A 112862-nucleotide genomic window follows, 5' to 3' on the forward strand; every position below is an offset into this window, starting at 1 on the left:
TGTCCTTGGGCTTAAAGGGCGCCTTCTGACCAACGATCTTTCCCTTGTTCCAGGGCTCGCGATGAACCGAGTTTTGAACGGATTCCATACTGGTCTCCCATCAAGTAAAGGGATCAAAACCATGCACCTTCTAGACGCGGTTGTCCACGAGTGACCACGGTAGCTGTGTCAGTTCTTGCGGTGCAGAAAAAACGCCGGTGATGCTCTTCACTGTCTGGTCTCGATCGCAACAGTCGTTCAACGGCTGCTGATTGAGCGGCAGCAACCAGCCTGACGCCGACCAATCTCTACCGAGAACCGTCGCTTTACACCTGCAGCGTCACACTCCTTTCGCCCTCTTTTCTCCTGTAGGCAGGGTGAGATCAAAGCAGTTCTTCAATCGCCAAAGATCACGCGCTGTACGCCACCAGTTCCGGCGGTGCGCGTTGAGGAAATGCCTCCTTCAGCGGCTCCAGGAGAGCTAATACACAAGCACTCAGCAGGCGCCGCGAGGGGTTGAGTGCCCGCAGCTCGACCTCCGCCCCAGGGACAACATTTCAATGCTCCAGCTTTCCCGCGGCCAGCTCGTGCAGTACAGGCGATGGGGAACGAGCAGCGCCCACCTGGGCACACGCGGCATCGCGCACCAACCTTCAAATTCCACGGTTTTTCGTACAGATTCCGTACAACCAGTGTCAACAGGAAATTTGCTCCTTAATTAATAGCATGAAATACCCGTCAAACGGTTGTTTCAGCCTCCTGCAGCGCGCGCCACATCACCTTGCCGCTGCCGCTTTTGGGCAACGCAGCCACAAACTGCACGATGCGCGGCACCTTGTAGACCGCTATGTTCTCGCGGCACCAGTCGATGATCTGCTGCTCGGTGGTGTCCTTGTGCGTGGCGCGCAGCACCACCACCGCCTTCACCGTCTCGCCGCGGTAGCTGTCCTTGGCGGCAATGATGCAGGCCTCCTGAATGGCAGGGTGGCGGAACATCAGCGCCTCGACCTCGGCCGGCCAGACCTTGAAGCCGCTCGCGTTGATCATTCGCTTCAAGCGGTCGGTCAAAAAGAAGTACCCGTCCTCGTCCATGCGGCCCAGGTCGCCCGAGCGGAAGAAACGCTTGCCTTCGAACTCGATAAAGGCCGCGGCCGTGGCGTCGGGTCGCTTCCAGTAGCCCTCGAACACCTCGGGGCCGTGGATGATGATTTCGCCTTGCTCGCCCACCGGCACCTCCTGCAAGGTGTCCGGGTCCACCACCCGCGCGTCGGTGCTCATGAAGGGGATGCCCAGGCACTGCTGCTTGGGGTTGTCCGGTGGGTTGGAGTGGGACGGCGCAGCCGTTTCGGTGAGGCCATAGCCTTCGGAATAGCGCAGGCCGTATTGATCCTGCAGCCGCTGCGCCACCGCCTGCGGCATGGCCGCGCCGCCACCGCCGATGTAGACCAGGCTGGAGAGGTCGTAGCTCGCAAAATTCGGGCTGCCCAGCAGGTCGATGACCATGGTGGGAATGTTGGTCCAGTTGGTCACCTGGTAGCGCGAGATGAGGCGCCCGGCCAGGTCACGGTCCCACCGCGGCATGATGACCAGCGTGGCGGCGCAGTAGATGGCCGTGTGCATCACGCTCACCATGCCGGTGATGTGGAACATCGGCACCACGGCCAGGGTCACGTTGTCGACCGAGCCCGTGCCCCACAGGGCCCCGGCCGCTGCGTTGTGCATGATGCTTTTGTGCAGGTGCATGCAGCCTTTGGGCAGGCCGGTGGTGCCGCTGGTGTAGGGCAGCAGCGCCAGGTCGTTCGGGCCCACCAGCAGCTCGGGCGGCGCATCCGAGGTGGCCAGGGCGTCCGTCCAGGCGTGCACCTGCCCACCGTCCAGCGCCGGCAGCGCGTGCCGCGTGCCTAGCCATTCCATCCACGCCTCGGGGGGCGCGTCGGCCCCGGTCACGTTCACATCGAAGGCATCGGTGAATTGCGTCACCACCAGGTGCGCCAGCCGGTCCGCCGCGAGCAGCGCATTGCTCGCCTTGGCCATCTCGGCCGCCAGGTCGCCCGTGGTCAGGGCCACCTTGGTGTCGGGGTCGGTGATGTAGTGCTTGAGCTCTTCAGCCCGGTTCATGGGGTTGACCGGCACCACCACGGCATTGGCACGCAGGATGGCAAAGTGCGCCATCACCAGCTGCGGGCAGTTCTGCATGCACAGCACCACGCGGTCGCCGCGCTGCACGCCCAGCGCCACCAGCTGCGCCGCCAGGCGCTCGGCGCCCTGCAGCAGTTGGCCATAGCTCAGCGTGCGGCCAAAGAAGACCAGCGCGGCCTTGTCCGGGTAGCGGCGCGCGCTGGTGGCCAGGTTGTCCCACAGTGACGTGGACGGCAGCGTGATGGACTTGGGCAGACGGCGGGGCCAGAACTTGTGATGAGGGCGCATGGAGCTAAGGATTCCTTTGAAGAACGCAGCCTAGTTCGCATGGTGCCCGGAAGCATTGGGGATGCCACTGATGAAAGGTCGCGCAGGTGACGCTGCTGCCACGGCCAGCCGCTGCAACGCCTCTGTCTGCGCATCGCCGCGCCGGGCGCTGCCCGGTGTGTGGCCCACTGCGCGCTTGAAGGCGCGGCAGAACGCAGCTTCGGACTGGTAACCGACCCACGCGGCCACATCGGCAATGCCCTGGCCTTGCGACAGCCAGGCCTGCGCCAGGTGCATGCGCCACTGCGTGAGGTACTCGAGCGCTGGGACACCCACCAGCGCGGTGAACCGCTGCGCAAATGCCGAGCGGGACATGGCTGCGGCCTCGGCCAGCGCCGCCACCGTCCAGCCGTGCGCCGGGTCCCGGTGCATGAGCGCCATCGCGCGGCCCAGGCGCGGGTCTTTCAGGGCGCCCAGCCAGCCGGTCTGTGCCGTGGCGTCGTGCTGAACCCAGTGCCGGATAGCCTGGATCACCACAATATCGGCCAGCCGGGTGATCACGGCCTCGCCGCCCGCGCGCATGTGGCGCGCCTCCTCGGCCATCAGCTGCAGCAGGCCAGGCAGCCAGCCACCCGCCTGCAGTGCGGCCGAGCTGGTGTGGATGACGGCCGGCAATACCGACACCAGGTGCCGCGCGGCCGGGTGGTCGAACTGCACTGCCCCGCAGATGATGCGTGAGCCCTCCCCGCCCCCGCCCGTCCGCAAGATTTCGTAGTGCTCGCTCACGCATTCGCGCGGCAGGTCGAACAGATGGGGCGTGGGCGCGCCGGGTTCGCTGCGCAGATCGTGCCCCTGGCCGTGTGGCACCAGCACCAGGTCGCCCGGCCACAGCCACCGACCCTCTTCCGGGCCCGCACCGCTGGCCACAGTCAACCAGCAGCGGCCCTCGGTGACCAGGTGGAACATCAGGCAGTCCTGCAGCGCCGGCATGTGGGCACCCCAGGGCGCCGACAGCTCCGAATGGCAATAGAAAACACTGCGCATGCGCAGGTAGTGCAAGGCCTCGCCCAGGGGGTCGGTGTGGATGCCGGGGTCGGTGGGGTTCATGCCGCCACTGTGCCGCAATCCCTGCCCCTTGTCCGCATTGCTGGACGATGGATCAATAAGACGCGGCAAAACGGCATTAACAATTGACCGATGCGCCAGGACACTGGGTTTTCTGTTCAAACCCTTTGGAGACCCGCATGAAAGTTCTCGTAGTTGGTGCCACTGGTGGCACCGGGATGGCCCTGACCCGCGCGCTGCTTGCCCGTGGTTGTGAAGTCACCGCCTTCGCCCGCCAGCCGCAGGCGCTGCAAGGCCTGCCCGGCAAACTCAGCCTGATAGCCGGCGATGCCCTGCACCAGCCCGATATGGAAGACGCCGTGCGAGGCCACGACGCGGTGGTGGTGACCCTGGGCATCCGCGAAAACGCCCTGCGCGTACGGTTGCTGGGCAGCGCGGGCACCGCCATGGAGGTGCGCTCGCGCGGCACGCAGCACGTAGTTGCCGCCATGCAGCGCCACGGTGTGCGCCGCCTGGTGGTGCAAAGCAGCTACGGCGTGGGGAGCACGCGCGATCGCCTGCCATGGCTTTACCGCCTGGTGTTCGCGCTGCTGCTCAAACCGCAGATCGCCGACACCGAAAGGCAGGAGGGGATCGTGCGCGCCAGCGGGCTTGACTGGGTGCTGGCCCAGCCCGTCAACCTGACGGATGAGGACACGCGCGAGGCCGCCATGGCATCGGCCCGCGGGGACTTCGTCAGCATGAAGGTCTCACGCAGGCAGGTGGCTGATTTTTTGGCCGACGCAGCGCTGAATGATCAGCACAGCGGGCATGCTGTCGCGCTGTCTTCAGCCCCCGCGAGAACCGCACTGCGTGCAAGTGAAGCGGCGCCTTGACTGCTGAGTGGCGTGAAAGCCCAGCCGGCGCATTGCCTACGCGGCCGAGCACTCAGCGCTAGTAAGACCTGCCAGCGGGGGTCGTGGTCTTAGACGACTTGTATTTTTTCCAGAGGTATCCCGCGACGGCCATCAAAATCATTTTGCGCATGAAGAAATCTCCTTGTGAAAACGATAGCTTCGACGGCGTGGAGCTCGATCCCTGTAGGAAATGATCGTGCAAGCCCGTCTCGGTTTGCGCATCTTGCGGCAATTTCCCCCACTTACCTTGACTGCGTGGGACAGTGGGACGCGGACTTTGGTCCTGAAAAGAGGGTCGGCTACCATCGTCGCAACGCTCTGCGCATCCAACGCTCCGACTCAACGTCATGGTCACTTTCCTCTACTACGCCCTGATGCTTCTCCTTGGCTACGTGTGCTACCGGTATGGGCAGAAGTTGTTGAACCAGGGCCTGCGCGATGAGAACGACGAGTTCACCAAACCGCCCGTCGGCCCGGTCGGGTTTCTGGTGATCGGCGCGGTGGCGTGCTACCTCTTGTTTGCGGCTCTGCGCGCTCTGGCGCTGCGCGAGATTCCGTGCGTTGGCAAGGGCTGCAAAGGGCAGATCTACACCCTGGCGGAACATACGGGCCAGTACTGGGCCAATCTGTTTTTTGTATTGTGGATGGTGCTGGCCCTGGGCTACGCCATGTACGTGACGATCAAGATCTGGCAAAGGACTTAGTCAGCTATTGACCTGCGCCCAAAGCTTGTCGAGCCGCTTCACACTCACCGGCTGCGGCGTGCGCAGCTCCTGCGCAAAGAAGCTCACGCGCAGTTCTTCGAGCAGCCAGCGCAGCTCTTGCATGCGCGCATCCACGGCGCCCTTGCGGTCGGCCACCAGGCGCCAGTAGCGCTGCTCCTGCGGGCGCAGTTCGGCCAGCTTGGCGGCGTCGCGGGCGGGGTCGGCGCGGTACTTTTCCAGGCGCAGGGTGATGGCCTTGAGGTAGCGCGGAAAGTGCGCCAGCTGGGCCCAGGGCGCCTGTGCGATGAACTGCTTGGGCACCAGGCGCTGCAATTGCTGCTGCGCGTCCTGCGTGGCTTCGGGTGCGTTTTTGGTGTCCTTGATCTTGCGCACCGCCACGGCGTAGTCGGCCAGGATGGTAGCGGCCAGGCGCGCGACCTCGTTAGCGATGAGCGTGAGGCGCCCGCGGCCCTCTTCCACCCGGCGCTTGAAGGCGTATTCGTCGGTGGGCAAAGGGTCGAGCAGAAAAGCCCGGTCCAGGGCCACATCAATGATCTGGGCGCGCAGCTCTTCCTGCGTCCCGAGCGGCATATAGGCCACCGCCATCTTTTGCAAGTCGGGGATGTTTTTTTCCAGGTACTTGAGCGCGTCTTTGATCTGCAGCGCAAACAGGCGGCGCAGGCCAGCGCGGTGCTTGCCGGATGCCACTTCAGGCTCGTCGAACACTTCGATGCTCACAGCGTCGCCGCCATCGATCAGCGCCGGAAAGCCCACCAGCGTCTGCCCGGCTTTGCCGATCTCCATCAGTTCCGGCAGCTCGCCAAACGTCCAGCTGGTGTAGCGCTGGCCGGCGGGCACCGACGGGGTCGCGGGCGCAGCCGGTGCAGCCTTGGCCGTGTGCGGGCCTTTCGCTCCTGTTTTGATAGCTATTTGCGCAATACCATCAAGCGCTGGAGCCTGTTTTTGCTCATTTTTTTCGCCATTCGCGGCCGCGCCGCCGAGCTTGAGCCCCGCCAGCGCCTGGAACGCGCCGCGCGCCTTGGCGCCCCATTCGGCCTTCAGCGCGCCCAGGTTGCGGCCATGGCCCAGTTGGCGGCCGTGTTCGTCCACCACGCGGAAATTCATGAACAGGTGCGGGCTCAGCATGTCGAGCTTGAAGTCGGCACGTTTGACGTCGAGCGAGGTCTCGTCGCGCACCTGCTTGAGCAGCGCATCCGTCAGGCTGCCGGAACCAAAACGCTCGGGCGTGTTGAACAGCGCGGCCAGGCGTGTGGCCGACTCCGGCAGCGGCACGAAGCGGCTGCGCGGGCGTTGGTGCAGGCTCTTGAGCAGCGCCTGGATCTTGTCCTTGAGCATGCCGGGCACCAGCCACTCGCAGCGCTCATCACTCACCTGGTTGAGCACAAACAGCGGGACGGTCACGGTGATGCCGTCGCGCGCGTCACCGGGCTCGTGCAGGTAGGTGGCGGCGCAGTCCACACCGCCCAGGCGCACGGTCTTGGGAAACGCGTTGCTGGTGATGCCCGCCGCCTCGTGGCGCATGAGCTCTTCGCGGGTGAGCTTGAGCAGATCCGGTTGTTTTTTGGATTCCTCGCGGTACCAGGCCTCAAAGCCGTGGCCGTTGCAAATGTCGGGCGGCAGTTGCTGGTCGTAGAAGGCGTAGATGAGCTCGTCGTCCACCAGCACGTCCTGGCGGCGGGACTTGTGCTCGATCTCTTCGACCTTGGCGATGAGCTTCTGGTTGGCGGCCAAGAATGGCAGCTTGGTCTCCCAGTTGCCGCCCACCAGCGCCTCGCGGATGAAAATCTCGCGCGCAGCGTGCGGGTCGATCTTGCCGAAGTTGATGCGCCGGCCGCTGTAGACCACGATGCCATACAGGGTGGCACGCTCCAGTGCCGTGACCTCGGCCGACTTCTTCTCCCAGTGCGGGTCGAGCAGCTGCTTTTTCAGCAGGTGGCCGCCCACCTGCTCGATCCACTGCGGCTCGATGGCGGCAATGCCCCGACCGAACAGGCGCGTGGTCTCCACCAGTTCGGCCGCCACGATCCAGCGGCCGGGCTTCTTGGCCAGATGGGCACCCGGGTGCTTGTAGAACTTGATGCCGCGCGCGCCCAGGTACCAGTCTTCCTCTTCGCTGCGCGCGCCGATGTTGCCCAGCAGCCCGGCCAGCATCGACAGGTGCAGCTGCTCGTAGCTGGCAGGCTGGGTGTTGATGGGCCACTTGTGCTCGGTGACCACGGTGAGCAGCTGGGTGTGGATGTCGCGCCACTCGCGCAGGCGGCGGATGCTGATGAAGTTCTGGCGCAGCAGCTGCTCGTACTGGCGGTTGCTGAGCTTGTGGGTGGGCGCTGACGCGGTGGCACTGGCCACGGCGGGCGCGGAAGCGGGCACAGCCGCAGCCACCAGCCGCTGCGCCACGGGCAGGTGGGCCTGCGACGGTGCACGCTGGTTCGCCATCGCCTTTTGCGCGCGGGCCGAGGGCAGCGTGGGCGCGCCGCCCCGGGCCTCGTTGATCCACTTCCAGAGCTTGAGGTAGCCGCTGAATTCGCTCTTTTCGTCGTCGAACTTGGCATGCGCCTGGTCGGCCTGCTGCTGCGCCTCCATGGGCCGGTCGCGCACGTCCTGCACGCTCAGGGCGCTGGCAATCACCAGCACCTCATCGAGCGCCTTGCGGTCGCGCGCCTCCAGGATCATGCGGCCCACGCGCGGGTCCAGCGGCAGGCGCGACAGCTCCACCCCCATGGGCGTGAGTTCGTTGGCCTCGTCCACCGCGCCCAGTTCGGCCAGCAGTTGGTAGCCGTCGGCAATCGCGCGGCCCGAGGGTGCTTCGATGAAGGGGAACTGCACCACGTCGCCCAGGTGCAGCGACTTCATGCGCAGGATGACGCCCGCGAGCGATGACCGCAGGATTTCCGGGTCGGTAAAACGCGGTCGGGCGTTGAAGTCCGCCTCGTCGTACAGGCGGATGCAGATGCCGTTGGCCACGCGGCCGCAGCGCCCGGCGCGCTGGTTGGCCGCGGCCTGGCTGATGGGCTCGACCAGCAGCTGCTCTACCTTGCTGCGAAAGCTGTAGCGCTTGACGCGGGCCGTGCCCGCATCGATCACGTAGCGGATGCCCGGCACCGTGAGCGAGGTCTCGGCCACATTGGTGGCCAGCACCAGCCGGCGGCCGGTGTGGCCGTCGAAGATGCGGTCCTGCTCGGCCTGCGACAGGCGCGCGAACAGCGGCAACACCTCGGCATTGCGCATCACCGGCTGGTGGGCCAGGTGCTTGCGCAAGTGGTCCGCGGCCTCGCGGATCTCGCGCTCGCCGGGCAAGAAGATCAGGATGTCGCCCCCGGCATTGCCCTGCCAGAGTTCGTCCACGCCATCGGCGATCGCTTCGTTCAGGCCGTAGTCGCGCGTGTCCTCGAACGGGCGCCAGCGCTGCTCCACAGGGAAAGTGCGCCCGGACACATAGATGATGGGAGCCGGGCCTTTGGTGGATTCGAAATGCTTTGCAAACCGGTCCGCATCGATGGTGGCCGAGGTGACGATGACCTTGAGGTCCGGCCGGCGCGGCAGGATCTGGCGGATGTAGCCCAGCAGGAAGTCGATGTTCAGGCTGCGCTCGTGCGCCTCGTCAATGATGATGGTGTCGTAGTTCTTGAGCAGCGGATCGGTCTGCGTCTCGGCCAGCAAGATGCCGTCGGTCATGAGCTTGACGGACGCATCGCGGGTGAGGCGGTCCTGAAAACGCACCTTGAAACCCACCACGTCACCGAGCGGCGTCTTGAGCTCTTCGGCAATGCGCTTGGCCACGCTGCTGGCCGCAATGCGCCGCGGCTGCGTGTGGCCGATGAGCTGGCCCTTCTGCCCCGGCTTGGCGTTGCATTTGCCCCGGCCCAGCGCCAGCGCGATCTTGGGCAGCTGGGTGGTTTTACCCGACCCCGTTTCGCCGCACACGATCACCACCTGGTGTTTCTCGATCGCGGCCATGATCTCTTCGCGCTTGCCCGATACGGGCAGCGACTCGGGGAACTCGATGGTGAAACCGCGGGGAGACGAAGGAGAAGCAGAAGAAGAAGGCTCTGGCGGACGCTGATCGGGAGAAGACATGGGGCGCAATTATCGGTAGCCCCGCCACCCGGGCCGGCGCCAGGGTGTTCTTTTCATGCGACAAACCAGGGCTTTTGCGCGCTGCAAACCTTGCCAAGGCATCACCCCCTCGCCAAAATCGCGCCCACTCTTCGCACGCCGTACTGCACACAGCGCCAGCCCCTGGCGCGCGGCCCGAAGCCCTGGAGGTCATCGATATGTCTGCCTTTTACACCGCACCCGCCTGACCACAGTCCACCGCCCCGGCTGGACTGTGCGCGCACAGATCCAGCCAACGGCACCCAGAGCGTATGCGCTCCACAGGCCCTGGCTATCTGCCGGGGTTTTTTGTTTGTGGAACCACGCACATGAGTGCCAAAAAATTGTCTCGGGCCTACGCCCAGGGTGAAATCAAAAAGCTGCGCCGCATGAAGCAGCCCCTGGTCCTGAAGCTCGAATCCTCGGGCCCGCCCCGAAACCCTGTAGCCATCGCACTGGCCCAACGCAGCCTGTCCAGCGCAGCAGGCAAGCACATCCGCACCCGTGGGGCCCAGCGCCGCGCGGACAACGTCGCCCTGCGCAAGGCGATCCAGAGCCCTTTTTCGAACGATTGACATGAATCCATTCACCCACGACGTGCCGCCACACCAGCGGCACCCTCAACCCCACACGGCCCCGACCCCCGCCCTGGCAACGGGCGCCATCCCCGCAGCCACACCTGCACCCGTCACGGCGCAGGCAGCCACCCGGCCCGCTGTGTGGGCCACCAGCGCCGAGTTGGCCCAGCGCCAGCAGGCATTGGCGTCGGCCGCCGCACAACTCAAGGCCGAACTCTTTGGCATCGACGACGTGATCGACCGCGTGATCGATGCCATCCGCGCCTGGTACGTGCTGCCCCAGCTCATCACCCGGCCGGTCATCGTCTGCCTGTGGGGCCTGACCGGCACGGGCAAGACGCAACTCACCCGCCGCCTGGCGCAGCTGCTGGGTTACTACGACCGCTTTGTCGAAGTGCAGATGGACGGCTTCAGCCACGGCGCCAGCTACCGCAGCTCATCCATCTCGGGCATGTTGGGAGACTCCGGCATCCATGAGGGCGCGCCGGGCATCCTGGTGCTGGACGAGTTCCAGCGCTTTCGCACCGTGGACACCAAAGGCGGCGATGTGAAGGTGGAGCGCTACCAGGATGTGTGGACGCTGCTGTCCGATGGCCGTCTGCCACCGGCGCTCAGCGCGCTGTCGAACATCGAGCGCAAGCTGGCCGATGCCCACTACGAGGCCGAGCGTGCCGACGACAACGAAGACGACCGCGCCGGCAAGAAGCCCTACCGCTTTCAACTCGATGCCTGGGACGCGCAGGAACTCAAGCGGATGCTCAAGCTCCCGGAGCCCCTGGCCGAGATCATGCAGTGGCCACCGATCCAGGTGCAGGCGCTGTTCGCGCGCTTTCAGCAGTCGCACCACGCCTGGGAGACCGACTACAGCAAGCTTCTGGTTTTTGTCTGCGGCAACCTCGACGAGATGTACCACGAGACCGCGCAGCGCGTGGAGGACTGCGACACCGACGCCGACATCTTTCACCGCCTGACGCGCAAGCTCTCGCTCATCGATGTGAAGAAGGCGCTGTCCGAGCGCTTCAAGCCCGAGCAGATCGCCCGCCTGGGCAATGGGCATGTGGTCTACCCCTCGTTCAGCAAGGCAACGTACGAGCAGCTCATCCGCAACCTGTGCACGCGCTACGTGGACGACATTGCCGCCCAGTGTGGGGTGCGTTTTGCCATCGGGCAGGACGTGCAGAGCGAGCTGTATGCCAACGCCGTGTTCCCCGCCCAGGGCACGCGGCCACTGTTCTCGTCGGTGCATGCGATCCTGAGCGCCAACCTCGTCAACGCCGCTCTCTGGGTGCGCGAGCAGGCCTTGCCGCTGTCGCAAGACTTTGCGATTTCGCTCAGTGTCGACAAGCGGCACCTGCTGGTGGACGGCATCGGTGTAGATGGACTGGCCCGCCAGGCGCAGTTTGCGGTGACGCTGGAGCTCAACCGCCTCAAGCGGCGCGCCAACGCCGACTTTCGCGCGCTGCTGGCCGTGCACGAGGCCGGCCACGCACTGGCCTACTGCGTGCTGTTCGGCCAGGCCCCGCAAGAGGTGAAGATCAACATTGCCTCGTTCGAGGGCGGCTACAACAGCTTTGCCGGGCTCAAGGTCACCACGCGCCAGAACGCGCTGGACATGATGTGCGTGGGCCTGGCCGGGCGTGTGGCCGAAGAGCTGGTGTTTGGCGAGATGGCCTGCACCACCGGCGCCGAGCAGGACTACAAGCAGGTGACCGCCGAGGCTGCGCGCTTCATCCGCCACCATGGCTTTGGCGAGCGCATCAGCCGCACCGACGTGACGGTGGAGCTGGACAACCACCTGAACACCGATGTGGAACCCAGCAACGCCGCCATCGAAGCCCTGCTGCAAGCGCAATACCGGCGCGCCCAGGCGCTGCTGCGCCAGCACCAGGATGCGCTGGGCCGGCTGGTGGAGGCCCTGACGGACCACGGCATGATCGCCCAGCCCGAGATGCAGGCGCTGATGGCGCAAAGCGGCGTTGCGATTGCCGCGGCGACGGCGCCCGGGGCGGATGAAACCCTGATCCTGGAGCCGTTTGCCGCGCGCCTGGCGGCATTTCGGCAACAAACCGTGGCGCTCGCTGCGCCCACCCCTGCAGGCGAAAGCGCTGCATGCTTATGATGCGCGACTTGGCAGCCTGCCGCGGCTGCCCGCCCCCGCCTGCTTTTGTCCTGCCCTGAGGCCCGCCCCACCGCCATGTCCGCTGTTTTCAACTTCACTTTCGTCCCGTGGTTTCGCTCGGTGGCGCCCTATATCCACAAGTTTCGCCACCAGACGTTTGTGATCGGGCTCACAGGCGAAGGCATTGCGGCGGGCAAGCTGCACAACATCGCGCAGGACTTGGCGCTGATCCAGGCGATGGGCGTGCGCATCGTGCTGGTGCACGGCTTTCGCCCGCAGGTCAACGAGCAGCTCGCCGCCAAGGGCCACGCAGCGAAATATTCGCACGGCATCCGCATCACCGATTCGGTGGCGCTGGACTGCGCGCAGGAGGCTGCGGGGCAGTTGCGCTATGAAATTGAAGCCGCCTTCAGCCAGGGCCTGCCCAACACGCCCATGGCGGGCGCCACGGTGCGCGTGATCTCGGGCAACTTCCTCACCGCGCGGCCCGTGGGCATCGTGGACGGGGTGGATTTTCAGCACTCGGGCCTGGTGCGCAAGGTGGATGTGGCGGGCATCCAGCGCACGCTGGACATGGGCGCGCTGGTGCTGCTGTCGCCGTTTGGTTTTTCGCCCACGGGCGAGGCCTTCAACCTGAGCATGGAAGAAGTCGCGACCAGCGTGGCCATCGAAATGCGGGCCGACAAACTGATCTTTTTGACCGAGGTGCCCGGCATCCGCATGGACCCTGATGCACCTGAGAGCGACGACAACCCCATCGACACCGAGCTGCCGCTGGCTGCCGCTCAAGCCCTGCTGGCCACGCTGCCCACGGCGCAGACGCCCACCGACACCGGCTTTTACCTGCAGCACTGCGTGAAAGCCTGCAAGGCCGGCGTGGAGCGCAGCCACATCCTGCCGTTTGCGGTAGACGGGTCGCTGCTGCTGGAGGTGTATGTGCACGACGGCATCGGCACCATGGTCATCGACGAAAAGCTGGAAGAACTGCGCGAGGCCACGATTGACGACGTGGGCGGCATCCTGCAGCTGATCGAACCCTTCGAGAAAGACGGCACGCTGGTCAAGCGCGACCGCACCGAGATTGAGCGCGACATTGCCACCTACACCATCATCGAACACGACGGCGTGATCTTTGGCTGCGCGGCGCTCTACCCCTACCCCGAGGCCAAGACGGCCGAGATGGCCGCGGTCACCGTGTCGCCGCAGAGCCAGGGCACGGGCGACGGCGAAAAGCTGCTCAAGCGCATCGAGCAACGCGCCCGCGCTGCCGGGCTCGACAGCATCTTCGTGCTGACCACCCGCACGATGCATTGGTTTATCAAACGCGGCTTTCAGGTCGTGGACCCTGAATGGCTGCCCGATGCGCGCAAGCGCAAGTACAACTGGGACCGGCGCAGCCAGGTGTTGGTGAAGAAGCTCTGAGCATCGGTGCGCAGCCCGGTCCAGCGTCCTGTTTGTCCTCCAACCCTGGTGATCGTCGATGAACAGCTTTGATGCCGATACCCTGCTGACCCGTTGCCGCGCGCTGGCGCCGGCGCGCACCGCCATCGTCCACGCAGTCAGCGCCAATGTGCTGCAAGCTGCGCAGGAGGCCTGCGAGGCCGGGCTGATCACGCCGGTGCTGGTGGGGCCCGCCGCACGCACCCGCGAGGCGGCGCACGCGGCCAATGTAGACATCTCGGCGTGGGAACTGGTGGACGCAGAACACAGCCACGATGCTGCCGCGAAGGCGGTGGCGCTGGCCGCCTCACGCGAAGTCGGTGCGCTGATGAAAGGCTCGCTGCACTCCGATGAGCTGATGGCCGCAGTGGTGAAAAGCGACGCCGGCCTGCGCACCGAGCGGCGCATCTCTCACGCCTACCTGATGGACCAGGAGAGCTACTCCAAGGCGTTCATCATCACCGACGCCGCAGTGAACATTGCGCCCGACCTGGCCACCAAGGTCGACATCGTGCAGAACGCTGTCGATCTGTGGCATGCGCTGTTCGGCGCCGACATCCTGCCCAAGGTGGCGGTGCTGGCGGCGGTGGAAACGGTCAACCCCAAAATGATCGCCACGCTCGATGCTGCCGCCCTGTGCAAGATGGCCGACCGCGGCCAGATCACCGGTTGCCTGATCGACGGCCCGCTCGCCTTCGACAACGCGATCAGCGTGGAAGCAGCCCGCACCAAGGGCATCGTCTCGGAGGTCGCCGGCAATGCCGACATCCTGGTCGTGCCCGACATTGAGGCGGGCAACATGCTGGCCAAGCAACTCGTCTTCCTCAGTGGGGCGGAGGCCGCCGGCATCGTGCTGGGTGCGCGCGTGCCCATCATCCTGACCAGCCGCGCTGACAGCCAACGGGCACGGCTGTTGTCCTGCGCCGTCGCACTGTTGCTGGCCCATGCCCGAAGCCAGGGCCTGATCAAATGACCACGCCCGTGCTGCTGGTGCTGAACGTCGGTTCGTCCAGCATCAAGTTCCAGGTATTCGAGCGGGAGTCGCTCGCCGTGCTGATGGCGGGCAAGGTGACCGGCATCGGCACCAGCGCGCAGTTGACGGCCGCACTGGCTGCGGCGGACGACCCGCTGCGCACCCCCTTGCCTGCGGCCGACCACAACACCGCCATGGCGGCCGTGATGAAGCTGATCGACCAGCACGACGACGGATGGCGTTTGGCGGCCGTGGTGCACAGGGTGGTGCATGGCGGGGCAGGATTCCGCGAGCCGGTTGTCGTGACGCCAGAGATCGTCGCCCAACTGCAGGCCCTCGCCCCGCTGGCGCCGCTGCACCAGCCGCACAACCTGGCCGGCATTGCCGCATCACAGCGTCTTGCCAGCCATGCGCTGGACATCGCCTGTTTCGACACGGCGTTTCATGCACCGATGGACCCGCTGTTCCAGACTTTCGCCCTGCCCCAGGCCCTGCGTGCCCAAGGCGTGCGCCGCTACGGCTTCCATGGCCTCTCGTACGAATGGCTGGCCCATGAGATCGCCCGCACTCACCCCGACCTGCGGCAGGCCCGGGTAGTGGCTGCACACCTGGGCAACGGTGCCAGCCTGTGCGCCATGCACGGCGGCCGCAGTGTCGACACCACCATGGGCATGACCGCGCTCGATGGCCTGCCCATGGGCACGCGCAGCGGCGCGGTTGATGCCGGGGCCGTCATCTACCTGCAGCGCGAGCTCGGTCTCGACACAGCGCAGGTCGAACACCTGCTGTACCAGGAGTCGGGCCTTAAAGGCCTGTCTGGCGTCAGCAGCGACATGCAGACCCTGCTGGCCAGCACCGACCCACAGGCGGCGTTTGCCGTCGACTACTTCGCACTGAAAGTGGCGCAGTACACGGCCATGCTGGCCGTCTCCATGGGCGGGCTCGATGCCCTGGTGTTCACCGGCGGGATCGGCGAGAACGCCCAGCCGGTGCGCGAATCGGTCCTGAGGCGCCTGCAAATGCTGGGTGCTTTCCAAACCCTGGTCATCCCGGCCAACGAAGAGAAGATGATGGCGATCCACGCCCAGCGTTTGCTGGACGCCCCCTGAGTCGCTTCGCGCCTTCCCCCCGGAGGGGCGACGCCCTCAGCGCGGGGCCCAGGCCTTGGCCGCGCCAGTTTCATGGGGCGCGAGCAAAACCCAGCGCAGTGCCCCCCCCCCTACACAGTCACGGCCCACTGGGCCACCAGCGCGCCAATCTCCGCCATCGCGGCTTCGCGCTGCTCGGGTGGCGCCTCTCCACCGGTCAGGTAGCAGCTCACCACGACGGGTTTGCGCCCGGGCGGCCAGAACACGCCCGCATCATTACTGGTGCCGCGCGATGCGGTGCCGGTCTTCTCACCCGCCTTCCAGCCCTCGGGCAGGCGCGCGCGCAAGCGCTTGTCGCCCGTTTTGTTGGCCAGCAGCCAACCCTGAAGCTTCTCGCGCGAGGCCGGCGACAGCGCGTCGCCCAGCGCCAGCACCTGGATGCAGTGCACCATGGCCTGAGGCGTGGTGGTGTCGCGCGGGTCGCCGGGCTTGGCTTCGTTGAGCGCGGGCTCGTTGCGGTCCAGTCGGGTGATGCTGTCGCCCAGCGAGCGCACATAGGCCGTGAGCGCGGCCGGGCCGCCATTGCTGGCCAGCAGCAAGTTGGCGGCGGTGTTATCGCTCAGGGTCATGGTGCCCGCGCAAAGTTCTTCCACCGTGAGGCCGGCGCCGTCCGCATGCGGCTCGGTCACGGGTGAGTAAGTCACCAGATCCTTCTTGGCGTAGGTGATGCGGCGGTCCAGCTTGTCCTGGCCCTGGTCAACGCGGCGCAGGGTCTGCGCGGCGAGCAGAAGCTTGAAGGTACTGGCCATGGGAAAGCGCTCGCCACCCCGGTGCGCGATCTGCCGGCCGGTGTGCGTGTCCAGCACGGCCACACCGACGCGACCGCCCACGCTGGCTTCGATGCGGGCCAGGGCTTCCAGCCAGCCGGTGTCGGGCAGGGCAGCAGCCCCACTGTTTTTCTGCGGGCTAGCCTGGGCCATGGCGGCCAGAGGGATCAGGCCAAGGGCGGCCACGAAGTTGCGTCGAAACATGAATTACCTTTGAGGATGAACAGAATGGACGCAACGATACCGACCGAACAGCCAACGCACTATCGACAATAATCAACCCTAGACCCAAGAAAAACTAGGCCCTCATGCACTTGCCGCTCAATGCCCTGCGCGCCTTCGAGGCCTCGGCGCGCCACCTCAACCTCACGCGTGCGGCCGCAGAACTGCACGTGACGCAGACCGCCGTGAGCCAGCACATCCGCAAGCTCGAAGAGCGCCTGGGCAAGCCCTTGTTTCGCCGCCTGCCACGTGGGCTGGCGTTGACGGACGAGGGCCAGGCCCTGCTGCCGGTGGTGGTGGAATCCTTTGCCAACATCGCCCGCGCGCTGGAAAAACTGGGCGACACCCGCCCGCGCGAGGTGCTGACCGTGGGCGCGGTGGGCACCTTTGCCGTCGGCTGGCTGCTGCCGCGGCTGCGGGACTTTCAAGCCGCCTGCCCGTTTGTGGACCTGCGCCTGCTCACGCACAACAACCGCGTGGACATGGCCGGCGAAGGGCTGGACTACGCGATCCGCTTTGGCGACGGTGCCTGGCATGGCACACACGCCGAACGCATCATGGACGCGCCCTTGTCCGTGATGTGCGCCCCCGCACTGGCCCACGGCCTGCGCACCCCCGCGGACCTGGCGCGCCAGCCGCTCCTGCGCAGCTACCGCACCGACGAATGGGCCGCGTGGTTCGAGGCCGCCGGTGCGCCCTGCCCGGTGGTGCGCGGCGCCGTGTTCGACTCGTCGCTGACGCTGGCCGAAGCGGCCGCCCAGGGCGCAGGCATGGCACTGCTGCCGGTGAGCATGTTCACGCGCGAGCTGCAGCAGGGGCGGCTGGTCCAGCCCTTTGCGCAGCAGCTGCACCAAGGGGCGTACTGGCTCACCCGCCTGCAATCGCGCCCGGCCACGGGGGCGATGGCGGCGTTCAGCGACTGGTTGAAAGACCAGGGCGGCTCGGGCATGCCTAATTTCAAGATAAATCAGGCTTCAGCGCTTGATCAGTAAGCACTTATAGCTATTAATTTAATAGCACCTGAACCATAACACTGGCCCGATACGGTGGACCCCGAGAATTCGCCGCCGCAAAGCCACGGCGACCTTGCAAACGGCCTGCGCGCAGCTAAAGATTTCAACCCGCTGCAGTTGAGGACCAACAGGGGAGTGACGGAAGCATCGCCTCCGCCTCCAACATGGGCAGCGCTAGCGCGCCAAGAGGCCACCCCGCGTGGCTAGGAGCCTGCGCGGCAGAAGGACCATCGGCTGCAACGCGCGAGAAACCGGTCTCCTGCAGTGCTACCTACTGCTCCCAGGCGCCCACCCTGGGCTTGTCGGCAGCACCACACGATCCTCGGTTTTCGCGCGTTTCGCTTCGATGCCTTCTGCCGCGCAGGCTCCTAGGCGAATCCCAGCGCCGCCATGTCCACCGCATCCACCTGTTCCGCATCCAGGAACTCGTTGCCGTACCGCAGGTGCACGCCTTCGCGCACAAACACCTCGAACAGGTCCGGATCGATGTGCCCGTTGTCCCGCATGCGGCGCATGATGGCCAGCGCCTGCGACAAGGTCATGCCGCTCTTGTAGGGCCGGTCTGCCGCCGTCAGCGCTTCAAAGATGTCGGCGATGCCCATCATGCGGGCCTGCAGCGACATCTGTTCGCGCGTGAGGCCGCGCGGATAGCCCTTGCCGTCCATGCGCTCGTGGTGTCCGCCGGCGTACTCGGGCACGTTCTTCAGGTGGCGGGGCCAGGGCAGTGTCTCCAGCATCTTGATGGTGGCAACGATGTGGTAGTTGATGGTGTCGCGCTCGGCCTGGTTCAGGGTGCCGGCGCGGATGGTGAGGTTCTCGACCTCCTCGGCGGTCAGAAAGCTCGTCTGCACGCCTTGCGGATTGCGCCAGTGGCGCATGGCGCCGATGTCGCGCACACGTTGCTGGTCCTCGGGCCGCATGGATTCGGAGCCTGTGTTGCAGCCACGCAGAAATTCGCGGTCCTCTTCCAGCGCATGGATCTCGTGCTGCAGGGCTTGCAGCTCCTGCCCTTCGGCCCGTGCATCCACCACCGGCCGCAGGGCGAGCTGGCGGCGCAGCGCGGCCAGCTCGGCATCGCGCTTGAGCACCTCGAAGCGCGTGTCTACCAGGCCAATGCGGTCGTAGAGGGTCTGCAGCTTGGTGGCCTTGTCCACCACGTGCACAGGCGTGGTGATCTTTCCGCAGTCGTGCAGCAGGCCGGCCATCTTCAATTCATACCGGTCGCGGTCGGTCATGCTGAAGCCTGCCAGGGGGCCCTCGGTGGTGGCGTCCACGGCTTCGGCCAGCATCATGGTCAGCGCCGGCACGCGCTGGCAGTGGCCCCCGGTGTAGGGCGATTTTTCATCGATGGCCAGGTTGATGAGGTTCACGAACGATTCGAACAGCCGCTCGAGCTGGGTGATGAGCAGGCGGTTGGTGAGCGCAATCGCAGCCTGTGACGCGAGCGACTCGGCCAGGCTCTGGTCGGCCTCCGAAAACGTTGTGACCGCGCCCGTCGCCGGGTCGTGCGGGTTGATGAGCTGCAGGACGCCGATCAGTTCATGGTCGTGGTTCCGCATCGGCACGGTGAGGAAGGACTGCGAACGGTAGCCCGTGCGCGCATCGAAGGTGCGCGTGCCCGAGAAGTCGAAACCCTCGGCGCGGTAGGCGTCGGCGATGTTGACCGTGCGGTCGTGGATGGCGGCGTGCGCGGCCACCAGCGAGTCATTGGGCGTGCCATCGGGATGGCGCAGCGGCAGGTTCGGGAAATCAATCGGCTTGCCCGTAGTGCCACCGAGCCGGATGCCCAGCGAGTCCGTGCGCAGGATCTCGAACTTGAGCGCTGCGCCGTCCTCGGTCACGCTGTAAAGGGTGCCGCCATCGGCGCCGGTGATGGCCTTGGCGGCCTCCAGGATGTTCTCAAGCAGCCGGTCGATGTCCCGCTCGCGCGACAGCGCTGCACCGATGCCATTGAGCTGCTCCAGCCGGCGAAACAGGTTGACTGTGGATTCCTTGCCCATAAAACCACCTTGATGCAGCGTTGGCGACCGATGATCGTAACCAAAAGTGACCGCTATCATCGACCCTCTGTTCCTGCCTGTCCCGTCTTTTTGTGCACTCGGTCACGCCCTCCTTCCTCACCGCCGCCCTTTACCAGTTCGTGGACCTGCCGGACTTTGCAGAACTGCGCGAGCCCTTGCAGTCCCTGTGCGACGCCCGTGGCGTGCGCGGCATGCTGCTGCTGGCGCCTGAAGGCATCAACGGCACCATCGCGGGCGAACCCGAGGCCGTGCATGCCGTGCTGGCCTGGCTGCGCAGCGACGCGCGTTTTGCGGCCCTGCAGCACAAGGAGGCGCGCGCCGAACGCATGCCGTTCTATCGGATGCGGGTGCGGCTCAAGCGCGAGATCGTCACCCTGGGCGTGCCGGGCCTGAACCCCGCGCGCAACGCGGGCACCTACGTCAAGCCCGAGGACTGGAACGCCCTCATTGACGACCCGGGCGTAGTGGTGGTGGACACGCGCAATGACTACGAAGTGGGCATCGGCACCTTTGAGCGCGCGGTGAACCCGCACACCCAAAGCTTTGCCGAGTTTCCGGCCTGGGTCGCCGAGCAATCGCAGCCCGGCGGCGTGCTGGCCGGCAAGCCGCGCGTGGCGATGTTCTGCACCGGCGGCATTCGCTGCGAAAAATCCACCGCCCTCCTCAAATCGCAGGGCTTCGAAGAGGTCTTCCATCTTGAAGGCGGCATCCTCAAATACCTGGAAACCGTGCCCGAGGAAGCCAGCCGCTGGCACGGCGACTGCTTCGTGTTCGACGAACGCGTGTCGGTGGGCCACGGCCTCGTGCGCGGCCACCACCAGCTGTGCCGCTCTTGCCGTATGCCGCTGGGCGAGGCCGAGCTTGCTTCGCCACACTATGTGCGGGGCGTGAGCTGCCCTTATTGCCACGGCACACGCACACCTGAGCAGGAACGCGCGCTGGCGGAGCGGCAACGCCAGATGGACCTGGCCACCCAGCGCGGCGAGGAACACATCGGTGCAAAGCAACCTGGCCGGCCAGTGCGCCCTCCCGCCGAGGACGACCGTGGCGGAGGTGGAGGCGGCGGGGACGGGCCGGCATGAGCGCCCTACCCATCCTCTATTCCTTTCGCCGCTGCCCCTACGCGATGCGCGCCCGGTTGGCCCTGGCGGTCAGCGGCCAGGTGTGCGAGTTGCGTGAGGTCGTGCTGAGGAACAAGCCACAAGGCTTGCTGCGGGCCTCGCCCAAGGCCACCGTGCCCGTGCTGGTGTTGCCGGATGGGCAGGTGCTGGAGCAAAGCCTGGACATCATGCTGTGGGCATTGGGCAGACACGACCCCGCCGGCTGGCTGACCCCCAGCGATGGCGATGTAGAGACCATGCTGGCGCTGATTGCCGAATGCGACGGTCCTTTCAAGCAGGCACTGGACCGCAGCAAATACCCGGACCGCTACCCCGAAGCTGACGCAGCTCTGGCCCGCACACAGGCCGCGAAATGGCTGCAAGGTCTGGAGGCGCGGCTGACGCGTTCGCCCTTCCTTTTTGGCGGGAACCCGGCGCTGGCAGATATGGCCACCGCACCCTTTGTTCGGCAGTTTGCAGCCATCGACGCCCTATGGTGGGATACCCAACCCTGGCCACATCTGCAAAACTGGCTGGCACAGTGGCAAGCCAGCAGCCTGTTCGAGAGCGTGATGCGCAAGCTGCCGGCGTGGGTGGATGGGGCAGAGGGAGTGCTTTTCCCCTTTCCGGCAGATGGCGGCTAACTGGACGGAGACGCACGGCGGCAACGCGCGCTGCACGGGCCGCCGCTGCCCGCCAGCGTGACCGCGAGGGCGAAGGCGAAAGCGAAAGCGACACTGCACGGCAACGTCCCGTTGTCCTACCCAGGTCACTGTGTTCCCGGTCAACCATGCGTGCTCACCACTGAAAGCACAAAGATGACCGACCCCCGCAACATTGCGCACGACAAAAAAGTTCAGCAAGCCAAGAAGCACAACAACGAGGAGATCGCTCCCGGTGCCGACAAGACACCCCAGCCGGGGAAGAAAACCCCGATGGAGCACCATGCCTCTGACACCCCAAAGATCCCGGACGAGGCCGCCCCCGTGCCCTCTGAAGAGAAGCCTTTGAACTGAAGGCTCGGGGCGGCTTAGAACCTGTTCACGATCTCGCAGGGGTCGCGTTGGAGCGCAATCGGGATGAGTGGATGCTTCGGGTGCGCCGCATGGGCTCATGCCCATGCAAGCAGCCGGGGCGTCCAACCGCCCGATTTCGCTCCAACCCTTCGGGCAGTGGTCTTTGCGGGCGGTCTGCGGCGTTGCGGCGCTTGGGGATAGCCGAGCTATCCACTGCGCACCGCGCCTTGAATCCCACCCGCCAAGACCGCTGCGCGACCCCTGGGAGATCGTGAACAGGTTCTTAGACCACGCGGGTCGGGGCCCCATTTAGAAATGCAAAAGGCGCTCCACGGAGCGCCTTTTGTATGTTCGATCAAAAGTGAGGGGCATCAAGAAGCCACTGCACCGATGGCGCCCATCTAGGCCATCGAATACCCCGAGCCACCCCGGCTGCCACCCTTCTTCAAGGCGCCCACCAGCAGCACCAGCAGCACGAGGCCAAACCCCACAAAACAGATAAACGACCAATTGGCAATCGAGCCGCCCAGGAAGGTCCAGTCAATGGCAGCGCAGTCGCCCGAACCGCGGAAGATCATGGGTATCGCACGGCTGATGGGGTAGTTTTCGATCATTCCGTAGAAGTCGCGGCCGCAGGTGGCGACTTCGGGCGGATACCACTGCAGCCAGCTCTGGCGGGCTGCGACAAAAGCGCCGAAGCCTGCGGCTACCAGGGCCAGCACACCCCAGGTCATCCACCAGCCTTTTTGGGCCCTGGCGCTTGCCAGGCCTGTAAAGATTGCTACAGCAATGAGAGCGTAGCGCTGCACGATGCACATGGGGCAAGGCTCCAGGCCCACCACATGCTGCAGGTACATGCCAAACGCCAGCATCGCCACACAAGCCACGCTGATTAATGCCAGCACGCGGCGCGGAGCCGCAGTCAACCAATTCATTATTTATCCCTCATCCAATAGCTATTGCAGGGCACTGCCCACGCAACCGGCATCGCCCGACGCCAGTGCCCCCGTGGATCTGGCTCCGCCAGTCCACCGGGGTGCGTCCCCCCTCAGGGGGGAAGACGCGAAGCGGCTCAGGGGGGAGTCAAATCCCAGCGGCGTGGTCCAGAAAAACGCGGGCGCGGCGTGGTGTCACCACCAGCGTTTCGCCCTCCTTGAAACCCATCTCCTTGAACTGCTGCGCAGGGATCTGCGCTTCGATCAAGTGGTCCGGGGACGCATTGTCCGCTGGTTTGTGGTCGTCAGAAGGAATAAGTTCCAGCCGTGCAATCGGGCCCACAACGATGGCCCGGCTCAGTTGCGCGACGATGCCGCGCGGGCGTCCTTCGGCATCCAGGCCCGCACCCGGCGAGTAGCGCTGCACATCCAGGTCGTGTGGGCGCACATAGGCAAACGCCTTGGTGTCCTGCGTCGTGGCGTGCTCGGGCGAGTCGATCTGCATACCCTCCAGATGCACCAGGCCTTCATGGGCACGGCCGTGGAACAGGTTCACGTCGCCCAAAAAGCCATAGACGAACGGGCTCGCAGGATGGTCCCACACCTGCTGGGGCGAACCGCTTTGCTCGATGCGGCCCTGGTTGATCACCACCACGCGGTCGGCCACTTCGAGTGCTTCTTCCTGGTCGTGGGTCACAAAGATGCTGGTCACGTGCAGTTCGTCGTGCAGGCGGCGCAGCCAGCGGCGCAGTTCCTTGCGCACCTTGGCATCCAGCGCCCCAAACGGCTCATCCAGCAGCAGCACCTTGGGCTCTACCGCCAGCGCACGGGCCAGGGCAATGCGTTGGCGCTGGCCGCCCGACAGCTGCGAGGGGTAGCGGTCGGCCAGCCAGTCGAGCTGCACGAGCTTGAGCAGATCGGTCACCTTCTGCTTGATCTGTGCCTCGCTCGGGCGTTCGCTGCGCGGCTTGACGCGCAGGCCGAAGGCCACGTTCTCGAACACCGTCATGTGGCGAAACAGCGCGTAGTGCTGGAACACGAAGCCCACATTGCGCTCGCGCACGTGCACATCGGTGGTGTCTTCGCCGCTGAAATGGATCGTACCCACATCGGCCGTCTCCAGGCCCGCGATGATGCGCAAGAGCGTGGTCTTGCCGCAGCCCGAGGGGCCGAGCAGCGCGATGAGTTCGCCGGACGCGATGTCCAGGCTGACGTCGCGCAGCGCCTGGAAGTCGCCGAATTGCTTGCTGACGTTACGGATTTCAATGCTCATGTTCTTCTTCCTTCAGCGCGCTGCAATGACTACAGCCGGCGCGGGCCGCTCTGGGGGCAATGTGGCAGCCGCCTTCAGCGCCTGCTCGTTGCGGTGTTCGGCAATGGTCTTGATAACGAGCGTGACCAGGGCCAGCAAGGCCAGCAGCGAAGCCGCCGCAAACGCAGCCACTGACTGGTACTCGTTGTAGAGAATTTCGACGTGCAGCGGGATGGTGTTGGTCTGCCCGCGGATGTGGCCCGACACCACCGACACCGCGCCAAACTCTCCCATGGCCCGTGCGTTGCACAGGATCACGCCATACAGCAGGCCCCACTTGATGTTGGGCAGCGTCACGTACCAAAAGGTCTGCCAGCCGGTGGCGCCCAGCACGATGGCGGCCTGCTCCTCGTCGTTGCCCTGCGCCTGCATCAGCGGGATCAGTTCGCGTGCGATGAAGGGAAAGGTCACAAAGATCGTGGCCAGCACGATGCCCGGCACGGCAAAGATGATCTTGATGTCATGCGCCTGCAGCCAAGGGCCAAACCAGCCCTGCGCGCCGAACATCAGCACATAGATCAGGCCCGCCACCACGGGCGATACCGAGAACGGCAGGTCCACGAGCGTCGTCAGGAACGCCTTGCCCTTGAACTCATATTTGGCGATGCACCAGGCCGCTGCCACACCAAACACGAGGTTCAGCGGCACGGCGATGAGCGCAGTGATCAGCGTGAGCTTGATGGCCGACCAGGCATCGGGTTCACGCAGGCCTTCGAGGTACGCGCCAAAGCCCTTGCGCAGCGCCTCGGCAAACACGGCGGCCAGCGGCAACACCAGGAACAGCAGCATGAAAGCCAGTGCGATGGCGATCAGCGTGTAGCGCACCCAGGGCGCCTCGGTGGTGCCCGCTTGTGCGCGGCGGATGGTTCGGGAGTTGCTGCCGCTCATGCTGGAGCCCCCGCGTGGCGCCGCTGCCAGGCCTGCAGCGCGTTGATGATGAGCAGCAAGATGAAGGAGATGACCAGCATCACCACCGCCACCGCGGTAGCACCTGCGTAGTCGTACTGCTCCAGCTTGCCGATGATGATCAGCGGCGTGATTTCAGACACCATGGGCATGTTGCCGGCGATGAAGATGACCGAGCCGTACTCCCCCACGGCCCGCGCAAAGGCCATGGCAAAGCCGGTGAGCAGCGCGGGGGTGATGGAGGGCAGGATGACCTTGGTGAAGGTCTGCAAGCGTGTGGCGCCCAGGCAGGTGGCGGCTTCTTCCAGCTCTTTTTCAGCGTCTTCGAGCACGGGCTGCACCGTGCGCACCACAAATGGCAGGCCGATGAAGATGAGCGCGATCACGATGCCCGCGGGCTTGAACGCAAGCTGGATGCCCATGGGCTCCAGGATCTGCCCGACCCAGCCATTGCCCGCGAGCAACGCGGTCAGCGAGATGCCGGCCACGGCGGTGGGCAGCGCAAACGGCAGGTCCACCAGCGCATCGACGATCTTCTTGCCCGGAAACTTGTAGCGCACCAGCACCCAGGCAATCAGCAGGCCAAACACCAGGTTGACCAACGCTGCGAGGAACGATGCGCCAAACGTGAGGCGGTACGAGGCCATCACGCGCGGCGCGCTGATGGCCGCCCAGAATTGCTCCCAGGTCAGCGTGAAAGTCTTGAAGATCAGTGCCGACAGCGGGATCAGCACGATGATGCTCAGATAAAAGAGCGTGTAGCCCAGCGTCAGCCCAAAGCCGGGCAGAACCCGCTTGGGCGCGCGGCGCCCGGCCTGCGCGGGGGCTGCCAAAGCAGCGCCCCGTGCGGCCACAGAAGTGGCAGCGGTCATGGCTTACTTGGCGCTGTACAGCTTGTCGAACTGGCCACCGTCGTTGAAGTGCACCTTCTGCGCTTCGGTCAGCGAGCCGAAATACTTGGCCACGGTGAATTGCTTGAGCGGCTTGAACGTGTCGGCGTACTTCTTGAGCACGGCTTCCGAGCGGGGGCGGATGGCGTGCTTGGCAGCAATTTCCTGCGCCTCTTCAGAGTACAGGTAGTCAAGGTAAGCCTTGGCCAGTTGGGCTGTGCCCTTCTTGGCCACGGTGCGCTCGACCACGGCCACGGGGTTCTCCGCCACCACGCTCACCGACGGGTAGATCGCATCGACCTTGCCGGAGCCGAACTCGCGGTCGATCGAGACCACTTCGGATTCGAACGTGATCAGCACGTCGCCCTGGTTGCGCTGCAGGAAGGTCGCGGTGGCGTCACGCCCGCCCTTGGCCAGGATCGGCACGTTTTTGTACAGCTTGCCCACAAACTCCGCGGCCTGGGCTTCGGTGCCACCCTTTTCACGCACGGCGCCCCAGGCCGCCAAATAGGCATAACGGCCATTGCCGCCGGTCTTGGGGTTCACCACAATCACCTGCACGCCCGGCTTGATGAGGTCTTCCCAATCCTTGATGCCCTTGGGATTGCCATTGCGCACCAGGAACAACATGGTCGAGGTGGTGGGCGATGCGTCGTTGGGGAATTTCTTGGCCCAGTCCTTGGCGACCACGCCGCTGTCGGCCAGGAACTGCACGTCGGTGGTCGTGTTCATGGTCACCACATCGGCCGCGAGGCCATCGTTCACCGCGCGCGCCTGGGCGCTGGAGCCGGCGTGCGACTGGTCGATCTTTACGTCCTGGCCGGTGGTCTTCTTGTAGTGCGCGGAAAAGGCGGCGTTGTAGTCCTTGTAGAACTCGCGCGCCACGTCGTAAGACACGTTGAGCAGCGAGTTCTGGGCGGCAGCCATGCCGCTGGCGGCCAGGGCCAGGGAGGCCAGGAGGGTCTTGAGTTTGAAGGAGGTCATGGTCGCTGCGCCCGAGGGTCTGTGCTGGAGATACGCGATTGTGCGGAGGCGCGCTTAAAACTCAAAAGAATATATTCTTGTTAAATAATCAACTATTGGCATATGGAGCCTGTTCGAGACGACGAGCTTGGTGACCTTTGAACAGCCACCGCCAGGGCGAATAATCAAGCCAAAATGGGCCCTAGCGCTTAATAGATAAGCGCCGGTAGCTATCAATATAGTAGCAACTACAGCGCTGCGGACGAAACGGCCGGACGGACCGCCGCCTGCGCATGGCCGCCGTGCTCCCCCTCCAGAGACTGCAGCAACGCCCAGCCCAGTGGCCATTCCCCATGGCCCGACTCGACGTTGATGTGGCCTGCGTTCTGCATGCGGACAAACTCGCTGCCCCAGGCACGGGCATACGCGCCGGCCAGTCGGATGGGGCAAAACGGGTCATTGCTGCTGGCCACCACGATGCTGCGGTACGGCAGCGCCGCATAGGGCACCGGGGCAAAGTCGCTGAGGATGGCGCGGCGCTCTGGGTCGGCCGGCGCCACCAGCAGTGCGCCGCACACCCGGGCGGCAGCTTCGGGGCCGATATGGCTGGTGGCAATGCAGCCCAGGCTGTGCGCCACGATCACGACTGGGTGGGGCGCGGCGAGCACGGTTTTCTCAAGTTGGCTGACCCACGCGGAGCGGGTGGGCGTGATCCAGTCGTCCTGCACCACGCGGATGGCGTGCGCAAGCCGCTCAGCCCACAGGCTCTGCCAGTGGCCGGGACCCGAGTCGCGCCAGCCAGGGACGATGATGATGGAGGTGGTGGTCACAGGGGGCCATTCTGAGAGCCCCTCTTTAAAACCCAAACGAATTAATTCTTGTAATTTAATCGCCAAATGATCTAACGGACACCACCTGATGCGACGTGCCCAAAGTTCTTAACTATCGTGACGATAATTTATACCAACCGGTATACATAAATACCGATGCGTATACTGCAACCAACTGTAAACGAAGCTTGAAGGCCAGCGGGCACTCCGCGAGCGCAATCGACTTGGTTCGCATTTTTTGGTTCAGCTATCTCACAAGGCACATGCAAATGCACACCTGGAAAATCAGCCACCGCCTGATGGCGGGATTCGGTCTCGTTATCGTGGCCTTGATGGGCATGTCGATCTACAGCGTATTGATTGCGCGCGGCATCGACAGCGCCCTGACAGCCAACGCCTCGCAAAACGCGGTCATCCAGCGGGCGGCCATCAACTTCCGCGGCTCTGCGCACGACCGGTCGATTGCCGTGCGGGATGTGGTGCTCGCCCCGAGTGAGGACGCACGCAAGAAGGAAATCGAGTCCATTGCACTGTTGGCCGATTTCTACGCCAAGTCCGCAGCGCAGCTGGACGCGGTGCTGCAAGCCGGCACCGCCGTGCCACCCGAAGTGGGGCCTATGGTGCAGGCACTCAAAGACATCGAGTCGCGCACGGTGGCAACCACCAGCAAGGTCGTCGCATTGATACAGGCCGGCGACCGGCCCGCCGCAGAAGCCCTGCTGTGGTCGCAGGCCAAGCCCCAGTACGAGCAGTGGCTGGCGGGCGCCAATGCGCTCATTGACTACGAAGAGGCCCGCATCATCAAGAACAGCCAGATGGCCAACCAGGACGCCAGCCAGTTCACGGGGGTGATGCTTGCCATTACGCTGCTGGCGGTCCTGATCAGCGTGGGTGCCACGGCCGCCGTGTCCCGCAGCATCAGCCGCGAGCTGGGCGCGGAGCCCAGCGAGGTCCGCGCCGTGGTGCAGGCCATGCAACGCGGCGACCTGACCGCCGCTGTGCACGTCAGGGAGGGTGACACCGGCAGCGTGATGGTGGCTGTCAGGGACATGCAGCAGCGCTTTCATGAACTGGTTTCCGCCGTGCGGGACAACATTGCGCAACTGCGCGCCACCAGTGACGACATCAGCAGCGGCAACCAGAACCTGGGCAGCCGTACCGAACAGGCCGCCGGCAGTCTGGAGCAAACAGCGGCCAGCATGGAAGAGCTGACTGCCACCGTGCGCCAGAGCGCCGACTCGGCCCGCCAGGCCAACCAGCTGGCCACCACCGCAGCGGGCACCGCAGCCAAGGGCGGCGAGGTGATGCAGCAGGTAGTCAGCACCATGCAGGACATCCACCACAGCAGCCAAAAGATCGCCGACATCATTGGCGTGATCGATGGCATTGCGTTCCAGACCAACATCCTGGCGCTGAACGCAGCAGTGGAAGCGGCCCGTGCTGGCGAACAAGGGCGGGGCTTTGCGGTGGTGGCCACCGAGGTGCGCAGCCTCGCGCAACGCAGCGCGGCAGCCGCCAAGGAGATCAAGTCCCTGATCCAGTCCAGCGTCGAAAAGGTGGGCTCGGGCACCCAGCTGGTGGCCAACGCGGGCGCAACCATGAACGAGATCGTGCAAGGCGTGCAGCGTGTGAACGGCATCATCAGCGAGATCAGCACCGCCGCTGCGGAGCAGAGCGACGGCATCTCGCAGGTCAACATCGCCGTGACGCAGTTGGACCAGATGACGCAGCAAAACGGCGCACTGGTGGGAGAAAGCACCATGGCCGCAGAGAACCTGCGCGAACAGGCGCAACGTCTGGCTGATCTGGTGGCGCTTTTCCACGTGGCTGGGGGATCCGCCAGCCAGGGCACTGCGGCAGACCGCGCCACTGCGCGCACCTCGCAGGGCCATCGCAAAATTGGCCTGCCCTTGCCGGGGATGCGCCAGCTGGCGCACTGAGATCGGGGGCGAGGCACTGGGCGACCGCAGCCGCGCGGAAATCCGGAACATGCGGAGAGGAAAGCGTCTCGCGCATGTCCGCTCTTCGCGCGGCGCGCCGGCCTGACCACTGCGGCACCTGCTCGCCACGCACTTCCCAGATTTTTTTTTGGATTTTTTGCGCGCGCTCAACCCCATTGCCCCGCCCCGTTCGTTTCACTCAGCACCAACAACTTTGATGGAGCTGCCATGAAACCCGGTTCATTCCCCCTCCCCGCGATCACCCACGCCGCACTCGCCGCCATGACCGCACTGCTGGCGCTGACCAGTCTGCCCGCCCAGGCCGTTGGGCGCCTGGCCGACATCACCATCGTGGACCGCGACACCGGAGCCACGCTGCCGGTGCACTACGCCAAGGGGGAATACTGGGTGGCTGGCCGCCCCGGTTCGCGCTACGCCGTCACAGTGCACAACCGCATCGGAGAGCGGGTTTTGGCTGTGCCATCGGTAGACGGCGTCAACGTGCTCAGCGGCGAAACCGCGGCCTGGGGCCAGACGGGCTATGTGTTCTCGCCGCACGAGCGCTACCAGATCACCGGCTGGCGCAAGAGCAACAGCGAGGTCGCGGCGTTTGAGTTCTCCAGTCTGGCCAACTCCTATGCCAGCCGCACCGGCCGGCCCGCCCACGTGGGCGTGATCGGGGTGGCGCTGTTTCGCGAACGTCAGCCGCTGCCCTTGCCATCCGTCGCGCCGGAGCCCTATCGCCAACGGCGCGAACTCCGCGAAAGCGCAGATCGCCTGTCCGACACGCCGGCACCCGCCCTGCCCGCGCCAGCTCCAGCATCGCCCGCCGCGGCCGCACCTGCACCAGCCTCCGAGGCAGAGTCGTCGATCGCCGCGCAAGCAGCCGGCAACGTGGCGAAGGCGGCCCCAGCGGCTGCCGCCCGGCTGGGCACCGCGCATGGCCAGCGCGAGACCTCCGTCGTCTCGCACACCAGCTTCACGCGCCTGCAGGAACGGCCCAACGAAGTGATCACCATCCGCTACGACAGCCGCGAGAACCTGGTCGCTGCCGGCGTGATCCGCGAACACCCCGTGCGCCAGCCGACACCCCGCGCTTTTCCGCAATCGGACAACCCGTCGTATGTGCCGGACCCTTCCTAGGGTTCCGGACGGCGCCGAACGCACCGGTCTGCGCTGCACCTGCCATTGAATGGGCGCCTCGCATAATGCGCGGGTGCCAACCGCCCCATCACCCGATGAACCCGTCGAAGCAGATGAGACGCTGATGCAGCGTTTCGCAGCGGGTGACATGGGCGCCTTTGACACGCTGTACGGCCGGCACGAGCTGGCGGTATGGCGGTTTGTCTATCGCAGCGTCAAGGTCCAGGCGGTGGCCGACGACCTGCTGCAGGATGTCTGGTTTGCTGTGGCACGCAACGCGGGCGGCTATCAGGCCACCGCCAAGTTCCGCACCTGGTTGTTCACGCTGGCGCGCAACCGGCTGGTGGACCATATCCGCACCGCGAAACCCCACGCCAGCCTGGACGCGAACGGGGACGATGAACGCAGCCTGGCGGACACGTTGGCCGCCGACTCGGGCTTTGGGCCGGTGCGGCAGTTGCAGTCCCGCGAGCAGGCGGCCGCCCTGATCGCCGCGGTGGAGCAGCTGCCGTTCGATCAGAGAGAAGCCTTCTTGCTGCAGGCCGAAGGCGACCTCAGCGTGCAGGAGATCGCCCAGGCCACAGGCGTGAATTTTGAGACTGCCAAGAGCCGCCTGCGCTATGCGCGGGCCAGCCTTCGACAGCATCTGAAGGAGTTTGCATGAGTGCGCCGGACGACGAGCTGACCCAGCGGTACCGCGAAGCCAGCGCACAGGAGGATGCCCGCCCCGGCGCGCATGTGCGCGATGCCGTGCGTGCACACGCTCAGATGCTGGCTGCTGCAGGTGCTGCCGCTGCCGCGCCCGCTGCGCCGGCCCCGAACCATGCCGCTGCCAATCAGTCGCGTTGGAAAATCTCAGCACTGGCCACCGTCGCCGTGGTGGGACTGACCGGCTTGCTGATGCTCCAGTTTGAACGTGGCTCCCCGGAAGAACAAGAAATCGCCTACGGCCAGCGAAGGGCCGAGGCGCCAGCCCCTGCCGCACTGCCCGAGCCCTCAGCTTTGCCTTCGCCCGATCCAGTCACGCAGGCCGCACCTGCCGCAGAGTCGAGCCCGGCAGCCGCTGCACCCCCTGCGGCATCGCCACGCATAGCCCGCGAACCGGCGAACCGTACGGCGCCCATCGCGGCGCAAGAATCTTCTCCACCCAGGGCGGCCGCCGCGAAACAAGGGGCAGCACCGACTGAACCGCCGGTACCCGCCAAGCCAGATGCAGAGACCGCCCCGGCCTCCAGCGGAGTCCGGGCCACCGCTGCCGCCGCGTCGCCGCCCGCGACTGCCGACCAGTCGTCCGCAACCCGGCCTCCACCTTCGCCGGCCCCTGCAGCCCCACGCGCTGAAATGCGCGAACGCGCCGCGGTGCAAAGCGCCGAAGTTGCGCCACAAGCGCCAGCGCCGGCTGCGGCTGCAACGGGCAACACCGGCCGCCCTACCCCATCAACCGCAAGTGCACCTCCCCAGCCAAGTGCACGCCACCTCCCCGCAAGCAACGCCGCCAGCGGCAACGTTGCCGAGCGTGCCGCCAGTGCTGACGCCGGCCCCAGCGGCGTGTTGTCGCGCGCGCTGCGCGAAGCGGCCAGTGCAGGCGACGCCGTTCAAGCCGAAAGCCTCATCCGCCAAGGGGCCCGAATCGATGCTGCGGACAGCGCAGGCAAGACCGCATTGATGCTCGCGGCCGTGCAAGGCCACACGGCCACGGTAGAGAAACTCCTGGCGTTGGGAGCCCACCGCACCCTGGTAGACCGCGAAGGTCTGAACGCAGCGCAACAGGCAAGACGCGCAGGCTACGCGCGCATCGCAGACCTGATCGACGGCGCTTCTTGACCCCGGACGAGGCCTTTCAGATGTCGGCGCCGTCTACCCCTTCCAGCGCTTGGCGCGTGATCAGGCTGCTGCGGCCGGGCATGGCTTCGCCCAGGTAGTCCAGAAATCGGCGCACTGCCGGCGAGAGGCCGCGGCGCGACGGAAACACGGCGTGCACGATGGCAGGCAGCGGCGCCCAGTCGGGCAGCACCCGCACCAGGCGGCGCGCGCGGATTTCCTCGTGGCACATGTAGTCCGGCATCCAGCAGATGCCCGTGCCCGCCATCGCTGCGATCTTGAGCGTGAGCAGGTCGTCGGCCACATAGCGGGGGGTGTAGTGCACCACTTGGTGAACGCCGCCAGGGCCAATCAGATTCCAGCTCGAGCGGCCGTCTGGCGCCGACATGGCGATGCTGTCGAGCCGGGCCAGGTCGTCCAGCGTCTCGGGGGTGCCCTGGCGAATGAGCTGCTCGGGGCTGGCCACCAGGATCTGCGTGGCGTGGTCGAGCCGCTTGACCACCATGCTGCCGCTGTCCTCCACCGAAGGCCGCACCCGCAGGGCGACGTCGATGCCCTCTTCCACCAGGTTCACCGCCCGGTTGCTCACCATCATCTCCACACGCACCTCGGGATACGTCGCAAGGAACCGGGGCATCAGCTCAGCCAGCACGGTCTGCGCCAGGGTCACCGGGCAGCTCACGCGGATGGTGCCGCGCGGTGCGGTCTGCACCTGGGCCACGGTGTCTGCCGCAGCCTGGGCCGACTCGCGCATGGCCTGGCAGTGGCGCAGATAGGCTTCGCCCACTTCAGTCAGCGAAAGCTTGCGGGTGGTGCGCTGCAGAAGGCGCACGCCCAGGTGCGTTTCCAGATCCGACACGCGCCGCGACAGGCGGGACTTGGGGATGCCCAGCGCGCGGCCCGCAGCGGCAAAGCCACCCCGCTCCACCACTTCGGCGAAATACAGCATGTCGTTGAGGTCTTGCATGGTGAGAGCGAGTGATGCAAATGGAGGGTCTGACGCAAGGCGGGAAGGCCCAACCACGTTGTTGCGAAGCGCTGAGTTGTAGATCCCGAGGCACCTGTGGATCGGGCTGAAGGGCCGGCAATCCATTCGGGACCCATAGGGATCGTTCTATGGATAGAACAATCTATCGCAAGTTCACCGCCTTATCAACATTTGCATGGATGCCCACAATTCATCCCATGGCCACACACCGTGGCACCACCCAACGCAGACCCAAGGAGCTTCCCATGCAACTGCTTCACATCGACTCCGCCATTACCGGCCAACAATCCGTCTCGCGCCAGCTGACCGCCCGCACGGTAGCGGCGTGGCAAGCGGCGCACCCCGGCACCCGCGTCCAGTACCTGGACCTGGCCACCGAGGCGCCGTCGCATCTGGCGGCAGAGTCCCTCGGTTTTCGCACGGGCCAAGCTGCGGCGACGGACGCGGAACGCCAGCAGAACGCGTTATCTGAAGCCCTGGTGAACCAGTTTCTCGCGGCGGACGTGATCGTGATCGGCGCTCCGCTGTACAACTTTTCGATCCCCAGCCAGCTCAAGGCCTGGATCGACCGCATTGCCCAGGCGGGCCGCACGTTCAAGTACACCGACAAGGGCCCTGTGGGCCTGGCCGGTGGCAAGACGGTGATCGTGGCATCGACCCGTGGCGGCGTGTATTCGTCCAGCGAAGGCGGTCAGGCGATGGAACACCAGGAGAGCTACTTGAAAGTGGTGTTCGGCTTCTTTGGCATCACCGATGTGCGTTTTGTGCGCGCCGAAGGTGTGGGCATGGGCCCCGACGCCAAGGCCCTGGCCATTGCCAGCGCTGACAAGGACATCCAGGCACACACCAGCGTGCCGGCCAATCAGCCTCAGGTTGCACAGGCAGCCTGACCTGGTATCGGGCCAGCCAAACAAAACGCCGCCCAGCAAAGGCGGCGTTTTTCATGGAGCGATCAGAAGCTCAGATGTGCTTTTTGACCCACGCGGCGTAGGCATCCACCCAGCCCTGCAGGAACTTCTTGCTGCCCTCGCCCACGTTGCCGCTGGCGTCGAACAGGCCTTCCTTGGCATGGATGAACCCTTCGGGCTGGCCCAGCGTGGGCACGTCCAGATACGCCAGCACGTTGCGCAAATGCTGCTGCGCCAGCGCCGTGCCGATGGCGCCCACCGACGCCCCGATCACACCCGCCGGCTTGCCAGCCCAGGCGTTTTTTCCGTAGGGGCGCGAGCCATGGTCCAGCGCATTCTTGAGCACGCCCGGGATGGAACGGTTGTACTCGGGCGTCACAAACAACAACCCCTGCGCCGACTGGACCTCGCTCTTGAGGCGCAGCACCGACGCAGCCTGCTGCCCATCGTCGTCCTGGTTGTACAGGGGCAGGTCATCGATGCGAATGTGCGAGAACTTGAATTCATCGGGCGCCAGCCGCTCGATGGCCGTGGCCAGCTGGCGGTTGAACGACTCCTTGCGGAGGCTGCCGACGACGACGGCGATCTGAACAATGCTCATGGAAACTCCTTGTTTAGCGAACGACAACGGAGAAAGCACTGCACAGGGCGCGCCGGCAGCGCCGGGCGACCATGCAGCACACGGCGGCTGCCATGATAGGCCGCATCGCCCCCGAGGACTGGCAACCTTGTTAGTGCAATTGCTATATTTTGTATAGCAACAAACATAATAAGAACAAGCGCGAGGCCGCGATTTTCTTCGTGGTTCCTGCCCTACCCCGCCCGCCGCTGCCCGGCCAGGCGCTGCACCACCGCCACCAGGCGGTCGATCTCGTCGAAGGTGTTGTAGAACGCCAGCGACGGCCGCACCGTGGTCTCCACGCCAAAGCGGCGCAGGATGGGCTGGGCGCAGTGGTGGCCGGTGCGCACGGCAATGCCTTCCTCGTTCAGCGCCTTGCCTACCTCTTCCGTGGTGTAACCCGCGAGCACGAAGGACATCACGCTGGCCTTGTCGTCGGCTGTGCCGATGAGCCGCACGCCACGGATCGCACCCAGGTGGCGCATGCCGTAGACCAGCAGCTCGTGCTCGTAGCGCGCAATGTTCTCGATGCCCACCCGGTTCACATAGTCGATGGCGGCGCCCAGGCCCACGGCGTCGGCGATGTTTCCGGTGCCGGCCTCGAACTTGTTCGGGATGGGCTGGAACACCGTCTTCTCGAAGGTCACGTCGGCAATCATGTTGCCGCCGCCCTGCCAGGGCGGCATGTCTTCGAGCACGGCGCGCTTGCCCCAGACCACACCGATGCCGGTGGGCCCGAAGACCTTGTGCCCCGAGAAGACGAAGAAATCGGCCCCCAGGTCCTGCACGTCCACCCGCATGTGCGAGACCGACTGCGCGCCATCGACCAGAGTGGTAGCGCCCGCCCGCTTGGCCAGCGCCACGATCTCCTTGACCGGCACCACGGTGCCCAGGGCGTTGGAGACCTGGGTGACGGCGACGATCTTGGTGCGGTCGTTGAGCAGCTTCTGGTACTCATCGAGCAGCACCTGGCCCGAGTCATCCACAGGGATCACGCGCAGGCGTGCGCCCTTGGCGGCCGCCAGTTGCTGCCAGGGCACGATGTTGGCATGGTGCTCAAGGTTGCTGACGATGATCTCGTCGCCCTCGCCCACATGCTGCGCGCCCCAGCTCTTGGCCACCAGGTTGATGGCCTCGGTGGTGCCGCGCACAAAGATCACCTCGTTGACGTCGGGTGCGTTGATGAAGCGCTGCACGCGCTGGCGCGCGCCTTCGTAGGCATCCGTCGCGCGCGCAGCCAGCTCGTGCGCCGCGCGGTGGATGTTGGAGTTCTCGTGCGCGTAGAAATAGCTGATGCGGTCGATGACCGACTGCGGCTTGTGCGTGGTGGCCGCGTTGTCGAACCAGACGAGCTGGCGGCCGTTGACCCGCTCCTGCAGCACAGGAAAGTCGCGGCGCACCGCATGCACGTCGAAGGCCGGGTGGGCGCTGCGGTCGGCCTGGGGGACATTGCCGGTAGCGGAGCCACGGCCGGGCGTGGTGTAGCCGCCGGGCAGCACCACGGCGTCGGCAAAGTAGAACCGGGGTTCGGTGGACGGCACGGTGCTGGGCACGCCGGTGCCGGCCGTGGGCGAGCCCACGCGCGGAACCTCGGGTGCGGCGAAGGGCAGGCGTGCCAGGGCGTCGAGCCCGCCAGGAGCCGCGCCATGCCCGTCGGGCGGGGTCAGCTTGGGTGCGCGGTCGGCCGCCAGCGGATGGCCATGGCGCTCACCGAGGAAGTAGTACGGCGATGCGCCCTGCGCCACCGCAGGGGCGGCCTGGGCGGGCGCTGCCTCGGGCACGCCCAGCACGCCGCTGCCAAAGCGCGGCTCGTAGGCCGGCAAGGTGCTGATCACCGAATCGGGCACGCCATTGCCCGCCACCGCATGCGGCAGCAGGGCCGGCGCGCGGTGCGCCAGCGATGCCACCGGCGTGGGCGAGGCGGGCACCAGGTTGGCACCCGGCACCAGCCCTTGCGGGATGGGCGTACCGGGCACGCCGGGGCCGAAGCCCGCAGGGCTGACCAGCGGCGAGCCGGCCGGTGCGATGTTGACGGGCGCCTGCACGCCAGGCGGCAGCGGCGTGGCCTGCCCTGCACCGGGCAGCGAGCCCGGTGGCGTGGACGGCAGGCCTGCAGCCGGGCCGGCAAACCGGGGTTGCTCCCCGGGCGCAGCGGCGAACAGCGCCGTCGCCAGGCTGGCGAGCAGCGCCGTGTCGATCGGCGGTTGCAGCGTGGCGGGCACGCTGGCAGGGGTGGGGGAAGAAATGGTCACCACGCGGCCGCTTTACTTGTAGGTGTCGGGGTAGTCGTGGTACTTGTTGATCTCCACGTCGTCCAGCACCGCCAGGGCGTCGGGCGTGAGCACGGCCAGCGAGCAATACAGCGAGATCAGGTAGGACGCGATGGCATGGTTGTTGATGCCCATGAAGCGCACCGACAGGCCGGGGCTCTGCTCGCCCGGCAGGCCGGGCTGGAACAGGCCGACCACGCCCTGGCGCTTGTCGCCCACGCGCAGCAGCAAAATCTTGCTCTTGCCATCGGCCACGGGCACCTTGTCCGAAGGGATCAGCGGAATGCCGCGCCAGGTGATGAACTGCGAGCCGAACAGGCTCACCGTGGGCGGCGGCGTGCCGCGGCGCGTGGCTTCGCGGCCGAAGGCGGCAATCGCCAGCGGGTGGGCCAGGAAGAAGGCGGGCTCCTTCCAGACCTTGGTGAGCAGCTCGTCGAGGTCGTCCGGCGTGGGCGCGCCCGTGAGCGGGAACACACGCTGCTCTTCCGTCACCTGGGCCAGCAGGCCGTAGTCGGGGTTGTTGATGAGCTCGCTCTCCTGGTTCTCCTTGATCGTCTCGATCGTCAGGCGCAGCTGTTCCTTGATCTGGTCGTGCGGGCTGCTGTACAGGTCGGAGATGCGGGTGTGCACGTCGAGCACGGTGCTCACGGCGTTCAGGAAGAACTCGCGCGGGTTCTCTTCGTAGTCGACGAAGGTGCGGGGCAGCTGGTTCTCTTCCTCGCGGGCGGTGCAGGTGACCTTGATCAGCTCGGGGTTCTTGACCTGGTTCAGGCGGTAGATGCCTGCCTCGACCGGCACCCACTGCAGCAGGTGCGTGAGCCAGCGCGGAGAGATGGTCGAGAGTTGCGCGGTGGTCTTGGTCGCGTTGGCGAGTTGCCGTGCTGCGTTGTCGCCAAGGGCGGGCGTGCCGCCCACTGTTGCCGTCATGTGAGGCTCCGTGTCAGAAGGTTGGGTGAATAAACGATTCCCAACCAGTGTCGGAGGCTCCTGCTATCGCTTCAACATGCTATAGCCGCCAAAGGCAGGCCTTTCAGTGCACTGGCGCTGCTCAATTCGTCGCAATGCCCCAGCAAGGTTGCGCTGCTCACGCCCAGGGCCTGCGAAAGCTTGTCGATCGTGACCAGCGAGGCGATCGCCCGGCCGCGCTCGACCTCGCCCACGTAGGAGCGGTTGAGGTCGGCGTGTTCGGCCAGCTGCTCTTGCGACCAGCCGCGCGACTCGCGCAGGCTCCGCACCGCCGAACCAAAGCTGCGCACCAGCAAATCACTCATGCGGTGGCCGCTCCGGGTGCTGCTGCAGCAGGGCCGTCGTGGTGTCCGTTGTTGCGCGACAGGGCCTGGGTCACGTTGCCGCCGGCCGACACATCGTGCGTGATCCAGACATTGCCGCCAATGGTGGCACCCCGCCCCAGCGTCACCCGGCCGAGCACCGTGGCGCCGGCGTAGATGACCACGTCGTCCTCCACCACCGGGTGGCGCGGCAGGCCCTTTTGCAGGTGCCCCTCCTCGTCGGTGGGAAAGCGCTTGGCGCCCAGCGTGACCGCCTGGTACACGCGCACCCGTTCGCCGATCACTGCGGTCTCGCCGATCACGACACCCGTGCCGTGGTCGATGAAAAAGCCCGCGCCGATCTGCGCGCCCGGGTGGATGTCGATGCCGGTCTGGGCATGGGCCAGCTCCGCCACGATGCGCGCCAGCAAGGGCAGCTCCAGCTGGTACAGGCTGTGCGCGAGGCGGTGGTGGATCATGGCCAGGATGCCGGGGTAGCACAGCAGCACCTCGTCCACGCTGCGTGCCGCCGGGTCGCCGTGGTAGGCCGCGAGCACGTCGCTGTCGAGCAGGCTGCGGATGTCGGGCAGCGCCGCAGCGAACGTGCGGGCCGCCTGCACAGCCCGCTTTTCGATGTTCTGTTCTTCCACCGGCTGGTGGCGCAGCACGTAGTGCAGCTCCAGCCGCACCTGGGCCAGCAGCGCATGCAGCGCGGCGTCCAGCGTGTGGCCGACGTAAAAATCTTCGCTCTCCTGGCGCAGGTCGGGTGGGCCCAGGCGCATGGGGAACAGCACGCCCTTGAGCTTGTCCACGATGTCGGCCAGCGCATCGCGCGAGGGGAACTCGCGCCCGCCGGGCTCCTGCGAGCGTTTTTGCAGGCTGCGCCAGTCGCGGCGCACGGCGTGCAGCGATTGCACGATGGGTTCGATGTCGAAGACGGCCATGGAGGTACTCAAAGCGTGGGTCAGGGGTGGGGAATCGGCCGCGGGCACACCGCCGGGCAGGGAGCCAGTTCAGTCCTGCACCCAGGGCAGGCCGTGAAAGCGCCAGCCGTCGGAGCCGCCGCGCTGCTGGCGTGCGTCGATCTCGCCCTCAAAACCTTCCAGCACGTTGAACACCTGGGTGAAGCCCGCCTTGGCTGCGGCTTCGGCCGCCAGGGCCGAACGTTTGCCGCTGCGGCACAGCAGCAGCACCGTGGCGTCTTTGCCGCCGTGTGGGGCCAGGCGCGCCTCCAGCTCGCGCACGAAGCGTGGGTTGCGCTGCAGCGCGGTGCCCGTGGCCCACGGCACGTGCAGGCTGTCGGGTACCTGGCCGACAAATTTCATCTCTTCGGCCGAGCGCACGTCCACCAGCACGGCTTCGCTGGCGGACATGAGCTTCCACGCCACGGCGGGCGAAACCCCGCCCGCATAGGGCAGGCCGGACGCCAGAGCGACCGAGCGGGCGGATTCCAGTTCGGGGGCGAGGGCTGCGTCCTGGGTAGCGATGGATGAAGACATGGCGGGGTCCTTTGGGGAGGGGTTGTTGCAGTCCTCTGCGGGCTGCTGTGAACATGGGTCCCACTCTAGAACGCCTCCCATAAAACCCAAAAGAATAAAATTTGGTTTCTATAAAACCAAAACATCTTTAAGGCAGATCACACGGCGGACTCGATGCCAGCCCGTGGAGTGCGTGGCCGAAGGGCCGCAGATCAAGGCGCTCCGGCAGGTCGATCACCTGCTGCGCCAGTGCTTCGCCCACCGCGGCCGAGTGTTTAAAACCGTGGCCCGAGCAGGCCGAGGCCACGTGCACGCCCGGCCAGCCGGGCAAGCGGTCCACCACAAAGCCATGGTCGGGTGTCACGGTGTACAGGCACGCGCGCGCATCGGTGCAGCGGGCTGTCGGGACGTGAAAGCGCGGCAGCACATGGCGGTGCAGCATGGCGTCCCGCTCTCCATCGGCCACGGTGCGGTCCACGCTGTGGGGCGTCGTCGTTTCAAGGTACTGGGCCGTTGCCACCTTGAAGGCTGGTGCACCCGCATCCGCCGCCCGAAACCCATAGATCGAGTCGTCCGGCCCGTCGCGAAAAGTCCAGATGAAAACGGGAAACGCCCCAGGCTCGAACGACGGCGTGGCTGTGCCCACGTCGAACCAGAACATCACCTGGCGGTAAACGGCCAGCTTGGGCGCCCAGGCATGCTGCAGCTCCCGCCCGAGCAAACCGGGCAACCAGGGCCCGGCCGCCAGCACCACCTGCTCAGCGCTGTAGATCCCCTGGGTGGTGACCACGCGCCAATGCTCCCCTTCGCGCGCCAGGCCGGTCACCCGCGCCTGGGTCTGCACCGCCGCTCCGTGCACCTGCGCCTGCTGCAGCTGGGAACTGATGGCGGCCTCGGGCCGCACGAATCCCGCATCACGCTCCCAGTACGCAAACTCGTGGTCGTTCAGCCGAAACTGCGGGTAGCGTCGGCGCAGGTCGGCCGTGTCCAGCACCTCATGGGCAATGCCGTGGCGCTGCGCAATCGCGATGGTGCGGCGCACGAAGTCATCGGGCTTGCCTTCGCGCAGGGCCATGCCATCGCGCGGCCCGAGCACCAGGCCGTGCGTGCGGGTGTAGATCGATTGGCCGGTGACGGCCTCCAGCTCTTGCCATATCTCGTGCGAGCGGCGCACCAGGGGCACGTACTCGTCGCCCTCCCCAACGGCCAGGCGCGTGATGCGGGTCTGCCCGTGCGAGGAGCCCAGGCTGTGTGGCGGCTGGAACTGGTCCAGCCCCAGCACATGGGCTCCACGGCGCGCCAGTTGGTACAGCGTGGCCGCGCCGACAGCGCCCAGCCCGATGACGATGGTGTCGAAATGCGCCATGCGCGGACTCCTTCAGGGGTGGCCCGGCAGGCGGTGGCCGGGCGGCACCGTGGCGCGCTGCACCGGCGGCCGCCCACCCTTCTTCCGTTCAAACCCGAAGAGGCTCTCCGGGCTTCAAGGCCCTCAAAAGCCTGGCAGCACCGAGCCCTTGAATTCGGTCTGGATGAACTTCTTGACTTCTTCCGAGTGGTAGGCCTTCACCAGCTTGGCGACCCAGGGCTTGTCCTTGTCGGCGTCGCGCACGGCGATCAGGTTGACGTAGGGGCTCTTGGCGTTTTCTTGCGCGATGGCGTCCTTGCCAGGGTTCAGGCCGGCCGAAAGCGCAAAGTTGGTATTGATGGCCGAGGCGTCGAGATCATCGAGCGAACGCGGCAGCTGGGCGGCATCAAGCTCCACAAACTTGATCTTCTTGGGGTTGCTCACCACGTCAAGCGGCGTGGCCTTGAGGCCGGCGCCGTCACGCAGCTTGATGAGGCCCTTGTCCTGCAGCACCAGCAGCACGCGGCCGCCGTTGGTAGGGTCGTTGGGGATGCCGAACTTGGCGCCTTCCTTCAGGTCTTCGAGCTTCTTAACCTTCTTGGAATACAGGCCGATGGGGAAGTTGACGGTGTAGCCCACGGGCGCAAACTTGTAGCCGCGGTCGGCGATCTGCGCGTCGAGGTAGGGCTTGTGCTGGTAGCTGTTGGCATCCAGGTCGCCGGCGGCCAGGGCCGCGTTAGGCTGCACGTAGTCACTGAACTCAATGATCTGGATCTTGAGGCCGTCCTTCTCGGCAACCTTCTTGACCTGCTCGAAGATCTGCGCATGGGGGCCACCGGTCACCCCCACCTTGATGGGTTTGTCTTGCGCCATGGCGCCGGTCGAAAAGCCGGCAGCGAGAGCGAGGGCCAAAGTGGTCTGGAGCAGCGAGCGCTTGTTCACGGGGAAAACCTTTCGTTGAGAGATGACTGACATCCTAGGGTTTCCCCGATAAAACCGGAACGACTAAGTTTTCATGTCGTTACAACCCATTCGCATAACAAAGCCGCTTTTTTTTCTTTCTTCTCCCGCCGCTTTAAGTCCGAAGCGCCACGTTGTTGAGCCTATCGAGGCGCTCCGGCCACGTGCCTTCGACCGTCGCGCCCTGTAGCAGGATGCGCGTCCACGCCACCCAGGCATCCCACTGCACGCGCTTGTCCCATGAACTGCCCCAGGCGCTGAACAGCTGCAGCGCACTGGATGCCGCGGCCCGCGCGTCGTCCCTGCGGCCAGCCGACAGGTACAGCTGCGCCAGCACCATCTGCGGCTCGCCCACCCAGGGGTTGTGGCGCACGGCGCTTTCCAGCACGCCCGTCGCCACGTCCAGGTCCACCAGGGGCTGGTCTTGCTGGATCACCGACCAGTACAGCGATGTGGCGGCCGCCTCATCCGCGGCGGCCAGTGGTTGTGTGCAGTGGGCAAACACCGGCGGCGTGGGCAGCAGTCCCTTCAAGCCCGGGTGCTGCAGTGCCAGCCCCAGGCCGTTGATCTGCGAGACCATGCGCCCGCTCGGCCGCATTGGCCCGGGCCACAGCGATGCCGCCCAGTGCACGGGCTGCGGCCGATGCTGCACGGCTGGAAAGCGCGAGAAGATGTCGTCCTGCCAGCTGAACCATTGCTCGATGGTGTCGGCCATGCTCACGATGATGAAAGCCGCCACTTCATAGGGCGTGAGGACATGCGGGGCGCCGTCCTTGTCGAGCACCAGGCTGCCGTCGCTCTCGAGCGCCCCGGCCAGCACCTTCTGCACAAACTGCGTGCGCGACTGGGTGCAGAACAGGTACACCAGGTGCTCGGCCGACTCGCCCGCGATCTCGCGCACCCGGGCCCGCTCCTTGGCGGGGTCGAACTTCACCAGGTCCACAAACGCATTGCCATACACGCTGTGCAGCAGCCCGAGCAGACGCACGTCCCGCGGCTGCTGCCACAGGGTGAGCGAGCGCGCCACGCCCACCAGGTGGTGGCGAAACGTGCCGGCCTTGTGCCAGTCCTGCCCCACATTGCGGGCCAGTACCGTGGGCAGCACCGGGGCCAGATCGGGGTCGCGGGCCAGCCACTCCTCGTCCAGCAAGGGCTGGGCCCGGGCGAACAGGTCGGCGTCGAGGGTGTGAAAAGGCAGGGCCATGGGTTGTCTCCAGTGGGCGATACGCGGCGTTTGGTGAAATGCTCTGTGTACACACTATCAGAATCGCCATGTGGGCACTGCCAGGTGGGCGCAGTGGCCAAAATTGAAGTAAAAACGGGGCCCAGCGCTTGTTCCTATTGCATTTATAGCTATATAAATCATAGCAAAGCCTTTTGAACTGATACGGCTCCTCCCAATGACCGTGTGCCCGCCACCCGTTGAGGCGCCCTGGGTCTCTGATAATTTCCAGTTTTATGGACACAATTTCCATTAAACTGCCGACATGGACATCCACATCCGCATTGCCCAGCGATTGCGCGAACTGCGCGACGCCCGCGGCTACTCGCTCGACACCCTGGCGGAACGCAGCGGTGTCAGCCGGTCCAACATCTCGCTGATCGAGCGCGGCCAGAGCAGCCCCACCGCCGCGGTGCTCGACAAACTCGCCATTGGCTTGAGCGTGGCGCTGGCCTCGTTTTTTGAAGACAGCGCGGCCGGCGACAGCACCGCGCCGCCCTCCCCCTGTATCCGCGCCGCCGACCAGCCGCAGTGGCAAGACCCGGCCTCGGGTTATGTGCGCCGCCGGCTGTCGCCTCCCGCGCCTTCGCCGCTGCAGCTGGTGGAGGTGGTGTTCCCGCCCGGCAAGCGCGTGGCCCTGGACTCCGCCGTGCACGACGCCGACATTCACCAGCAGGTGTGGCTGATGGAGGGGCGCATGAACCTGACCGTGGGCGACACCACCTGGCCGCTGCACGCGGGCGACTGCCTGGCCATGCAGTTGCACCAGCCCATCGTGTTCCACAACCCCGGCAGCGAGCCGGCGCGCTATCTGGTGGCGCTGACCACGGTGGGCATGGCGCCCCACCGCTTCGCCGCGCCCGCGCCCACAGCCCCCGCCGCCCGGAGAAAACCATGATCACCACGACGGCAACGACCACGGCCAGCGCCGCCACGACCTCCTCCCCCATCACCATCCGCCGCCTCGGCGCCAACGAGGCCGCCGCCAGCGTCGATGCCCTGGCCGACGTGCTGATCGATTGCGTACAGGGCGGCGCCTCGGTCAGCTTCATGTGGCCGCTGCCGCGCGACAAGGCCCTGGCGTTCTGGCGCGGCGTGGCCGATGGCGTGGGCCGCAACGACCGCGTGCTGTTGGTGGCCGAGGACACCGGTGGCCGCATCGTGGGCACCGTGCAGCTCATCACCGCCATGCCCGACAACCAGCCCCACCGCGCCGACGTGGCCAAGATGCTGGTGCACCGCAGCGCCCGCCGCCAGGGCGTGGCCCAGCGCCTGATGGCCGCGGTGGACAACGCCGCACGCACCGAGAGCAAGACCGTATTGGTGCTCGACACCGTGACCGGCGGCGACGCCGAACGCTTGTACGAACGCGCCGGCTGGCAGCGCGTGGGCATCGTGCCCGACTACGCCCTCATGCCCGACGGCGCGATGTGCGGCACCACCTTCTTTTGCAGGCACCTGTGACCGACAACCTTGCGCACATCCTGCAATTTGGCGCGGCGCTCGTGCTCATCAACCTCGCGTGGATCCTGCCGCTGGTCCACAAGGACGGCTTCATCACGCTGTCCGGCTGCCTGGTGCCCGCAGCGCTGCTGGCGCTAGGCATCGGCCTGCTGGAATGGCGGATATTGCTGCTGATGGTGGCCTTCTTCGGCTGCTTTGCCATCTACCTCTTCTGGCAGGGTCAGCTGGACAAACGTTACGCACGCGAGTACCCCGCATTCAGCACGCCTCCCGTGGCCATCGTCGTGAGCAAAGACGGCTTCCAACACGACCTGCACGTCGCCCCCGCTGCGGCGGGTTTTGTCATCGGCATCCACTACGAGACCGAAATCGACGGGAGCCGGATGGCCTTCAAGACGCGCTGGAAGGATGTGTTCCCCGACCACGAAGCGGCGAAAGCAGAGCTGTACCGACGGCTCCCGCAATTCATTGCAGAGGATCAGATGCAGGATCCGTCGGCAACGCCGAGACGCCCGCTGCCGCCCGTCCCCTGAGCCAGCCGCTTGCAGCGCGGTACCTGCCTCCGCAACGCTGTCAAAGCCCGCCCCCAGCACCCCACACCGCAGCGGCTGCTGCGGGTGCTACAGCCCGGGCCTCACCGCGGCGTGGCAAACGATTCCAACGCGCGCCGCACCGCCGCAATCGCCGGGTCGTCCGTCTCCGGCGAGCGCCGCGCCAGGCCCAGTTCACGCAGCAACGCCGGGCTGAGCGGACACACCTGCAGCCCCGCAAGGTCCCGCGCGTCCGCCAGGCCCGGCAGCTCCGGTTGCTCCAGCGGCAACACCGCCACGCCTTGGCCCGCCGCCACCAGGCTGCGCAGCGCCAGCGGGTGGTTCAGCTCCATGCGCGGGCGCGGGTTCAGGCCCGCCTGCGCGAACCAGCCGGCAATCAGCCGGTACATCTGCGTGGCCGGGCCGAACGACATCCAGCGCTGATCGGCCAGCCACTGCGGCGTGGCCTCTGCTGGCGCATCCCACGCAGCGGGAACCAGCGCCACCATCGGGTCGCTGCGCCAGCGGTCCACCCACACGCCACTGCCGGATGCCTGCGGCAGCGCGACGATGGCCAGGTCGAGCGTGCCGGCGCGCAGCCGCGCCATCGCCTCGGCAGAGTTGAGGACGTCCAGTTTCACATCCACCCCCGGGCTTTGGCGGGCCAGCAGGTCCAGCAGCTGCGGCAGCAGCCCCGCGCTCACGCCTGCCGTGGTGGCCAGGCGCACCATGCCTTCGAGGGCCTGGGCGCGCCGGCGCACTTGTTCCACCACCTCGTCAGCCCCCGCCAGCAATCGGCGCCCGCCATCCACCAGCGCCTGGCCCGCGGGCGTCAGGCTGGCCTGGCGCCGGCCCCGCACCACCAGCGATGCGCCCAGGCGCGACTCCAGTTCACTGATGTGCAGGCTGACCGTGGGCGGTGCCAGGTGCAGCGCTTGCGCCGCCGCCGCAAGGGTGCCCAGGTCGGCAATGGCAATGAGGGTCTGAACCTGGTCCAGGTTGAGGTTTCGCATCAGTAATCCTGAGTTCAATCGTCATTGAATTCAACTTTACAGATGTCTGAGCCAAAAACATGATCCGGGCAACTCAAAAACGCCCTGTTTGCCATGCTTTCCAACGACGTTTTCTTCATCGTGCTGCTGTCGGCCGCACTCAACGCGGGCTGGAACAGCGCCATCAAGGTGGGCGGCGACCGCATCACCGCGATGGCTATCACCACGCTGATGGGCAGCGGGTTGTCGCTGCTGGTGCTGCCTTGGGTCGACTTGCCCGCCGCGGCCAGCTGGCCGTTGCTGGGCCTCTCAATCGTGGTGCACACGGCATACCACTTTGCCCTGCCGGTGGCCTACAACCACGGCGACATGGGCCAGGTGTACCCCATTGCCCGCGGCTCGGCGCCGCTGCTGGTGATGGCTGGCGCGGCGGTATTTGCGGGCGAATGGCCGAGCGCTGGCGCGCTGTGGGGCGTCAGCTGTTTGTGCGCGGGGGTGTTGTCGCTTGCGCTCATCCGCAGCGGAGGCGCCAGTCCCACCCAGCGCAGCCAGCGCAAGGCGGTCGGCTACGCACTGCTGACGGGCGTGCTGATTGCGGCTTACACGGTGGTGGACGCGCTGGGCGCGCGGCAGGCACAGTCGGCCATTGGCTTTGCGGTGGTGCTTACGCTGGGCGACGGTATTGCCACCGCCCTCATCGTGCTGTGCTGGAAAGGGCCCCGCACCTTTTGCGTGAACCGCCCCATGCTGTGGCGCTGCGCCGCAGCGGGCTCGATGCAGATGGGGGCGTACTGGATTGCGGTGTGGGCGCTGGCGCGGGCACCCATGGGCGCGGTCTCGGCGCTGCGCGAGACCAGCGTGCTGCTGGTGGCGCTGATCTCGACCTCGCTGCTCAAGGAGCGCATGGGCCCGGCGCGCATGGTGTCGGCGATGCTGGTGTGCGGCGGGCTGCTGTTGGTGCGGCTCTCGGGTTGATCTGAAGAGCCGCCGCGCAGCGAACTGCGAAGACCATCCGCCGCACGGCCACGTCGCTAAGTCGCTAACGCGCCATGGCATGCTGAAGCAAATGCGGTGCCCCTTACCGGCCTCCGAGCCCGATCAGGAACGCTTCGCAGCGCGCGCGTCCTGCGCGGTATCCACACCCGCCAGCGCGCCCGACTGGGCCAGCGACGCGGCCAGAAAAGTCACAAAGGTCTGCACCCGCGTCGAGAACTGGTGCCGCTGCGGGTACACCGCGTAGATGTCGGCGGCGGGCGTCTGGTACTGCGGCAGCACGGGCTCGAGCAGCCCCTGCGCCAGATGCCGGTTCACATCCCACTCCGCGCGCATCACGATGCCGTGGCCCTGCAGCGCCCACAACACGGCGATCTCGCCGTCGTTCGTGGTCAGGTTGCCGGCGATCTTGATGGACTCGGTGTGCGCCTTGCTGCCGCGCCCGGTGGTCAGGCGCCACAGGCCATAAGCCTCGTCGCCCTGGCGAATGCCGATGCACCGGTGCTCCATGAGGTCGCGCGGCACGCGGGGGCGGCCGTGGCGCTCCAGGTAGGCCGGCGCGGCGCACAACACGCGCCGGTTGGGGGCTATGCGCCGGGCAATCACGCGGCCATCGGGCGGCTCGCCAAAACGCACGCACACGTCGTAGGCGTCGTCGGTGATCGGCGGCGGGTGCACCGACAGCGGCAACTGCACATCGACTTCGGGGTACAGCCGCACAAAGTCGGAGATCACCGGCGCAATGTGCGTGCGGCCAAAGCCCAGCGTCGCGTTCACGCGCAGCAGGCCCTTGGGGCTGGCCTTGGACTGCACGATGAGTTCATCGAGCGCATCGATCTCGCGCAGGATGCGGCGCGCGTGCTCCAGCAGCAGCTCGCCCTCGGGCGTGAGGCTCATACGGCGCGTGGACCGGTTGACCAGCACCACGCCCAGGCGCCGCTCCATCTGCGCCAGGTGCTTGCTGACGGCTGCGGTGGAGACGCCCATCTCGCGCCCGGCGGCGCTCAGGCTGGGGCTGGCAGCCAGGGTCGAGAAAAAGCCCAGTTCGGCGGGCTGGATGGTGCTGGAACTCATCGATTGGGTCTTAACTGCAAGTTAACGATGCATTCACTTTATCGCCGTTGCGGCGCTGCGTCCAGGCCTACAGTTCCACTCCACCACCTCCCGTTCCACCACCCCCTCACCGCGTTTCAACGCTACATCCCATGACCACCTACACCATCGCCACCATCCCCGGAGACGGCATCGGCAAGGAAGTGATTCCCGCCGGCCAACGCGTCCTCGAAGCCCTGGCCGCGCACCATGCGGACCTGCAGTTCGAGTTTGAAAACTTTGGCTGGGGCGGCGACTGGTACCGCGCCCACGGCGTGATGATGCCGGCCGATGGCCTGGATGCCCTGCGCGGCAAGGACGCCATCCTGTTCGGCTCGGCCGGCGACCCGGACATCCCCGACCACATCACGCTGTGGGGCCTGCGCCTGAAGATCTGCCAGGGCTTCGACCAGTACGCCAACGTGCGGCCCACGCGCATCCTGCCGGGCATTGACGCACCGCTCAAACGCTGCACGCCCCAAGACCTGGACTGGGTCATCGTGCGCGAAAACTCCGAGGGCGAATACTCCGGCGTAGGTGGCCGCGTGCACCAGGGCCACCCGATCGAGGCAGCCACCGATGTGTCCATCATGACCCGCGTGGGCGTGGAGCGCATCCTGCGCTACGCCTTCCGCCTGGCGCAATCGCGCCCCCGCAAGCAACTCAGCGTCATCACCAAGAGCAACGCCCAGCGCCATGCGATGGTGATGTGGGACGAGATCGCCGCGCAGGTGTCTGCCGAGTTCCCCGACGTGACGTGGGACAAGGAACTGGTGGACGCCGCCACCGCCCGCATGGTCAACCGCCCCGCCACGCTCGACACCATCGTCGCCACCAACCTGCACGCCGACATCCTCTCGGACCTGGCCGCCGCGCTGGCCGGCAGCCTGGGCATTGCCCCCACCGGCAACATCGACCCCGAGCGCCGCTACCCCAGCATGTTCGAGCCCATCCACGGCTCCGCGTTCGACATCATGGGCAAGGGCCTGGCCAACCCCATTGGCACCTTCTGGTCGGTGGTGATGCTGCTGGAGCACCTGGGCGAAACCGCAGCCGCACGCGCCGTGATGCAGGCCATCGAACAGGTCACCGCAAACCCCGCACTGCACACGCGCGACCTGGGCGGCACGGCCACCACGGCCCAGGTGACCGACGCCGTGTGTGCGCTGGTCAGCGGCACACAGGCGGCACGCAAGGCCGCCTGACGTCACACGCTGCAAGCCCGCGCCCAGCCCAGGCGGGCGCGTGCTCAACGGCGGGCACAACAACAAGGCCGCAAAGACCGTGCACCCGCCGCATCAAAACCCCTCTGGAGACAAACCATGAACCGCCTTACCACCCAACACCGTTGCATTGCGCAGCCTGTGCGCCGCCACCACCTGATGGCCCTGGCGGTCGTTGCCGCAGCCGCCTGCCTGCTGTCCGGCACGGCCGCCCACGCGCAGGCCTGGCCCGCCAAGCCCGTCACCATCGTCGTGCCGTTTGCTGCGGGCGGCACCACCGACGTGCTGGCGCGAGCGCTGGGTGAGAAGCTGAGCACGGCCCTGGGCCAGCCCGTGATCGTGGAAAACCGCGGCGGCGCGGGCGCCACCATCGGCGCCGACTACGTGGCCAAGGCACCCGCCGACGGCTACACGCTGCTGATGGGCGCGGTGCACCACACGATTGCCACGAGCGTCTACAAGAAGCTCAACTACGACTTTCAAAAGAGCTTTGCGCCCATCACCACCGTGGCGCTGGTGCCCAATGTGCTGGCCGTGAGCGTCACCACGCCCGCCAAGGATGTGAAGGAACTCGTGGCCCTGATCAAGGCAGCGCCCGACAAGTTCTCCTACGGTTCCAACGGTGCAGGCACCGCGCAGCACCTGATCGGCACGCAGTTTTCCACCACCATCGGCCAGCCGTTGCTGCACGTGCCCTACAAGGGCAGCGGGCCGCTCACCACCGACCTGCTGGGCGGGCAGGTGTCGATGTCGTTCGACACCATCACGCCCGTGCTGCCGCACATCAAGGCCGGCAAGCTGCGCGCGCTGGCCGTCACCACGGCCAAGCGGTCGTCGTCGCTGCCCGACGTGCCCACGCTGCAGGAAAGCGGCTTTGCGGGCTTTGACATCGGCACCTGGTTTGGCGTGCTGGCCCCCGCACGCACACCCGCCGACGTGGTGGCCAAACTCAACGCCGAGATGGTCAAGGTGATCCTGTCACCCGACTTCAAGAAGCGCATGCAGGACATCGGCGCCGAACCCATCGGCAACACGCCCGCTCAGATGGCCGAGCAGATTGCCGGCGACACGGCACGGTTTGCAAAGCTGGTGGTGGACCACAAGATCACGACCGAGTGAGGGGTTCCGCGCAAGCGAGCGCCTGGGCATCTTGCGGGACACCGTACAGGCCCTCTCCAGAGTTGAATACGAACAAAAAAGGCCTCTAGCGCTTATTAAATAAGCACTTGTAGCTATTATTTATGTAGCAACCAGCAAAAATAGTAGTCGGCGCGAAGCCCCAGCCGGTGCCACACGCATGAGGCGCCAACGCCCCTCCCGTTGGTATAACGCCGCATGACAGACACCACCCTCGCCGCCCCCACCGCAGTCATCCGCGCCCTGGAAGAGCGCGCCTTCAACGCCTGGCCGGCGCGGCAGACGGTGTTTCACCGGGGCTGGGTGTTCCGGCTGTCGGGGGGCTACACCAAGCGCGCCAACTCGGTCAACGCGTTGCTGCCGGGTGCACCGTTTGACGGTGTGCTCGACGCGGCCACGGCGCTGTATGCGCGGCACGGTCTGCCGGCGGTGTTTCGGCTGTCGCCGCTGGCGCCGCCCGATGCGGACAAGGCGCTGGCCGACGCGGGCTACCAGCACTTTGATCCCTCACTCGTTTTGCACCGGCCGTTGTCCCTGGGGGCCGCAGCCAAGCCCGATGGCAGCACGGTGGTCCACACGGCTGCGTCCGATGCGTGGCTCGACGGGTTTGCGGCTGCCAACGGTGTGGCGCTGCACCACCGCGGATTGCACCGCGGCATGCTCCAGGCCATTGCCCACCCCGCTGCGTTTGCGTTGCAAGACGTGCAGGGCCAGGCCGTGGGCTTTGGGCTGGCAGTGCTAGAGCGCGGCGCCGTCGGCCTGTACGACCTGGCGGTGGCGCCCGACCACCGGGGCGGTGGGCGCGGACGGGCACTGGTGGAGGCGCTGCTGCACTGGGCGGCCGAAGCCGGCGCGACAACGGCTTATCTGCAAGTGCGTGCGCAGAATGCGCCAGCGCTGCGGCTGTATGAATCGATGGGGTTCAAGACAGCGTACGGCTACCACTACCGCGTGCCGGGCTGAGAGGAAAGCGCCCTGCCCCTCCATCCCGTGATGGAACCACCCTTACTCAACGGTGGCTCAGCCTGCGCACCGCCCAGTCGCCCAGGCTCTGCACGGCCTGCACAAAGAAGATCAGCACCAGCACCACGGCCAGCATGATCTCGGGCAGAAAGCGCTGGTAGCCGTAGCGGATACCCAGATCGCCCAGGCCGCCGCCGCCAATCGCCCCGGCCATGGCGGAGTAGCCGGTGAGGCTCACGAACGTGATGGTCAGGCCGGCGACGATGCCGGGCAGCGCCTCGGGCAGCAGCACCTTCCAGACGATCTGGCTGGTGGTGGCGCCCATGGCCTGTGCGGCTTCAACGAGGCCGTGGTCCACCTCACGCAGGGCGGCTTCGACCAGGCGGGCCACGAAGGGCGCGGCGGCCAGCGTCAGCGGCACCACGGCGGCTGCGGTGCCGATGGACGAGCCGGTGATCAACCGCGTGAACGGGATGATGGCCACCAGCAGGATGATGAAAGGCGTGGAACGCACGGCGTTGACCAGCCAGCCCACGAGCTTGTTGACGGGTCCGTTTTCGAGCACACCGCCGTGGTCGGTCAGGCGCAGGAACACGCCGAGCGGCACGCCCAGCAGACCGCCCACCAGGCCGGAGATGCCGACCATGATGAGCGTTTCCCACAGCGACGACGCAAAGAGTTCCAGCATGGCTGGGGTGAAGTGGTTGAACATGATTTCTTTTCTTTCTTAAGGATGGCCTGCATAACCCTCGCGAGGCGGTGAGAGTGCGGATCGGGAGGGGCTACAAGGCGTCTTTTTGCAGCCAATAGCCCGGCTATTGGCAAGAAAAGCAACGCAGTAGACCGCCCGAGGCCGCGCTATCACAGACCGCAGGGAGTTATGCAGGCCATCCTCAAGGCGCCACAGCCACTTCTTCGACCTCGACGCCACCCGCACGCAGGTGCGCCACGGCGCCCCGCAGGCGCTCGGCCTCGCCGCTGGCGTACACCGCCAGCGAGCCAAAGGTTTCGTCCTGGATCTCGTCCACTTGGCCGTGCAGGATGCTCATGTCCACGCCGAATTCGCGGATCAGCTGCGACAGGATGGGCTGGTAGGCGCTGTCCCCCGCGTACGACAGGCGCAGCAGCTGGCCGGTGCGGCCCGTGCTGAGTTGGCCTGCGAGCTTGCGCACATGGCCGAGCACGCTGGCGGGCAGCTCTTGCGGCAGGATCTCGTCGATCAGGCTCTTGGTGATGGTCTGCTGCGGCCGGGTGAAGACCTCCAGCACGCGGCCCTGCTCCACGATGCGGCCCGCCTCAATCACCGCCACGCGGTCGGCCACCTGCTTGATGACCTGCATCTGGTGCGTGATGAGCACCACTGTGAGGCCCAGCTCGCGGTTGACCTGGCGCAGCAGGTCGAGGATGGAGCGCGTGGTTTCCGGGTCCAGCGCCGACGTGGCTTCGTCGCTCAGCAGCACCTTGGGCCGGCTCGCCAGCGCGCGCGCAATGCCCACACGCTGCTTTTGCCCGCCGCTGATCTGCGCGGGGTAACGATCGGCCAGGGCCGACAGGCCCACGAGTTCCAGCAGCGGGTTCACGCGTTCGCGGATGGCGGCTTTGCTCATGCCGGCCAGCTCCAGCGGCAGCGCGGCGTTGTCGAACACGGTGCGCGACGACAGCAGGTTGAAGTGCTGGAAGACCATGCCGATTTCGCGGCGGGCCTCGCGCAATTGAGCGTCGTTCAGTTGCGTGAGGTCGCGGCCATCGACGAAAACCTGGCCCTGGGTGGGCCGGTTGAGCAGGTTGATGACGCGCACCAGCGAGCTTTTGCCCGCGCCGCTCTTGCCGATGATGCCGAACACTTCGCCCGGATTGATGTGCAGGTCGATGCCGCGCAGGGCCTCGACCGGGCCTTGTGCGCCCTGGTAGGTTTGGGTAATACCCCGTAAGTCGATCATGAAATGCTGTGGCGCGGCGTAGCCATGGGTCGTGGCCGCTGCCGCACGGTCAGGGTTGGGTCGGTTGGGATGGGCGACTGTAGTGGCAGATCGTAAGTTCACAAACGATTGAAAAATCGGGTGATTAGATCGCCTGGTTATGAAGCGCGTGGTAGCCCCTCTTCAATCGCTATTATTTTTATAGCTTATTGCGCAATCCCAATAAGCGCCAGAGCCCATTTAGACTCAATTTTTCACGGAATCGTTCGCTGCAGTTCGTTTGGGCACTTCCATATTTCAACGTTTGTTGTATTATCGAAGCATGCAAGAAGCCGATGTCATTCAATCCCTCGCCGCCCTCGCCCAGGAAGCGCGCCTTCGCGTGTTCCGCGCCCTGGTGGTGGCAGGCCAGGACGGGCTCACACCCGGTGCCGTGGCCGAGCAGTTGGGCATTGCGCCCAACACGCTCTCTTTCCACCTCAAGGAGCTGACCCGCGCCGGGCTGGTCAGCCAGGAGCGCCAGGGCCGCAACCTGATCTACCGCGCATCGTTTGCCACCATGAACGATCTGCTGGCCTACCTGACCGAGAACTGCTGCCAGGGCGCCGCGTGCGCGACCGACGAAGCCACCGCCGCCTGCAAGTGCTGACCCAGCACCCGCCGACAACCCCACCCCCGCGACCCCCAGCCGAAAGGAAACCACCATGAAGCGATTCCACGTCCACATGCATGTCGATGACCTCGCCAGGAGCATCGCGTTCTATTCCAAGCTGTTCGCGGCCGAGCCTGCGCGCGTCGAGGGCGACTACGCCAAATGGATGCTCGAAGATCCGCGCGTGAACTTCGCCATCTCCACCCGTGGCGACAAGCCCGGCGTGGACCACCTGGGTTTCCAGGTCGATGAGGCCGATGAGCTGGCGGAGCTGAAAGCCCGTGCTGAAGGCGCCGACATGGCGCTGCTCGATGAAGGCGCCACCACCTGCTGCTACGCCCGCAGCGACAAACACTGGATCACCGACCCGCAGGGCGTGGCGTGGGAGCACTTCCACACGCTGGGCAACATCCCCGTGTTCAACGAAGCGGCGGCGCCATCCGTTGCGGCGGCTGCCTGCTGCCCTACCGGTGCCCCATCGGCACAAGCCCTTGCCGCAGCTCCTGCCCAGGCCGCATGCTGCGGCCCCAAAGCCACCAGCGCCAACAAGTGCTGCTGACCCGCACGGAGCCGGCAATGAGCGACCCACGCCCCCCTTTGAACGTGCTGTTTCTGTGCACGCACAACTCCGCCCGCAGCATCCTGGCCGAAGCCCTGCTCAACGCCATGGGCCAGGGCAGCTTCAAGGCCTACTCGGCCGGCAGCAGCCCGCGTGAGCACCAGCAGCCCCACCCGCTGGGCCTGCAAGTGCTGGCACAGGCCGGCATCCCCACAGAAGGACTGCGCAGCAAAAACTGGGACGAGTTTGCCGCCCCCGGCGCGCCGCACATGGACCTGATCATCACCGTCTGCGACAACGCAGCGGGCGAGGTCTGCCCCTTCTGGCCCGGGCACCCGGCGACGGCGCACTGGGGTTATGTCGACCCATCAGCGGGAGATGGCTCGGACGCCGACAAGGCCGAGGCCTTCCGCAAAACCCTGCACGCCATCCAGCGCCGCCTGGAGCTGCTGGTGAACCTGCCCGACGAAAAGCTGGCCGCCACCGCACTGCAATCCACGGCCCGCGAACTGCCTGCGCATTGAAAAAATGACCATGCGACCAAGCCCCTCACAGACCGGACCTGCCAGCGCCCAGCCCCCTTCCCCGGCCGCCGGCATGGCGGTGTTCGAGCGTTACCTCACCGTCTGGGTGCTGCTGTGCATCGTCGCGGGCATTGCGCTGGGGCAATGGTTCCCAGGTGCGGCCCGCGCCGTGGGCGCGATGGAAGTCGCGCGCGTCAACCTGCCGGTGGGCCTGCTCATCTGGGTGATGATCATCCCCATGCTGCTGAAGGTGGACTTTGGCGCGCTGGCTGAGGTGCGCCAGCACATGCGCGGCATTGGCGTGACGCTGTTTGTGAACTGGCTGGTCAAACCGTTTTCGATGGCGCTGCTGGGCTGGCTGTTTATCCGCCACTGGTTTGCGCCGTACCTGCCTGCCGACCAGCTCGACAGTTACATCGCAGGGCTCATCTTGCTGGCCGCCGCACCCTGCACGGCCATGGTGTTTGTGTGGAGCCGCCTAACGGGCGGCGACCCGCTCTTCACGCTGTCACAAGTGGCGCTCAACGACAGCATCATGATCGTGGCGTTTGCGCCCCTGGTGGCCTTTTTGCTGGGCCTGTCGGCCATCACCGTGCCATGGGACACGCTGCTCACCTCGGTGGTGCTCTACATACTGATCCCGGTGGTGATTGCGCAATGGCTGCGCAAGCGGCTGCTGCGCCGGGGCGAAGCATTCTTTGCAGCCGCAGTCGCCCGCACCGGCCCCTGGTCCATTGCCGCACTGCTGGCCACGCTGGTGCTGCTGTTCGCGTTCCAGGGCGAGGCCATCCTGCAGCAACCGCTGGTCATCGCCCTGCTGGCCGTACCCATCCTCATCCAGGTGCTGTTCAACTCCGCCCTGGCCTATGGCCTGAACCGCGCCGTGGGCGAAAAGCACAGCATTGCCTGCCCGTCAGCGCTGATCGGCGCGTCCAACTTCTTCGAGCTGGCCGTGGCCACGGCGATCAGCCTGTTTGGCTTTCACTCCGGCGCAGCGCTGGCCACCGTAGTGGGCGTGTTGATCGAGGTACCCGTGATGCTGCTGGTGGTGGCCGTGGTCAACCGCAGCAAGGGCTGGTACGAGGCGCGGGGCTGACAGGCACGCCACCTGAGAAGGTCAGGCGCCTGCCGCCACAGCCCCGCGCGGCTGCACCTGGCGCGAGATCAGCAGGCCCAGCGCAAAAATGCCCACCGCCGCCACCGAGAACACGGGCGGCAGCCAGCCACGGTCCACACTGAAAGCCACCATCAGCACGCCCGTGGACTGCCCCAAAAACAGCAGGCACGCAAACAGCGTCACCGCCGTGCCCCGGGCCTGGGGCGCCATCTGCGTGGCCTGCACCTGCAGCGTGTTGTGCAGCATGTAAAAGCCGATGCCCGCCAAAAAGCAGCCCAGCATGGCCCAACCCGCCGCAGGCGCCCACGCCAGCGAGAGCAGGCCGATGGCAATGAAGCTGGCGCCCAGCACGGCCAGCCCCCGCTCGCCCAGCGCCGCCAGCCAGCGCCGCGCGAACACGCTGTAGATCAGCCCGCCCACGCCATACAGCACCATCACGCCGCCAGCGGCCGAGGCCGACAGGCCAAACCCGTCCACCATGCGCGCGGGCACAAAGGCCAGCGTGCCAAACGCGAGCGCGCCCTCAATCGTGACCACTGTGAGCACCCAGCGCACACGAGGAATGCGCAGCAGCGCCATGGTGCCCGCGAGGTAGTTGGCCAGCGAGAACGCCGGTGCGCCCGGCACCACCACCGGGCGCAGCGCCCCGCTGGCGCGCGCGTGGCGCAGCAGCAGCATGGCCGCCGTGAAGAACAGCACGGCCAGCACACCCAGCGCCGCACGCCAGCCCAGCGTTTCGGTGGCAAAGCCGCCAAACCACTGGCCCGCCATCATCCCGGTCACCGTGGCCACCATCAGACGCGCCAGGGTCTCTTGCCGCTGCTCGTAGGCCACCTCATCGCCAATCCACGCCATCGACAGCGGAATGATCCCGGCCGCCGCCGCCCCCATGGCCGCACGCGCCACCACCAACAGGCTGAAGCTTTGTGCCAGCGCCGTCATGGCGCTGAACACCGCACACGCCGCCGTGGCACCGATGATCACGCGCACCTTGCCCACCCGGTCACCCAGCGGGCCATACACCAGCTGCAGCACGCCATAGGCCACGGCAAACGCCGCAATCACCGCCGAGGCATCGCCCGTGGTGATCTGGTATTCAAGGGACAGGGCGACCAGCATTGGGTCGCACACACGCATGGAGGCCATGCTGCAAAAGGCCGCCAGGCTGATCAGCCGCAGCATCGTCGAGGAAGAGGTCATATGACCCGATTGTGGTGCGACCCGCGCGAGGTCGCTGGCGTGGGGCGGCAAGCACCCTGGCTGCAGAAGGTTGGGCACGCCCCACCCGGGCGCCTGCCATTTTTTGCGTGGCACCTCGCAACCTTGCGCTTACCATGCGCGCCTGATTTGAACGAGGAGCCATGATGAACAAACGCAACTTTGTCGCCGCCAGCGTTGGCCTGGCAGGCCTGTGGACCGCCACCAGCGGCCACGCCGCCCCGCCGGCAGCGGCATCCGCCAACCCTGCCCTGCTCACCATCAGCGGCGCCATCACCCAACCCAACCGCGGCGAGCTGGACCCCACCATCGACCAGATGATGGGCAAACACGGCATCCAGTTTGCCAACGCCCACGCGCTCGACGCCGCTGCGCTGCAGCGCATGGCCGCCGTCACCATCAAGCCCACGCTGGAATACGACAGCAAGCCCCACACGCTCAAGGGCCCCCTGCTCACCACCGTGCTGGCCGCTGCGGGCGTGGCCGCAGGCAGCTCCGTGCAGCTGGTGCTGCGCGCGGTGGATGGCTACAACGTGACCATCAGCATGGCCGACGTGCAGGCCTACCGCATGATCATTGCCACCCACATCGACGGCCAGCCCATGGCCCTGGGCGGCCTAGGCCCGCAGTGGGCCGTGTACGACGCGGATGTGCTGCCCGCCTTCAAGGACAAGCCGGTGAAGGAGCGCTTTGGCCTGTGCCCCTGGGGGCTGTACCACATTGAGGTGAAAAAGGCCTGATGGCTGAGGCCACGGACCGCTTGGCCAGCAGGGCGCGGCACAACAAAAGAGCGGCTCCATAGCCGCTCTTTTTTTGATAGCTTCTAGCACCCACCCAGCAAGCGGTAGAAGCACTTTTTATCCAAAAATCAGCGTGCCCGCCCCGCCATCCGCACCCCCAGCGCCGCCAGCGAACCCACCGTGGCCAGCGCCACCACGCCCAGCCACCCCCACTGCGCCAGCGCCAGGCTGCCCAGCGCCGCACCGGCCGACATGCCGATGAACATGCCCGTGAACAGCAGCGCATTGAGCCGGCTGCGCGCAGCAGGGTCGATGCCATACACGATGGTCTGGTGCGCCACCAGCGTGGCCTGCACGCCGAAGTCGAAGCCGATGGCACTCACCACGATCAACGCCAGCTGCGCCTGGGCGGGCAGCAAGGGCGCCAGCGCCATCGCGGCAAACGATGCCGCCGCCAATCCGGCGCCATAGCGAGTCACCACCTCGGGCCCGCGCTTGTCGGCCAGGCGCCCGGCCAGCGGTGCAGCCAAGGCGCCCGCTGCGCCCGCCAGGCCAAACGCCCCCGCTGCTGCCGTACCCAGTTGGAACTGGCTGTGCAGCATCACCGCCAGCGTGGACCAGAACGCGCTGAAGCCCACGGCCAGCAATCCCTGCGCCCAGGCCGCCCGGCGCAGCGCACTGTGCTGGCGCCACAGCGCCACCATCGAACCGATCAGCGCGCCATAACCGAGCTGCGTGGTGGGCACAAAGCGCGGCAGGCCGCGCCACACCGCCACGGTCAGCAGCGCAATCGCCACCGCCGCCGACACATACACCGTGCGCCAGCCCCACTGCTGCGCCACAAAGCCGCTGACCACGCGCGACAGCAAAATGCCCAGCAACAACCCCGTCATCACCGTGCCCACCATGCGCCCGCGCTGCGCGGCCGGGGCCAGCGTGGCGGCGGCGGGCACCACGTCTTGCGCCACCGTGGCCGCCAAGCCCACGGCCAGGCTGGCTGCCAACAGCGCGCCCATCCCGGGCGCCAGGCCGCTCAGCAGCAGGGCCAGCATCAGCGCCACCGACTTGATGACGATGATGCGGCGCCGGTCATACCGGTCGCCCAGCGGCGCCAGCAGCAAGATGCCCAGCGCATACCCCAGCTGCGTGAGCGTGGGCACCAGGCCCACCACACGGCTGTCCGCCTGCATGTCCGGCCCCAGCACGCCCAGTATGGGCTGGCTGTAGTACAGCGACGCCACGCTCAGCCCCGCCGTGGTGGCCAGCAGCAGCAACAGCGGCACGCTCACCGCCCGCTCGGCAGGCAACGCCGGGGCCACGCCCATCGCGTTGTTTGCATGCACCTTTTGAATGGAAGACATCGCATCAACACCTGTTCAGCCAAAGAATCAGTGATTGTTCTCAGTCAAGCGCACGCTGGGTAGTGGGCTGGGTTGCAGATTTGTTATACGCTTCACGCATGACCATCGCCCTGCCACCCGGCGCCGACCGCATTGAGCTGATGCAGACCTTCATCCGCATCGTGCAGGCAGGCAGCCTGTCGGCCGCCGCGCAGCAGATGGGCACCAGCCAGCCCACCGTGAGCCGCCGCCTGCAGGCACTGGAGCGCACCCTGGGCATCAAGCTGCTGCAGCGCTCCACCCACGTGATGAAGTTGACGGAAGACGGCGAGCGCTGCTTCTCCCACGCCAAGGCCCTGCTGGACGACTGGCGCACCATGGAAGACGACCTCCGCGGCACGGCCGACACGCCCCGCGGCACCTTGCGCGTGCTGGCGCCCCACGCGTTTGGGCAAAACCAGCTCATCCCGCCGCTGATGGACTACCTGCGCCGCTACCTCGACGTGTCGGTGGAATGGATGCTGCACGACCGCCGCCCCGACTTCATCGCCGAGGGCATCGACTGCGCGATCCAGGTCGGCGCGGTCCAAGACCCATCCGTCGTCGCCATCCGCCTGGCTGAGGTGCCCCGCATTGTGCTGGCATCGCCGCAGCTGATGGCGGGCCGCCGCATGCCGCAGCACGCTCAGGATTTGAAGGACCTGCCCTGGCTCGCGCTCAGCACTTTCTACCAGCGCGACGTGACTCTCACCTACCAGCACAGCGGCGAAACCAGCACCTTCCCCATCAATCCCCGCCTGGCCACCGACAGCCTGTACGCCCTGCGCAGCGCCACGCTGGCCGGCCTGGGCGCGTGCATTTCATCGGCGTGGATCGTAGATGCAGACTTGCGCACAGGCGACTTGCTGCACCTGGTGCCCACCTGGCAAGCCGCACCGCTGCCGGTGTACCTGGTGTACCCACATGCGCGGTTTTATCCGGCGCGGTTGCGGTTGTTTTTGGAGGGGATGCGGGAGGCGATGCCGGGGTTGGCGGGGATGCGGGGGGTGGGGTCTTGAGCGAACGACGGCTGCCGGCCGGGAGCGGCCAATGGGGCGGCTGAAAGCGGACGCTCAACGTTCGAGTTAACCGGCGCTGCGCGGCTTCATCGCGCAGCGTCCGTGTTGACCGATGGGTTGGGCATATGGAGCATGGCTACTGACACCAATTGTCCTTTTGCGCTGGATCAGCTGCGTCGCAATGGAGGAAGATTTCGTTCAAGAAGAAAGCCCTCTTGGACGGAAGCCTCTTCCAAGACACCTCTGCCTTGAAGTCCCTAAAGTCATTCAATCCCGTCGTAATCTTCTTCTTGCCCGTCAGATAGTTGGTGCTGTACTCGGATCTTTCGCCAGTGCTACGGGAGGACTCGGAGCGGTCATAACCAATAAGTTGAAACCGAGTGCCTTGAGTGCCGAAAGTGAACTTTTCGTTCACCACGCCATAGCTGCCGCAGCTTCGCCAGTCTTGCAATTCGATGACGAGATTGCCTCTCGCAATCGATACACCACCGTTCGCGAGTGGATCCGCCAAGCAATCCATGTCTTCAGCATTCTCGCTAGGGAGCAGATCATCCCTGCGTAGGACTTCTTTCAGCCCGCTGGATGACCGCAGGAGAATGATGAGACGGCGTGGATTCAAATTGAGGATGTTCGGTCCCAGAGACCCCTCTGGCTTCTTCTTGAAATTGGCAGGATTGGTTTCTTCAACGACAAGCACCACGTCGTCAATTCCGTCGCGGTTCAGGTCTCCTGCGTTGTTGGTGATGACTTTCCAACCATTGGGTACCCACTGGGCAAGGGCGTCGGAGGGCGCTGCGAAAGACGGCGCCGCCAGGAAGGCCAGTAGCAGAAGATACTGGGATCTCAACACTAGATTACCTCTTGTCTACGGCCGGTTATTCCAGATGCCCAACGTAATGGATCCCGCAAAACCTGCGGGATAAACTGGACCGTGCGGGATATTCTGGACACTGATTCCTCCTGGAAGCGGCTTGCAGCTTGAACTTGCGGTCAGTGCGCTGTGCAAAAGCACGGGCATAAAATTTCCGCCAAACCCGGCAAGCATCAACTCAGCAAAACTATAGCTTGCCAGTAGTCAGGCACCGGGCACTGAAACAGCACCGTTTGGAGGGCAAGCCAACGGGTAATGAGTCAACGGCAGCTTTGGGATAGTTTCGTCCACCGTCGGCTTAGGGCTCATCGGGGCCATTCAAGCAACTCGCCCAATGCGTCGTCGATGCCCGCTACCACAAACAGGTACGACAGCAACGGCAATTCATGCGGTGTTCTTCTCATATTTGAACGTACGCCTGTGGCCAGACCGGCCGGAGCATTCAATGGCGTTCTGAAAAGAGGGAACGCCTAACGCCCGGACCAACGCGCGGGACGTGCCAAGCACAAGACTACCTTGTCGAGCGAGCAACCAGGCGGGCACGCACAGTGAAGCCGGGCGGATGCCGATCTGCACGTGGCCTCAATCAAACAGTCAGCCGTAGGGGGCACAGGCGACAACAGACGAGGCACGACTACTATTCCTGAACTGCACTGATGTGACCTCCAACCACGCGCCACTGGCTTGATGGCTGTTTGTGCCAAACCCTCGTGTAGCGAAGCAATTGCGAGAACTCAGATCCGAGGTACTGCCCGGCGGTCTTCATGCGAACTGAGACGATTGCAAACGAATCGTGCATGCACACTTGCATTTCTGAAGCGCTAAGTTCATGAAAGCGGATTGCGCCCGAACGGTGCGTTTGAAGATCTTCCTGCTTGCTGATCAACTGACCTTGGTGGGTAGTAAACAGCAGGTCAGGCGAAATGAGTTCATCTAAAACACCCACATCTGAATGAAGCATCGCGGTGCGCAGGCGCTCTTCTGCTTCTATGATTTGAGCTTCGGCTTGAGCTTGCATAGGGTGACTTTCGAAAGCGCATGGGAGGCTTGGTCCGGCTTGCCGGGATAAGCCCTCTCAATGGAAAAACTATGCCGCGCCTGTGGCAGCGGGCACATCTGGTGGACGGTAAGCCAAAGATGAACCACACCAAGGGCAATAACGGATGACAGTGCTGCTCGGTTCGACCCACCAACACGGCTGATTCTCTGGGCCCATCAAGCCATACCTCATTGCGAAGCCGGCTTTGGCACCATGCACGGCGTCAAACATCTCGGTACAACAGTACGCTTGAGACCTTTTTATCCATTCATATCGTTCTGGTTCCAGCTCCGATTTTCTCCACTGGAGGCAGGCAGTGCATTGCGACACGTGTTTGATTGCTGCACTCAGCTCAGCATCGGTGAATAAGGTCGAATCGACCTCCAGGCAATCATCCAATGCAAGACTTATCGCGGTTTGATCTCTTTGATTTGCATGCCAAGCAGTCTTGAGTACAAGGCGCGACGCAGCACACGCATGGGCTACTTTGGCAACAGCCGAAGGGCCAGTGCCGAGCAACTGTTTGTCTTTGCTGGAAAAACTCATATGAACAGCCAATTTAGAATTCGCAGGACCGAGTGTTCTTGTGTGCAGCCAAGTCATTTTCGCCTGCACTGTGGCAGGTAAAACCTCAATCCTGGTCGCAAGCAGCCACAGCGTTATCCCGATCTAGCAGTGGAACTAGATTGGGTTTCAAGCTAGTTGTTCATTAAAAATATAGACGCGGCCTAGCTGCTTCCGTTGGCTCCCGCCCGAGACTACATGCGAAGGTACGCCAGCGAGACGTGATTTGGCGCAAGCCAGCTACTGGGTGGAACGGTTGCCTATCTGTGCGGCACATACCGCATCGCCACCGCTCCCGAGCTGAGTTCCAGCCGGTCCACAAGCTGCAAGTCCACATGCCGAGACAGCCCCGCGAGCAAGGTCGGCCCGTGGCCAGCGATCCGGGGGTGCACCACGAACTCGTACTCGTCGATCAAGCCCAGCTCGGCCAGCGCCAACGGGAGCTGCACCCCACCGACGAACAGCCCCTTACCAGGCTCCTGTTTGAGCTGCTGGACGGCCTTCCCCAAATCCCCGCGCAGGAGTTGCGCATTCCAATCGACCTGCTGCAGGGTGCTCGACACGACGTACTTCTTGGCCGCGTTGATCGCGCGGGCGAAGGGGTCTATCGAATCAGGCGCTTGCTCCGCCTCAGTCTGCTCCTGCGGCCGGAATGAGGTCTCCATCAGCTGATAAATCACCCGGCCGAAAAGCAAGGCATCGGCCCGCTCCAGGTTCTGAATCGCATGGCGATGCAGTTCTTCGTCTGCAGCCATGGCACGGTGGTCGCAGCAGCCGTCCAGGGTGACGTTGATGGAATACCGGAGGGGTCGCATGGGTTCTCCTTGGCTGGATGTTCGTTGTGTCTTTACAAAGACCTGGGCCGTGGAAGGTTAGGCGAAAAGCGCAGCTATGCCACGTTCACGGCGTGGCACGTGAAGGAACGCATGCCACGCTGAGCGACTGCAAGGCCGGCCTGCCGGCCGCCTCGGGCGTGCTCCGTGTTACCTATGTGGCAGCGCAGCACGCCATGTCCGGACCACAATGAAGGAACCCCTCCGCTGTGCCGACTGCCGAAGCGCGCCAGCCAACCCCTTACCGAAAGTGCCGCATGAACCACCACCCCATCCCCGCCACCGCGCTTCAGCTGCGCTCGCTCGTCCAGGCCGACGGCACTCTGCAGCTCAGCCTGGAGCCCATCCCCGTGCCGACACCGGGCCCGGACGAGGTGTTGATCCAGATCCAGGCAACGCCGATCAACCCGTCGGACATCGGCCTGCTGCTCGGGCCGGCCGACCTGGCGACCGTGCAGGTGACCGGAAGCGCCGACCGGCCGGTGGCGACGGCCCGTATCCCCGAACGCGCCATGCCCGGCATGGCCGCGCGCCTGGGCCAGAGCATGCCAGTGGGCAACGAGGGCGCGGGCCTGGTGGTGGCGGCAGGCTCCTCACCGGCGGCCCAGGCCCTGCTGGGCCGCACCGTGGCCGTGATTGGTGGCGCCATGTATGCGCAATACCGCACCATGCCCGCGGCGCAGTGCCTGCCGCTGCCGGCCGGCACCACGGCGGCCGAAGGCGCGTCGTGTTTCGTCAACCCGCTGACCGCCCTGGGCATGGTCGAGACGATGAAGCGCGAAGGCCACACCGCGCTGGTGCACACCGCAGCGGCCAGCAACCTGGGGCAGATGCTCAACAAGGTGTGCCAGAAGGACGGGATCGGCCTGGTCAACATCGTGCGCAAGCCGGAGCAGGCAGCGCTGCTGCGCAGCATTGGCGCCCAGCATGTGTGCGACAGCAGCGCGCCGACTTTCATGGCCGACCTGACCGATGCGCTGGCAACCACGGGCGCCACCATTGCGTTCGACGCCACGGGCGGCGGCACGCTGGCCGGGCAAATCCTGCAATGCATGGAAAGCGCCATCAATCGCAATGCCAAGGAATACAGCCGCTACGGATCGGCCGTGCACAAGCAGGTCTACCTGTACGGCCACCTGGACACGCGGCCCACCGAAATCCAGCGCACCTTTGGCATGGCATGGGGCGTGGGTGGCTGGCTGCTGTTTCCGTTCCTGGCCAAGATTGGCGATGCTGCCGCCCAGGGGCTGCGCGCGCGCGTGGCAGCCGAGTTGAAGACCACGTTCGCCAGCCACTACGCACGCACCGTGTCGCTGGCAGGGGCGCTCAGCGCCGATGCCATCGCCTTTTATGGCCCGCGCAACACCGGCGCCAAGGTGCTGATCGATCCATCGCTGTGAACACGGGGGTTAGAAGTCGGGCGCGTTGTGGGACAGGCAACCCTCGGCCAACGGCCTGGTCGGTTCGATTGGATGCGGCGGCCGCATCACCCCCTCGAAACCACTCAACCTCTGCCCCTCGGGGCCAGCCGGCGTCGGTGGCTTGCGGACGCGTCCCCCTGAGCGCGCAGTCCACCCTGGCGTCTGCTGCGCCGCTTGCGCCACCACACGCCCCCAGTCCCCAAGGTGACCGCCTGCGCGTGTTTTCCCGCAAGGCTCTGACGCGGACGCGCCGGATACTGGCTGCGCTGTTGAGGGGCCACGCACACACCGTCTGCTTGTTCTTTGTGTGTTGCGCCGCGCCATAACGGCCCGCGCCACATACCTACAAGACCGACAGGAGACATGCCACATGCCCAGCCACCGCCCTGCCCCCTTCGCCGCCGCGCCCCTTACGCGCCGCCGCGTGTTGTCATCCGCCGCGGCCAGTGCCGTGGCGCTGCCCGGCTGGGCGCTGGCCCAGTCGCCGCAGGCCGAGCCCTGGCGCATCGGCCAGACGGCGGCGCTCACGGGGCCGCTGGCGTTTCCGTTTGTGGAGATGAACCGGGGCATTGCCGCGGCCTTCCACGAGGTCAACGAGCGCGGCGGCATCGAAGGCCGGCGACTGCAGTTTGTCAGCCTGGACGACGGCGGCGCACCGCCCAAGGCCGGCGAGAACGCGAAGAAGCTGCTCGAAGAAGACAAGGTGTTTGCCCTGTTGGCGTGCGGCGGCACCACCAGCGTGATCGGCGCCCTCCCCGTGGCCGTGGCGGCCAAGGTGCCGGTCGTCGCACCAGCCACGGGGTCGGACGCGCTGCGGCCCTTCAACCCGCTGGTGTTCCATGCGCGGGCGAGCTACTCGCAAGAGCTCAACAAGATCGTGCAGCAACTCGGCTCCACGGGGTTTACCAAATGCGCGGTGGCCTACATCGATAACCCTTTTGGCAAGGCCACGCTAGCGGCTTTTGACGCGGCGGCCAAAGCGCACGGCAACAAGGAATGGAAGGCCTTTCTGCTACCCGAAACGCCGGACGGCGTGGCCCGCGTGGTGGACGAGATCACCGCCTGGCAACCCAATTCGCTGATCTCGCTGGCCGTGGGGGCCGTGGGCATCCCGTTTTACCAATCACTGCGCCAGCGGGTAAAGGCACCGGCCTTCTCAATCTCTTTCCTGGGCTCGCGGCCGCTGCTGGCGGCGCTGGGGGAATCCGCGCGTGGCATCACCGTAGCGCAGGTGGTACCCAATCCGGACAACGTGGCCAAACCCATCGTGAAGGCCTACCGCGATGCGCTCAAGGTCAACGCCCCCGATGCGCAACCCGGCTACTCATCGCTGGAGGGCTACCTCAGCGCCCGCTTGATGATCGAAGCCCTGCGCCGCGCAGGCCGCACGGCATCGCGCGAGAAACTGGTCGAGGCGCTGCACTCCATGCGGCCCTATGACATGGGCGGCTTCGAGCTGCGCTACGGCCCGCAGGACCACAGCGGGACGGATTTTGTGGAGCTTTCGTACTTCAACGGAGAGCGCTTCCGGCGGTAAAAACTACGCTCGCCTGCTGGCGGCGGTAACAGGCAGACGCTGCGCCGAGGGCGCCAAGTCACCCCGCCACCACCCGGTTGCGCCCGGTCTTCTTGGCGTGGTACAGCGCCGCATCTGCGCGGGACAGCAGTGCGTCGAGCGAGTCGTTCTGCGGCAGGCTCAGTGTCACGCCAATGCTCACGGTGCAGCCCACCTCCTTTTCAGCGGGCACGCAGGCCACCCGGACGCGCTCGGCCACTTGCAGTGCGGCCTCGAGTGGCGTGTTGGGCAGCAGCAGCGCAAACTCCTCCCCGCCAAAGCGGCCCAGCAGGTCTTTCTTGCGCAGCAGGCCATGGACCTTGCCGGCAAAGTCCACCAGCACTCGGTCGCCGGCTTGGTGGCCGTGGGTGTCGTTGATGGACTTGAAATGGTCGAGGTCCATCATCAGCAACGCCAGCGGCTGGCCGGTGCGGTGGGCGCGCTCCAGTTCGATGGCGCAGGCTTCATCCATGTAGCGCCGCGTGAGGGTGTTGGTGAGCGAGTCGCGGGTGGCCAAAAGCTCCAGTTCGGTCCGCAAGCGGTCACCGGCCATCAGCACCGCGCCGACTGAGAACAACAGAATGGACACCGAAAAGCTGGCGATGAACAGCGCATGCTGCGGCGCGGTGTTGAGGATGCTGTCGCCCGTGGGCAGGACGAAGGTGGTGGCAATCCGTACCACCTGGATCACGGCGATGCACGCCAGCACCCCCACGGTAAGCCTGCGTGAGAAGCTGCCCATGCCTTGCCGGACGATGAACCACGCGTGCACCGCAAACATCACGGCCATCAGTGCGGTGATGAGGCGCAGGCGGGCCGGGTAGCTGGGGTCGCCCCAGGTGAACCACATGGTGCCCAGCACGACGGCCGCAATGATGGCAAGCCAGCGCCCGGTGGCCGGACGTACGCCATAAAACTGCTGGGTGCCAGCGTAGAGGCCGTACACGCCCCAGCACAGCACAAAATTGGGCACGGCGGTGGTGAGCACGTCTGGCAACTGTCCGCGCGAAGCCGCCAGCACGCCTCCCACCACAATGGTCAACAGGGCTTGCGCCCAGCGGCCGAGGCCCTGAATGCTGGGTGGGTAGCTGCGCTTGAGGGCCCACAACACCAAGGCCATCAGCGCGCTCATGGCGCTGATGAGGACGATGGCGGTTCGGGGGTCAAGCACGTTCATGGTCGTGCCAGTTTGCCTGAATCACACCCATGGGGCGAACGCGAAGGCATCCTTCCATGCGAGCAAGGTCGGCGGCGCGTGCCATGTGAGCCTGTATGGGCTGGCATGGGCCGCTGGCGGATCTGCGACCTCGAGCTGGCCAGGATACGTGTGGGTATCGCGCAGACCACGAACTGCACTCGCAGCGGGCTGTTCGCGTCAGCGCGTCACTCACCGGCACAAGTCGCGGGCCGTTGCCTGTGCATCAGCGCTAGGGAGCGTATGCTCACTTTTCAATAGCTTCCAGCGCTTGTACATCAAGCGCTGGCGGCACTTTTGGCTCGAAATTCAACGGGCAGAGCACTCACGATCAGGCGGTCACCCTCGCTCGCCACCCTGGCTCCCGTACTGGAACGCCCGCTTGATCCGCGTCCACAGCGACAGTTTTGGCGCGCCCTCGGCCGATGCGTCCGGTCCGGCATCAGCCAGCCCGCGCAAGGGATCGCGCCCGCGGGCACCGCTCCCCCGCGGCGAACTAGCAGCAGTGGCTGCGGGTGTTGAGGCAGGCGAAGCGGCAGGAGAATCGTCAGTGCCGCCCGCCTTGTCGTCATACGGTTTCATCGGTCTCCTCTTCTTGCCGCGCGGTCGACTCGGCCACGGGCTCTGCGCTGTTGCTGCCACTGGCTGGCGCCGACAGCACGTGCTGCGACACCCAATCGACGATGCGCTGCGACGCATCGGCCCGGCAGGCTGGCGCGCCTTCGCCCAGAAAGCCGTGGCCTTCTTCGGGGTACAGCACCAGTTCGGCCGGCGATTCGCTGGCGCGCATGAAGCTCACAAACAGCTCTTCGGACTGGCACTTGGGGCAGCGTTCGTCGTCTTTGCCCTGCATGAACAGCGTGGGCGTGCTGGCTTTTTCGATGTACTGCAGCGGCGACAGGCTGCGCGCCTTTTCGCGGTCAAAGCGGGGCGCGGTGGCCATGTAGAACGGGTCGGCGTAGTAGCCGCCGTCTGACGTGCCGTAATGCGTCTCGATGTTGCCCACGGGCGCCATCACCACGGCCGCCTTGAAGATGTCGGTGTGGCCGATGGCCCAGGCGGTGAGGTAGCCGCCATAGGACTTTCCGCAAACGGCCAGGCGGTCGTCGCACACGCCGTCGGCCTGCAGCGAGGCAATGGCGGCCAGATGCTGGGGCATGTCGCGCGTGCCCCATTGGCCTTCGAGCCTGTGGCTGAAGTCGTGCCCGAAGCTCGCGGAGCCCACCGCGTTCAGCGCCAGCACGCCCCACCCCTGCGAACACAGCACCTGCCAGTACACGGTGGTGTCGAAGTCCAGCAACGCGTAGGCGGCCGGGCCGCCGTGGATGTCGTTGACCAGCGGGACCGGTCCGGTCGTGCCCTTGGCACGGATAAGCCAGCCTTCGATCTGCTCGGTCTCGCCGTCCTCGCCGGGCACCTGAAAAGACACCGCATCGGCCTCTAGGGCCGTGCGCTCCTTCCACCAGGGGTTCAGGTCGCTGACCTGGTGCAGGCTGTTGTTGCAGTCCTCACCACCACACACGTGCAGCTCACACGGCTGCGCGGGATGGTGGAGGGCCATGGCGAAGTGTTTGGCGGTCCAGCCGAAAGCTCCGATCTGGTGGTCACCGCCGAGCAGCACCTTGAGTTCTCCGTCCAGGGTGATGCGCGCAACCTCATGGCGGCCGCGGTGTGCGCGCAAGAACACGATCGTGTTGTCGTCCTTCCAATGCACCGACATCGGGTCCGCCACTTCCACATTGCCAATCTGGCGCGTCTTGCCGGTGGTGGTGTCGTACACCCAGAGCCGCACCTCAGCATCGCCCGCCAGCACCGCCCCGGTGAACGCGATGCAGCGTCCCGAAGGCGACCACATGGGCTGCATCGTGTGGGCATGGGTTCCCACCACGCACACATGGTTCTCGCCATCGGCCGTGCAAGTCCACAGATCGGTCTCATGGGCAAAGCGGCCGTCGCGGGTGCGGATGTAGGCGATCCGCTGGCCGTCGTGCGAGACGGTGTGCGCCAGCACGTCGAAGGAGCCCTGGGTCAGCTGGGTGCCATCGCCCGTGGTCGCATCGATCTTGAACAGGTGGATCTCGCGCGCGAGCAGGTAGCCCACGCCATCGGCTTTGTAGGGCAGCTTCCACGCCACCTCGGCCGCGGTGCTCTTGCGCGGGGCCGCCGGCTCTGTGGCGCGCGCCCCGCGCAGATTGGGGTCCACCGCTACCGCTGATGTGGCCACCAGCGATTGGCCGCCGGGCATCCAGCGCAGGCTGGTCACGCCGCCCAGCAGGTGGCTTAGCTGTCGCGTCTCGCCGCCGCTGGCGCTGCCATCCTTGGCCGCGCGCATGCCCAGCAGGTAGATCTGGGCGTCGCCATTGCGGTCGGAGACAAAGGCCAGCTGGTGACCGTCGGGCGACCAATGGGGTGAGTGGTCGTTGCCCGTACCCTGAGTGATTTGGGTGCCGGCCGTGCCCGCAGGGGCGGCCAGCGGAAAGGTCCAGAGTTTGGTGCGGTAGGTGTCGTTGTCGCGGTCGACCGATTGGATGGTGCACGCCACGCATTCCTGAGTGGGCGAGCCTTCCAGTTCGTTGATTTTGAAATGCAGGTACAGGTCATCCACTTCGAAAGGCTTGCGCGAAGCATCGGAGGCGTGGGCGGAGACGGGATTGGTGCGAGATTGAGTGGACATGGCGTCTCAATATGTGTTGTGTTGGAGGCAGCTGGACTGTTTAAAGCTAGCGAGGCAAACGTCCCCGCCACGTAGGACGGGTGGCTGCAGGCGTGACCGTTTTGCGCCGGCAAAGCGGCCTGCCTGCGGGCCGCCTCAGAAGGCCTCCTACAACGCCAGAACGGGTCTGCTCACATGCACCGCATGGCTCGTGGCAGAGACTGAGTTCGCCCCCGACCGACAACCGGTAACCCATGTTTGAGTTCACCAAACGGGGGCGCATCCATCCGACCAGACGGTCTACTTTTTTTGATACGGAGCAACACCATGACCGAAAAACGCACCCCACCTGACTACAACCAATACGGCATGAAGGACGAAGACGCCACGGCAGTGGACGTGTACTCCAACCGCCCAGGCGGTGAGCAGCCCGTGGTGGGCCCCGCAGACGCGGTGGACTCTTCCGGGCACCGCCGCGGCGCGATCGAAGAACGCCCTGAGCACAAGCCTTCGTCACGCGCGGGCCAAGCCGTCATTGGCGAAATCGACGACAGGAAGCGCTAAGGCGGTTGGGCCACCGCTGCGCCGATGATTGACGCCCCGGCCCTGGCAGCGGTTGCTGGCAACTACTTGCTGGAGAGACTTGGTCCTACAAAAAACGCGATTTTTGCGCCGGAGAGTCAAGGCCCCCACTCAAAGGACCTTGTCATGCAACCTACTACCACCGGACAGAACCGCACCGGAGCAGCCACTGCTGAAGAAGGTGTGCGCGCCATGCTGGAAGCCAACGAGCGTTGGGCTCCCGCTGAACCCATCGACACCACACTGGCCGACTCCGAGCGCAGTCTCTACGTTATCGAGGCGGACTCTGTGGGCTCGATTCCACCGCCAGTCACCATCCACGGCATGCTCAAGTCGGGCTTTGACAAGCTCGTGGGCGAACGCCCCGAGGTGCTGATGGACAAGATCGGCGAACGCCTGGCTTTCGAGCGCTCTGGAACCCGCCTGTACGACGCGCTGATCGTCAAGTATGAAACCCTGGTTGAAGGCGGCGAAATGCCTGAGCTGCCCATGCCACTTGATGCCGGCGCCGCCGACGTAGCGTCGACCCTGGAGCGCATCCGCGCCGAAGAGCACGAACATTTTCTGCTGCTCAGCGAGGTGATGACCTCGCTGGGCGGCGACCCCACCGCACAAACGCCCTGCGCCGATGTGACCGGTGTGGCGTCGATGGGCCTGATGCAGGTGGTGACCGACCCACGCACCACATTTGCCCAGGCCCTCAACGCGATGCTGATTGCCGAGCTGACGGACAACGCCGGCTGGGAGCTGCTCATCACGCTGGCAGAAGAAGCCGGCGAGACCGACATTGCCGAGAAGTTCCAGCGCGCCAAGGCCGAGGAAGAAGAACACCTCGTCATCGTCAACACCTGGTTCACCGCACTGGTGACCGCCCCATTTGCCACTGTGGCGGCGTAACCCCCGAGGAGACACGGATGACCATCAATTTGCTGCAAGACAAGGGCGTGCCGCTCAGCCGCCAAGGCATGTCATGGAAAGACATGGTGGGCAAGCCCATCAGCAAGCTTGACGACGACGCCTTTACCCGCGTGCGCGCCATTCTGATGAACGGGCTGGAGCTCGATTCGCTGCGGACCAAGCAGGTGGCCCTGCGCTGCAACGCCGACGCGCGCGTGCAGCTGGCCCAGCTGATGCGGGTGGAGCAACACCAGGCCACCACCATCAACTGGCTCATCGGCGCCGACCACTCGCCGCTGGAGACCACCATCGGCTACGAGCAGACCGCCATCGAAGTTACTGCCTGCGTTGCGCAGCTGGAGCCCGATCCGTACCTGGCCCAGGGCTACCGATATGCGCTGCTGGAAGACTTTGACCACCTGTACCGCTACAGCGCATTGCTCGACCGGCTGGAGGGCAAGGACGCGAACAACATCACGCAGGGCTACACCGACATCGTGCCCGCGCGGCCCACGTCGGAGCACCACCGCGCGCCCGAGCACGACCTGCTGGAGCCCTACGGGCCCGGTGCTGCGCTGGCTACCAAGCTCCATGCGCTGACACTCACCGGGGGCGAGTACCAGACGCACGACTACTACATGAACATCGGCCCGCTGTTTGCAGACCCGGTGGCCCGCCAGCTCTATGCCGAGATCGCCTCGGTGGAGTCGCAGCACATCGTCCATTACGGCTCGATGCTCAACCCACACGAAACACCGCTTGAAAAACTGCTCGTCAGCGAGGCTTGCGAAGTGTGGAACTACGCCGGCTGCGCCGCGCAGGAAACCAATCCGCGCATCCGCGCGATCTGGGAGCGTTTTCTGGATTATGAGCTGGGCCATCTGCAAGTGGCGCTGCAGCTCTTCAAGGATCTGGAGCGGCGCGATCCCGCCGAGGTACTGGGCGATGGCCTGCTGCCACGCTTCATCGAGTTCCAGAGCCAACGCGGGTTTGTGCGACACGTGGTGGAAACCGAAACCCAGCTGCGCAAAGACGGAACCCAGTTTGTGGACCAGGCCCAGGAAGGCGAAACGTCGCTGGCGTACCGCAGCGTGGTCAACGCAGCCGGCTCGCCATCCACCAACGTGTCAGCGACCTGGACCTGGGCGCCCGGCACCGAGCTCACCCGCGGCGCAGAAGCCTTCAAGCGCGTGGCTTGAACGCTGGCCCGCCCCTTCTGTCCTTAGCCGACACCCCGCGTCCTTCCACCCCAGTCCTTCGATCACAACCCAGGAGACCACCATGACTTCCAACACATTCACCAAAATTGCAGGCTGCAAGATGATCGCCCTGCCACTGATCGTGGGCGCCGCGCTGGCGCTCTCGGCCTGCGACCGCAACAAGGCGCCCAAGCCCAGCTCCGGTGCCGAGACGCAGTCGCCCGCCGCGGGCACCGGCGCACCCGGGGCGGCGACCACCGGCAGCAGCACGGGCAGCGGGGGCGCAAGCTCCATGGGCACGTCCAGCTCCGTGGGCGACACCTCCGGCAGCAGCGCCACGGGGACTTCCGGCACCGGCACATCGGCCACGGGGGCGGGCACCTCCGGAACCGGCACCTCGGGTATTGGCGCGGGCGGCACCACCGGCACCGGGACGGGCACCGGCATCTCTGGCGCGGGCACGGGCAGCACGTCGACGGGCAGTGGTTCCACATCGGGGCCCGGTACGCCGGGTACCGGTTCATCCGGCGCCTCCAGCGGCACGCCGTCCACCAACAACGGCAGCGCCGTACCGGGTGGCACCGGCACAACGTCGGGCTCGACCAACAGCACCCCCAACAGCAGCACTGGCAATGCAACCCGCTGACAGTGCGCCACCCACGACCGCGGGCGCCGCAGCCGATATTGCGGAGCGGTTTACCGCACGCGACAGCGCGGGGCAACAGGTCGTGATCGAAAAGCTCAAAGCCCGGGCCCTGGAGAACGACCTTCAAGGCCTGCAGTGGTCCGACGGCGGCCCGCACTACCAGCTGCAGGGCGGCGGCGCGGTTGACCAGGTCGGCGACTCCACCTACCGCATCGTCAGCACCGGCGAAGTGGTGCGGCGCGAAGAAGGCCAGCACGGGCTCACGCACCACACCGAGCACCAGACGGCAGGGCGTCCGTAGATTTCTCGATGGCGCGGTTTGACGTCCGCACTGTCGCCAACCCGCGGCCCGGCCGTTGCGCCGGACGGCAATCCCATCACCTCTAAAACCTCTCTTTCTGAAGGAGTGAACATGAAAAAATTATCCGCACTTGTATTGGCTGCCTGTGGTCTGGCGCTGTCGCTCAGCGCTCACGCACAGGCCAGCAAAAAGGACCAGGAATTCATGACCAAGGCCGCTGCAGGGGGCCTGTATGAAGTGCAGGCCGGCACGCTGGCGCAGGACAAGGGGCGCAGCCCCAGCGTCAAGTCCTTCGGTGCCATGCTCATCAAGGACCACACCACGGCCAATGAAGAACTGAAAGCGCTGGCCAGCAGCAAGGGCGTGACCCTGCCCACCGCCGTGCCTGCAGACAAGAAAAAGCGCCTGGACAAGATCGCCCAGGCCAAGGACTTCGACAAGGAGTTTGTTGACGAAGTCGGCGTGGACGACCACAAGCACGACATCAAGCTGTTTGAGAAAGCCAGCACCGATGCCGACGACGCCCAGGTGAAGGCGTTTGCCGCCAAGACGCTGCCCACGCTGAAGGCGCACCGGGAGCACGCCGAAGGGTTCAAGAAGGCCCATAACAAGTAGTCGCGGCGCCAGCCCCACCACGCGCTAAACCGCGCGTGCGTGGGGAACCGCACGACGAACGATCCGACGAGCATGAAACCGACAGGAGCCACCGTGGAAAAGACGAACAAGGACGTGATGCAGGAATCGGCGCAGGTGTTGGCCGGAAAGATCGACATTCCGGATGGCCCCAATGTGGCGCCCAGCCCCCGGGAGCACCTGGCCGCCCAAGGCATCGTGAAGCCGCCCCTGCACGCGGGCGACGTGCAGCCTGGGGACAACACGGACAGCATCGACAAGCAGCACCCGCCGGGCGACGCCGCAGGGCCGGACGGCGCTATCCCCAAGGGCCAGGAGCGCCGCTGACGCTGTGAACCCGGGCAAGCCGCACACCGCCTGCGACGGACGCAGGCATCAGGATTTCCAATGAACAAGACACCGCGAAACCCCCACTCGACCTGGCCTTTTCCTGCCGGACAGCAGCCGCTGCAGGCGCCGGCGCAATCACCGAACGCAGAACACGCGGCGAAGACGGACCCTGCGGAGCAGGATCTGGTGGACGAGCAACTGGAGCGGGACAGTGCGGTAGCGCAGAGCACACGTCCCAGGGCGCCTTAGCGGTGTCGGAACGAAGCGGCTACGGACTGCGAGATGGGCCGCTCGGCTTCGGCTTCGGCTTCGGCTTCGGCTTCGGCCTGGGCTGGGCTGGGCTGGGCTGGGCTGGGCTGGGCTGGGCTGGGCTGGGCTGGGCTGGGCTCCTTAGCAGCATTTGCTACTTTTTCAATAGCTGCAAGACCTTGCCAATGAAGCGCTGGAGGCCAGTTTAGCTTCAATTTTTCGTCTTTACGGCTGTGCGTCGGATGCAAGCGTCCTCCGCTCCCTGTTCCCTGCTCCCTGCTAGCTGCTAGCTGCTAGCTGCTAGCTGCATCCTCGGTCACGCAGCACCGCAGCTTGGAATAGCGCTCAAGCGCCACCAAAGCACTCTCAGCCCGCGCGCAAGTCCGCGCCGCTGACCATTGGGGCGGTCGGCCATTGCCACTCCACGCAGCTGCGCACTCCACTCGGCCCCCGTCGCCATGCCTGCCTGGTCAACCGAGGCGGCGTTTTCCGGCGCCGGCCTTGCGCCGAGGGTCCCGGCCCGGCAGACTCTCGCTTCGCCACGCACCCTACAAGCCACGATGCGCCGAGGTGCGCTGCCCCCACTCCCTCGCATCCCAACAGCCCATGCCCTCATCGCCCGTGCCGAGCCTTCCCGACGCCACCCTGACCACCGAACGCGTGCTGCACGCCATGCCGCAGCAAGTCTTCGCAGCCTTCGAGCAACCTGGGCAGTTGGCCCAGTGGTGGGGGCCGCAGGGCTTCACCAACACCTTCGAGCAGTTCGAGTTCACTCCCGGGGGCCGCTGGGTGTTTGTGATGCACGGGCCCAACGGCGCGAACTATCCCAATGAAAGCCTGTTCCGCGAGATCGTGCCCGCGGTGCGCATCGTGATCGAACACGTCGTCGCGCCATGGTTCACCTTGACGGTGGGTCTGGCGCCGCACGGCGACGGCCACACGCGCCTGACCTGGGCACAAGCGTTTGAAAGCGCCGAGCTCGCAGCCAAGGTGCGCAGCGTCGTCGGCCCAGCCAACGAGCAGAACCTGGACCGGCTGGCAGCCTTGTTGCAGGCCCCACCCCAACAGGCTTTGCGCTGAACGCCCCAGCACCGGCCTGCCCCCCCACGCCCCCCACGCCCCTCCAAACCCGCCCCCCGCGACGCCCACCACTTGAGGAGACCACCGCCCCATGGCCAACACCCCCACCACCACTACCGCGAGCGCGGCCGCGTCCGAGCTCATCGACCAGCGGATTGCCGACCTCAACGACTGGCGCGGGCAGGCACTCAGCCGGGTGCGCCAACTCATCCATGAAGCGGCGCCCGGCGTGGTCGAAGAGTGGAAGTGGAAAGGCACGCCGGTGTGGTCGCTGGGCGGCATTTTGTGCACCGGTGAGTCGTACAAATCGGCCGTGAAGCTCACCTTTGCCCACGGTGCAGCGCTGCCCGACCCGGCGCAGCTTTTCAACGCCAGCCTGGACGGCAATGTGCGGCGGGCGATCGATATCCATGAGGGCGGCGAGATCGATGCGCAGGCCTTCAAGGCGCTGATCCGGGCGGCGGTGGCGCTCAACGCCGGCAAGGCCAAGAAGACGGCGGCGCGGGCTCGATAAAAGCGCTGCTCGGCGGGGCGTGCTCACGCCCTGCTGCCGCCAGTGGGCTGGCGATGTACCTTGCGAGGAGTCTTCAGTGATCCATGCGAGGGGACAAGGGAGTGGTCCTTTGCACCCGTGGTTGCCGTCCAATTGCTACTTATTTAGTAGCAACATGCGCTTACGGAATAAGCGCTAGACGCCAATTTCAATTCAAATTCACCGATAGGCAGTGCTTCCAATCTGCCGTTTGTCCCCGGTTCTGCTGGGCACAGCCCCGTACCGACCACTGCCGCCATCGCGCCTGGCCACGCCGTGGGCAGCAGACAATGGCACGCCCCCAAAAAAGTCACGGCTTGGTGATATCGAGCATGCGCGTTCGACCGAAAAACTGTATATTTATACAGCCTTTCAACACAGGAGCCTGCCATGGACACCATCGAAGCCACCTACACCGTCAGCCTGCGCGACTATCCCGAAGAACTCCCGGCGCAACACCGCGCTGCGGCCGAAAAGCGTTACGGTCGTGAACTGGAAAAGCAACTCGGCGGCCCGGAGCAAGTGGCCGCCGCCCTGGACACGATGTCAAGCCTGGAAGACTCGCCTCCCGAGGTGGTGTCCCCCGGCGACCTGACCCTGCTCAAACACTGGGGCCGTGCCAGCGTGGCCGCCAAGCAGGCAGGCTTTCGGGACCTGGGCGAGGCCGATGGCGCGTACTTCGAGGTGCGGCTGGCCTGAGGTCCCCGGCCGCTGCCGCCTTCGCCGTCACCGCGCCTGCGGCTCGCAGTGCCCACGCTGGGCATCGCATTTTTTCATCGCAACGCCCATCCTTACGCAGCCCATCTCCCATGCCCTCCCACCGCCACCTCACCTTCTTCCACGCCCCCAACAGCCGCTCCGCAGGCGCGCGCATCCTTGTCGAAGAACTGCAGGCCGAGCACGATCTGCACGTGCTCAGCTTCAAGGCCGGCGAGCAACGGCAGCCGGACTACCTGGCCATCAACCCCATGGGCAAGGTGCCAGCGCTGCGCCACGGCGACACGCTGGTGTCCGAGCAGGCTGCAGTGCACATGTACCTGGCCGAGCTGTACCCCGAGCGTGCCCTTTCGCCCGCAGTGGGCGACCCGCTGCGCGGCGCCTACCTGCGCTGGATGGTGTTCTATGGCTCGTGTTTCGAGCCCGCGGTGGTCGACAAATCCATGAACCGCGACAGCGGCTCCCCCGTGGCGTCGCCCTATGGTGACTATGACAGCGTGATGCGTGTGGTGAATGCCCAGCTGGAGCAGGCGAGCCCGTGGTGGCTGGGCGAGCGGTACACCGCTGCCGACGTGTTGTGGGGCAGCGCCTTGAGCTGGATCTCCGCCTTCAAGCTCATCCCCGAGACGCCCGCGTTGACACGCTATCTGCAGCGGTTTGGCGAGCGCGAGGCGGTGCAACGGGCTCGCGCGCTGGACAAGGAATTGGCCGCGCAACAGGCTGCCCAACACGCGGCGGCCCAGCACGGTGCGATGCCAGCTGCAGCGTCATAACGCTGGCGAGCTGGCGAGCTGGCGAGCTGGCGAGCTGCTGAGCTGCTGAGCTGCTGAGCTGCTGGGTTGCTGGGTTGCTGGGTTGCTGGGTTGCGAACTTAATAGTGCTTCAGATCAACTGCGCGACCGGCTGACTGCCGCGCGCCGGCCATCGGGCTACCAGACGCACGAGCCTAAGCCTGCTCTGTGAGCTTTTGAGCCTTGAACCGTGGCCTGTGAGCTGTGGGCCGTGAGCCCTGGCTGCTCAGCAGTGCAATCGTTGCCGTTGCCTGTTGAGCCGAGGGATGGCCCGCGCACTTTCGAGCGAGCTACCCTGCGAGCACCCTGACCGTGGCCACTGCGAAGGTGGCTTCTGAACGGGCGCGCAGCCACCGGGTGCCTTCGAGTGAACGACTCCCTGAGCTTGCGCCCTCAGCCGCCAATACTGCTTTCCCTGTCCAGCGGCCCGAAGCGCCATTGCACCCGCATCACCAGACTTTCGCCCTGCGCCAGCGTGCGCAGACCCGGTTGCCCGGGCTGGTTGAACGCGTCGATGGGCTGGGTAATGGGCTCAAAGCAAAACGCCGGGCCCTGGGGCGGGCGGTAGATCAGACAGTAGTGGTGGGCAGCGCCGCCGTCCTGTTCAAAGTCGGGCATGTTCGCAATGAGCTGCAAGCCCCGCTCGGGCCATTCGATGCGGGCCGTGCCGCCCCAGCCGGTGTAGGCGTTGTCGATCAGGCTGCCGTGGGCAGACGCCCCGGCATTGAGGTCCCAGCCCGGCGGGAACTGGGTGGTGTGTTCGGTGGGCAGCGGGTCGTCCCCGCAGAGCCAGACCGCCTGCACGGGCGCCGTGACGCGTGTGCCGGGTGTGCGCGGGAACCAGGGGTGCAGCCCCAGGCCGTACGGCAGCGGCTGCGCACCACGGTGCACCACCTTCACGCTCTGATCCAGGCCACCGTTCACCAGGCGAAAGGTCTGCACGCACTCGTAGTCGTACGGGCCGCCGCCAAAACATTGGGAGCGCAGCGCCATCTCCAGCGTGTCGCTGGCGCTCTGGCGGATGTCCCAGGGCTGCAGCCAGCCGTCGCCGTGGATCGGGTACGGCTCGCCCGCGCGGTTGGGCTCCATGGCGTGGAACTGCCCGTTGTGCGAGAAGCCGCCGCCGCTGATGCGGTTGGACCACGGCACCATCGCAAACGAGGCCAGCTTGTACAAGTCCACCGTTTCGCCGTCCCAGGGCCGCCACAGATCGATGGGCGCATCTGCACCGCCGGGGCCGTCCACCTGCCAGGCCGCGACGCTGCCGCCCAGAGAGGGGACAAGCCCCAGGTGTTGGCCGGCATGATGGAGCCAGACGATGGGATGAGAAGCCTCGGTCATGGGAAGGAACGCTTTCTTTGAAAGGTGGTGGTGAATCGGCAAAACGGGCGCAAGGGCGCGGGGGCATAGGCGCGCGAAAGTGACAGGGGACACGACGGGTAAAGCGCTCCACGCGCGAAAGCTGCACCGCTCGTTGCAAAGCAGCTGCAGCACGAAGACCGCAGCGCCCGCCTGCACCGCAAAACTCAACCGCCAAACAAATGGGCCGGTACGCCCGGGCTGTCCACCGACACGGCAAACAGCGCGCCGGCCAGCGGCTCGGCCTCCAGCTGCGCGGGCGTGAGGCCCACGCGCGCCGAGGTGATGAACAGCGTGCGCAGATCGGGCCCACCAAAGGCACAGGTTGTCACCTGGCTCACAGGCAGCGTCACGCGGCCGAGTTCGGCGGCAGTCACGGGGTCGTGGCAGGTCACGCAGTGGCCACCCCAATGCGCAATCCACAGCCGCCCCTCGGCATCCGTGGTCATGCCGTCGGGCAGGCCTTCTTCGGCGGCCCACTGCTTCCACACGCTTTTGTTCGAGACGGTGCCAGCTGCGGGGTCGAAGTCGTAGCGGTAGGTGCAGCCCTCGATGGTGGCGTTGAAGAACAGGGCCACGCCCTGGCCTGCGTCCGATCCGCCCATGCCGTCAGGCGCGCTGGCGTGCGACCACGCAGGCCCGTTGGTCACGGCAAAGCCGTCGTCGTGGCGGGTGCACTGGCCGTCGGGGTCATAGCGGTATAGCGCACCGGTGGGCGCCTCGCAGGCAAAGTCCATCGAGCCCGCCCAGAAGCGCCCCTGGGCATCGCACTTGCCATCGTTGAAGCGGTTGGCCGCTCGCTCGGGCTCGGGCTGGTGCAGGTAGCGCGGCTCGTCGTCGGTGGCGGGGTTGAACAGGGCAAAGCCTCTGCGCAAGGTGATGAAGAGCCCGGGCTCGTGCGCCCGCTCGGCCAGGGCCGAGATCTCTTCGGCGAAAGTCCAGCGCTGGTAGTTGTCGCTGGCAGGGTCCCAGCGGTGCAGATGGCGAGCCAGGATGTCGACCCAGTACAGCGCCTGTTCGCGCACCGACCACACCAGGCCCTCGCCCAGCTCGGACCCCAGCGCTTGTACGCACCGCGGAGCTCCCGTGACGGGTTTGGAATAGGCCGCGGCAGACGCCCCGGCGCGTTGGATGTCCAGTGGGATCAATGCTGTCTCCGGTTGTTGTTTCTGCACCTGTCTGTCGCAGGGGTCTTGACGCCCGGCATCTTATCAACGCCAATTGATGCTTGTAATTTATATTTTTATCATCAATCGATACCAATATTGATATGTCACATTCTGCAGTTTCTCCGTCACAACCGTCCGACAGCGTGGTCCCAGCCCAGGGCCTGTCGGTGTTCCCCAGCCTGCGCGGCCGCTCGGTGTTTGTCACGGGCGGCGGCAGCGGCATTGGCGCAGCCATCGTGTCGGCATTTGCCGAACAAGGCGCACGCGTCGCCTTTGTCGACGTGGCGCGCGAGGCCAGCGAGGCCCTGGCACAGCAACTGGCTGACGCAGGCCACCCCCGCCCCTGGTGGCGCACCTGCGACGTGCGGGACATCGAGGCGCTGCAAGCCTGCGTGCGCGACGCGGGCAGCGAGCTGGGAGATTTTTCAGTGCTGGTGAACAACGTGGCCAGCGACGACCGCCACACGCTGGAATCCGTCACCCCCGCCTACTACGACGAGCGCATGGCGATCAACGAGCGCCCGGCCTTCTTCGCCATCCAGTCCGTGGTGCCCGGCATGCGCAAGCTGGGCGGTGGCTCGGTGATCAACCTGGGCTCCACCGGCTGGCAGGGCAAGGGCACGGGCTACCCCTGCTATGCGATTGCCAAGTCGTCGGTGAACGGCCTCACACGCGGGTTGGCCAAAACCCTGGGGCAAGACCGTATCCGCATCAACACCGTGTCGCCCGGTTGGGTGATGACGGAGCGGCAGATCAAGCTGTGGCTCGATGCGAAGGGCGAGGAGGAGATTGCACGGAACCAGTGCTTGCCGGACAAGTTGCGGCCGCATGACATTGCGCGCATGGTGCTGTTTTTGGCGTCGGATGATGGGGCGATGTGTACGGCGCAGGAGTTCAAGGTGGATGCGGGGTGGGTTTAGGTTTTGGCGGTTGTGGCGTTGTGAGCCAAGCTGGCAATAGCCTTTTCGACGCTCTCGGGTTGAGGCACGTCTAAGCCGGAGCCATATGCACTCTCAATCCGTTCGGGTTGAACTTGTCGAAACCGGGGCACTGCGAACCCCCTTCGGTTCGGGTTGAGCCTGTCGAAGCCTGGGCGCTGCTCGCAGGCTCGCTGGTTTGTACCGCATGCCTGGTTGAAGGGCGGAGGCCGGGAGTCGCCCGGCGTGCGAGTAACTTTCTTTTGGGTCGCCAAAAGAAAGTCACCAAAGAAAAGGCGACCCTACACGCTGCGTCCCTTCGCTTCGCTGCGGGCAACCTGCGGTGCTCGGCCGCGGGGCGCGCTGCGGAACTCGCTGCGCGCTACGCGCTCCGCTCAGACAGCCGCAGCGAGTCAGTTCACGATGCGTGTGTCCTGCGGCACACGCTCGCCCCGCGCCCTGCGCTCCTCGGCGCATCCTGAAGGGCACCCGGGAGCGGACATCCCTACGGGCCATTGCTTCGCTGCGCTGCGCTCGGCCCCAACACGCGGGCGCTTTGCGCCGCGACCGCGCGGCCGAGCAACGCGATGGCCCGTGTGGCTGTTCGGATGTTTGGCTGTTCGGCTCCCAACCCCCTGCTGGCTGCGCCTGCGGCGGGGCGGTTGCGGGGTGAGCATGGGCGTCGGAGCGCCCATGCCTCGTTATCTGCTCGCCGTGGCTGTCCGAGCGGCGCGCGCCAGCGTAAAGCGAGTTCCACGGCGCACCCCGCAACCGCCCCCGACGCAGGTTGCCCCTTCGCAACGCGAAGGGGTCGCAGACTGGGGGTCGCCTTTTCTTTGGTGACTTTCTTTTGGCGACGCAAAAGAAAGTTACTCGCACGCCGGGCGACTCCCGGCCTCCGCCCTCACAACAAGCACGCCTTTCAAACCAGCACGCCCAGGCTTCGACAAGCTCAGCCCGAACGGCTGGGTGTGGAGCCCAGCCTTCGACGAGCCAAGCCCCAACCCCAACCCGAGGACACAATTCATTCACTACAAAAACAATAGCTATCAGCGCTTACCAGAAAAGCGCTACAGCCCATTTCAATCCAAAAAATCACCCCTCAATCCCCCGCCTCCAACCTCCGCCCATACTGCACCAGACTCGACTGCTTCAACGCCTTCATCATCACCTTCGCAGCCGGCGACAACAGCCTGTCCGACCGCGTGATGATCCCGAACGCATCCATATGGCAAGGCATCTCCAGGGGCAACACAGTCACGATCCCATGCGCCGCGTAGTAGTGGGACACATCTGCGCCCAGCACCGCAATCATGTCGCTCTGCTGCAGCATCCGCGTGATGAACAACAGCGCCGAGGTCTCCACCGTGTGGATCGGCGGCGCCAGGCCGTCTTGCTGGAACATCAGGTCAAACCGGTGCCGCAGCACGCTGCCCGCGGGCGGCACGATCCAGCTGGCCGACAGCACGTCGCGCAGCGTCAACCCACCCATGCTCGACAACGGGTGGCCCGGGCGCGTGACGGCGCACACCATTTCTTCCGTCAGCGATTCATAGCGCAGGTTGCTCTTGTCGTGCTCGGCAAACAGGCGGCCGATCACGATGTCGAGCTTGCCCTGGTCCAGCCGCTCGAGCAGCACCGGGCTGGTCTCGATGTCGAGGGAAATGCGCAGCGTGGGGTGCTCTTGCTTGACCAGGGCCACCGCTGCGGGCAACAGGGTCAGGCCGGGCGACGTGATGGCGCCGATGCCCACCTGGCCGTAATGCCCGGTCTTGAGCGCGCCGATCTCGTCGTGCGCCTGGTTCAGGCTGGCCAGGGCCATGCGGGCGTGGCGGATCATGGTCTCGCCGTACCAGGTAGGCCGCATGCCCCGCGGCAGGCGCTCGAACAGCGGGACCTCCAGCACATCCTCCAGATCCTTGAGCAGCTTGGACGCCGCGGGCTGGGTCATGCTGAGCACCTGGGCCGCGCGGTGGATGTTGCCCTCCTCGGCCAAGGCCACCAGCAGGAGCAGTTGGCGCGTCTTGAGGCGCGCGCGGATGAACCAGTGGTTGTAGGTGCTCATGGGGTTTTCCAGAATGCAGGGATAGATATGTATTTTGTCTAAAAAATGATTGGATTGATATCAAAATCATCCATAGACTTCGCCGCAATAGTTACAAAGGCCTCCATGAAGTTCGGCGACATGCAGCAGAACCCCCGGCACCTGATCAATGGCCGCTGGGAGATCGGCACCACCACAGGCGTCAGCACCAATCCTTCGGACACCCGTGAAGTGGTGGCCGAGTACGCCCGGGCCGATCGCAACCAGACCGAACTGGCCGTGCGTGCCGCCACGGACGCCCTGCCCTACTGGAGCCAAAGCACGCCACAGCGCCGCGCCGATGTGCTGGACATGATCGGAACCGAGCTGCTGGCCCGCAAGGACGAGCTGGGCATGCTGCTGGCCCGCGAAGAAGGCAAGACCCTGCCCGAAGCCGTGGCCGAGGTCGCCCGCAGCGGCCAGATCTTCAAGTTCTTTGCGGGCGAGGCGCTGCGCATCCCGGGCGAACTGATGGCCTCGGTGCGCCAGGGCGTGCAGGTAGATGTGACCCGCGAGCCCGTGGGCGTGGTCGGCATCATCGCGCCGTGGAACTTCCCGTTCGCCATCCCCGCCTGGAAGATCGCTCCCGCCCTCGCCTACGGCAACACCGTGGTCTTCAAGCCCGCTGAACTGGTGCCGGCCTGCGGCTGGGCATTGGCCGAAATCATCAGCCGTAGCGGCCTGCCCGCTGGCGCGTTCAACCTCATCATGGGCAGCGGCCGCGAGGTCGGGCAGACGCTGGTGGACCACCCGCTGGTCAATGCGCTGAGCTTCACCGGGTCGGTGGCCACCGGCGACCGCATCCTGCGTGCAGCCTCGGCACGCCGCGCCAAGGTGCAGCTGGAGATGGGGGGCAAGAACCCGCTCATCGTGCTGGCCGACGCCGACATGGACCAGGCCATCGACTGCGCGCTGCAAGGCTCGTATTTCTCCACCGGCCAGCGCTGCACGGCATCCAGCCGGCTCATCGTCGAATCCAGCGTGCACGACGCTTTTGTGGCCCGGCTGCGCCAGCGGCTGGTGGCGCTCAAGGTCGGCAATGCGCTCGAGCGCGGCACCGAGATGGGCCCCGTGGTGGACAGCAGCCAGCTCGAGCAGAACCTGGGCTACGTCGACATCGCCCGCAGCGAAGGCGCAGAACATGTGTGGGGCGGCGAACGCATCGAACGCGCCACCCCCGGCCACTACATGAGCCCCGCACTGTTTCTGGCCCGGCCCGAGCACCGCATTGCCCGTGAAGAAGTGTTTGGCCCCGTGGCATGCGTGCTGCGCGCCGACGACTACGAACACGCGCTGGCCCTGGCCAACGACACGCCCTACGGCCTGTGCGCGGGCATCTGCACCACGTCGCTCAAATACGCCATGCACTTCAAGCGCAACGCGGTGGTGGGCATGACCATGGTCAACCTGCCGACCGCGGGCGTGGACTTCCACGTGCCGTTCGGCGGTCGCAAGGAATCGAGCCACGGCCCCCGCGAGCAGGGCCGCTACGCCGCCGAGTTCTACACCACCGTCAAGACGGGCTACATGCTGGCCTGAGCCCCACCAGCCGCCCCGTCTGATCGCTGACACCCGTTCCCGCAACCATCGTCAACCAACCATTAAAGACAGGAGACAAGATGATGAAACTGAACCGCCGTACCGTAGCCGCCGCCTTGGCCAGCGTGCCCGTGGCCGCACTGCTCCCGGGCGCTGCATGGGCCCAAAAGCCCATCGTGCTGGGCTTCAGCCAGGTGGGTGCCGAGAGTGAATGGCGCACCGCCAACACCGAGTCCATCAAATCTGCCGCCAAGGAGGCCGGCATCGAGCTGAAGTTCTCGGACGCCCAGCAAAAGCAGGAGAACCAGATCAAGGCCATCCGCTCCTTCATCGCGCAGAAGGTGGACGTGATTGCGTTCTCGCCGGTGGTTGAGTCGGGCTGGGAACCGGTGCTGCGCGAAGCCAAGGCCGCGAAGATCCCCGTGGTGCTGACCGACCGCGCGGTGAACACCAAGGACACCTCGCTGTACGTCACCTTCATGGGATCGGACTTTGTCGAAGAAGGCCGCAAGGCCGGCCGCTGGCTCGTCGAGAAGATGAAGGACCAGAAGGGCGAGGTCAACATCGTCGAACTGCAAGGCACCGTGGGCTCTGCCCCCGCCATCGACCGCAAGAAGGGCTTTGAAGAAGTCATCAAGGCCGACCCCAAGTTCAAGATCCTGCGCTCGCAGACCGGCGACTTCACCCGCGCCAAGGGCAAGGAAGTGATGGAAGCCTTCCTGAAGGCCGAGGGCAAGAAGATCAACGTGCTGTACGCGCACAACGACGACATGGCCATCGGCGCGATCCAGGCCATCGAAGAAGCCGGCCTCAAGCCCGCCAAGGACATCACCATCATCTCCATCGACGCGGTTAAGGGCGCGTTCGAAGCCATGATCGCCGGCAAGCTCAACGTGAGTGTGGAGTGCAGCCCCCTGCTGGGCCCGCAACTGATGAGCGCGGTCAAGGACATCAAGGCTGGCAAGGCGGTGCAAAAGCGCATCGTCACCGAAGAAGGCATCTTCCCCATGGAAGTGGCCGCCAAAGAGTTTCCGAACCGGAAGTACTAACAGCCATTGAGCCGCCAGCGCATGCAGAAGGAAAGCCCACTTCGCTGCCTGGCGGCTCTGGTTGGATGAGCGTCAGTTTCAAAAAAAGCCCTGGCGCGCGCAAGCGCAAAAACACAACAACACCTGGAGACACTCAATGAAGCGTGCAATTTTCAAGACCGTGCTGGCCACTGTGGCCCTTTCCGCCATGGGCGCATCGCCCCTGCTACTGGCGCAGGACAAGGGCAGCATCGGCATCTCGATGCCCACCAAGTCCTCGTCGCGCTGGATTGCCGATGGCGACAATATGGTCAAGGTGCTCAAGGAGCGCGGTTACAAGACCGATCTGCAGTACGCCGACGACGACATCCCGAACCAGCTCGCGCAGATCGAAAACATGATCACCAAGGGCGCCAAGGTGCTGGTGATTGCCTCCATCGACGGCACCACCCTCTCGCGCGTACTGCAAAGCGCTGCGGACAAGGGCGTGAAGGTCATCGCCTATGACCGCCTCATCAAGGGCTCGAAGAACGTGGACTACTACGCCACGTTCGACAACTTCCAGGTGGGTGTGCTCCAGGCCACCTCCATCGTCGACAAGCTCGGCCTCAAGCAGGGCAAGGGCCCGTTCAACATCGAACTCTTCGGCGGCTCGCCCGACGACAACAACGCTTTCTTCTTCTACGACGGCGCCATGAGCGTGCTGCAACCGTACATCGACAGCGGCAAACTGGTAGTGCGCAGCAAGCAGACGGGCATGAACAAGGTGGGCACGCTGCGCTGGGACGGCTCGGTGGCCCAGGCGCGCATGGACAACCTGCTGTCGGCCTACTACGGCAAGGACAAGGTCCACGCGGTGCTGTCGCCGTATGACGGCCTGTCCATCGGCATCCTGTCGTCCCTGAAGGGCGTCGGTTACTGCACGGCCCAGCAGCCCTGCCCCGTGGTCAGCGGCCAGGATGCCGAGGTGCCCTCGGTCAAGTCCATCCTGAAGGGCGAGCAGTACTCCACCGTGTTCAAGGACACGCGCGAGCTGGCCAAGGTCGCCGCCAACATGGTGGACGCCACCCTGTCGGGCAAGCAGCCCGAAATCAACGACACCAAGACCTACAACAACGGTGTGAAGGTGGTGCCTTCGTACCTGCTCAAGCCCGTGTCGGTGGATGCCTCCAACTGGAACTCCATCCTGGTGGGCAGCGGCTACTACAAGGAATCGCAGGTCAAGTAAGTAGGTAGGCAAACAAGTAAGAAGCTCCAAGCCGAACCCAAAGCGGCTTGGGACTGGCCGCCTGCAAGTGCACCCCACAGGCCTTGCAGGCTGCCGTGCAACAGACGCGACGATGGGCCCACGGCCCGCCAAGAGACTCCGAGACCATGCTTCTTGAAATGCGGAATATCCGCAAAACATTCCCTGGTGTGGTGGCACTGAACCAAGTGAACCTGCGCGTGAAGGCGGGTGAAATCCACGCCATCGTCGGCGAGAACGGCGCGGGCAAGTCCACGCTGATGAAGGTGCTCTCCGGTGTCTACCCACATGGCAGCTACAGCGGCGAGATCGTCTATGACGGCGAAGAACGCCAGTTCGGCGGCATCCTCGACAGCGAACACCTGGGCGTGATCATCATCCACCAGGAGCTGGCCCTGGTACCCCTGCTCTCCATCGCCGAAAACATCTTCCTGGGCAACGAGACCGCGCAGTACGGCGTCATCGACTGGATGGCGGCGCACAGCAAAACGCAGGCACTGCTGCACAAGGTGGGCCTGCGCGAATCGCCCGAAACACTGATCACCCACCTGGGCGTGGGCAAGCAGCAACTGGTGGAGATCGCCAAGGCGCTTTCGCGCCAGGTGCGCCTGTTGATCCTGGACGAACCCACCGCGAGCCTGAACGAAAACGACAGCCAGGCGCTGCTGGATTTGCTGCTGGAGCTCAAGGCCCAGGGCATCACTTGCATCCTGATCTCGCACAAGCTCAACGAGATCTCGCGCGTGGCGGACTCCATCACCGTGCTGCGCGACGGCAGCACCGTGGAGACGCTGGACTGCCGCGCCGCACCGGTCAGCGAAGACCGTGTGATCAAGGCCATGGTCGGCCGCGAAATGGCCGACCGCTACCCCCCGCGCGAGCCGCGCATCGGCGAAACGGTGTTTGAGGTGCGCGACTGGCATGCCTACCACCCGCAACGCCCCGAGCGCGCCTTTATCAAAAACATCAACCTGCAGGTCCGCAAGGGCGAGATCGTGGGCATTGCCGGCTTGATGGGCGCGGGCCGCACCGAGCTGGCCATGAGCATCTTTGGCCGCTCTTGGGGCGAGCGCATCAGTGGCCAGGTTTTGCTGCATGGCCGCCCGATCGACGTGGGCACGGTAGAAAAGGCCGTGGGCCATGGCCTGGCCTATGTAACCGAGGACCGCAAGGGCAACGGACTGGTACTGAACGAAGACATCCAGTTCAACGTGTCGCTGGCCAACCTCAATGGAGTGGCCACTGCCGCAGTGATCGACAGCGGCCGCGAACACCGCGTGGCGCAGGACTACCGCGAGAAGCTGCGCATCCGCTGCTCGGGCGTGGACCAGAAGACGCTCAACCTGTCGGGCGGCAACCAGCAAAAAGTGGTGCTGAGCAAATGGCTCTTTACCAACCCCGAGGTGCTGATCCTCGACGAGCCCACGCGCGGCATTGACGTAGGCGCCAAGTACGAGATCTACACCCTCATCGCCCAGCTGGCGGCCGAGGGCAAGTGTGTGATCGTGATCTCGTCGGAAATGCCCGAGCTGCTGGGCATTACGGACCGGCTGTACGTGATGAACGAAGGCCGCTTTGTCGCCGAGATGCCGACTGCCGAGGCATCGCAGGAAAAGATCATGCGCGTGATTGTCCGATGAAGCACCCCCTGAGTCGCTTCGCGCCTTCCCCCTCTCTCGCCTCGCTGCGCGACGCGGGAGGGGGACGCACCCGGTGGCCTGGCAAAGCCAGTTCCACGGGTGCACTGGCCTGGATCGCGCCAGTCTCAGAGGCCCAGAGCTAAAACAGCGAAACGAGCGCAACAGATAAACGATATGAGCCAGACAACCACTTCCTCCCCCACTGCCTCCGCTGCAGCCGCACCTGCACCGGGTGCGCCCGCGCGCCCTACCCGTTCGCTGCTGGACCACGCCAAGCACAACCTGCGCGAGTACGGCATGTTGATCACGCTGGTCGCGATCATGGGCTTCTTCCAGTACATGACGGACGGCACGCTGATGCAGCCGCTCAACCTGACCAACTTGGTGCTGCAAAACAGCTACATCGTCATCATGGCGCTGGGCATGCTGCTGGTGATCGTGGCCGGGCACATCGACCTGTCGGTAGGGTCCGTGTGCGGATTCATCGGCGCGCTCGCCGCGGTGCTGATGGTGCAGTACCAGTGGCACTTCGTGCCCGCCACGCTGGCCTGCCTGGTGTGCGGCGGCCTCATTGGCGCGGTGCAGGGCTGGTTTGTCGCGTTCTCGCGGATTCCCTCGTTCATTGTCACGCTGGCCGGCATGCTGGTCTTCAAGGGCCTGGCGCTGGCGCTGCTGGCCGGGCAATCGGTCGGCCCCTTCCCAGAGGCGTTTCAGATGCTGAGCTCGGGCTTCATGCCCGACCTGTTCAGCGTGGAGGGCGTGAAGCTCACGTCGCTGTTGCTGGGCGTGGTCGTGGCCGCAGCGCTGGTGGTGGCAGGCGTCCGTGCCCGGGCCAACCGGCTGCGCCACGGTGTGCACGTGGAGCCCACCGCCTTCTTCGTGGCGCGCAACGCAGTATTTGCAGCGCTGCTCATCTACTTTAGCTATCTGCTCGCTTCGTACAAGGGCCTGCCCAACGTGCTCATCGTGATGGCGCTGCTGATCGTGCTATTCGACTTCATCACCAGCCGCACCACCATCGGCCGGCGCATCTACGCCATGGGCGGCAACGAAAAGGCGGCCAAGCTCTCAGGCATCAAGACCGAACGCCTGTCGTTCTATGCCTTCGTCAACATGGGCGTGCTGGCCGCGCTGGCAGGCTTGGTGTTTGCCGCGCGCCTGAACACCGCCACGCCCAAAGCCGGCTTGGGCTTCGAGCTCGATGTCATCGCGGCCTGCTTCATCGGCGGCGCTTCGGCGTCGGGCGGTGTGGGCAAGGTCATGGGTGCTGTCATCGGCGCCTTTGTGATGGGCGTGATGAACAACGGTATGTCGATCCTGGGCATCGGCATCGACTACCAGCAAGTCATCAAGGGCGTGGTGCTGCTGGTTGCCGTGCTGGTCGACGTTTACAACAAGAACAAAGCCTGACGACATGAAGCACCCCCTGAGTCGCTTCGCTCCTTCCCCCTCTCTCGCCTCGCTGCGCAAGTCGGGAGGGGGACGCCCCCAGCGCACGCGAGCAAAGCGCCGCCTGAGCAGCTTGGCGGCCCTTGCGCGGGGGCACTGGCCTGCGCCGCGCCCGGGTCGCGGACTGTTGGCCTGACCACGGCATCGCAAATCACCATGAACAACCCTCCTCCTCTTCCCGTGCTTGCACTCACGGGCATTCACAAGCAGTTTGCGGGCATCCCCGTGCTGCGCGATGTGCAGCTGCGCCTGTACCCCGGCGAGATCCATGCGCTGATGGGGCAGAACGGCGCGGGCAAGTCCACGCTCATCAAGGTGCTGACGGGCGTGATCAAGCCCAGCGGCGGCCAGATGCAACTGGGCGGCGAGCCTGTGTGGCCTGATTCGCCACTGGCCGCGCAGCGCCTGGGCATCAGCACCGTGTACCAGGAGGTCAACCTCTGCCCCAACCTCTCGGTGGCCGAGAACATCTTTGCAGGCCGCTATCCGCGTTGCAGCATCGCGCAGGGGTTCCGCATCGACTGGGCTCAGATGCACCAGCGCTCGCGCGAGCTGGTGGAGCGCATCGGGCTGTCCATTGATGTGACGCGCCTGCTGTCGGACTACCCCGTGGCCGTGCAGCAGCTGGTGGCCATTGCCCGCGCACTCAGCATCGAAGCGCGCGTGCTGATCCTGGACGAGCCCACCTCCAGCCTCGATGACGACGAAGTGCAAAAACTCTTCGAAGTGCTGCGCCGTCTGCGTGGCGAGGGCTTGTCCGTCGTTTTCGTGACGCACTTTTTGAACCAGGTGTATGCCGTGTCGGACCGCATCACCGTGTTGCGCAACGGCAGCTGGGTGGGCGAATGGCCTGTCAAAGACCTGGGCCCCCAAGCCTTGATCGCCGCCATGCTGGGCCGCGATCTGGCCGCACAGGCTGCGCAGACATCGCCGCCACCCGTGGCGAACGCATCGGATACCGCGCTGCTGCAAACCGAAGGCCTGGGGCAAACCGGCCAACTGCAACCACTGGACCTGCAGATCCGCGCGGGCGAAGTGGTGGGCCTGGCGGGCCTGCTGGGCGCGGGCCGCACCGAGCTGGCGCGCCTGCTCTTCGGGCTGGAGCAGCCTGACCGCGGCATGCTGCGCATCGACGGCAAGGCGGTGAGTTTCTCCAACCCCATGGATGCGATTCGCCAGGGCCTGGCGCTGTGCCCCGAAGAGCGCAAGACCGACGGCATCGTGGCCGAGCTCTCGGTGCGCGAGAACATTGCGCTGGCACTGCAGGCCCGCATGGGCGTGGGCAAGTTCCTGTCACGCGCCGAGCAGACGGCCATTGCCGACCGCTACGTGCAGCTGCTGGGCATCAAGACCGCCAGCGTGGACACCCCCATCGGCCTGCTGTCCGGCGGCAACCAGCAAAAGGCGATCCTCGCGCGCTGGATGGCCATCGAGCCGCGCCTCTTGATCCTGGACGAACCCACACGCGGCATCGACGTGGCGGCCAAACAGGAAATCATGGACCAGATCCTGCGCCTGGCGCAGGCCGGCATGGCCGTGCTGTTCATCTCGTCCGAGATGAGCGAGGTGGTGCGCGTATCCCACCGCATCGTCGTGCTCCGCGACCGCCGCAAGGTCGGCGAGCTGCCTGCCGGCAGCACTGAAGACGCCGTCTACGAACTGATCGCTGCTGAACAACATGCTTGAAATAGAGAACACCCCCCTGAGCCGCTTCGCGTCTTCCCCCCGCTCTCGCATCGCTATGCGCTGCGGGCAGGGGGACGCAGCCAGCGCGGCGGGGCGGCCCTTGCGCGGCCGCCCTGGCCTAGGCCGCGCCAGTGTCGTGCGCTACGCCATGAATAACTTGTATGTCTGACGAACGCAATACCCCTTCCCCTTTTGCAGCGCTGATGCACCACCGCCTGGCGTGGCCCATCATCACGCTGCTGCTCCTGCTGGCCGTCAACACGGCCTTCAACGCCAGTTTCTTGCGCATCGAGTGGCGCGACGGGCACCTGTACGGCAGCCTGATCGACATCCTCAACCGCGCGGCGCCGCTGGTGCTGGTGTCTCTGGGCATGACGATGGTGATCGCCACGCGCGGCATCGACATCTCGGTAGGTGCCGTCGTAGCCATCACGGCTGCGGTGGCGGCCTGGATGATCGGTGGTTCGGTGTCGGGCACCGAAAGCCGCTTTCCGCTGCCCGTGGCCATCCTGGGCGCCCTTGGTGTGGCCCTGCTCTGCGGGCTGTGGAACGGCGTGCTGGTGGCGCGCGTGGGCATGCAGCCCATCATCGCCACGCTGATCCTCATGGTGGCGGGCCGGGGCATTGCCCAGCTCATCACCGACGGGCAGATCATCACCATCTACTACACGCCCTACTTCTTCATCGGCGGCGGGTACCTGGCCGGGCTGCCGTTCTCGCTGTTCATCGTGGCGGCCGTGTTTGCCGTGCTGTACCTGGCCGTCACGCGCACGGCGCTGGGCCTGTTCGTGCAAGCCGTGGGCATCAACCCCACAGCCGCGCGGGTAGCTGGGGTGCAGGCGGGCCGGCTTACTGTAGCGGCCTACGTCTTCTGCGGCGTGTGCGCGGGCATCGCGGGGCTGTTGATCAGCTCCAACGTGAAAAGCGCCGACGGCAACAACGCCGGCCAGTTGCTGGAGCTTGACGCCATCCTGGCCGTGACGCTGGGCGGCACGGCGCTGACGGGCGGGCGCTTCAGCCTGGTGGGCAGCGTGATCGGCGCGCTCATCATCCAGACGCTGACGTACGCCATCTATTCGCTGGGCGTACCGCCCGAGGTCAACCTGGTGGTCAAGGCCGTGGTGGTGTTCATCGTCATGTTGCTGCAATCGTCCGAGTTCCGCGCGCAGATCGGCGCCATCGCACGCCGCCCGGGCGCAGGAGCCATGTCATGAGCGCCGTGCCCAAGACTTCTTTCAACGCTGCCGCCGAGGTGGCGCCTCAGCCAAGCGCAGCGCGCGCCCGGTGGAATCCCAAGTACCTGCCGCTCGCCGCCACCATTTCGCTGTTTGTGGCCATGGCCACGCTGGGCTCGGTGATGTACACCGGCTTCTTCTCGGCCCAGGTGTTCCTCAACCTGCTGATTGACAACGCCTTCCTCATCATCGTGGCTGTGGGCATGACGTTTGTCATCCTGTCGGGTGGCATCGACCTGTCGGTGGGCTCGGTGGTCGCATTGACCACCATGGTGCTGGCCGCGCTGGTCGAGCACCGGGGCTGGAGCCCCGCGGTGGCCGTGCCATTGGTGCTGCTCATGGGCACGTTCTTTGGCGCGTTCATGGGTTTCCTGATCGAGCGCTTCAAGCTGCAGCCCTTCATCGTGACGCTGGCCGGCATGTTCCTCGCACGCGGGCTGTGCTACCTCATCAGCATCGACTCAATCAGCATCGCCAACGAAGCGTATTCCGAGCTGTCGCAGTGGCGCCTGGAGTTGTGGGAAGGCGCGTCGCTGTCCCTGGGCGCACTGATCGCCATCGCGGTGCTGCTGGCCGCCCTGTTCATCGCGCACTGCACGCCGTTTGGCCGCGCAGTGTATGCCGTGGGCGGCAATGAGAACTCCGCCGTGCTCATGGGCCTGCCCGTGCGCGCCACGGTCATCGGCGTGTACACGCTCTCGGGCTTTTGCTCTGCCCTGGCGGGCGTGGTGTTCACCTTGTACATGCTTTCGGGCTACGGCCTTCACGCCGTGGGCATGGAGCTTGACGCCATCGCTGCCGTGGTGATCGGCGGCACGCTGCTCACCGGCGGCGTCGGCTACGTAGTGGGCACGCTGTTCGGCGTGCTCATGCTCGGAATCATCCAGACCCTGATCTCGTTCGACGGCACGCTCAGTTCGTGGTGGACGCGCATCGTCGTCGGCGTGCTGCTGTTTGTTTTCTGCCTGCTGCAGCGCCTGCTCACGCGCCGCGCCGCCAAGCGGCCCTGACACCCCTTTCAATCATCTCTCTGACCCGCACCCACAATGACCACCACCCCGCGCAAACTCCGCTCCACTGCCTGGTTCGGCACGGCCGACAAGAACGGCTTCATGTACCGCAGCTGGATGAAGAACCAGGGCATCCCCGACCATGAATTCGACGGCCGCCCCATCATCGGCATCTGCAACACCTGGTCCGAGCTCACGCCCTGCAACGCCCACTTTCGCAAGATCGCCGAGCATGTAAAGCGCGGCATCTACGAGGCGGGCGGCTTTCCGGTGGAGTTCCCGGTGTTCTCCAACGGCGAATCCAACCTGCGCCCCACGGCCATGCTCACGCGCAACCTGGCCAGCATGGATGTGGAAGAAGCCATTCGCGGCAACCCCATCGATGCCGTGGTGCTGCTGGTGGGCTGCGACAAGACCACGCCCGCGCTGTTGATGGGCGCGGCCAGCTGCGACGTGCCCGCCATCGTGGTCACCGGCGGCCCCATGCTCAACGGCAAGCTCGAAGGCAAAAACATCGGTTCGGGCACGGCCGTGTGGCAGCTGCACGAATCGCTGAAGGCCGGCGAAATCAGCGAGCACCAGTTCTTTGCGGCCGAAGCGGGCATGTCCCGCTCCGCCGGCACCTGCAACACCATGGGCACGGCCAGCACCATGGCCTGCATGGCCGAGTCGCTGGGCACGTCGCTGCCGCACAACGCGGCCATCCCGGCCGTGGATTCACGCCGCTATGTGCTGGCCCACATGTCGGGCAAACGCATTGTGGAGATGGCGCACGAAGGCCTGACGCTGTCCAAGATCCTCACGCGCGAAGCGTTCGAGAACGCCATTCGCACCAACGCCGCCATCGGCGGCTCGACCAATGCGGTCATCCACCTCAAGGCGATTGCCGGACGCATGGGTGTGCAGCTCGACCTGGAAGACTGGACGCGCATCGGCCGCGGCACGCCCACGCTGGTGGACCTGCAGCCCTCGGGCCGTTTCTTGATGGAAGAGTTCTACTACGCCGGTGGCCTGCCCGCCGTGCTGCGCCGACTGGGCGAGAACAACCTGCTGCCCCACCCCAACGCGCTGACCGTGAACGGCAAGAGCCTGTGGGACAACGTGCGCGAGGCGCCCCAGTACAACGACGAGGTGATCCGCACGATCGACAACCCGCTGATCGCAGACGGCGGCATCTGCATCCTGCGCGGCAACCTGTCGCCGCGTGGCGCGGTGCTGAAACCCTCCGCCGCATCGCCCGAGCTGCTCAAGCACCGGGGCCGCGCCGTGGTGTTCGAGAACCTGGAGCACTACAAAGAGCGCATCGTCGATGAGAACCTGGACATCGACGCCAGCTGCGTGATGGTCATGAAGAACTGCGGCCCCAAGGGCTACCCCGGCATGGCCGAGGTGGGCAACATGGGCCTGCCGCCCAAGCTGCTGCGCCAGGGCGTGAAGGACATGGTGCGCATCTCCGACGCGCGCATGAGCGGCACCGCCTACGGCACCGTCGTGCTGCACGTGGCGCCCGAGGCCGCTGACGGCGGCCCGCTGGCCGCCGTGCGTGATGGTGACTTCATCGAGCTCGATTGCGAACAAGGCCGCCTGCACCTCGATATCAGCGACGAAGAGCTGGCCGCGCGCCTGGCTGCGCTGTCCACCACCGACCAGGGCGGCCGCGGTGGCTATCAGCGCCTGTATGTGGACCATGTGCTGCAGGCCGACGAAGGCTGCGACTTCGACTTTCTGGTGGGCTGCCGCGGCTCGGCCGTGCCGCGCCATTCGCACTGATCACGCCCGCTCGAAACTAGAACAAGGAGACTCCATGCGGTCCCCCTCCCGACGCACCATTCTTACCGCGGCAGCCGGCAGTGCCTTGTCCGCGCTGGGCGCCACATCTGCCTTGGCCGCTGCACCGGCTTGGCCCTCCAAGCCCGTCTCGCTGCTTGTCGGCTACCCGCCCGGCGGCTTGACCGACGCTGGCGCGCGCTTCATCACCAACGGCCTTGCCAGCGCGCTGGGCCAACCGGTGGTGGTGGAAAACAAGCCCGGCGCCTCCGGCAACCTGGCAGCGGCCGAGGCCCTGCGCCTGAACGACAGCCACAAACTGCTGGTGGCCAACACCAGCCTCACCATCAACCCGCACACCTATGCGACACCGTCGCCCAACCCGCTGGACTTCACGCCCATCGGGCTGGTGCTGGAATCGCAGCTGGTGCTGTGCGTGCACCCATCTGCACCGGTGAAGACGCTCGAAGACTTCCGCACCTGGGTGCGGGCGGGCGTCAAGGCTGGGGGCTTCAGCTATGCCTCAGCGGGCAGCGGCGGCAACACCCATCTGGCGATGGAGCATTTGCGCGAGCGCGCCGGTCTGCCGCCGATGAACCAGGTGCCCTACAAAGGCAGCGCTCCGGCCATCCAGGACGTGGTGGGCAACCAGGTGCCCTGCATCGTGGACGCCGCGTCGTTGCTCATCCCGTTCATCGCATCCGGCCGGTTGCGCGCCATTGTGGTCACCGGAGCCGAGCGCCTGCCAGCGCTGCCCGACGTGCCCACCGCGGCCGAAGCGGGCCTGAAGGACTTCCTCGTGACCGTGTTCGTCGGCCTGTGGGGCCCGCCCAGCCTCACGCCAGAGATGGTCAGCAAGGCCAATGCAGCGCTCAACGCGGCGCTCGCCAACCCGGCGGTCAGCGGCACTATCACCAAGAACGGTGACATGGTGGGCGGCGGCACACCGGAACGGCTGGCCAAACTGACCCGCGACAACTATCGCCTGTGGGGCGAAATCGCCAAGAAGAACGACATCAAAGCCACCTGACCCATGACATCTACCGCTGCCCCCGCCCGCTACCGCGGCATCTTCCCCGTCGTGCCCACCACCTTCCATGAAGACGGCACCCTGGACCTTGAAAGCCAGAAGCGCTGCCTCGACTTCATGATCGACGCCGGTGTGGATGGCCTCTGCATCCTGGCCAACTTCTCCGAGCAGTTCTCGCTGTCCGATGCCGAGCGCGAGACGCTGACTCGTCTGTCGCTGGAACATGTGGCTGGCCGCGTGCCGGTGATCGTCACCACCACCCACTACGGCACCCGGGTGTGCGCCGAGCGCAGCCGCGCCGCGCAGGACATGGGCGCCGCCATGGTGATGGTGATGCCGCCCTACCACGGCGCTACCTTCCGCGTGCCCGAAGCGCAGATCTACGAGTTCTACGCCGGCGTGTCCGACGCGATCAGCATTCCGATCATGGTGCAGGACGCACCCGCCAGCGGCACCGTGCTGTCGGCCCCGTTCCTTGCGCGCATGGCCCAGGAGATCGAGAACCTGGCCTACTTCAAGATCGAAGTGCCGGGTGCGGCCAGCAAGCTGCGCGAGCTGATCCGCCTGGGCGGCGCAGCCATCGAGGGCCCGTGGGATGGCGAAGAGGCTATCACCCTGCTGGCCGACCTGGATGCTGGTGCCACCGGGGCGATGACGGGCGGCGCCTTCCCCGACGGCATCCGCCCCATCATCGAGGCGCACCGCCAGGGCGATATGGACCAGGCCTTTGCGCTCTACCAGCGCTGGCTGCCCCTCATCAACCACGAAAACCGCCAGGGCGGCATCCTGACCGCCAAGGCGCTGATGAAAGAAGGCGGCGTGATCGCCTGCGAGGCCGGCCGCCATCCCTTTCCGGCCATGCACCCCGAAGTGCGCCGGGGCCTGATTGACATCGCACGCCGGCTAGACCCGCTGGTGCTGCGCTGGGGCAAATAAGCACGCCATGGCAGATATCGCCGCCGACCTCGCTGACACCCGCCTAGTGGCCCTGGACTGGGGCACCAGCTCGCTGCGTGCCTTCCGCCTGGGTGCCAGCGGGCAGGTGCTAGAGCAGCGCAGCCGCCCCTGGGGCATCATGAACCTGCCCCCGGCACCCGCGGGCGAAGCAGGTGCACAACCCGGTGCGGCTTTCGCGCGTGCCTTGCAAGACACCTGCAGCGACTGGCTGGCCGCACTACCCTCGGTGCCCCTGCTGGCCTGCGGCATGGTCGGCAGTGCCCAAGGCTGGCGCGAAGCCAAATACCTCGACGCACCCACCTCGCTGGACGACCTGGCGCGCGGGCTGACGGTGGTGGGCCGTGGCAACGCCACGCCGCTGCACATCGTGCCCGGTCTGCTGCAGCGCGCGGGCCTGCCCAACGTGATGCGCGGCGAAGAAACGCAGGTGCTGGGCGTGCTGGCCGATGCCACGTTGGTAGGCCAAGGCCCGCTGCTGGTAGGCCTGCCCGGCACGCACAGCAAGTGGGTGGTGGCGCAAAAGGATGGCACCCGGAGCAGCATCCAGCGGTTCCACACCTTCATGACGGGCGAAGTGTTTGCGGCACTGCGCGGGCACACCATCCTGGGCAAGACCATGCAGCCGCCAGCCGAGCCCGACGACGGCGCATTTGCGCAGGGCTTGCAGGTGGCACGCGGCAGCGATGCCGACCTGGGCCTGCTGTCGCACATCTTCAGCACCCGCACCCTGGGCCTCGCGGGCGCGCTGCCCGCCACCGCGCAGGCGGACTACCTCTCGGGCGTCCTCATCGGCCATGAGATCGCAGGCTTGGCACGCGTGCACCCGCCCACGAGCGCCGCGCCGCACCAGCTGGTGCTGTGTGGCGAGCCCGACCTGTGCCGCAGATACACGCTCGCGCTGCAAGCCTACGGATTTGCGCCGCCCACCATTGCCGCGCAGGCCACCATCACCGGCCTGTGGCAGATCGCGCAGGCCGCCGGGCTGGTGACGACCACCATCCACGCGCAGCCCACCCCATCCACCAGGAGCCTCGCCGCATGAACCCGATCGACAAGAATCTGTACAAGACCATGCAGCAGTGCGGCCTGATCGCCATCCTGCGCGGCGTGCGGCCGCATGAGGTCGCGGCCATTGGCCACGCGCTGTACGACGCGGGTTTTCGGATCATCGAGGTGCCGCTCAACTCGCCCGAGCCGCTGGCCAGCATCCGTGCGCTGCGCGACGCGTTGCCTGCCGATTGCCTTGTCGGCGCGGGCACGGTGCTGTCGGCCGAGGCGTGTGCCGATGTACAGGCCGCCGGCGGGCAGATCATCGTCATGCCCCATAGCGACCCCACTGTGATCCGCGCCGCGCGCGCTGCCGGCATGGCCTGCGCACCCGGCGTGGCCACGCTGACCGAGGCCTATGCCGCGCTGGCCGCTGGCGCCAACATGCTCAAGCTCTTCCCGGCCGAGGCTCTGCCCCCGCATGTGCTCAAGGCCTGGCGCGCTGTGATCACCCCGCCCATGGCCCTGGTGCCGGTGGGCGGCATCGCACCCGAAAACATTGCCACTTACGCCGCCGCCGGCGCCAGCGGCTTCGGCCTGGGCTCGGCCCTGTACCGCCCTGGCGACAGCGCCACCGACGTGGCCGGCAAGGCCGCCGCGTTTGTGGCCGCATGGCACACCTCCTACGGCGCGGCACGCGCTGCAGCGGCCGCCACCGCACCCGGCAAGGCCACCGCCAGCGCCTAGTCCAGTTCTTTTTCTTCAACGTCCTCTCTTGCCCCCTTCCCCCGCCCTCCCATGAAGATCACCCGACTGACCACGTTCATCGTTCCCCCGCGCTGGTGCTTTCTGAAAATCGAAACCGACGAAGGCATCGTCGGCTGGGGCGAACCCGTGCTTGAAGGCCGCGCACACACCGTGGCCGCCGCAGTCGAAGAACTGGGCGACTACCTCATCGGCAAAGACCCGCGCCACATCGAAGACCACTGGACGGTGCTGTACCGCGGCGGTTTCTACCGCGGCGGCGGCGTGCACATGAGCGCACTGGCCGGCATCGATCAGGCGCTGTGGGACATCAAGGGCAAGGCCCTGGGCGTGCCTGTGTCCGAACTGCTGGGCGGCAATGTACGCGACCGCATCCGCGTGTACAGCTGGATCGGCGGCGACCGCCCCAGCGAGACAGCCCAGCAAGCCCGCGACGCCGTGGCCCGCGGCTTTACCGCCGTGAAGATGAACGGCACCGAAGAAATGCAGTTTGTGGACACCTTCGACAAGGTGGAGCGCTGCCTGCAAAACGTGGCCGCCGTGCGCGAGGCAGTGGGCCCGAACGTAGGCATCGGCGTGGACTTTCACGGCCGCGTGCACCGCCCCATGGCCAAGGTGCTGATCAAGGAGCTGGAGCCCTACAAGCTTATGTTCATTGAAGAGCCCGTGCTCAGCGAGCACGAAGAAGCGCTCAAGGAAATCGCGCGCATCTCATCCACCCCTATCGCCCTGGGCGAGCGTTTGTACTCGCGCTGGGACTTCAAGCGCGTGCTGCAAGAGGGGTATGCAGACATCATCCAGCCCGACCCCTCGCACTCCGGCGGCATCACCGAAACCCGCAAGATCGCCACCATGGCCGAAGCCTACGACGTGGCCCTGGCTTTGCACTGCCCCCTGGGTCCCATCGCGCTGGCGGCCAATTTGCAGCTCGACGCCGTTTGCTACAACGCCTTCATCCAGGAGCAGAGCCTGGGCATTCACTACAACCAGGACAACGACCTAATGGATTACGTGTCCAACCCAGAGGTGTTCAAGTACGAGGACGGGATGGTGGCCATCCCGAACGGGCCGGGGTTGGGGATTGAGGTGAACGAGGAGTACGTGCGGGAGCGCGCGCAGCAGGGGCACCGGTGGAGGAATCCGGTGTGGCGGCACAAGGATGGGAGTTTTGCGGAGTGGTGAGGGGGGGCTGCTTTACGCTGGTTGCAGTCATAGGGCGACCGCAAACGAATGAGTACTACCGGCTACAAACTGCCGCTCACTTTTGAGCTGGATCGGGGCAAGGGCAGCAGGTCCTACCGCATCAGCGGCGCCGCAGATAAAATCTCACATCCATTAACCACCGGTTCAGCTTGAGAGGTTGTCGGCTATTCCGACATGCTCGACCTCTCCGCTGCCATGCAAGGCTTTGTGCTTGCCTTGGGCCTTTTCATTTGTCCTGGCCCCAAAGACGTTCTCGTTTTCCGCGAAGCTCTTCTAGGACGTTCTCGGGTGATGCTCGTCGCCATCAGTAGCGGCAGCGATCTCGTTCTGATTGCTGGGGGCGTTCTGGGTGTCTCAGCAGCGCTTGAAACCTTCCCTGCTCTCCAAGTGCTTTTGCAATTCGCTGGAGTTGCATTGCTTATCGGCCACGCCGTCAAAGCGGCGCGCGCTGCCGTCAGAGGGTCTGGCGCTTCGGTTGCGTCTGCGACAAAAGTCGGCAAAGCAAGCTGGGTTCGCCGCCTCTTGGTAATGTCTCTTGGAAATCCTGCCTCATGGCTTGACACCGTGGTCATTCTTGGGTCGGTGGGAGCAGCGCTGCCCACTAAGGCCGGTGTGACCTTCTCCGTCGGTGCCTTTCTCGCGTCCATCGTGTGGTTCACTGCGTGGGTGACACTGGCAAGAGGTGCCAGCCATTGGCTGATCCCGTCAAAGAGCTGGCGCATGGTGGACGCGGTGACGGCGATAGCGATGCTTGGCATGGCGCTCTGGTTGATCACGGACCTTGTTGCTCGGCTCTGACGATCCTCCCGATGCGCTATGGATCCGCTTTTTGGCCGATAGTGCGTGTTCGTTGGTGAACGATTTTATGATCGCAACATTTTTTTGGAGACGGGCTTGTTCATTCGTTCCGCTCTGCCCGAAGACCTAACATCACTTCGCGCTCTGTTCTTTGACTCGCGTCGGACCGCGTTTTTCTGGGAAGAATCATCTGAGTTCGCGTTAGAAGATTTCGATCTCCAGACGATGGGCGAAATGCAACTCCTCGCCTTTGATGGGGATCGCCTTCTAGGCTTCATTTCGGTTTGGGAACCGAACAACTTTGTCCACCACCTACACGTTCATCCCGATGCTGTAAATCGAGGTGTTGGGCGAGCCCTATTGCTCGCGCTACCGGGCTGGTCGACAACCCCTTACCAGCTCAAATGTGTCGCCGAAAACACCAATGCGCTCGCCTTCTACAGGGCAAACAGCTTCGTTCAAATCGGTAGAGGCCGAGCAAAGGATCAAGATTACTTCTTGCTCGCATCCGGCGCCGTCGCAACCGAAACTGGGCAGTCGTGACGGGATCAGCGCGGGGTTGGCTCCGATGCCTGGGCTTCCCTCGCCCATCGTGGCATTGCAGTCTTGACCGCTTGAGGATGGGGACGGCAAACGACGCAATGACCAGCCATCTGGAGGCATATATCCCCACAGGCTCTGTCTCCCGGTTTTTGAAGGGCTCCATCCTAGCGGCGTACTGCGACGGGTTGGCCTGAGGTGAAGGCACAGGCGTTAAAAAGCCCGCGCGTGGCGGGCTCATAAGGTCGGAAGACCTAGGCAGTTGCTGCGCCTGGATCGCCGCAGCGGGCGTGAAGCAACACGCCCACCAACCATCACACCTTGTCGTCAGGCTGGCTCTGATCAGTCCCGCGGCTGCCTTGATTCGACTTCTGGCTGTAGTCGGAGCCCTGCTGGCGGTTTTGGTCGCTGCCTTGTTGTTGCTGGCCTTGCTGATTCCGCTGATTCTGAGGATTGCTTTGATCCTGCTGGCGGTTTTGCTGGTTCTGCTGGTCTTGCTGAGATTGATTGCTCTGACCTTGATTTCGCTGTTGATTGGTCGTCATAACTATCTCCAGAAAAGTTCAGGCGACATTGCCTGCGAAGCAATTTCATGGCGGGCCCAAGCGGTATGCGGTCGGTAGCTGACGACGGAATTTGTAGGACTACGCCTACCCTGGGCAAGGCGGCTTTGAAGAGTTAGAGTTCAGTTCGCCATTGGTCACTCCTCGAAGAGCAACGTCCAAGCAGTCGATCCCCGCGGGCGTTCTGAGCGCCACGCAGGCGGCTTGAGAGGTAACCTATGAACATCACCATTGAGGTATCCGAGACGGTGCCGGAAGACGCCTTCGGGCGTGTCCAAGCATTGGCCCGGCGGGTCGTTGTCAACGATGTCACCTTCCAGGGCACGACTATCGACGTGAAGCGAGCTCGCTTTGACACGGTGCCTGCATGTGTCCGCGACTCGGACGACCCGATGCGGCAGAACCTCCTGCAGTTGCTGGTGGAGGAAGCACTACGAGGTCAAGCAGAGTCGATGTTTGGGCCGCTCTGAAGTTGACTCACACGCGCGATTGCCACCTGGGCCGTAGCTGGGAGACCGCCTCCTGTTGCACGGCGTCTGATTTGCGGTGATCAGTGGTGGGCGTTCATTTTGGCGAGATCCGCTTGCCATGAATGCGCCCCCGCAACCTTGCCCAGCTGACCAGGGCCAGCGCGATCGAGGTTCCGAGCAGGGACCATTCAGACATGGTGGGGATTGCGGAAGCGCCAGCGGGCACCACGGGAGCCGCAGGGCAAAGGTCGGTTTCGATGCTCACCAAGACATCGCCCGTACAGCCCGCGCCCGCGTTGACGCGAGTGTCGGTGCCCAACCCTCCGTCCAGTGTGTCAGCACCGCCAGCGCCGTCCAGGATGTCGTCGCCTGCGCCGCCGGTTAGAGCGTCGATTCCAGCCCCGCCAACCAGGGTGTCGTTTCCGGCGGCGCCAGTCAGCGTATTGCCTCCGGCGATTGAACCTAGAACCCTGTAGTTGGCCCCAGGAGTGTCAAAGCCCTGCACCCATAGCCGCAGGCCTGGCGCAACTGTTTGATAGCCCGCACCATTGGACAAATCCAAGGTGACCCCAGCACCCAAGGCAGACAAGTCGATGCTGTCGTTACCGCCTCCGGAAATAACGGTGATATCGCCGATAACGCCTGCAGCGAAGATGAAGGTGTCATCTGCTACCGCTCCGACTACCGTGGTCCCATTGCTGTTGCCACTACAGGTGACCTCATTGGGGCCGCTGTTCAAGCATTGGGCGAAGGAGGTGGTCGATACCAGCATGAGCAGGCTCAAGACGCAAAGTTGCAAGCAGTGACGCAGAGTGGTTTTCATAAGTGGCTTTTTCTCCCGCGCGGCACTTTATCAGGCCACTCCCCGCTTGGCGAGTTGAACGCACGCACGCAAAAAAGCCCGCTAGGGGCGGGCTTCGGAGAGTGCCAGTGTTGCGAGGGCTTTCTCACACCGCCAGCGGCAGCTCTTTCCCGATAGTGCGCCTTAGATGGCACGGTTTGGATGACAGCAATCGCTGCAAAACAATCTTCTCACGATTTATCAACTTCACCCTGAGCGATAGTCAAAGGCAGCCGCCTGTCCTTAGTCTTGCTCGCTTCAGACACAGCATCCCTGTGGGCACGCCGAGGATTCGCGTGGCTTTCTTCGCACTGGAGTGACAAGAACGCTCACATTTCAATAGCTTCTAGCGCTTATCCATCAAGCGCTAGAGGCCAATTTGATCTAAATTTCTCTGCAATCCACGGTTCCTCACGCCCCAAAGCCGCCACCGCAGCCGCCTCCTAGCCCTGGGTCCCCCAACCGGCAGGAGCAACACCGTCAGCAGCAGCAGCAGCAGCAGCAGCAATACACCACGGTGCCGGCGTACCTGCAGACGATGGTGCATGAGGTCAAGGCGAGCTGGACCGACTTGCTGTCGGACCAGCGGCACGACGCCAAGCGCCAGGCCTACCAGGCCGCTATCGATGAGGCGCGTCACCAAGAAGCTGGCAGCAAGAAGTTGAGCCTGCGTAATAAGCCGTCCCTGCTGAGCCGCTTTGAGCGGCTCAGCAATTGAAAGCCCCGGCTATACCGGTCGACGGTTACTTGCCGGTCCGACCGCAGTGATCTTTGCCTGCCGGATGTAACTGGCAACGTCATCTGCCGCCATTGGCCGCGCAAAGTGGTAGCCCTGTGCCTCGTCGCAACCGAAGGCGCACAGCTGGTGCAGCATGTCGGCGGTTTCAACACCTTCGGCGATGGTGCGCAGATTCAGGCTGCGGGCCAAATGAATAATCGCGCGCACGATGGCGGCGTCATCCGGGTCGGAGCCCAGGTCGCGTACGAAGGACTGGTCGATCTTCAGCTTGTCGATGTCAAAGCGCTTGAGGTACGAAAGGCTGGAATAGCCCGTACCGAAGTCGTCGATCGATAGCTTTACGCCCAGCAGCTTCAAGCGCTTGACGCTGTTGAGCACCCCCTCCACGTTCTGGATCAAGATCGACTCGGTCAGCTCCAGCTCCAGCAACGCGGGGTTCAGGCGGCTTTCCTCCAGCGCATTGATGACCGACTGCTCCACGCTGTCGCGTTTGAATTGCACGGCCGAGAGGTTCACCGCCATACACAGCTCAGGCAGGCCGGCGTGTTGCCAAGCCACGGCCTGGCGGCAGGCTTCACGCAGGACCCAGTCGCCAATCGGGACGATCAAACCGCTCTCTTCGGCCACCGGAATGAACCGTGCAGGCGACACGACGCCTCGCTGGGGGTGAATCCAGCGTATCAGCGCCTCGACGCCAATGATGGCGCCGCTGGCCAGGTCGATCTGGGGCTGGTAATGCAGAACGAATTCGTTGCGCTCCAGGGCGCGGCGCAGGCCATTGCGGATGAACTGGTGTTCGACCGCCTCCACGTCCATCGCGCCGTCGAAGAATCGGTAGGTGTTGCGCCCGTCGCTCTTGGCTTTGTACATGGCCATGTCGGCCTTTTTGAGCAGGCTCTCGAAGCTGGTGCCGTCGTCGGGAAAGATCGTCACGCCCATGGACACCGAAGTCGAAATTTCTTGGCCTGCGGCATCAAAGGGCAACTGCATCTGCTCCATCAGCTTGGCCAGCACCAGCGTCGCATCGTCTACCTGGTCCAAGTCGGGCAACAGAATCAGGAACTCATCGCCGCCCTGCCGGCTGATGGTGTCGGTTTCGCGCAGGCAGGTCCCCAGGCGAGTGGCGATCTGCTGAAGGAAGGCGTCGCCGCTGTCGTGGCCCAGCGTGTCATTGATGCTCTTGAAGTTGTCCAGGTCCAGAAAGAGCAGCATCAGCCGCTGGTTGGCCCGGTTTGCACGGGCCTTGGCTTGCTCGAATCGGTCTTGCAACAGCAGGCGGTTGGGCAGGCCCGTCAATGCGTCGTGGAAAGCCTGGAACTGGAGCTGCTGCTCGGCCAGCTTGCGCTGGGTAATGTCGGCCACGAGAAATATGTTGGCATGGGGTTGCCCGTCCGCCGTGAACAAGGGCGCAGTGGACAAGCTGATGTGGATGAGGGAGCCATCACGGCGCTGCCGCACCGCCTCAACCTGGTCAAGCGACTCCCCATTTCGCAACCTGGTCGCAATGTTGTCGTACTCATGCTCCCTGTCTTTGGGGATGAACCGCACCCGCTGGCCGATGGCCTCCTCGGCACTCCAGCCAAACATCCTCTGTGCCGCCGGGTTCCAACTGCTCACGATGTAGTTGAGATCGCTGGTGTAGATGGCCAGCGGCGAGTTCTTCACCATCGACGCCAGCCGTTCATTGCTGGCTTTGAGCTCGGCGCCCGAGCGCATGATTTCTTCACGCATCTGGTTGACGGCATTCGCCACGTGGTCCAGCGCATCGGGGCGCCAGCGGCCGCCCTCACTGCGCCTGAGCTGCAGGGGCCGCTCACTGGATACGTTCTTTGAAAACTGCCGCAGATAGTCGGCAATATGCTCGAGGTGCTGGCCCACGAACGCCTGAAAGATCAGCAAAACGAAGGCGGTGACCAAAAACGTCTTGATGGCGTTGCTCACCAGGATGAGCATGAATCTGTCCCACAGCCGCGACACCACGTTGTCCACGCTGGCGACGACCTGCAGCTCGCCAAGCGATACGCTTTCGCCAGAATTGCCACGAATCAAAGGGAAGAAGATTTCGATTTGGCGCTTGGAGGACTGCGTGCCAGCAGACCACTGGGTCTTGCCGTCCGAGACGATGCCCACGTATTCGATGTCCCCCAGATTCATCAGGCCGTTGAGCTGGTTCTGGATCTGAACGGGCTCCACGACCCAGACGCTTTCCACGAGGGTGGGCAGATACACCTTGCGGATCGACTCCACTCGCTCATGGATGCCGCGTATGTCCCCCCGATAGTCCAGGTAGAGCTCCACTGCGGTGATGACTGCCGTCACTGCGGAGCTGAACAACACCACGGCCAACACGATCTTGCGCGCGATGCCATTGTTGCGAACCAGCGCCTTGCTGAACAAGTTCACTTTCGTGACGTCGCTACGTTTCATCAGCTCTCCAGCTGCTGCTTTTTATATCCAAGATGCTTGGCTCGTCCCCATCCGCGTTGCGGCCCCCAGGGAGTGGATCCACGATCTTAAAACTTGGGTGATCTTGAAAACATGCGGATATACGCGTGTACAGAGCAGTCCTTTGGCACAGATGCGTGCGTCACGCAGTGAGTGCAGACCGCTCTCAACTCCAACCCAGCGACACCACGGGGAGATGAGTGGCCAGCCTCTGTAATTGCTGCCCTGCAGCATCAGCACGCTGTCAATGGCGAGGCAAAGCAGACTGTTCAGCGGTGAGAAAAATACATTGCCAAGAAAGGCCAGCCGTCACAAAGTTCACCCCGTAGCGACAGGGGCGCGATGGCCTGCTGGCGCGGGCATCGAAAGCAAAGACCCGGCTGTACTGACTCTTGTTGAAGTGCGCAGCCACATTTCATGACTCATCGCCAGGGAACACCATGTACACACCATGCCGGATGGCTTCCTTTCCCCAGGCTCCGGATACCGCCGACGATTTGCCGGTGCAAGCGGGTCCCGTCGCAGCAGTGCAAAAAGGTATTGCGGCGATGAGCGGCTTGCGCCGGATGCCCGTTGCACTGAAAGAAGGCCGCGGCGCCAGCCTGAAACGTGGATTGCGGCGCTGGCGGCTTGCGTTGCTACCGGCCCTCATGCTCCTGACCCCCGGCAGCGCCTTCGGCGTGGAGGTCGTGCGCTACCCGATCCCCGAGAGCGCTGCCGACCAGCGCTACGACTATCCGCGAAAACTGCTGGAGCTGGTGCTGTCCAAGACCCGCACCGCATACCGGGTGGAATACCCCACGGTGTCGATGAGCCAGAACCGCCAGATCATCGAACTGGAGGCCGGCCGAACGATCGACGTTTCAGCGCTCCCGTCCTCCGCCGAACGGGAAGCCAGGCTGCTGCCGATACGCGTGCCGCTCAACAAGGGCCTGCTGGGTTGGCGACTGGGCCTGGTGCGCAAGGGCGATACCCACCGTGTTGCGCAAATCAAAACACTGAGCGACCTGATGGGCGTGCGCCTTGCCCAGGGCCAAGATTGGCCAGACACGCAGATACTGAGTGGCAATGGCCTGGAGGTGATCAACGGCTCTACCTACGAAGGCCTGTTCAAGATGCTGGAAAGCCAGCGCTTCGACTACTTTCCCCGCAGCGTGATGGAAATCTGGGACGAGCAAGAAGCCCATGCCAGCACGCTCGAAATCGAACCGCATCTGGCCTTGCACTACTTCTACGACAGTTATTTCTTCGTCAACAAGCGCAATACCAAACTCGCCGCCGATATCTCCGAAGGCATGGAGAAAGCCATCGCCGACGGGTCGTTCGACAAGCTCTTCAATGAACATTGGGGCGAGCGTGTGCGCAAGGCCAGGTTGAATGAGCGCACGGTGATCGAACTGCGCAACCCCTTGCTGACACCAGAGACGCCCTCCAACCGGCGTGAGCTGTGGTACGGCGTGCGGCGCTGATCCAATCCACTGAACTTGCCCCCGCCACCCGGGCACGCCGCGCAAGGTCATCGCCGGTGCAACCCGGTGCTGCGCCCCGGGGCGGCAGTTTTGCGCAGTGACCAGACAAACGCCATTTGCTACTATTTTTATAGCTTATTGCGCTTATACATCAAGCGCTAGCGGCTGATTTACCTCCATTTTCTGACCACCGCCGAGCAGCCGCCAGGCACTGTGATTAAAATCAGTACCCCGCCACCCGTCTCCCCACACCATGACGGCGCTGCCCTCCCCCACCCCGCCCTCCCCACCCCCCATCCAGCTCACCCGCTTTCACCGCACGCGCCTCATGCAAATCTGGCGCTCTGCGGGGTGGCCGTGCAAGGACGCGCTGGAGATTGACCTGCTGGCCGCGCAGCTGGTGGCGCTGCATGTGTCGCCCGAGGGGTTCGAGTCGCTGCGGCTTACCGATGAAGGCATTCGCACCCTGGCCGTCGCGCGCCAGCGCAGCGTGCGGGCGCTGAGCACGCACGACCGGCTGGCGGCCAAGTTTGCCGAGCACCTGCTGGCGGCGGGGCGGATTGTGTGGCGGGAGTTGTCGCTGCGCGCGGTGGTGGATGGGCCAGCGCCGCAGCCGCCGCCCACCCCGCTGGATGCCGCCATGCCCGCCGCGCCAACCGGCAGCACGGCCATCAGCAGCAACAGCAGTACCCATCGCCACAGCACCCCGCTGTGGAGCGAAGACACCGAAACCCCCGCCACCCGCGCCGCGGCCAATGTGTGGCGCATGGCGCGGCCCGATCTCTTCTCGGTGCGCAACACCACGGTGCCGGCCTACCTGCAGCCGATGGTGCATGAGGTCAAGGCGAGCCGGGCCGACCTGCTGTCGGACCTGCGGCACGACGCCAAGCGGCAGGCCTACCAGTGGCTGTGCGAGGAGTGCTATTACGTGTTCCCGGCGGGTGTGGCAGAGGTGGACGAGATCCCCGAGCACTTTGGCGTGTGGGTGCTGCACGGCGGGCTGGACGATGGGGATGGGGGCCGCTTTGAGCTGCTGCGGCCCGCGCGGCACGCCAGCTGCGCCCTGCCCTTTGCGGTGTGGATGGCGCTGTGCAAGGCCACGCCAATGCGCAGCGAGGCGGAGCTGGCGCAGGCGCACCTGGGTGAGCCCGGCGCGGGCGACTCTGCGGCGGGCGAGCTGCTGCTGCCGCCCGACGACAGCGCCCCGCCCTGCACCGAGGCCCCATGACCTACACCGTGGCGGTGCGGGAGCTGTGCGAGTTCACCGCCAAGCAGGGCGACCTGGACCTGCGCTTTACCCCCGCCCCCACCGCGCTCGAAGGTATTGCAGGCCATGGCGTGGTGGCCGCGCGCCGGGGCAAGGGCTACCGGGCCGAAGTGGCGCTGAGCGGTAGCTACCAGACGCTGCAGGTCCGCGGCCGTGCCGACGGCTACGACCCTGCGCTGCAACGCATCGACGAGGTCAAGACCTTCAAGGGGCGGCTCGACCGCCAGCCCGCATCGCACCGCCACCTGCACTGGGCGCAGGCCAAGGTGTATGGCTGGCTGCTGTGCCAGCAAGAGCAGCTGGCGCACATCGACGTGGCGCTGGTGTACTTTGACATCGGCTCGCAGAAGGAGACGGTGTTTTGCGAGCGCTGCACCGCCGACGAACTGCGCGCGCACTTTGAGGCGCAGTGCCAGCGCTTTTTGGCGTGGGCCGAGCAGCAGGTGGCGCACTGCACGGCGCGCGATGCGGCGCTGGGCGCGCTGGTGTTTCCGTTTGGCGGCTTTCGTGCGGGGCAGCGCCCGCTGGCCGAGGCCGTGTACAAGGCCGCCAGCGCCGGCCGCTGCCTGCTGGCCCAGGCGCCCACGGGCATTGGCAAGACCATGGGCACGCTGTTCCCGCTGCTCAAGGCGGCACCCGCGCAGCGGCTCGACAAGGTGTTCTTTCTGGCCGCCAAAACCTCGGGCAGGCAGACGGCGCTGGACGCGCTGGCGCGCCTTGCCGACAGCGCCCCCACGCTCCCGCTGCGCGTGCTGGAGCTGGTGGCGCGCGACAAGGCCTGCGAGCACCCCGACAACGCCTGCCACGGCGAGTCGTGCCCGCTGGCGCAAGGCTTTTATGACCGTCTGCCTGGGGCGCGCGCTGCGGCGCTACAGGCTGCGCGCAGCGTTCCTGCCTTGGATGAAATGGCTTCGGGTGCTGTGCAGACTGCGGGGCTGCAAGCGCATGACCCGCAGCCCCGCAAGCACAGCGTGCCGCTGCACCAGGCGCAGGTGCGCAGCGTGGCGCTAGCCCACCGGGTCTGCCCCTACTACCTCAGCCAGGAGCTGGCCCGCTGGGCCGATGTGGTGGTGGGCGACTACAACTACTACTTTGACTTTGGCGGCCTGCTGCACGGGTTGACGCAGGCCAACCAATGGCGCGCCGCGTTGCTGGTGGACGAGGCCCACAACCTGGTGGAGCGTGGCCGCAAGATGTACAGCGCCGAGCTGCGCCCCGACGCGCTGGCAGCGGCTCGCACATCGCCCGCCGCGGCCCGTCACCCCGCAGTGAAAAAGGCGTTGGACAAAGTGCGCCGCTGCTGGGTGGCGGTCGACAAGGCGCAGGCTGCGGACTATGCCGTGTACGACGCGTTTCCTGAAGCCCTGCTCGGCGCGCTGCAGCAGTGCGGCACCACGCTGTCAGACCACTTTGCCGACCACCCGGCCGACCCCGATGTGGCGCTGCAGACCTTTTACTTCGAGGCGATGCACATCACGCGCCTGGCCGAGCTGCTGGATTCGAATTCGCTGGTGGACGTTGCGCGGCCTGCAGCGCACACATCACACCTGTCGCGCCCGGGCAGCGCCGCCGCCAAGCCCGGCAGCGCCACGGTGTGCATCCGCAACGTGGTGCCCGCGCCCTATCTGCAGCCGCGGCTTGCGGCCGCGCACACCAGCACGCTGTTTTCGGCCACGCTGCAGCCCGCGCG

104 protein-coding genes (2 of these 104 only partly in view) are annotated in these 112862 nt (G+C 65.4%); 64 read left to right on the forward strand and 40 right to left on the reverse strand.

The window, feature by feature from the left end; translation table 11 throughout:
* From ACSQ3Q_RS14200 to ACSQ3Q_RS14210, 3 genes are all read right to left on the reverse strand, one after another.
* Positions 1-88, reverse strand: the start of a protein-coding gene (locus tag ACSQ3Q_RS14200; protein ID WP_436135004.1) for a tyrosine-type recombinase/integrase. Its footprint begins 536 nt before the window's first position; only the first 88 of its 624 coding nucleotides appear in the window; it begins with the start codon at positions 86-88; the stop codon falls past the left edge of the window.
* A gap of 629 nt (positions 89-717) precedes the next feature.
* A complete protein-coding gene (locus tag ACSQ3Q_RS14205; protein WP_436135005.1) occupies positions 718-2406 on the reverse strand; it encodes a long-chain fatty acid--CoA ligase in 1689 nt (562 codons plus the stop codon).
* A 30-nt stretch (positions 2407-2436) separates the two neighbouring features.
* Positions 2437-3492 (reverse strand): AraC family transcriptional regulator, encoded by a 1056-nt coding sequence (locus ACSQ3Q_RS14210; protein ID WP_436135006.1) that lies wholly within the window; start codon positions 3490-3492, stop codon positions 2437-2439.
* 137 nt (positions 3493-3629) lie between these two features.
* On the opposite strand from ACSQ3Q_RS14210, the gene ACSQ3Q_RS14215 reads away from it, so the two are divergent.
* Both ACSQ3Q_RS14215 and ACSQ3Q_RS14220 read left to right on the forward strand, forming a co-directional pair.
* Positions 3630-4325 carry an NAD(P)-dependent oxidoreductase gene (locus ACSQ3Q_RS14215; RefSeq protein ID WP_436135007.1) on the forward strand — a complete coding sequence of 232 codons (696 nt, stop codon included), beginning with the start codon at positions 3630-3632 and terminating at the stop codon, positions 4323-4325.
* Between the two features lie 368 nt (positions 4326-4693).
* The gene (locus ACSQ3Q_RS14220; protein ID WP_436135008.1) at positions 4694-5050 is read left to right on the forward strand and encodes a hypothetical protein; all 357 of its coding nucleotides are present in this window, start codon (positions 4694-4696) and stop codon (positions 5048-5050) included.
* On the opposite strand, the gene hrpA is transcribed toward ACSQ3Q_RS14220, so the two are convergent.
* On the reverse strand, positions 5051-9148 hold the full coding sequence (hrpA, locus tag ACSQ3Q_RS14225; protein WP_436135009.1) for an ATP-dependent RNA helicase HrpA: 4098 nt from the start codon (positions 9146-9148) through the stop codon (positions 5051-5053).
* 347 nt (positions 9149-9495) lie between these two features.
* Between hrpA and ACSQ3Q_RS14230 the strand changes: the two genes are divergently transcribed.
* The 5 genes from ACSQ3Q_RS14230 to ACSQ3Q_RS14250 all read left to right on the forward strand — a co-directional run bounded on the left by ACSQ3Q_RS14230 (position 9496) and on the right by ACSQ3Q_RS14250 (position 15385).
* Complete coding sequence (locus ACSQ3Q_RS14230; RefSeq protein ID WP_436135010.1) at positions 9496-9741, forward strand: hypothetical protein; 246 nt, start codon at positions 9496-9498, stop codon at positions 9739-9741.
* 1 nt (position 9742) lies between these two features.
* Positions 9743-11863: an AAA family ATPase gene (locus ACSQ3Q_RS14235; RefSeq protein WP_436135011.1), complete on the forward strand. Its 2121-nt coding sequence runs from the start codon at positions 9743-9745 to the stop codon at positions 11861-11863.
* Positions 11864-11938: 75 nt separating this feature from the next.
* Positions 11939-13285 (forward strand): amino-acid N-acetyltransferase, encoded by a 1347-nt coding sequence (gene argA / locus ACSQ3Q_RS14240; protein ID WP_436135012.1) that lies wholly within the window; start codon positions 11939-11941, stop codon positions 13283-13285.
* A gap of 58 nt (positions 13286-13343) precedes the next feature.
* Positions 13344-14276 carry a bifunctional enoyl-CoA hydratase/phosphate acetyltransferase gene (locus tag ACSQ3Q_RS14245; RefSeq protein ID WP_436135013.1) on the forward strand — a complete coding sequence of 311 codons (933 nt, stop codon included), beginning with the start codon at positions 13344-13346 and terminating at the stop codon, positions 14274-14276.
* Complete coding sequence (locus ACSQ3Q_RS14250) at positions 14273-15385, forward strand: acetate/propionate family kinase (protein WP_436135014.1); 1113 nt, start codon at positions 14273-14275, stop codon at positions 15383-15385. Before ACSQ3Q_RS14245 ends, ACSQ3Q_RS14250 begins: the two co-directional genes overlap by 4 nt.
* A 110-nt stretch (positions 15386-15495) precedes the next feature.
* Here ACSQ3Q_RS14250 and bla read toward each other — a convergent pair whose 3' ends face one another.
* Positions 15496-16395, reverse strand: coding sequence for a class A beta-lactamase (gene bla / locus ACSQ3Q_RS14255; RefSeq protein WP_436135015.1), 900 nt, complete (start codon positions 16393-16395; stop codon positions 15496-15498).
* Positions 16396-16499: 104 nt separating this feature from the next.
* Here bla and ACSQ3Q_RS14260 point away from each other — a divergent pair, with 104 nt between their 5' ends.
* Positions 16500-17405: a LysR family transcriptional regulator gene (locus tag ACSQ3Q_RS14260; protein ID WP_436135016.1), complete on the forward strand. Its 906-nt coding sequence runs from the start codon at positions 16500-16502 to the stop codon at positions 17403-17405.
* 389 nt (positions 17406-17794) lie between these two features.
* Here ACSQ3Q_RS14260 and ACSQ3Q_RS14265 read toward each other — a convergent pair whose 3' ends face one another.
* Positions 17795-19426: a GAF and HD-GYP domain-containing protein gene (locus ACSQ3Q_RS14265; RefSeq protein WP_436135017.1), complete on the reverse strand. Its 1632-nt coding sequence runs from the start codon at positions 19424-19426 to the stop codon at positions 17795-17797.
* Between the two features lie 92 nt (positions 19427-19518).
* On the opposite strand from ACSQ3Q_RS14265, the gene trhO reads away from it, so the two are divergent.
* From trhO to ACSQ3Q_RS14280, 3 genes are all read left to right on the forward strand, one after another.
* Positions 19519-20529: an oxygen-dependent tRNA uridine(34) hydroxylase TrhO gene (trhO, locus tag ACSQ3Q_RS14270; protein WP_436135018.1), complete on the forward strand. Its 1011-nt coding sequence runs from the start codon at positions 19519-19521 to the stop codon at positions 20527-20529.
* Positions 20526-21191, forward strand: coding sequence for a glutathione S-transferase (locus tag ACSQ3Q_RS14275; RefSeq protein WP_436135019.1), 666 nt, complete (start codon positions 20526-20528; stop codon positions 21189-21191). Before trhO ends, ACSQ3Q_RS14275 begins: the two co-directional genes overlap by 4 nt.
* A gap of 174 nt (positions 21192-21365) precedes the next feature.
* Complete coding sequence (locus ACSQ3Q_RS14280) at positions 21366-21563, forward strand: hypothetical protein (protein WP_436135020.1); 198 nt, start codon at positions 21366-21368, stop codon at positions 21561-21563.
* Between the two features lie 401 nt (positions 21564-21964).
* Here the strand turns inward: ACSQ3Q_RS14280 and ACSQ3Q_RS14285 are convergent, their stop codons facing one another.
* The 6 genes from ACSQ3Q_RS14285 to ACSQ3Q_RS14310 form a co-directional block, all read right to left on the reverse strand.
* Positions 21965-22498 carry a disulfide bond formation protein B gene (locus ACSQ3Q_RS14285; RefSeq protein ID WP_436135021.1) on the reverse strand — a complete coding sequence of 178 codons (534 nt, stop codon included), beginning with the start codon at positions 22496-22498 and terminating at the stop codon, positions 21965-21967.
* A gap of 148 nt (positions 22499-22646) precedes the next feature.
* Positions 22647-23771, reverse strand: a complete 1125-nt coding sequence (locus ACSQ3Q_RS14290; protein ID WP_436135022.1) for a sulfate/molybdate ABC transporter ATP-binding protein — start codon at positions 23769-23771, stop codon at positions 22647-22649.
* A gap of 12 nt (positions 23772-23783) precedes the next feature.
* Positions 23784-24698 carry a sulfate ABC transporter permease subunit CysW gene (gene cysW / locus ACSQ3Q_RS14295; RefSeq protein ID WP_436135023.1) on the reverse strand — a complete coding sequence of 305 codons (915 nt, stop codon included), beginning with the start codon at positions 24696-24698 and terminating at the stop codon, positions 23784-23786.
* Positions 24695-25588, reverse strand: coding sequence for a sulfate ABC transporter permease subunit CysT (cysT, locus tag ACSQ3Q_RS14300; protein ID WP_436135024.1), 894 nt, complete (start codon positions 25586-25588; stop codon positions 24695-24697). Before cysT ends, cysW begins: the two co-directional genes overlap by 4 nt.
* Before the next feature lie 3 nt (positions 25589-25591).
* Positions 25592-26590, reverse strand: coding sequence for a sulfate ABC transporter substrate-binding protein (locus ACSQ3Q_RS14305; RefSeq protein WP_436135025.1), 999 nt, complete (start codon positions 26588-26590; stop codon positions 25592-25594).
* Between the two features lie 227 nt (positions 26591-26817).
* Positions 26818-27399, reverse strand: coding sequence for an RBBP9/YdeN family alpha/beta hydrolase (locus tag ACSQ3Q_RS14310; RefSeq protein ID WP_436135026.1), 582 nt, complete (start codon positions 27397-27399; stop codon positions 26818-26820).
* A gap of 269 nt (positions 27400-27668) precedes the next feature.
* Between ACSQ3Q_RS14310 and ACSQ3Q_RS14315 the strand changes: the two genes are divergently transcribed.
* The 4 genes from ACSQ3Q_RS14315 (at position 27669) to ACSQ3Q_RS14330 (ending at position 32306) form a co-directional block, all read left to right on the forward strand.
* The gene (locus tag ACSQ3Q_RS14315; RefSeq protein ID WP_436135027.1) at positions 27669-29339 is read left to right on the forward strand and encodes a methyl-accepting chemotaxis protein; all 1671 of its coding nucleotides are present in this window, start codon (positions 27669-27671) and stop codon (positions 29337-29339) included.
* Positions 29340-29567: 228 nt separating this feature from the next.
* Positions 29568-30482 (forward strand): hypothetical protein, encoded by a 915-nt coding sequence (locus ACSQ3Q_RS14320; protein WP_436135028.1) that lies wholly within the window; start codon positions 29568-29570, stop codon positions 30480-30482.
* A 124-nt stretch (positions 30483-30606) separates the two neighbouring features.
* Positions 30607-31146 (forward strand): sigma-70 family RNA polymerase sigma factor, encoded by a 540-nt coding sequence (locus ACSQ3Q_RS14325; protein ID WP_436135029.1) that lies wholly within the window; start codon positions 30607-30609, stop codon positions 31144-31146.
* Positions 31143-32306, forward strand: a complete 1164-nt coding sequence (locus tag ACSQ3Q_RS14330) for an ankyrin repeat domain-containing protein (protein WP_436135030.1) — start codon at positions 31143-31145, stop codon at positions 32304-32306. Before ACSQ3Q_RS14325 ends, ACSQ3Q_RS14330 begins: the two co-directional genes overlap by 4 nt.
* Before the next feature lie 16 nt (positions 32307-32322).
* Here the strand turns inward: ACSQ3Q_RS14330 and ACSQ3Q_RS14335 are convergent, their stop codons facing one another.
* On the reverse strand, positions 32323-33270 hold the full coding sequence (locus ACSQ3Q_RS14335; RefSeq protein WP_436135031.1) for a LysR family transcriptional regulator: 948 nt from the start codon (positions 33268-33270) through the stop codon (positions 32323-32325).
* Positions 33271-33536: 266 nt separating this feature from the next.
* Here ACSQ3Q_RS14335 and ACSQ3Q_RS14340 point away from each other — a divergent pair, with 266 nt between their 5' ends.
* The gene (locus tag ACSQ3Q_RS14340; protein ID WP_436135032.1) at positions 33537-34181 is read left to right on the forward strand and encodes an FMN-dependent NADH-azoreductase; all 645 of its coding nucleotides are present in this window, start codon (positions 33537-33539) and stop codon (positions 34179-34181) included.
* A gap of 70 nt (positions 34182-34251) precedes the next feature.
* Here the strand turns inward: ACSQ3Q_RS14340 and ACSQ3Q_RS14345 are convergent, their stop codons facing one another.
* The 9 genes from ACSQ3Q_RS14345 to ACSQ3Q_RS14385 all read right to left on the reverse strand — a co-directional run bounded on the left by ACSQ3Q_RS14345 (position 34252) and on the right by ACSQ3Q_RS14385 (position 43343).
* On the reverse strand, positions 34252-34800 hold the full coding sequence (locus tag ACSQ3Q_RS14345; RefSeq protein ID WP_436135033.1) for an NADPH-dependent FMN reductase: 549 nt from the start codon (positions 34798-34800) through the stop codon (positions 34252-34254).
* Between the two features lie 212 nt (positions 34801-35012).
* Complete coding sequence (locus ACSQ3Q_RS14350; protein ID WP_436135034.1) at positions 35013-37070, reverse strand: family 2A encapsulin nanocompartment cargo protein cysteine desulfurase; 2058 nt, start codon at positions 37068-37070, stop codon at positions 35013-35015.
* Between the two features lie 12 nt (positions 37071-37082).
* Positions 37083-38015: a family 2A encapsulin nanocompartment shell protein gene (locus ACSQ3Q_RS14355; RefSeq protein WP_436135035.1), complete on the reverse strand. Its 933-nt coding sequence runs from the start codon at positions 38013-38015 to the stop codon at positions 37083-37085.
* 71 nt (positions 38016-38086) lie between these two features.
* A complete protein-coding gene (locus ACSQ3Q_RS14360; protein WP_436135036.1) occupies positions 38087-38359 on the reverse strand; it encodes a helix-turn-helix domain-containing protein in 273 nt (90 codons plus the stop codon).
* Complete coding sequence (gene epsC / locus ACSQ3Q_RS14365) at positions 38356-39300, reverse strand: serine O-acetyltransferase EpsC (protein WP_436135037.1); 945 nt, start codon at positions 39298-39300, stop codon at positions 38356-38358. Before epsC ends, ACSQ3Q_RS14360 begins: the two co-directional genes overlap by 4 nt.
* 69 nt (positions 39301-39369) lie before the next feature.
* Positions 39370-39855: a rhodanese-like domain-containing protein gene (locus tag ACSQ3Q_RS14370; protein ID WP_436135038.1), complete on the reverse strand. Its 486-nt coding sequence runs from the start codon at positions 39853-39855 to the stop codon at positions 39370-39372.
* 127 nt (positions 39856-39982) lie between these two features.
* A complete protein-coding gene (gene solA / locus ACSQ3Q_RS14375) occupies positions 39983-41200 on the reverse strand; it encodes an N-methyl-L-tryptophan oxidase (protein ID WP_436135039.1) in 1218 nt (405 codons plus the stop codon).
* A 123-nt stretch (positions 41201-41323) separates the two neighbouring features.
* On the reverse strand, positions 41324-42121 hold the full coding sequence (locus ACSQ3Q_RS14380; RefSeq protein ID WP_436135040.1) for a MetQ/NlpA family ABC transporter substrate-binding protein: 798 nt from the start codon (positions 42119-42121) through the stop codon (positions 41324-41326).
* Positions 42122-42254: 133 nt separating this feature from the next.
* Positions 42255-43343, reverse strand: coding sequence for a DUF6817 domain-containing protein (locus ACSQ3Q_RS14385; protein ID WP_436135041.1), 1089 nt, complete (start codon positions 43341-43343; stop codon positions 42255-42257).
* Between the two features lie 283 nt (positions 43344-43626).
* On the opposite strand from ACSQ3Q_RS14385, the gene ACSQ3Q_RS14390 reads away from it, so the two are divergent.
* The 3 genes from ACSQ3Q_RS14390 to ACSQ3Q_RS14400 are packed head-to-tail and all read left to right on the forward strand — an operon-like array spanning position 43627 to position 45358.
* Entirely contained in the window at positions 43627-44259 is a 633-nt protein-coding gene (locus ACSQ3Q_RS14390) for a helix-turn-helix domain-containing protein (RefSeq protein WP_436135042.1), read from the forward strand.
* The gene (locus ACSQ3Q_RS14395) at positions 44256-44825 is read left to right on the forward strand and encodes a GNAT family N-acetyltransferase (RefSeq protein ID WP_436135043.1); all 570 of its coding nucleotides are present in this window, start codon (positions 44256-44258) and stop codon (positions 44823-44825) included. Before ACSQ3Q_RS14390 ends, ACSQ3Q_RS14395 begins: the two co-directional genes overlap by 4 nt.
* Entirely contained in the window at positions 44822-45358 is a 537-nt protein-coding gene (locus ACSQ3Q_RS14400) for a hypothetical protein (RefSeq protein WP_436135044.1), read from the forward strand. The genes ACSQ3Q_RS14395 and ACSQ3Q_RS14400 overlap by 4 nt, the downstream gene beginning before the upstream one ends.
* A 101-nt stretch (positions 45359-45459) precedes the next feature.
* On the opposite strand, the gene ACSQ3Q_RS14405 is transcribed toward ACSQ3Q_RS14400, so the two are convergent.
* On the reverse strand, positions 45460-46368 hold the full coding sequence (locus ACSQ3Q_RS14405; protein WP_436135045.1) for a LysR family transcriptional regulator: 909 nt from the start codon (positions 46366-46368) through the stop codon (positions 45460-45462).
* Positions 46369-46461: 93 nt separating this feature from the next.
* Between ACSQ3Q_RS14405 and ACSQ3Q_RS14410 the strand changes: the two genes are divergently transcribed.
* Complete coding sequence (locus tag ACSQ3Q_RS14410; protein WP_436135046.1) at positions 46462-47322, forward strand: EamA family transporter; 861 nt, start codon at positions 46462-46464, stop codon at positions 47320-47322.
* Between the two features lie 123 nt (positions 47323-47445).
* On the opposite strand, the gene ACSQ3Q_RS14415 is transcribed toward ACSQ3Q_RS14410, so the two are convergent.
* Positions 47446-48414 carry a LysR substrate-binding domain-containing protein gene (locus ACSQ3Q_RS14415; RefSeq protein WP_436135047.1) on the reverse strand — a complete coding sequence of 323 codons (969 nt, stop codon included), beginning with the start codon at positions 48412-48414 and terminating at the stop codon, positions 47446-47448.
* 131 nt (positions 48415-48545) lie between these two features.
* Between ACSQ3Q_RS14415 and ACSQ3Q_RS14420 the strand changes: the two genes are divergently transcribed.
* The 3 genes from ACSQ3Q_RS14420 to ACSQ3Q_RS14430 all read left to right on the forward strand — a co-directional run bounded on the left by ACSQ3Q_RS14420 (position 48546) and on the right by ACSQ3Q_RS14430 (position 51755).
* A complete protein-coding gene (locus ACSQ3Q_RS14420) occupies positions 48546-49637 on the forward strand; it encodes a tartrate dehydrogenase (RefSeq protein ID WP_436135048.1) in 1092 nt (363 codons plus the stop codon).
* A 117-nt stretch (positions 49638-49754) separates the two neighbouring features.
* Complete coding sequence (locus ACSQ3Q_RS14425; RefSeq protein WP_436135049.1) at positions 49755-50774, forward strand: Bug family tripartite tricarboxylate transporter substrate binding protein; 1020 nt, start codon at positions 49755-49757, stop codon at positions 50772-50774.
* A 216-nt stretch (positions 50775-50990) separates the two neighbouring features.
* Complete coding sequence (locus ACSQ3Q_RS14430; RefSeq protein WP_436135050.1) at positions 50991-51755, forward strand: GNAT family N-acetyltransferase; 765 nt, start codon at positions 50991-50993, stop codon at positions 51753-51755.
* 46 nt (positions 51756-51801) lie between these two features.
* Here ACSQ3Q_RS14430 and ACSQ3Q_RS14435 read toward each other — a convergent pair whose 3' ends face one another.
* Both ACSQ3Q_RS14435 and ACSQ3Q_RS14440 read right to left on the reverse strand, forming a co-directional pair.
* Positions 51802-52467 carry a methionine ABC transporter permease gene (locus ACSQ3Q_RS14435; RefSeq protein ID WP_436135051.1) on the reverse strand — a complete coding sequence of 222 codons (666 nt, stop codon included), beginning with the start codon at positions 52465-52467 and terminating at the stop codon, positions 51802-51804.
* A gap of 181 nt (positions 52468-52648) precedes the next feature.
* Complete coding sequence (locus tag ACSQ3Q_RS14440) at positions 52649-53695, reverse strand: methionine ABC transporter ATP-binding protein (RefSeq protein ID WP_436135052.1); 1047 nt, start codon at positions 53693-53695, stop codon at positions 52649-52651.
* A gap of 301 nt (positions 53696-53996) precedes the next feature.
* On the opposite strand from ACSQ3Q_RS14440, the gene ACSQ3Q_RS14445 reads away from it, so the two are divergent.
* The 4 genes from ACSQ3Q_RS14445 to arsB all read left to right on the forward strand — a co-directional run bounded on the left by ACSQ3Q_RS14445 (position 53997) and on the right by arsB (position 56505).
* The gene (locus ACSQ3Q_RS14445) at positions 53997-54323 is read left to right on the forward strand and encodes an ArsR/SmtB family transcription factor (protein WP_436135053.1); all 327 of its coding nucleotides are present in this window, start codon (positions 53997-53999) and stop codon (positions 54321-54323) included.
* A 55-nt stretch (positions 54324-54378) separates the two neighbouring features.
* Entirely contained in the window at positions 54379-54885 is a 507-nt protein-coding gene (locus ACSQ3Q_RS14450; RefSeq protein WP_436135054.1) for an ArsI/CadI family heavy metal resistance metalloenzyme, read from the forward strand.
* A 17-nt stretch (positions 54886-54902) separates the two neighbouring features.
* Positions 54903-55409: an arsenate reductase ArsC gene (locus ACSQ3Q_RS14455; RefSeq protein WP_436135055.1), complete on the forward strand. Its 507-nt coding sequence runs from the start codon at positions 54903-54905 to the stop codon at positions 55407-55409.
* 73 nt (positions 55410-55482) lie between these two features.
* Positions 55483-56505, forward strand: a complete 1023-nt coding sequence (arsB, locus tag ACSQ3Q_RS14460) for an ACR3 family arsenite efflux transporter (protein WP_436137003.1) — start codon at positions 55483-55485, stop codon at positions 56503-56505.
* 21 nt (positions 56506-56526) lie between these two features.
* Here the strand turns inward: arsB and ACSQ3Q_RS14465 are convergent, their stop codons facing one another.
* Entirely contained in the window at positions 56527-57726 is a 1200-nt protein-coding gene (locus tag ACSQ3Q_RS14465) for an MFS transporter (protein WP_436135056.1), read from the reverse strand.
* Positions 57727-57890: 164 nt separating this feature from the next.
* Between ACSQ3Q_RS14465 and ACSQ3Q_RS14470 the strand changes: the two genes are divergently transcribed.
* A complete protein-coding gene (locus tag ACSQ3Q_RS14470; protein WP_436135057.1) occupies positions 57891-58484 on the forward strand; it encodes a molybdopterin-dependent oxidoreductase in 594 nt (197 codons plus the stop codon).
* Positions 58485-58612: 128 nt separating this feature from the next.
* On the opposite strand, the gene ACSQ3Q_RS14475 is transcribed toward ACSQ3Q_RS14470, so the two are convergent.
* The gene (locus ACSQ3Q_RS14475; RefSeq protein WP_436135058.1) at positions 58613-59845 is read right to left on the reverse strand and encodes an MFS transporter; all 1233 of its coding nucleotides are present in this window, start codon (positions 59843-59845) and stop codon (positions 58613-58615) included.
* Positions 59846-59943: 98 nt separating this feature from the next.
* On the opposite strand from ACSQ3Q_RS14475, the gene ACSQ3Q_RS14480 reads away from it, so the two are divergent.
* Positions 59944-60882 (forward strand): LysR family transcriptional regulator, encoded by a 939-nt coding sequence (locus tag ACSQ3Q_RS14480; RefSeq protein ID WP_436135059.1) that lies wholly within the window; start codon positions 59944-59946, stop codon positions 60880-60882.
* A gap of 136 nt (positions 60883-61018) precedes the next feature.
* Here the strand turns inward: ACSQ3Q_RS14480 and ACSQ3Q_RS14485 are convergent, their stop codons facing one another.
* The 4 genes from ACSQ3Q_RS14485 to ACSQ3Q_RS14500 all read right to left on the reverse strand — a co-directional run bounded on the left by ACSQ3Q_RS14485 (position 61019) and on the right by ACSQ3Q_RS14500 (position 64171).
* Positions 61019-61732 carry a hypothetical protein gene (locus ACSQ3Q_RS14485; protein ID WP_436135060.1) on the reverse strand — a complete coding sequence of 238 codons (714 nt, stop codon included), beginning with the start codon at positions 61730-61732 and terminating at the stop codon, positions 61019-61021.
* A gap of 658 nt (positions 61733-62390) precedes the next feature.
* Positions 62391-62771, reverse strand: coding sequence for a nuclear transport factor 2 family protein (locus ACSQ3Q_RS14490; protein ID WP_436135061.1), 381 nt, complete (start codon positions 62769-62771; stop codon positions 62391-62393).
* Positions 62772-62840: 69 nt separating this feature from the next.
* Entirely contained in the window at positions 62841-63395 is a 555-nt protein-coding gene (locus ACSQ3Q_RS14495; RefSeq protein ID WP_436135062.1) for a hypothetical protein, read from the reverse strand.
* 221 nt (positions 63396-63616) lie between these two features.
* Positions 63617-64171 carry a dihydrofolate reductase family protein gene (locus ACSQ3Q_RS14500; RefSeq protein ID WP_436135063.1) on the reverse strand — a complete coding sequence of 185 codons (555 nt, stop codon included), beginning with the start codon at positions 64169-64171 and terminating at the stop codon, positions 63617-63619.
* A gap of 275 nt (positions 64172-64446) precedes the next feature.
* Between ACSQ3Q_RS14500 and ACSQ3Q_RS14505 the strand changes: the two genes are divergently transcribed.
* Positions 64447-65589 carry a zinc-binding dehydrogenase gene (locus tag ACSQ3Q_RS14505; protein ID WP_436135064.1) on the forward strand — a complete coding sequence of 381 codons (1143 nt, stop codon included), beginning with the start codon at positions 64447-64449 and terminating at the stop codon, positions 65587-65589.
* A 391-nt stretch (positions 65590-65980) separates the two neighbouring features.
* Positions 65981-67147 carry an ABC transporter substrate-binding protein gene (locus ACSQ3Q_RS14510; protein ID WP_436135065.1) on the forward strand — a complete coding sequence of 389 codons (1167 nt, stop codon included), beginning with the start codon at positions 65981-65983 and terminating at the stop codon, positions 67145-67147.
* A gap of 58 nt (positions 67148-67205) precedes the next feature.
* Here the strand turns inward: ACSQ3Q_RS14510 and ACSQ3Q_RS14515 are convergent, their stop codons facing one another.
* Positions 67206-68342, reverse strand: a complete 1137-nt coding sequence (locus ACSQ3Q_RS14515; protein ID WP_436135066.1) for a diguanylate cyclase — start codon at positions 68340-68342, stop codon at positions 67206-67208.
* Between the two features lie 586 nt (positions 68343-68928).
* Positions 68929-71034, reverse strand: coding sequence for a S9 family peptidase (locus ACSQ3Q_RS14520; RefSeq protein ID WP_436135067.1), 2106 nt, complete (start codon positions 71032-71034; stop codon positions 68929-68931).
* 306 nt (positions 71035-71340) lie between these two features.
* Between ACSQ3Q_RS14520 and ACSQ3Q_RS14525 the strand changes: the two genes are divergently transcribed.
* From ACSQ3Q_RS14525 to ACSQ3Q_RS14575, 11 genes are all read left to right on the forward strand, one after another.
* A complete protein-coding gene (locus ACSQ3Q_RS14525; protein ID WP_436135068.1) occupies positions 71341-71577 on the forward strand; it encodes a hypothetical protein in 237 nt (78 codons plus the stop codon).
* Between the two features lie 144 nt (positions 71578-71721).
* A complete protein-coding gene (locus ACSQ3Q_RS14530; protein WP_436135069.1) occupies positions 71722-72492 on the forward strand; it encodes a ferritin-like domain-containing protein in 771 nt (256 codons plus the stop codon).
* A gap of 17 nt (positions 72493-72509) precedes the next feature.
* Positions 72510-73691: a hypothetical protein gene (locus ACSQ3Q_RS14535; RefSeq protein ID WP_436135070.1), complete on the forward strand. Its 1182-nt coding sequence runs from the start codon at positions 72510-72512 to the stop codon at positions 73689-73691.
* Between the two features lie 82 nt (positions 73692-73773).
* Complete coding sequence (locus ACSQ3Q_RS14540) at positions 73774-74337, forward strand: hypothetical protein (protein ID WP_436135071.1); 564 nt, start codon at positions 73774-73776, stop codon at positions 74335-74337.
* Complete coding sequence (locus ACSQ3Q_RS14545; protein WP_436135072.1) at positions 74324-74638, forward strand: hypothetical protein; 315 nt, start codon at positions 74324-74326, stop codon at positions 74636-74638. The genes ACSQ3Q_RS14540 and ACSQ3Q_RS14545 overlap by 14 nt, the downstream gene beginning before the upstream one ends.
* A 111-nt stretch (positions 74639-74749) precedes the next feature.
* Positions 74750-75253 carry a DUF4142 domain-containing protein gene (locus tag ACSQ3Q_RS14550; protein ID WP_436135073.1) on the forward strand — a complete coding sequence of 168 codons (504 nt, stop codon included), beginning with the start codon at positions 74750-74752 and terminating at the stop codon, positions 75251-75253.
* 93 nt (positions 75254-75346) lie between these two features.
* Positions 75347-75598, forward strand: a complete 252-nt coding sequence (locus tag ACSQ3Q_RS14555) for a hypothetical protein (protein WP_436135074.1) — start codon at positions 75347-75349, stop codon at positions 75596-75598.
* Between the two features lie 858 nt (positions 75599-76456).
* Complete coding sequence (locus tag ACSQ3Q_RS14560) at positions 76457-76930, forward strand: SRPBCC domain-containing protein (protein WP_436135075.1); 474 nt, start codon at positions 76457-76459, stop codon at positions 76928-76930.
* Between the two features lie 91 nt (positions 76931-77021).
* Entirely contained in the window at positions 77022-77444 is a 423-nt protein-coding gene (locus tag ACSQ3Q_RS14565) for a DUF1801 domain-containing protein (RefSeq protein ID WP_436135076.1), read from the forward strand.
* Between the two features lie 408 nt (positions 77445-77852).
* Complete coding sequence (locus ACSQ3Q_RS14570; RefSeq protein WP_436135077.1) at positions 77853-78161, forward strand: hypothetical protein; 309 nt, start codon at positions 77853-77855, stop codon at positions 78159-78161.
* Between the two features lie 110 nt (positions 78162-78271).
* Positions 78272-78952 carry a glutathione S-transferase family protein gene (locus tag ACSQ3Q_RS14575; protein WP_436135078.1) on the forward strand — a complete coding sequence of 227 codons (681 nt, stop codon included), beginning with the start codon at positions 78272-78274 and terminating at the stop codon, positions 78950-78952.
* Positions 78953-79363: 411 nt separating this feature from the next.
* Here the strand turns inward: ACSQ3Q_RS14575 and ACSQ3Q_RS14580 are convergent, their stop codons facing one another.
* Both ACSQ3Q_RS14580 and ACSQ3Q_RS14585 read right to left on the reverse strand, forming a co-directional pair.
* Complete coding sequence (locus ACSQ3Q_RS14580) at positions 79364-80311, reverse strand: aldose 1-epimerase (protein WP_436135079.1); 948 nt, start codon at positions 80309-80311, stop codon at positions 79364-79366.
* A gap of 185 nt (positions 80312-80496) precedes the next feature.
* Positions 80497-81468, reverse strand: a complete 972-nt coding sequence (locus ACSQ3Q_RS14585) for an SMP-30/gluconolactonase/LRE family protein (protein WP_436137004.1) — start codon at positions 81466-81468, stop codon at positions 80497-80499.
* Between the two features lie 131 nt (positions 81469-81599).
* On the opposite strand from ACSQ3Q_RS14585, the gene ACSQ3Q_RS14590 reads away from it, so the two are divergent.
* Positions 81600-82418, forward strand: a complete 819-nt coding sequence (locus ACSQ3Q_RS14590) for an SDR family NAD(P)-dependent oxidoreductase (protein WP_436135080.1) — start codon at positions 81600-81602, stop codon at positions 82416-82418.
* Positions 82419-83517: 1099 nt separating this feature from the next.
* On the opposite strand, the gene ACSQ3Q_RS14595 is transcribed toward ACSQ3Q_RS14590, so the two are convergent.
* Positions 83518-84480: a LysR family transcriptional regulator gene (locus tag ACSQ3Q_RS14595; protein ID WP_057223924.1), complete on the reverse strand. Its 963-nt coding sequence runs from the start codon at positions 84478-84480 to the stop codon at positions 83518-83520.
* Positions 84481-84585: 105 nt separating this feature from the next.
* Here ACSQ3Q_RS14595 and ACSQ3Q_RS14600 point away from each other — a divergent pair, with 105 nt between their 5' ends.
* The 16 genes from ACSQ3Q_RS14600 to ACSQ3Q_RS14675 all read left to right on the forward strand — a co-directional run bounded on the left by ACSQ3Q_RS14600 (position 84586) and on the right by ACSQ3Q_RS14675 (position 103381).
* Positions 84586-86037, forward strand: coding sequence for an aldehyde dehydrogenase family protein (locus ACSQ3Q_RS14600; protein WP_436135081.1), 1452 nt, complete (start codon positions 84586-84588; stop codon positions 86035-86037).
* Between the two features lie 83 nt (positions 86038-86120).
* Positions 86121-87086 (forward strand): ABC transporter substrate-binding protein, encoded by a 966-nt coding sequence (locus ACSQ3Q_RS14605; RefSeq protein WP_436135082.1) that lies wholly within the window; start codon positions 86121-86123, stop codon positions 87084-87086.
* A 136-nt stretch (positions 87087-87222) separates the two neighbouring features.
* Entirely contained in the window at positions 87223-88293 is a 1071-nt protein-coding gene (gene chvE / locus ACSQ3Q_RS14610; RefSeq protein WP_010461390.1) for a multiple monosaccharide ABC transporter substrate-binding protein, read from the forward strand.
* Between the two features lie 146 nt (positions 88294-88439).
* Positions 88440-89951, forward strand: a complete 1512-nt coding sequence (gene mmsA / locus ACSQ3Q_RS14615) for a multiple monosaccharide ABC transporter ATP-binding protein (RefSeq protein ID WP_436135083.1) — start codon at positions 88440-88442, stop codon at positions 89949-89951.
* Between the two features lie 174 nt (positions 89952-90125).
* A complete protein-coding gene (gene mmsB, locus ACSQ3Q_RS14620) occupies positions 90126-91361 on the forward strand; it encodes a multiple monosaccharide ABC transporter permease (RefSeq protein ID WP_436135084.1) in 1236 nt (411 codons plus the stop codon).
* Positions 91362-91556: 195 nt separating this feature from the next.
* Entirely contained in the window at positions 91557-93086 is a 1530-nt protein-coding gene (locus tag ACSQ3Q_RS14625) for a sugar ABC transporter ATP-binding protein (protein ID WP_436135085.1), read from the forward strand.
* A gap of 161 nt (positions 93087-93247) precedes the next feature.
* Positions 93248-94300 carry an ABC transporter permease gene (locus ACSQ3Q_RS14630; RefSeq protein ID WP_436135086.1) on the forward strand — a complete coding sequence of 351 codons (1053 nt, stop codon included), beginning with the start codon at positions 93248-93250 and terminating at the stop codon, positions 94298-94300.
* Complete coding sequence (yjfF, locus tag ACSQ3Q_RS14635) at positions 94297-95331, forward strand: galactofuranose ABC transporter, permease protein YjfF (protein ID WP_436135087.1); 1035 nt, start codon at positions 94297-94299, stop codon at positions 95329-95331. Before ACSQ3Q_RS14630 ends, yjfF begins: the two co-directional genes overlap by 4 nt.
* A gap of 36 nt (positions 95332-95367) precedes the next feature.
* Complete coding sequence (locus ACSQ3Q_RS14640) at positions 95368-97101, forward strand: IlvD/Edd family dehydratase (RefSeq protein ID WP_436135088.1); 1734 nt, start codon at positions 95368-95370, stop codon at positions 97099-97101.
* Positions 97102-97135: 34 nt separating this feature from the next.
* A complete protein-coding gene (locus tag ACSQ3Q_RS14645; RefSeq protein WP_436135089.1) occupies positions 97136-98128 on the forward strand; it encodes a Bug family tripartite tricarboxylate transporter substrate binding protein in 993 nt (330 codons plus the stop codon).
* A gap of 3 nt (positions 98129-98131) precedes the next feature.
* Positions 98132-99064, forward strand: coding sequence for a dihydrodipicolinate synthase family protein (locus tag ACSQ3Q_RS14650; protein WP_436135090.1), 933 nt, complete (start codon positions 98132-98134; stop codon positions 99062-99064).
* Positions 99065-99071: 7 nt separating this feature from the next.
* The gene (locus tag ACSQ3Q_RS14655; RefSeq protein ID WP_436135091.1) at positions 99072-100127 is read left to right on the forward strand and encodes a 2-dehydro-3-deoxygalactonokinase; all 1056 of its coding nucleotides are present in this window, start codon (positions 99072-99074) and stop codon (positions 100125-100127) included.
* A complete protein-coding gene (locus tag ACSQ3Q_RS14660) occupies positions 100124-100819 on the forward strand; it encodes a 2-dehydro-3-deoxy-6-phosphogalactonate aldolase (protein WP_436135092.1) in 696 nt (231 codons plus the stop codon). The genes ACSQ3Q_RS14655 and ACSQ3Q_RS14660 overlap by 4 nt, the downstream gene beginning before the upstream one ends.
* Before the next feature lie 51 nt (positions 100820-100870).
* A complete protein-coding gene (dgoD, locus tag ACSQ3Q_RS14665; RefSeq protein WP_436135093.1) occupies positions 100871-102019 on the forward strand; it encodes a galactonate dehydratase in 1149 nt (382 codons plus the stop codon).
* 195 nt (positions 102020-102214) lie between these two features.
* Positions 102215-102838: a LysE/ArgO family amino acid transporter gene (locus ACSQ3Q_RS14670; RefSeq protein ID WP_436135094.1), complete on the forward strand. Its 624-nt coding sequence runs from the start codon at positions 102215-102217 to the stop codon at positions 102836-102838.
* Positions 102839-102934: 96 nt separating this feature from the next.
* Complete coding sequence (locus ACSQ3Q_RS14675; protein ID WP_436135095.1) at positions 102935-103381, forward strand: N-acetyltransferase family protein; 447 nt, start codon at positions 102935-102937, stop codon at positions 103379-103381.
* 311 nt (positions 103382-103692) lie between these two features.
* Here ACSQ3Q_RS14675 and ACSQ3Q_RS14680 read toward each other — a convergent pair whose 3' ends face one another.
* Positions 103693-103923 (reverse strand): hypothetical protein, encoded by a 231-nt coding sequence (locus ACSQ3Q_RS14680; RefSeq protein WP_436135096.1) that lies wholly within the window; start codon positions 103921-103923, stop codon positions 103693-103695.
* Between the two features lie 236 nt (positions 103924-104159).
* Between ACSQ3Q_RS14680 and ACSQ3Q_RS14685 the strand changes: the two genes are divergently transcribed.
* Positions 104160-104411, forward strand: a complete 252-nt coding sequence (locus ACSQ3Q_RS14685; RefSeq protein WP_436134336.1) for a hypothetical protein — start codon at positions 104160-104162, stop codon at positions 104409-104411.
* 94 nt (positions 104412-104505) lie between these two features.
* On the opposite strand, the gene ACSQ3Q_RS14690 is transcribed toward ACSQ3Q_RS14685, so the two are convergent.
* A complete protein-coding gene (locus tag ACSQ3Q_RS14690; RefSeq protein WP_436135097.1) occupies positions 104506-105234 on the reverse strand; it encodes a hypothetical protein in 729 nt (242 codons plus the stop codon).
* A gap of 535 nt (positions 105235-105769) precedes the next feature.
* Here ACSQ3Q_RS14690 and ACSQ3Q_RS14695 point away from each other — a divergent pair.
* Positions 105770-105970: a hypothetical protein gene (locus ACSQ3Q_RS14695; RefSeq protein ID WP_436135098.1), complete on the forward strand. Its 201-nt coding sequence runs from the start codon at positions 105770-105772 to the stop codon at positions 105968-105970.
* Between the two features lie 9 nt (positions 105971-105979).
* On the opposite strand, the gene ACSQ3Q_RS14700 is transcribed toward ACSQ3Q_RS14695, so the two are convergent.
* Positions 105980-108418 (reverse strand): EAL domain-containing protein, encoded by a 2439-nt coding sequence (locus ACSQ3Q_RS14700; protein WP_436135099.1) that lies wholly within the window; start codon positions 108416-108418, stop codon positions 105980-105982.
* A gap of 458 nt (positions 108419-108876) precedes the next feature.
* On the opposite strand from ACSQ3Q_RS14700, the gene ACSQ3Q_RS14705 reads away from it, so the two are divergent.
* The 3 genes from ACSQ3Q_RS14705 to ACSQ3Q_RS14715 form a co-directional block, all read left to right on the forward strand.
* Positions 108877-109905, forward strand: a complete 1029-nt coding sequence (locus ACSQ3Q_RS14705) for a substrate-binding periplasmic protein (RefSeq protein WP_436135100.1) — start codon at positions 108877-108879, stop codon at positions 109903-109905.
* 253 nt (positions 109906-110158) lie between these two features.
* Positions 110159-111133 carry a hypothetical protein gene (locus ACSQ3Q_RS14710; RefSeq protein WP_436135101.1) on the forward strand — a complete coding sequence of 325 codons (975 nt, stop codon included), beginning with the start codon at positions 110159-110161 and terminating at the stop codon, positions 111131-111133.
* Positions 111130-112862 carry the 5' portion of an ATP-dependent DNA helicase gene (locus ACSQ3Q_RS14715; protein ID WP_436135102.1) on the forward strand. 694 nt of this gene lie beyond the right edge of the window, so the window shows 1733 of its 2427 coding nt (coding positions 1-1733); the start codon lies at positions 111130-111132; the stop codon falls past the right edge of the window. Before ACSQ3Q_RS14710 ends, ACSQ3Q_RS14715 begins: the two co-directional genes overlap by 4 nt.

The organism is Acidovorax sp. LjRoot129, from assembly GCF_964253765.1.
Lineage (GTDB): Bacteria > Pseudomonadota > Gammaproteobacteria > Burkholderiales > Burkholderiaceae_C > Acidovorax.

Coding starts and splice junctions, on each gene's coding strand:
- ACSQ3Q_RS14340 (WP_436135032.1), top strand. CDS start 33,537: ATGCAACTGCTTCACATCGACTCCGCCATTACCGGCCAACAATCCGTC.
- ACSQ3Q_RS14480 (WP_436135059.1), top strand. CDS start 59,944: ATGACCATCGCCCTGCCACCCGGCGCCGACCGCATTGAGCTGATGCAG.
- ACSQ3Q_RS14505 (WP_436135064.1), top strand. CDS start 64,447: ATGAACCACCACCCCATCCCCGCCACCGCGCTTCAGCTGCGCTCGCTC.
- ACSQ3Q_RS14415 (WP_436135047.1), bottom strand. CDS start 48,414: ATGAGTTCCAGCACCATCCAGCCCGCCGAACTGGGCTTTTTCTCGACC.
- ACSQ3Q_RS14440 (WP_436135052.1), bottom strand. CDS start 53,695: ATGATCGACTTACGGGGTATTACCCAAACCTACCAGGGCGCACAAGGC.
- ACSQ3Q_RS14540 (WP_436135071.1), top strand. CDS start 73,774: ATGACTTCCAACACATTCACCAAAATTGCAGGCTGCAAGATGATCGCC.
- ACSQ3Q_RS14535 (WP_436135070.1), top strand. CDS start 72,510: ATGACCATCAATTTGCTGCAAGACAAGGGCGTGCCGCTCAGCCGCCAA.
- ACSQ3Q_RS14210 (WP_436135006.1), bottom strand. CDS start 3,492: ATGAACCCCACCGACCCCGGCATCCACACCGACCCCCTGGGCGAGGCC.
- ACSQ3Q_RS14450 (WP_436135054.1), top strand. CDS start 54,379: ATGAAGCGATTCCACGTCCACATGCATGTCGATGACCTCGCCAGGAGC.
- ACSQ3Q_RS14465 (WP_436135056.1), bottom strand. CDS start 57,726: ATGACCTCTTCCTCGACGATGCTGCGGCTGATCAGCCTGGCGGCCTTT.
- ACSQ3Q_RS14655 (WP_436135091.1), top strand. CDS start 99,072: ATGGCAGATATCGCCGCCGACCTCGCTGACACCCGCCTAGTGGCCCTG.
- ACSQ3Q_RS14570 (WP_436135077.1), top strand. CDS start 77,853: ATGGACACCATCGAAGCCACCTACACCGTCAGCCTGCGCGACTATCCC.
- ACSQ3Q_RS14565 (WP_436135076.1), top strand. CDS start 77,022: ATGGCCAACACCCCCACCACCACTACCGCGAGCGCGGCCGCGTCCGAG.
- ACSQ3Q_RS14395 (WP_436135043.1), top strand. CDS start 44,256: ATGATCACCACGACGGCAACGACCACGGCCAGCGCCGCCACGACCTCC.
- dgoD (WP_436135093.1), top strand. CDS start 100,871: ATGAAGATCACCCGACTGACCACGTTCATCGTTCCCCCGCGCTGGTGC.
- ACSQ3Q_RS14445 (WP_436135053.1), top strand. CDS start 53,997: ATGCAAGAAGCCGATGTCATTCAATCCCTCGCCGCCCTCGCCCAGGAA.
- ACSQ3Q_RS14455 (WP_436135055.1), top strand. CDS start 54,903: ATGAGCGACCCACGCCCCCCTTTGAACGTGCTGTTTCTGTGCACGCAC.
- ACSQ3Q_RS14205 (WP_436135005.1), bottom strand. CDS start 2,406: ATGCGCCCTCATCACAAGTTCTGGCCCCGCCGTCTGCCCAAGTCCATC.
- ACSQ3Q_RS14710 (WP_436135101.1), top strand. CDS start 110,159: ATGACGGCGCTGCCCTCCCCCACCCCGCCCTCCCCACCCCCCATCCAG.
- ACSQ3Q_RS14355 (WP_436135035.1), bottom strand. CDS start 38,015: ATGACGGCAACAGTGGGCGGCACGCCCGCCCTTGGCGACAACGCAGCA.
- ACSQ3Q_RS14430 (WP_436135050.1), top strand. CDS start 50,991: ATGACAGACACCACCCTCGCCGCCCCCACCGCAGTCATCCGCGCCCTG.
- ACSQ3Q_RS14410 (WP_436135046.1), top strand. CDS start 46,462: ATGCTTTCCAACGACGTTTTCTTCATCGTGCTGCTGTCGGCCGCACTC.
- ACSQ3Q_RS14335 (WP_436135031.1), bottom strand. CDS start 33,270: ATGCAAGACCTCAACGACATGCTGTATTTCGCCGAAGTGGTGGAGCGG.
- ACSQ3Q_RS14500 (WP_436135063.1), bottom strand. CDS start 64,171: ATGCGACCCCTCCGGTATTCCATCAACGTCACCCTGGACGGCTGCTGC.
- ACSQ3Q_RS14390 (WP_436135042.1), top strand. CDS start 43,627: ATGGACATCCACATCCGCATTGCCCAGCGATTGCGCGAACTGCGCGAC.
- ACSQ3Q_RS14235 (WP_436135011.1), top strand. CDS start 9,743: ATGAATCCATTCACCCACGACGTGCCGCCACACCAGCGGCACCCTCAA.
- argA (WP_436135012.1), top strand. CDS start 11,939: ATGTCCGCTGTTTTCAACTTCACTTTCGTCCCGTGGTTTCGCTCGGTG.
- ACSQ3Q_RS14230 (WP_436135010.1), top strand. CDS start 9,496: ATGAGTGCCAAAAAATTGTCTCGGGCCTACGCCCAGGGTGAAATCAAA.
- cysT (WP_436135024.1), bottom strand. CDS start 25,588: ATGACCGCTGCCACTTCTGTGGCCGCACGGGGCGCTGCTTTGGCAGCC.
- ACSQ3Q_RS14360 (WP_436135036.1), bottom strand. CDS start 38,359: ATGAGTGATTTGCTGGTGCGCAGCTTTGGTTCGGCGGTGCGGAGCCTG.
- epsC (WP_436135037.1), bottom strand. CDS start 39,300: ATGGCCGTCTTCGACATCGAACCCATCGTGCAATCGCTGCACGCCGTG.
- ACSQ3Q_RS14600 (WP_436135081.1), top strand. CDS start 84,586: ATGAAGTTCGGCGACATGCAGCAGAACCCCCGGCACCTGATCAATGGC.
- cysW (WP_436135023.1), bottom strand. CDS start 24,698: ATGAGCGGCAGCAACTCCCGAACCATCCGCCGCGCACAAGCGGGCACC.
- ACSQ3Q_RS14405 (WP_436135045.1), bottom strand. CDS start 46,368: ATGCGAAACCTCAACCTGGACCAGGTTCAGACCCTCATTGCCATTGCC.
- ACSQ3Q_RS14520 (WP_436135067.1), bottom strand. CDS start 71,034: ATGTCCACTCAATCTCGCACCAATCCCGTCTCCGCCCACGCCTCCGAT.
- ACSQ3Q_RS14530 (WP_436135069.1), top strand. CDS start 71,722: ATGCAACCTACTACCACCGGACAGAACCGCACCGGAGCAGCCACTGCT.
- ACSQ3Q_RS14265 (WP_436135017.1), bottom strand. CDS start 19,426: ATGGGCAAGGAATCCACAGTCAACCTGTTTCGCCGGCTGGAGCAGCTC.
- ACSQ3Q_RS14670 (WP_436135094.1), top strand. CDS start 102,215: ATGCTCGACCTCTCCGCTGCCATGCAAGGCTTTGTGCTTGCCTTGGGC.
- ACSQ3Q_RS14315 (WP_436135027.1), top strand. CDS start 27,669: ATGCACACCTGGAAAATCAGCCACCGCCTGATGGCGGGATTCGGTCTC.
- ACSQ3Q_RS14660 (WP_436135092.1), top strand. CDS start 100,124: ATGAACCCGATCGACAAGAATCTGTACAAGACCATGCAGCAGTGCGGC.
- ACSQ3Q_RS14220 (WP_436135008.1), top strand. CDS start 4,694: ATGGTCACTTTCCTCTACTACGCCCTGATGCTTCTCCTTGGCTACGTG.
- ACSQ3Q_RS14550 (WP_436135073.1), top strand. CDS start 74,750: ATGAAAAAATTATCCGCACTTGTATTGGCTGCCTGTGGTCTGGCGCTG.
- ACSQ3Q_RS14645 (WP_436135089.1), top strand. CDS start 97,136: ATGCGGTCCCCCTCCCGACGCACCATTCTTACCGCGGCAGCCGGCAGT.
- ACSQ3Q_RS14560 (WP_436135075.1), top strand. CDS start 76,457: ATGCCCTCATCGCCCGTGCCGAGCCTTCCCGACGCCACCCTGACCACC.
- ACSQ3Q_RS14510 (WP_436135065.1), top strand. CDS start 65,981: ATGCCCAGCCACCGCCCTGCCCCCTTCGCCGCCGCGCCCCTTACGCGC.
- ACSQ3Q_RS14320 (WP_436135028.1), top strand. CDS start 29,568: ATGAAACCCGGTTCATTCCCCCTCCCCGCGATCACCCACGCCGCACTC.
- ACSQ3Q_RS14290 (WP_436135022.1), bottom strand. CDS start 23,771: ATGAGCATTGAAATCCGTAACGTCAGCAAGCAATTCGGCGACTTCCAG.
- ACSQ3Q_RS14580 (WP_436135079.1), bottom strand. CDS start 80,311: ATGACCGAGGCTTCTCATCCCATCGTCTGGCTCCATCATGCCGGCCAA.
- ACSQ3Q_RS14690 (WP_436135097.1), bottom strand. CDS start 105,234: ATGAAAACCACTCTGCGTCACTGCTTGCAACTTTGCGTCTTGAGCCTG.
- ACSQ3Q_RS14305 (WP_436135025.1), bottom strand. CDS start 26,590: ATGACCTCCTTCAAACTCAAGACCCTCCTGGCCTCCCTGGCCCTGGCC.
- ACSQ3Q_RS14425 (WP_436135049.1), top strand. CDS start 49,755: ATGAACCGCCTTACCACCCAACACCGTTGCATTGCGCAGCCTGTGCGC.
- ACSQ3Q_RS14280 (WP_436135020.1), top strand. CDS start 21,366: ATGACCGACCCCCGCAACATTGCGCACGACAAAAAAGTTCAGCAAGCC.
- ACSQ3Q_RS14545 (WP_436135072.1), top strand. CDS start 74,324: ATGCAACCCGCTGACAGTGCGCCACCCACGACCGCGGGCGCCGCAGCC.
- ACSQ3Q_RS14525 (WP_436135068.1), top strand. CDS start 71,341: ATGACCGAAAAACGCACCCCACCTGACTACAACCAATACGGCATGAAG.
- arsB (WP_436137003.1), top strand. CDS start 55,483: ATGGCGGTGTTCGAGCGTTACCTCACCGTCTGGGTGCTGCTGTGCATC.
- mmsB (WP_436135084.1), top strand. CDS start 90,126: ATGAGCCAGACAACCACTTCCTCCCCCACTGCCTCCGCTGCAGCCGCA.
- ACSQ3Q_RS14625 (WP_436135085.1), top strand. CDS start 91,557: ATGAACAACCCTCCTCCTCTTCCCGTGCTTGCACTCACGGGCATTCAC.
- ACSQ3Q_RS14330 (WP_436135030.1), top strand. CDS start 31,143: ATGAGTGCGCCGGACGACGAGCTGACCCAGCGGTACCGCGAAGCCAGC.
- ACSQ3Q_RS14515 (WP_436135066.1), bottom strand. CDS start 68,342: ATGAACGTGCTTGACCCCCGAACCGCCATCGTCCTCATCAGCGCCATG.
- ACSQ3Q_RS14605 (WP_436135082.1), top strand. CDS start 86,121: ATGAAACTGAACCGCCGTACCGTAGCCGCCGCCTTGGCCAGCGTGCCC.
- ACSQ3Q_RS14435 (WP_436135051.1), bottom strand. CDS start 52,467: ATGTTCAACCACTTCACCCCAGCCATGCTGGAACTCTTTGCGTCGTCG.
- ACSQ3Q_RS14595 (WP_057223924.1), bottom strand. CDS start 84,480: ATGAGCACCTACAACCACTGGTTCATCCGCGCGCGCCTCAAGACGCGC.
- ACSQ3Q_RS14640 (WP_436135088.1), top strand. CDS start 95,368: ATGACCACCACCCCGCGCAAACTCCGCTCCACTGCCTGGTTCGGCACG.
- ACSQ3Q_RS14325 (WP_436135029.1), top strand. CDS start 30,607: ATGCAGCGTTTCGCAGCGGGTGACATGGGCGCCTTTGACACGCTGTAC.
- ACSQ3Q_RS14700 (WP_436135099.1), bottom strand. CDS start 108,418: ATGAAACGTAGCGACGTCACGAAAGTGAACTTGTTCAGCAAGGCGCTG.
- ACSQ3Q_RS14475 (WP_436135058.1), bottom strand. CDS start 59,845: ATGTCTTCCATTCAAAAGGTGCATGCAAACAACGCGATGGGCGTGGCC.
- ACSQ3Q_RS14575 (WP_436135078.1), top strand. CDS start 78,272: ATGCCCTCCCACCGCCACCTCACCTTCTTCCACGCCCCCAACAGCCGC.
- bla (WP_436135015.1), bottom strand. CDS start 16,395: ATGTTTCGACGCAACTTCGTGGCCGCCCTTGGCCTGATCCCTCTGGCC.
- ACSQ3Q_RS14590 (WP_436135080.1), top strand. CDS start 81,600: ATGTCACATTCTGCAGTTTCTCCGTCACAACCGTCCGACAGCGTGGTC.
- ACSQ3Q_RS14705 (WP_436135100.1), top strand. CDS start 108,877: ATGTACACACCATGCCGGATGGCTTCCTTTCCCCAGGCTCCGGATACC.
- ACSQ3Q_RS14420 (WP_436135048.1), top strand. CDS start 48,546: ATGACCACCTACACCATCGCCACCATCCCCGGAGACGGCATCGGCAAG.
- ACSQ3Q_RS14215 (WP_436135007.1), top strand. CDS start 3,630: ATGAAAGTTCTCGTAGTTGGTGCCACTGGTGGCACCGGGATGGCCCTG.
- ACSQ3Q_RS14275 (WP_436135019.1), top strand. CDS start 20,526: ATGAGCGCCCTACCCATCCTCTATTCCTTTCGCCGCTGCCCCTACGCG.
- ACSQ3Q_RS14680 (WP_436135096.1), bottom strand. CDS start 103,923: ATGACGACCAATCAACAGCGAAATCAAGGTCAGAGCAATCAATCTCAG.
- ACSQ3Q_RS14685 (WP_436134336.1), top strand. CDS start 104,160: ATGAACATCACCATTGAGGTATCCGAGACGGTGCCGGAAGACGCCTTC.
- ACSQ3Q_RS14385 (WP_436135041.1), bottom strand. CDS start 43,343: ATGGCCCTGCCTTTTCACACCCTCGACGCCGACCTGTTCGCCCGGGCC.
- ACSQ3Q_RS14490 (WP_436135061.1), bottom strand. CDS start 62,771: ATGCAAGCTCAAGCCGAAGCTCAAATCATAGAAGCAGAAGAGCGCCTG.
- ACSQ3Q_RS14345 (WP_436135033.1), bottom strand. CDS start 34,800: ATGAGCATTGTTCAGATCGCCGTCGTCGTCGGCAGCCTCCGCAAGGAG.
- mmsA (WP_436135083.1), top strand. CDS start 88,440: ATGCTTCTTGAAATGCGGAATATCCGCAAAACATTCCCTGGTGTGGTG.
- hrpA (WP_436135009.1), bottom strand. CDS start 9,148: ATGTCTTCTCCCGATCAGCGTCCGCCAGAGCCTTCTTCTTCTGCTTCT.
- ACSQ3Q_RS14495 (WP_436135062.1), bottom strand. CDS start 63,395: ATGACTTGGCTGCACACAAGAACACTCGGTCCTGCGAATTCTAAATTG.
- ACSQ3Q_RS14630 (WP_436135086.1), top strand. CDS start 93,248: ATGTCTGACGAACGCAATACCCCTTCCCCTTTTGCAGCGCTGATGCAC.
- ACSQ3Q_RS14260 (WP_436135016.1), top strand. CDS start 16,500: ATGCACTTGCCGCTCAATGCCCTGCGCGCCTTCGAGGCCTCGGCGCGC.
- chvE (WP_010461390.1), top strand. CDS start 87,223: ATGAAGCGTGCAATTTTCAAGACCGTGCTGGCCACTGTGGCCCTTTCC.
- ACSQ3Q_RS14370 (WP_436135038.1), bottom strand. CDS start 39,855: ATGTCTTCATCCATCGCTACCCAGGACGCAGCCCTCGCCCCCGAACTG.
- ACSQ3Q_RS14245 (WP_436135013.1), top strand. CDS start 13,344: ATGAACAGCTTTGATGCCGATACCCTGCTGACCCGTTGCCGCGCGCTG.
- ACSQ3Q_RS14285 (WP_436135021.1), bottom strand. CDS start 22,498: ATGAATTGGTTGACTGCGGCTCCGCGCCGCGTGCTGGCATTAATCAGC.
- yjfF (WP_436135087.1), top strand. CDS start 94,297: ATGAGCGCCGTGCCCAAGACTTCTTTCAACGCTGCCGCCGAGGTGGCG.
- ACSQ3Q_RS14650 (WP_436135090.1), top strand. CDS start 98,132: ATGACATCTACCGCTGCCCCCGCCCGCTACCGCGGCATCTTCCCCGTC.
- ACSQ3Q_RS14250 (WP_436135014.1), top strand. CDS start 14,273: ATGACCACGCCCGTGCTGCTGGTGCTGAACGTCGGTTCGTCCAGCATC.
- solA (WP_436135039.1), bottom strand. CDS start 41,200: ATGGCGCATTTCGACACCATCGTCATCGGGCTGGGCGCTGTCGGCGCG.
- ACSQ3Q_RS14470 (WP_436135057.1), top strand. CDS start 57,891: ATGAACAAACGCAACTTTGTCGCCGCCAGCGTTGGCCTGGCAGGCCTG.